The organism is Micromonospora sp. NPDC049204 (genome assembly GCF_040647935.1).
Lineage (GTDB): Bacteria > Actinomycetota > Actinomycetes > Mycobacteriales > Micromonosporaceae > Micromonospora.
In genome coordinates this window covers 113736-203070 of record NZ_JBEZDC010000014.1, presented here as the reverse complement: position 1 = coordinate 203070, position 89335 = coordinate 113736, and the positions used below count along the sequence as shown (strand labels likewise).

70 protein-coding genes and 1 pseudogene (1 of these 71 running past the window's edge) are annotated in these 89335 nt (G+C 68.3%); 52 read left to right on the top strand and 19 right to left on the bottom strand.

Annotated elements, in window-relative coordinates:
• Window positions 1–261, top strand: a pseudogene (locus AB0A90_RS25145) (DUF808 domain-containing protein); the annotation flags it as partial.
• 380 nt (window positions 262–641) lie between these two features.
• On the opposite strand, the gene AB0A90_RS25140 reads toward AB0A90_RS25145, so the two are convergent.
• Window positions 642–1205 carry a hypothetical protein gene (locus AB0A90_RS25140; RefSeq protein ID WP_357252522.1) on the bottom strand — a complete coding sequence of 188 codons (564 nt, stop codon included), beginning with the start codon at window positions 1203–1205 and terminating at the stop codon, window positions 642–644.
• Between the two features lie 96 nt (window positions 1206–1301).
• Between AB0A90_RS25140 and AB0A90_RS25135 the strand changes: the two genes are divergently transcribed.
• Both AB0A90_RS25135 and AB0A90_RS25130 read left to right on the top strand, forming a co-directional pair.
• Window positions 1302–1790, top strand: a complete 489-nt coding sequence (locus AB0A90_RS25135) for a hypothetical protein (RefSeq protein ID WP_357252554.1) — start codon at window positions 1302–1304, stop codon at window positions 1788–1790.
• Between the two features lie 606 nt (window positions 1791–2396).
• Window positions 2397–2891 (top strand): nitronate monooxygenase, encoded by a 495-nt coding sequence (locus AB0A90_RS25130; protein ID WP_357252520.1) that lies wholly within the window; start codon window positions 2397–2399, stop codon window positions 2889–2891.
• Window positions 2892–3193: 302 nt separating this feature from the next.
• Here the strand turns inward: AB0A90_RS25130 and AB0A90_RS25125 are convergent, their stop codons facing one another.
• On the bottom strand, window positions 3194–4045 hold the full coding sequence (locus tag AB0A90_RS25125; RefSeq protein ID WP_357252517.1) for an alpha/beta hydrolase: 852 nt from the start codon (window positions 4043–4045) through the stop codon (window positions 3194–3196).
• On the opposite strand from AB0A90_RS25125, the gene AB0A90_RS25120 reads away from it, so the two are divergent.
• Window positions 4038–4436, top strand: a complete 399-nt coding sequence (locus AB0A90_RS25120) for a helix-turn-helix domain-containing protein (RefSeq protein WP_357252514.1) — start codon at window positions 4038–4040, stop codon at window positions 4434–4436. The genes AB0A90_RS25125 and AB0A90_RS25120 overlap by 8 nt on opposite strands.
• A 331-nt stretch (window positions 4437–4767) precedes the next feature.
• On the opposite strand, the gene AB0A90_RS25115 is transcribed toward AB0A90_RS25120, so the two are convergent.
• Window positions 4768–5568: a helix-turn-helix domain-containing protein gene (locus tag AB0A90_RS25115; RefSeq protein ID WP_357252511.1), complete on the bottom strand. Its 801-nt coding sequence runs from the start codon at window positions 5566–5568 to the stop codon at window positions 4768–4770.
• A 124-nt stretch (window positions 5569–5692) separates the two neighbouring features.
• Here AB0A90_RS25115 and AB0A90_RS25110 point away from each other — a divergent pair, with 124 nt between their 5' ends.
• Together AB0A90_RS25110 and AB0A90_RS25105 are read left to right on the top strand one after the other, a co-directional pair.
• Window positions 5693–6142 carry a VOC family protein gene (locus tag AB0A90_RS25110; RefSeq protein ID WP_231396707.1) on the top strand — a complete coding sequence of 150 codons (450 nt, stop codon included), beginning with the start codon at window positions 5693–5695 and terminating at the stop codon, window positions 6140–6142.
• 111 nt (window positions 6143–6253) lie between these two features.
• Window positions 6254–8950, top strand: coding sequence for an AAA family ATPase (locus AB0A90_RS25105; protein WP_357252509.1), 2697 nt, complete (start codon window positions 6254–6256; stop codon window positions 8948–8950).
• 64 nt (window positions 8951–9014) lie between these two features.
• Here AB0A90_RS25105 and AB0A90_RS25100 read toward each other — a convergent pair whose 3' ends face one another.
• The 3 genes from AB0A90_RS25100 to AB0A90_RS25090 all read right to left on the bottom strand — a co-directional run bounded on the left by AB0A90_RS25100 (window position 9015) and on the right by AB0A90_RS25090 (window position 11351).
• On the bottom strand, window positions 9015–9662 hold the full coding sequence (locus tag AB0A90_RS25100) for an SRPBCC family protein (protein WP_357252506.1): 648 nt from the start codon (window positions 9660–9662) through the stop codon (window positions 9015–9017).
• On the bottom strand, window positions 9659–10144 hold the full coding sequence (locus tag AB0A90_RS25095; protein ID WP_357252503.1) for an SRPBCC family protein: 486 nt from the start codon (window positions 10142–10144) through the stop codon (window positions 9659–9661). The genes AB0A90_RS25100 and AB0A90_RS25095 overlap by 4 nt, the downstream gene beginning before the upstream one ends.
• A 667-nt stretch (window positions 10145–10811) precedes the next feature.
• On the bottom strand, window positions 10812–11351 hold the full coding sequence (locus AB0A90_RS25090; RefSeq protein ID WP_357252501.1) for a PadR family transcriptional regulator: 540 nt from the start codon (window positions 11349–11351) through the stop codon (window positions 10812–10814).
• Between the two features lie 250 nt (window positions 11352–11601).
• Here AB0A90_RS25090 and AB0A90_RS25085 point away from each other — a divergent pair, with 250 nt between their 5' ends.
• From AB0A90_RS25085 to AB0A90_RS25075, 3 genes are all read left to right on the top strand, one after another.
• Window positions 11602–13911 carry an MMPL family transporter gene (locus tag AB0A90_RS25085; protein ID WP_357252498.1) on the top strand — a complete coding sequence of 770 codons (2310 nt, stop codon included), beginning with the start codon at window positions 11602–11604 and terminating at the stop codon, window positions 13909–13911.
• A 375-nt stretch (window positions 13912–14286) separates the two neighbouring features.
• Entirely contained in the window at window positions 14287–15090 is an 804-nt protein-coding gene (locus AB0A90_RS25080; protein WP_357252495.1) for a sigma-70 family RNA polymerase sigma factor, read from the top strand.
• Window positions 15091–16223: 1133 nt separating this feature from the next.
• Complete coding sequence (locus AB0A90_RS25075; RefSeq protein ID WP_357252492.1) at window positions 16224–16367, top strand: hypothetical protein; 144 nt, start codon at window positions 16224–16226, stop codon at window positions 16365–16367.
• 61 nt (window positions 16368–16428) lie between these two features.
• On the opposite strand, the gene AB0A90_RS25070 is transcribed toward AB0A90_RS25075, so the two are convergent.
• Window positions 16429–16884, bottom strand: coding sequence for a DUF1772 domain-containing protein (locus AB0A90_RS25070; RefSeq protein ID WP_357252489.1), 456 nt, complete (start codon window positions 16882–16884; stop codon window positions 16429–16431).
• Between the two features lie 198 nt (window positions 16885–17082).
• Between AB0A90_RS25070 and AB0A90_RS25065 the strand changes: the two genes are divergently transcribed.
• The 7 genes from AB0A90_RS25065 (at window position 17083) to AB0A90_RS25035 (ending at window position 24461) form a co-directional block, all read left to right on the top strand.
• On the top strand, window positions 17083–17700 hold the full coding sequence (locus AB0A90_RS25065; protein WP_357252486.1) for a TetR/AcrR family transcriptional regulator: 618 nt from the start codon (window positions 17083–17085) through the stop codon (window positions 17698–17700).
• A 740-nt stretch (window positions 17701–18440) separates the two neighbouring features.
• A complete protein-coding gene (locus tag AB0A90_RS25060; RefSeq protein WP_357252483.1) occupies window positions 18441–18848 on the top strand; it encodes an acyl carrier protein in 408 nt (135 codons plus the stop codon).
• A gap of 4 nt (window positions 18849–18852) precedes the next feature.
• Window positions 18853–19302: a holo-ACP synthase gene (gene acpS / locus AB0A90_RS25055; RefSeq protein ID WP_357252480.1), complete on the top strand. Its 450-nt coding sequence runs from the start codon at window positions 18853–18855 to the stop codon at window positions 19300–19302.
• Between the two features lie 388 nt (window positions 19303–19690).
• The gene (locus tag AB0A90_RS25050; RefSeq protein WP_357252478.1) at window positions 19691–20695 is read left to right on the top strand and encodes a ParB/RepB/Spo0J family partition protein; all 1005 of its coding nucleotides are present in this window, start codon (window positions 19691–19693) and stop codon (window positions 20693–20695) included.
• A gap of 145 nt (window positions 20696–20840) precedes the next feature.
• A complete protein-coding gene (gene fabD / locus AB0A90_RS25045) occupies window positions 20841–21818 on the top strand; it encodes an ACP S-malonyltransferase (RefSeq protein WP_357252475.1) in 978 nt (325 codons plus the stop codon).
• Between the two features lie 10 nt (window positions 21819–21828).
• Complete coding sequence (locus AB0A90_RS25040; protein WP_357252473.1) at window positions 21829–22932, top strand: hypothetical protein; 1104 nt, start codon at window positions 21829–21831, stop codon at window positions 22930–22932.
• Window positions 22854–24461, top strand: a complete 1608-nt coding sequence (locus AB0A90_RS25035; protein WP_357252549.1) for an NAD(P)/FAD-dependent oxidoreductase — start codon at window positions 22854–22856, stop codon at window positions 24459–24461. The genes AB0A90_RS25040 and AB0A90_RS25035 overlap by 79 nt, the downstream gene beginning before the upstream one ends.
• Window positions 24462–24694: 233 nt before the next feature.
• Here AB0A90_RS25035 and AB0A90_RS25030 read toward each other — a convergent pair whose 3' ends face one another.
• Window positions 24695–25288: a TetR/AcrR family transcriptional regulator gene (locus AB0A90_RS25030; RefSeq protein WP_357252470.1), complete on the bottom strand. Its 594-nt coding sequence runs from the start codon at window positions 25286–25288 to the stop codon at window positions 24695–24697.
• Window positions 25289–25418: 130 nt separating this feature from the next.
• Between AB0A90_RS25030 and AB0A90_RS25025 the strand changes: the two genes are divergently transcribed.
• The 12 genes from AB0A90_RS25025 (at window position 25419) to AB0A90_RS24970 (ending at window position 43980) form a co-directional block, all read left to right on the top strand.
• On the top strand, window positions 25419–26981 hold the full coding sequence (locus AB0A90_RS25025; protein ID WP_357252467.1) for a DHA2 family efflux MFS transporter permease subunit: 1563 nt from the start codon (window positions 25419–25421) through the stop codon (window positions 26979–26981).
• A gap of 997 nt (window positions 26982–27978) precedes the next feature.
• Complete coding sequence (locus tag AB0A90_RS25020; protein WP_357252464.1) at window positions 27979–29169, top strand: FAD-dependent monooxygenase; 1191 nt, start codon at window positions 27979–27981, stop codon at window positions 29167–29169.
• Entirely contained in the window at window positions 29156–29662 is a 507-nt protein-coding gene (locus AB0A90_RS25015; RefSeq protein WP_357252461.1) for an ester cyclase, read from the top strand. Before AB0A90_RS25020 ends, AB0A90_RS25015 begins: the two co-directional genes overlap by 14 nt.
• Window positions 29659–30429, top strand: a complete 771-nt coding sequence (locus AB0A90_RS25010; RefSeq protein ID WP_357252457.1) for a 3-oxoacyl-ACP reductase family protein — start codon at window positions 29659–29661, stop codon at window positions 30427–30429. Before AB0A90_RS25015 ends, AB0A90_RS25010 begins: the two co-directional genes overlap by 4 nt.
• A gap of 170 nt (window positions 30430–30599) precedes the next feature.
• Window positions 30600–31040, top strand: coding sequence for a hypothetical protein (locus AB0A90_RS25005; RefSeq protein ID WP_357252455.1), 441 nt, complete (start codon window positions 30600–30602; stop codon window positions 31038–31040).
• Window positions 31037–32293, top strand: a complete 1257-nt coding sequence (locus AB0A90_RS25000) for a beta-ketoacyl-[acyl-carrier-protein] synthase family protein (protein ID WP_357252547.1) — start codon at window positions 31037–31039, stop codon at window positions 32291–32293. Before AB0A90_RS25005 ends, AB0A90_RS25000 begins: the two co-directional genes overlap by 4 nt.
• The gene (locus AB0A90_RS24995; RefSeq protein ID WP_357252452.1) at window positions 32290–32694 is read left to right on the top strand and encodes a hypothetical protein; all 405 of its coding nucleotides are present in this window, start codon (window positions 32290–32292) and stop codon (window positions 32692–32694) included. Before AB0A90_RS25000 ends, AB0A90_RS24995 begins: the two co-directional genes overlap by 4 nt.
• The gene (locus AB0A90_RS24990; protein ID WP_357252449.1) at window positions 32691–33962 is read left to right on the top strand and encodes a beta-ketoacyl synthase N-terminal-like domain-containing protein; all 1272 of its coding nucleotides are present in this window, start codon (window positions 32691–32693) and stop codon (window positions 33960–33962) included. The genes AB0A90_RS24995 and AB0A90_RS24990 overlap by 4 nt, the downstream gene beginning before the upstream one ends.
• The gene (locus AB0A90_RS24985) at window positions 33962–36268 is read left to right on the top strand and encodes a beta-ketoacyl-[acyl-carrier-protein] synthase family protein (RefSeq protein ID WP_357252543.1); all 2307 of its coding nucleotides are present in this window, start codon (window positions 33962–33964) and stop codon (window positions 36266–36268) included. Before AB0A90_RS24990 ends, AB0A90_RS24985 begins: the two co-directional genes overlap by 1 nt.
• Window positions 36265–37026, top strand: a complete 762-nt coding sequence (locus AB0A90_RS24980) for an alpha/beta fold hydrolase (protein WP_357252447.1) — start codon at window positions 36265–36267, stop codon at window positions 37024–37026. Before AB0A90_RS24985 ends, AB0A90_RS24980 begins: the two co-directional genes overlap by 4 nt.
• Window positions 37027–37129: 103 nt before the next feature.
• Window positions 37130–38290 (top strand): FAD-dependent monooxygenase, encoded by a 1161-nt coding sequence (locus tag AB0A90_RS24975; protein ID WP_357252444.1) that lies wholly within the window; start codon window positions 37130–37132, stop codon window positions 38288–38290.
• 215 nt (window positions 38291–38505) lie between these two features.
• Window positions 38506–43980, top strand: a complete 5475-nt coding sequence (locus AB0A90_RS24970; RefSeq protein ID WP_357252441.1) for a biotin carboxylase N-terminal domain-containing protein — start codon at window positions 38506–38508, stop codon at window positions 43978–43980.
• Window positions 43981–44737: 757 nt separating this feature from the next.
• Here AB0A90_RS24970 and AB0A90_RS24965 read toward each other — a convergent pair.
• Both AB0A90_RS24965 and AB0A90_RS24960 read right to left on the bottom strand, forming a co-directional pair.
• Complete coding sequence (locus AB0A90_RS24965; protein ID WP_357252438.1) at window positions 44738–45373, bottom strand: NAD(P)H-dependent oxidoreductase; 636 nt, start codon at window positions 45371–45373, stop codon at window positions 44738–44740.
• Window positions 45374–45576: 203 nt separating this feature from the next.
• Entirely contained in the window at window positions 45577–45996 is a 420-nt protein-coding gene (locus tag AB0A90_RS24960; RefSeq protein WP_357252435.1) for a nuclear transport factor 2 family protein, read from the bottom strand.
• A 151-nt stretch (window positions 45997–46147) separates the two neighbouring features.
• Between AB0A90_RS24960 and AB0A90_RS24955 the strand changes: the two genes are divergently transcribed.
• Entirely contained in the window at window positions 46148–46852 is a 705-nt protein-coding gene (locus AB0A90_RS24955) for an NAD(P)H-dependent oxidoreductase (RefSeq protein WP_357252432.1), read from the top strand.
• 55 nt (window positions 46853–46907) lie between these two features.
• On the opposite strand, the gene AB0A90_RS24950 is transcribed toward AB0A90_RS24955, so the two are convergent.
• Complete coding sequence (locus tag AB0A90_RS24950) at window positions 46908–47609, bottom strand: TetR/AcrR family transcriptional regulator (protein WP_357252429.1); 702 nt, start codon at window positions 47607–47609, stop codon at window positions 46908–46910.
• Window positions 47610–47764: 155 nt separating this feature from the next.
• On the opposite strand from AB0A90_RS24950, the gene AB0A90_RS24945 reads away from it, so the two are divergent.
• From AB0A90_RS24945 to AB0A90_RS24935, 3 genes are all read left to right on the top strand, one after another.
• Window positions 47765–49201, top strand: coding sequence for an MFS transporter (locus AB0A90_RS24945; protein ID WP_357252426.1), 1437 nt, complete (start codon window positions 47765–47767; stop codon window positions 49199–49201).
• 20 nt (window positions 49202–49221) lie between these two features.
• Window positions 49222–49917: an SDR family oxidoreductase gene (locus AB0A90_RS24940; RefSeq protein ID WP_357252424.1), complete on the top strand. Its 696-nt coding sequence runs from the start codon at window positions 49222–49224 to the stop codon at window positions 49915–49917.
• 253 nt (window positions 49918–50170) lie between these two features.
• On the top strand, window positions 50171–51430 hold the full coding sequence (locus tag AB0A90_RS24935) for a transposase (protein WP_357252540.1): 1260 nt from the start codon (window positions 50171–50173) through the stop codon (window positions 51428–51430).
• Between the two features lie 55 nt (window positions 51431–51485).
• Here AB0A90_RS24935 and AB0A90_RS24930 read toward each other — a convergent pair whose 3' ends face one another.
• A complete protein-coding gene (locus AB0A90_RS24930) occupies window positions 51486–52493 on the bottom strand; it encodes a ketoacyl-ACP synthase III (RefSeq protein ID WP_357252421.1) in 1008 nt (335 codons plus the stop codon).
• A 171-nt stretch (window positions 52494–52664) separates the two neighbouring features.
• On the opposite strand from AB0A90_RS24930, the gene AB0A90_RS24925 reads away from it, so the two are divergent.
• From AB0A90_RS24925 to AB0A90_RS24910, 4 genes are read left to right on the top strand one after another with little or no spacing between them, the layout of a single operon-like run.
• A complete protein-coding gene (locus AB0A90_RS24925) occupies window positions 52665–53681 on the top strand; it encodes an amidohydrolase family protein (protein WP_357252418.1) in 1017 nt (338 codons plus the stop codon).
• Window positions 53682–53685: 4 nt separating this feature from the next.
• Window positions 53686–54495, top strand: coding sequence for an arylamine N-acetyltransferase (locus tag AB0A90_RS24920; RefSeq protein WP_357252416.1), 810 nt, complete (start codon window positions 53686–53688; stop codon window positions 54493–54495).
• 3 nt (window positions 54496–54498) lie between these two features.
• Complete coding sequence (locus AB0A90_RS24915; RefSeq protein ID WP_357252413.1) at window positions 54499–55344, top strand: arylamine N-acetyltransferase; 846 nt, start codon at window positions 54499–54501, stop codon at window positions 55342–55344.
• Window positions 55341–56324: an NADPH:quinone reductase gene (locus AB0A90_RS24910; protein ID WP_357252410.1), complete on the top strand. Its 984-nt coding sequence runs from the start codon at window positions 55341–55343 to the stop codon at window positions 56322–56324. Before AB0A90_RS24915 ends, AB0A90_RS24910 begins: the two co-directional genes overlap by 4 nt.
• Window positions 56325–56335: 11 nt before the next feature.
• On the opposite strand, the gene AB0A90_RS24905 is transcribed toward AB0A90_RS24910, so the two are convergent.
• Window positions 56336–58114, bottom strand: a complete 1779-nt coding sequence (locus tag AB0A90_RS24905) for a helix-turn-helix domain-containing protein (protein WP_357252407.1) — start codon at window positions 58112–58114, stop codon at window positions 56336–56338.
• 264 nt (window positions 58115–58378) lie between these two features.
• Between AB0A90_RS24905 and AB0A90_RS24900 the strand changes: the two genes are divergently transcribed.
• From AB0A90_RS24900 to AB0A90_RS24880, 5 genes are read left to right on the top strand one after another with little or no spacing between them, the layout of a single operon-like run.
• Window positions 58379–58921 carry an SRPBCC family protein gene (locus AB0A90_RS24900; RefSeq protein WP_357252404.1) on the top strand — a complete coding sequence of 181 codons (543 nt, stop codon included), beginning with the start codon at window positions 58379–58381 and terminating at the stop codon, window positions 58919–58921.
• Between the two features lie 10 nt (window positions 58922–58931).
• The gene (locus AB0A90_RS24895) at window positions 58932–60503 is read left to right on the top strand and encodes an AMP-binding protein (protein WP_357252401.1); all 1572 of its coding nucleotides are present in this window, start codon (window positions 58932–58934) and stop codon (window positions 60501–60503) included.
• Entirely contained in the window at window positions 60500–61708 is a 1209-nt protein-coding gene (locus AB0A90_RS24890; RefSeq protein ID WP_357252398.1) for an FAD-dependent monooxygenase, read from the top strand. The genes AB0A90_RS24895 and AB0A90_RS24890 overlap by 4 nt, the downstream gene beginning before the upstream one ends.
• Entirely contained in the window at window positions 61705–63681 is a 1977-nt protein-coding gene (locus tag AB0A90_RS24885; protein WP_357252395.1) for an FAD/NAD(P)-binding protein, read from the top strand. The genes AB0A90_RS24890 and AB0A90_RS24885 overlap by 4 nt, the downstream gene beginning before the upstream one ends.
• Complete coding sequence (locus AB0A90_RS24880) at window positions 63681–65099, top strand: adenylosuccinate lyase family protein (RefSeq protein WP_357252392.1); 1419 nt, start codon at window positions 63681–63683, stop codon at window positions 65097–65099. Before AB0A90_RS24885 ends, AB0A90_RS24880 begins: the two co-directional genes overlap by 1 nt.
• Before the next feature lie 107 nt (window positions 65100–65206).
• On the opposite strand, the gene AB0A90_RS24875 is transcribed toward AB0A90_RS24880, so the two are convergent.
• On the bottom strand, window positions 65207–66175 hold the full coding sequence (locus AB0A90_RS24875) for a zinc-binding dehydrogenase (RefSeq protein WP_357252389.1): 969 nt from the start codon (window positions 66173–66175) through the stop codon (window positions 65207–65209).
• 114 nt (window positions 66176–66289) lie between these two features.
• Between AB0A90_RS24875 and AB0A90_RS24870 the strand changes: the two genes are divergently transcribed.
• Entirely contained in the window at window positions 66290–66637 is a 348-nt protein-coding gene (locus tag AB0A90_RS24870; protein WP_357252386.1) for a MerR family DNA-binding transcriptional regulator, read from the top strand.
• A gap of 140 nt (window positions 66638–66777) precedes the next feature.
• On the opposite strand, the gene AB0A90_RS24865 is transcribed toward AB0A90_RS24870, so the two are convergent.
• Entirely contained in the window at window positions 66778–68955 is a 2178-nt protein-coding gene (locus tag AB0A90_RS24865) for an MMPL family transporter (protein ID WP_357252383.1), read from the bottom strand.
• Window positions 68956–70260: 1305 nt separating this feature from the next.
• Here AB0A90_RS24865 and AB0A90_RS24860 point away from each other — a divergent pair.
• Complete coding sequence (locus AB0A90_RS24860; RefSeq protein WP_357252380.1) at window positions 70261–72231, top strand: LuxR C-terminal-related transcriptional regulator; 1971 nt, start codon at window positions 70261–70263, stop codon at window positions 72229–72231.
• A gap of 69 nt (window positions 72232–72300) precedes the next feature.
• On the opposite strand, the gene AB0A90_RS24855 is transcribed toward AB0A90_RS24860, so the two are convergent.
• Window positions 72301–74964 carry a BREX system ATP-binding domain-containing protein gene (locus AB0A90_RS24855; protein WP_357252377.1) on the bottom strand — a complete coding sequence of 888 codons (2664 nt, stop codon included), beginning with the start codon at window positions 74962–74964 and terminating at the stop codon, window positions 72301–72303.
• A gap of 929 nt (window positions 74965–75893) precedes the next feature.
• Here AB0A90_RS24855 and AB0A90_RS24850 point away from each other — a divergent pair.
• The 4 genes from AB0A90_RS24850 to AB0A90_RS24835 all read left to right on the top strand — a co-directional run bounded on the left by AB0A90_RS24850 (window position 75894) and on the right by AB0A90_RS24835 (window position 80495).
• A complete protein-coding gene (locus AB0A90_RS24850) occupies window positions 75894–77102 on the top strand; it encodes a histidine kinase (RefSeq protein WP_357252375.1) in 1209 nt (402 codons plus the stop codon).
• Window positions 77099–77761, top strand: a complete 663-nt coding sequence (locus tag AB0A90_RS24845; protein ID WP_357252372.1) for a response regulator transcription factor — start codon at window positions 77099–77101, stop codon at window positions 77759–77761. Before AB0A90_RS24850 ends, AB0A90_RS24845 begins: the two co-directional genes overlap by 4 nt.
• 311 nt (window positions 77762–78072) lie before the next feature.
• A complete protein-coding gene (locus AB0A90_RS24840) occupies window positions 78073–78513 on the top strand; it encodes a DUF6220 domain-containing protein (protein ID WP_357252369.1) in 441 nt (146 codons plus the stop codon).
• The gene (locus AB0A90_RS24835; protein WP_357252365.1) at window positions 78510–80495 is read left to right on the top strand and encodes a multicopper oxidase domain-containing protein; all 1986 of its coding nucleotides are present in this window, start codon (window positions 78510–78512) and stop codon (window positions 80493–80495) included. The genes AB0A90_RS24840 and AB0A90_RS24835 overlap by 4 nt, the downstream gene beginning before the upstream one ends.
• Window positions 80496–80648: 153 nt before the next feature.
• Here AB0A90_RS24835 and AB0A90_RS24830 read toward each other — a convergent pair whose 3' ends face one another.
• Window positions 80649–82628: an anthranilate synthase family protein gene (locus AB0A90_RS24830; RefSeq protein WP_357252362.1), complete on the bottom strand. Its 1980-nt coding sequence runs from the start codon at window positions 82626–82628 to the stop codon at window positions 80649–80651.
• 479 nt (window positions 82629–83107) lie between these two features.
• On the opposite strand from AB0A90_RS24830, the gene AB0A90_RS24825 reads away from it, so the two are divergent.
• The 4 genes from AB0A90_RS24825 (at window position 83108) to AB0A90_RS24810 (ending at window position 87376) form a co-directional block, all read left to right on the top strand.
• Complete coding sequence (locus AB0A90_RS24825; protein ID WP_357252359.1) at window positions 83108–84382, top strand: FAD-dependent monooxygenase; 1275 nt, start codon at window positions 83108–83110, stop codon at window positions 84380–84382.
• Window positions 84382–85167, top strand: coding sequence for a 2,3-dihydro-2,3-dihydroxybenzoate dehydrogenase (locus AB0A90_RS24820; protein WP_357252356.1), 786 nt, complete (start codon window positions 84382–84384; stop codon window positions 85165–85167). The genes AB0A90_RS24825 and AB0A90_RS24820 overlap by 1 nt, the downstream gene beginning before the upstream one ends.
• Window positions 85168–85197: 30 nt before the next feature.
• Window positions 85198–85836 (top strand): isochorismatase family protein, encoded by a 639-nt coding sequence (locus AB0A90_RS24815; RefSeq protein ID WP_357252353.1) that lies wholly within the window; start codon window positions 85198–85200, stop codon window positions 85834–85836.
• Window positions 85837–86149: 313 nt separating this feature from the next.
• Window positions 86150–87376, top strand: a complete 1227-nt coding sequence (locus AB0A90_RS24810; protein ID WP_357252350.1) for a 3-deoxy-7-phosphoheptulonate synthase — start codon at window positions 86150–86152, stop codon at window positions 87374–87376.
• A gap of 99 nt (window positions 87377–87475) precedes the next feature.
• Here AB0A90_RS24810 and AB0A90_RS24805 read toward each other — a convergent pair whose 3' ends face one another.
• Complete coding sequence (locus tag AB0A90_RS24805) at window positions 87476–87730, bottom strand: CGNR zinc finger domain-containing protein (protein WP_357252347.1); 255 nt, start codon at window positions 87728–87730, stop codon at window positions 87476–87478.
• A gap of 684 nt (window positions 87731–88414) precedes the next feature.
• On the opposite strand from AB0A90_RS24805, the gene AB0A90_RS24800 reads away from it, so the two are divergent.
• The gene (locus tag AB0A90_RS24800) at window positions 88415–88828 is read left to right on the top strand and encodes a DUF6220 domain-containing protein (RefSeq protein WP_357252344.1); all 414 of its coding nucleotides are present in this window, start codon (window positions 88415–88417) and stop codon (window positions 88826–88828) included.
• Between the two features lie 255 nt (window positions 88829–89083).
• On the opposite strand, the gene AB0A90_RS24795 is transcribed toward AB0A90_RS24800, so the two are convergent.
• Window positions 89084–89335: the 3' portion of a LacI family DNA-binding transcriptional regulator gene (locus AB0A90_RS24795; protein WP_357252341.1), read on the bottom strand. It continues 879 nt past the right edge of the window; the window shows 252 of its 1131 coding nt (coding positions 880–1131); the start codon falls outside the window, past its right edge — the gene reads right to left on this strand; the stop codon is at window positions 89084–89086.

The following is an 89335-nucleotide window of genomic DNA, read 5'->3' as shown; positions in this document are numbered from 1 at the left end:
GAGGTCGCCGCCCACGACGCCACGGGTGTTCTCGGCGGGCTCGTCGGCTGGCTCGTCAACACGGTGGCCAGCGCGATCCTCGGGCTGATCGTCGGGGCGCTGGTCGTGCTGGTCATGACTCTCACGCTCCACCGCCGCACATCCAAGGCTGCGGCTGCGACTGCCGCGGCCACGACTCGTGCTGACGGCACCATCCCCGCGCCGCCGAGCCGTGCAGCTCGGCGTCTCGACGCTCCTACGGACCGAGCGCCGCGCGGTTGACCGCAAAATCACCGCAACTCGACCACGGGGTCAGGCGTTCTGGGGGCGCGAGCCGGTCGTTACGGGTAGCGGTTGTCTCGGCAGGCGTAGGGGTAGCTTCCGGGATGGCTGGCGCCGGTCGGTGTCTCGGGTCGCTTAACGCGTTGCCTGTAGGTCTGCTGCAGATCGATGTGAAGCGTTGGGGCGAGCTTGCTGGGATTCCCCGCAGTTCCTGTCTTTCGAGACGCCGATCCCACGGGCAACGCCCTGACCACGCCTTTCAGGCTGGTGACCTCTTCGGCGGATCCGAAGGCATCTGCGTTGGCGCTGTCTCAGAGGCGGTAGGGCGGTGTCCGCTCACGTCGAGGAGCGGATGCGTTCGCGGATCGGTACGACTGCGCCTATTCGGGTCCGGCGTTGCCGGGATAGTCCCCAAGACTGATCGATGACAGACAACCAGTCCCGTCTTCATCACCAGCACTCCAGTACACGTGTTTCCGCGAGTGCCAGTAGTAGTTGTGGTATCCCAAGAGGTCACCGTAGACCCGCGATTCCTCGGTCCGGTCCCCTGTCCCGAACGCGAGGAGGAACTGCTCGTAGGACCGCAGATAGCCGAAGTGGGCCAGATGACCGCAGCCGGCACCGTAGAGCGCGAACCCGACGACCAGCGAGCCTACGATCTTGTAGCTGAGCTTGTCTGCGAAATGCACCATGCCGCCATCCCCGATGGCGCTGTCGATCACTTCCTCGAGGGTCAGCCTTCGGTCATCCGCCGCGAAGTACTCCGGAGCGCTGTCGGTGCCGCTGATTGAGCGGTGGACGATCGAGGAGCTTGCCTCTGTGATCTGGCGTCGCTGGACACTGTCAGCGGCATCCGCTCCGAAGGGCACACCAGCAAGGCTCAATGTCTCCGGGTCCAGGTCGGATCGGACGAGCACACCGAGGTCGTCCAAGATCTCGATCACCGGACAACCCTAGACGCATCCCTCGGGGGATGCCCCTGTGGGTTTCGTCAAGGAATCGAGTCGGCGTGGGGGCCGTGGTGAGGGCAGGATGGCGTGCTGCCTGATCTGCTGTGGGATGACGTCAGGTGGTTCTTCGATCCCGGGGTGATGGGGGCGTTGCCGGACGTCTGCGTGCCTGGCGCCTCGGTGGAGGACTGGCAATCGGTCCTAGATCTCGTCGTCGCTCAGGGTTGGGCGTTCCAGTACTCCGAAGGCGCGGTGGTGCTGCCGTTGCCTGCGGCGGCGGCCGTGTTGTCCCGCCCGGCTGGCGCTGAGTGCCCGGAGCTGCGGGTCTGGCCGTCGGTGGATGTCCTGGCGATTTTCCGGTTCTATGCGGCGAATGAGATCGACTTCGATGTCGATCTGCGGGAGCTTCAGGGGCAGGAGCGGCTCGATGTGTTTTGCAGTTTCGTGACGGCGATCGGAAGGTGCCTGGGCAAAGCCGTGCTGATGGATTCGGAGGGCGGCGACGGGAGCCATCCGGTGCTCGGCTTCGACGTTGAGGCGGACGGTGTCGTTGTGTTGGCGGAGCCGCCGGTCAGGTGACCATCGCTGTTCGCGGTTCGTAGAAGGTTCTGCCTTAGCGCGCACGACGACCTGCCCGTCGTAACGGCCCGGCTCCACCAGGATCAGCGCGCCATGGGGTGCAGCCGCTACCGCCGGCCCGATCCCGCGGTACGTGTTCGGCCGGGTCAGCGATACGACAAGCGTCGGTACCCCCATCGACCTGCCTCCCCCGCGCGATCAGCCACCGCCAGATAGGGCGATAGACGCGCCGGAAGCATAGATCTCGTACGCCACCGACCGGCTGTGCTGGGCGACGCTCCCACGCCTCTCGCCGGGCGGGCGCGCAGCCGGCTGATAAGGCGCGGCGGCCGTGGGCGTGCTCCCCGGTCGACCGATGCGGCCGTGGGAGCCAGCGCAGGTGCCATCCAAGGCACTGGGCTGACAGCTCGCGATTGGTGGGCGGCCGGGTGCGAGCCCGGGTGGGGGAGCAGACTGGGAGCAGCAGGGTGCCCTGAACGGCGTTGAACTGCGGCCAACGGCGCCGATCGCGCTCAACTGCACCCACCCTGCCTGCGGCTCCACGTTCCCGCAGGTCAGAGTGGGTGCGGCGTCCTGGTTTACCGCGGAGTGATCCGCGGTTCTGCGATGTGGTCGGCAACGCTGTTCCACGAGGTCGGCACCGCTGTGGTGGGGACGGCGACCAGTGCCGACAAGGCCAGGGCCTGCTCTCGGGGCGGTGTCGATGTGTTGGTTGTCCAGGGACCCGAGGCTGGCGGGCACCGCGCCTCGTTCACGCCCGAGCCGTCGCAGGGGAACGGCGTCGGCCTGTTACCCCTGCTCGCCGAGGTCCGCGACGCGGTGGACCTCGACCTGATCGCGGCAGGCGGCATCATGGACGGTGGTGCGGTCGCCGCCGTACTGGCGGCCGGGGCGGGCGCCGCGCAACTGGGCACGGCGTTCCTGCGTACCCCGGAGAGCGGCGCCCATCCCCGGCACCAGGCCGCCCTGGTGGACCCCCGGTTCAGCGGCACGTCGGTGACCCTCACGTTCTCCGGGCGACCCGCGCGTGGCCTGACCAACGCTCCATCCGGGAGTACGGGAACACCGCCCCGTCGGCCTACCCACAGGTGCACCATCTGACCGTGCCGAGCCGAAGGGCCGCTGCCGCGGCCGTCGGGTTCCACCTCTACCTGATGGCCCGGCCTCCCGGGCAGCCGGAGAAGCTGATCAGTGGCTATGGCGGGCGTGGGCTCCCGGAGTGCGGCACACCACGGTCTCCTGCGGCCACTTCATGGCCGAGGAAGCCCCGGCCGAGGTCGTCAAGGCACTGCGTGAGCTGCCGACGAGGTTGGCCGGTAGCCGTACCCGATCGTCACGATGACCGCGCCCGGTGGGTACAGACCCACCGGGCGCGTTACCTGGGAGAACGACCGGCGGTGCGGTCAGACGGTGGATTCCGACACGAAGTCCGCGATGGCCGTCAGCGTCCTAGGGTCGGTGAGGATCTTGCTGTGTCCGAAGCCCTGAGTGGTGATCATCCGGGACTGGTCGGGGAAGGCCGCGGCGATCTTCTTGGCCTGCGACATCTCGATCCGGAGGTCGTCCTCGTCGTGGATCACCAGCACGGGACCGGTCACCCGGTCCGCCTGGTACGGGACGGAGAAACGGCGGTAGATGTCCTGCTCCTGCGGGAACAGGCCCTCGAACCGGCGGCTGAGATCCTTCCTCAGGCGCTCAGACAAACCGAGTTCCTCGCTGAACCGGTGGACCAGGTAGTCGAAGTCGCACACGGCGTTCACCGTCACCACGCGGTCGACCTTGACCCCTTTGCGCATGGCTTGGAAGAGCGCCAACGACCCGAACGAGTGGGCGACGGCCGCCTGGAAGGGGCCGTGCCGCTCGTACAGTTTCTCGACGATGTCCGCGTACTCCAGCAGCGTGGTGCGGTTTCCCTCGGAGTCGCCGTTACCGGGTGCGTCGAAGGTGACCGCGCTGTATCCACGGGCGAGCAACTCCGCCACCAGGGGTGCGTACCGCGAGCCGCGAGACTCCCAACCGTGGACCACCAGGACGGGCTTGGCGCCGTCCCCCCACTGGTAGGTGACGACCCGCCGACCGTTGTACTCGATGCTGTCCACTTGGGCCTGGGCGTGGACCTCGGCCTCGTTGGGGCGCACCCGCGACGGGGTCCGGAGCTTGCAGAACAGTGCGAACGTCCACTTCCCGGCGAGACCCGGTACGACCACCGAGGCGACCCGCAGCCCAGCCTTCACCGTGGAAAGGGCGATGCTCATAGGAATCTCAATTCAGTTGACGTCGCGGTCCACATGCACCCAGAACTGGTCCCGGAGAATCCGACGCCGGATCTTGCCACTGGGGTTACGGGGGACTTTGTCGATGTTATCGTACGGGGAAGGGATCTTGAATTCGGAGATCACCGCTGCCTGCGCGACCGCGGATGGACTGCCCAACGCGGAGATCGCCCGCCGGGTGGGAGTGACCCGTCAGACCGTGGTCGCGTGGCGGGCCCGGTACACGCGGGGGGATCGCCGCCCTGGCGGACCTGCCGCGTCCGGGACGCCCGCCGGTCGTCGACGAGGCCGGTGTGGTGACCGCGACCTGAACCCACCACCGGCCGAGTCGGGGATCACGCACTGGTCGGCCAGAGCCCTGCGGACCAGTTGACCAGGCAGGGCACACCGGTCAGCTTCGCCGAGGTCGCCCGGATCTGGCGGGACTGGGGTTTGCATCCCCACCGGTGCGAGACGTTCGCGGGCGAGCACGAGGATGTGGAGGGACCGCGACTTTCGGCCGTCCCCGTCCCGCCAGGGTGGATCTTGACCAGGTTCAGGTGTGCCATGGCGGTTCGGACGAGCAGCGGGGTCTCGGGTTCGCCGTCGGCCAGCCAGTCGATCAGCTCGGAGATCAGCGACGCGACGTCGTCGGCGTCCGGCCGGGTGTAGACACGTCGGCCGGTGTGCGCCTCGTCGATGTGGATGTCTCCTGGACGGTAACGTCAACGCAGTCGATCCAGCTTCTCGCGAGCGGCAGTGCCGGGCCGAGGCGTGAGGACCACGAGGCGCAGGTCGGTGTTCTGGGTGGTCAAAACGTTGGCGTCCAGCGGGATGGCCCCCACGTCCGGGTGTACGGCGGTCTTGTGCGCGCTCTCGTGATTGGCCACCGCGCGGAGGGCCCAGAGGCGGCAGAACCTGTCGTTCCCGGCCATCCGCGAGATCAGTGCCGCCACGTCGGGATCGTTCGGATAGCGGGCGCTGGTGGCGCGCAGGTCGGCCACCAACGACTGCTCGAAGTAGGCGCGCTCGGTGTCGGTCTGCCGGACTCGGGGGTTTCGGGTTTCGAACTGGACGATCAAGGCGTTGCGATCGTCGGCGGTGGCGCCGGTGGGGTCGCCGAAGACGGCCGCGAACGGCCGGTTCCAGTGCAGCAGCCGCCACACGGCGTCGTAGACGGCCGCCGGGGTGTCGTCGAGGTGGTCGATGACGCGGTGCAGGCTGCTGGGGATCAGGTGGGGTATGCGGTCCGGGGCCGCGGCGAAGCCGGCAAGGCGCATCAGGTGCGCCTCCTCGTCGTCGGAAAGTCGCAGCGCGCGGGCCAGGGAGGTGCACACCTGCGCCGATGGTGTGGCGGCCCGGCCCTGTTCGAGGCGTGCCACGTATTCGGGGGAGATGCCGGCCAGTGCCGCCAGCTCGCCGCGTCGTAGCCCGACGACGCGGCGACGAGAGGCGTTCGGGAGACCGACCGCGGCCGGGTCCGTGCGATCCCGCCAGGCCCGCAGCGCGGCGCCGAGGTCATTCATGAACCCATGATCCGCCATCGGACCTCCGGGGAGCTGGGTGGTACCAGCGATACGCGGAAGACCTGTGCCTTCCACAGTGCTGGCTCGGCCCTTCAGGATGGGGATCATGAGCAAAGTGACCAGAATGCATCACATCGGAGTGCCGGTCAGCGATTTGGCGCGGTCGGTGAGGTGGTACGAGGACGTCCTCGGCATCGCGCCGAACGGTGTGACGATCTCGGCGACGAACCCGGCGATCGGTGCGGTTGTCGAGGTCGAGAACGCGTCGATGCGCGCATCCTTCGCGTTGGCCGGTGACAACGTCCTGCTGGAACTCATCCAGTACGACAGCCCGCAGCCGAGGCCCTTCACCGGGCGCAACTCTGACGTTGGGGTGATGCACCTGTGTTTTGAGGTCGACGACCTCGACTCGGCGCACCGCGACCTCGTGCGGCGGGGCGTGCACGTCAACGCCGATCCGGTCGTGCTCCAGGACGGCGATGGCGTCGAAGCGGGGGCGCTGGCCGGGACGAAGATCCTCTATCTCCGTGACCCCGACGGCATCCAGCTGGAACTGTTCGAGTTGCCCTCGTAGGAGCGCCGGCTCCGGACCCGGCGCCCGTCCCGGTCGGTGCGCTGCTCTGGATACCATCGGTGGGGCCGAACAACCAGAGGGCACCATTCGTCCGGCGACACGCAGAAGCTGATGACAGATATCAGGTCGGGATTGTTCGTCGCTCGCGAGGCGGAGTTGGGCGAGATCGCCTCGGTGACGGCAGCCGCTGCGCGGGGCCGTGGCGGGGCGATGCTCGTTCTCGGTGACGCGGGGATCGGCAAGTCGACGCTCATCGGTGCGGCCGCTTCGCGGCTCGACGGATGGCGGGTGCTGCGGGCCGGTGGTGTCGAGTTCGAGAGCGAGCTGCCCTACTCGGCCCTGCACCAGTTGTGCACGCCCGTGCTCGACCACCGCGCCGGACTCCCCGTACCGCAGCGGAACGCGCTCGACGCGGTGTTCGGACTGCACGCCGGGGCCACGCCGACCCCGATGCTTGTCGGCTTGGCCGTTCTCGGCCTGCTGAGTGCCGTAGGCCGGCGCAGGCCGGTGTTCTGCGTGGTCGACGACGTGCAGTGGATCGACGCCGGCTCGCGGCAGGTACTGGCCTTCGTCGCGGCACGCGTTGCGGCGGAGCGGGTCGCCATGGTGTTCGCTGCCCGCGACGCCGCCTCGGTGTCGGCGCTCGGTCGCCTGCCCGCCCTCACCCTCACCGGGCTCTCCGATTCGGAGGCCCTCACCCTGCTGCGGTATCGGGCACCATTCGGCCACGAGGCAGCGATCGTGCAACGGATCCTCGCCGAAGCGGCCGGCAACCCGCTCGCCCTGGTGGAGTTCGCCCGCGACGCCGGACCGTTCGGGCTACCCGGGGACGCCGGGCACCGCGCCGTGGAACACCGGTTCGTGAGTCGGTTCCTGCGGCTGCCGGCACCCACGCGCTCGGTTCTGGCGCTGGCCGCGGCGGAGCCGACAGGCGACCTCGTTCTGCTGCGCCGCGCGATGGCGATCCAGGGGCTGGACGCCGTGGACCTGGCCGCGGCCGAGGACAGCGGCCTGTTGGTGGCCGGGCCCCGGGTGCACTTCCGGCATCCGTTGGCGCGTTCCGCGGTGTACCTGTCGACTGGCGCCGGGGCGCGACGGCAGGCGCACGCGTCGCTCGCCGCCGGTACGGACGCCGACGTCGATCCCGACCGTCGCGCCTGGCACCAGGCGAACGCGATCACCGACCCGGATGAGGAGACCGCGGCCGAGCTGGAGCGTTCGGCCGGCCGGGCACAGCGCCGCGGCGGACTCGCGGCCGTGGCCGCGTTCCTCGAGCGCGCGGCCCGACTGACCCCCGGCCGGTCGCGGCAGGCCCGCCGGTTGTTGGCCGCGGCCCGGGCGCGGTTGGGCTCGGGGGCACCATCTGCCGCCCGGGAGTTGGTGGACGAGGCCGAGCGTCTCCACCCGGACCCCGCCGACCGCCACGCCGCGCGGCTACTGCGCGCCACGATCGACTATCACGTGGCGCGCACCATCCCGGCGACGATCGCGCTCATCGACGCGGCCGACGGCGTGGGGCCCGACGAGGTCCGCGAAACCTACCTGGAGGCGTTCGCGTCGCTCATGTTCAGCGTCGACGAGCCGGGGAGGTTACGGCGCCTCGCCCTGCACATCCGGGAACGGGTACCCGAGCGTCAGCCGCCACGTCCGGTCGATCTGCTGCTGCGGGCATTGGTCGAGCAGCATCTCCGCCCGGTGGACGAGGCGATGCCCCTGATGCGGCGTACGGTCGACGCCTTCCGGGACCACGCCCGCACGCCCGGCGCGGATCCGTGGTGGATGGAACGTGCCTGTGTGTTGAGCGTCGACATCGGTGACAGCGATGCCATGGAGCAGATCACCGACCGTCAGGTGGAACTCGCCCGGGCGCAGGGGGCCTACGCGATCCTTCCCCATGCGTTGCGCTTCCAGGCTGTCGCCCGGACGATCGTGGGTCGCTTCGCCGACGCGCAGCTCTGCATCATCGAGGCGCGTGCGGTCGACGAGGCCGCCGGGACGTCAAACCTCGTCGGGTCCGACCTGATGCTTGCCGCCTGGAGCGGGGACGTCGAACGGTTCCGCGAGATCCGGGAGAGGCTGCGCGACTGGGTGGGGGTGAAACCCACTGCGCTGCACTACGCGATCGGCGTTCTGTGCAACGGCAGCGGCGACCATGAGGCCGCGATCGACGCGTTGCTGCTCGTACGGGACCAGCACCGGCGCGGGGCGTACGCCGCCTCCGTCTTCCACCACGAGCTGGTCGAAGCCGCCGCGTACGTCGGACGTCCCGAAGAAGCCAAGGAATCGGCCAAATGGATCGCGGATGTCGCACGGGTCAACCCGAACGCGTGGACGACCGGTGCGCATCTACTGGCGAGTGCGCTGCTCGACCCGGGGCTCGGCGCGCAGGACCACTACCGTGCCGCGATCAGCCGGTTCGCCGGGAGCAGGATGCGAGTCCACTACGCGCGTGCCCGACTGCTCTACGGGCAGTGGCTGCGACGGGTCGGCCGCCGCGCCGAGGCGCGGGTGGAGCTGCGCGCCGCGCACCAACTGCTCTCCACCATCGGCGCGCGCGGGTTCGCCGGCCGCGCCGCCCGCGAACTAGATGCCATCGGCGAGCCGACCCTGGCCGACGACGCCGATCCGCTCGCGGGGCTGACCGCCCGCGAACTACTCGTCGCCCGCAAGGTCGCCTCCGGTGCAGGCACCAAGGAAGTCGCCGCGCTGCTGTTCGTCAGCCCGCGAACGATCGACGCCCACCTGCGCAACCTCTACCGCAAGCTGGGCATCACCTCACGCCGGCAGCTACGAGAACTACTCCGCTGACGGAGCCGGGCCGACCGAGCGACGAAAGGGCCCCGCCGGTACGAGACCGGCGGGGCCCGCTGGGTCACGTCAGCGCTGGGCGCCGGGCCCGGTCACACTCCCGTTCGGCACGCGTCTTCAGCTCCGTCAGCCACGTCTCCAGGCCCGCCCCGAGAGCCACGGTGGAGAAGGCGACGTCCTGCTCCACCTGGTCCCCGCGCCACGTCTCCTCGGTACGCACGAGAACGCGACCGGCGATCTCGGTGAACGTCCACACGTGGACCCCCTCGTCGATGCGCAGCCCCACACCGATCGCCGGGCCGTCCCACCGGAGGCACCTCTGGTGTTGAAGCTGCCGGACGCTGGACGTGACGACGAGGGTCGTGGCGGGATTCAGCGCGGTCTCGAGGACCGGTGTCGTCCATCGGAAGGATGAACCGGGACGCAGTGGGCCACGATCGAGCCGCTTGCTGGAGGAAACCGGCTTCTGCCAAGACGGCCAGCGTTCCACGTCGGTCTGCAACTTCCAGACGGTTCGCAGCGGAGCGTCGATCGTCGTCTCCGTCCGATAGCGGATCTTCGCCGCAGTGTCGACGGTCCGTCCCGCACATCGCAGCGTCGCGTGGTCGGCACCGACATCGCGCCTGACCTCGGCCCGAGCCGGCGCACCTGCGGTGCCCACGAGGCCGGCCACGACCACTGCCGTCGCGACGGCAAACACACGATTCTTCACGGGGCGGTCACCGCCTCGGCGGTGCCCTTGAGTCGTTCCAGCCACCTGGCGAGGGTCGTGTCGAGGCCCTCCTGGAACGGCCCAGGGTCGGCGTCGACAGGCGGGCCCGCGAAGGACTCCTCGGTCGACACCTCCACACCGTCGCCGGCCGGAGTGAGCGCCCAGACGTGGACACCGAGGACCCCGTCCGGTCCGTCACCGTATCCCCGCCACACGAGGCGTTCCCGCGGCCGTACCTGAACGATCGTCGACTCGATCTCCATGCCTGCGGCCGACCAGCGGAACACGGAGCCCGGGGCGAGCGGACCGGGTGTTTCCACGCGTGCGTACGGGATTTCTGGCAGCCAGGTCGTCCATGCGTCGATGTCGGTGAGGATCCGCCACACGGCTTCCGCCGACGCGGTCACCGTGACGCTGTGGCGGCTGACCACCGGGGCCGACACGTCAATGCCGGCCTCGTCGGTGTCCGTAATGATCTCCATCGTGAAGCCTCTCTGCGGTCACTGACCATCGGATCGCCGGGCATGAGAGCGAGCCGCCCGATCCACACCCGGCAGATGCGATCGTGCCAAGACGGCAACCGCTACACATCGGCAAGAATTACCTAGTTCGCGGTACGTGCGCCGGCCACGGTGAAGGTCCTTACCTCCGTGCCTGCTGCCGGCACCTGGTCGCAGGCGAACCACGTCGCATCGCCCACGTCCGGGTAGGGGACAGTAGCCGTGTGCGGTGTCGGGGGAACGCGCTCCGAATGCACCGCGCGCGGCGAGGCGAGCGAACCGGCCTTGCGGCCCTCGGTCCCAGCCGAGAGGTCCTTCGGCAGCACGTCACGGCTGCCCCGTCGTTGAGTTTGTTTTCGTGCGGCGTCTCAAGCGGTCGCGTTGGGACCCTGGGACGCTCGGGCAAAGCGCGTTGACGGGATGCCGGCATGGTGATCGCGTCGGCCCCGGATGGCCCGATCGTCCTGCCCGAAGGTCGGGCAGCCTGGTCGGGTTCGCGCGCCATCGCCCAGTACGACGACCAGGCCCGCGAGGGAGGCGACCGCCTGTAGCGCCCGCGACCGCCAAGAGGTGGGGCTGCGTGCGTCAGTCATCGGATCCGCTTCTGTTCGTCCTGGTCGTGCTGGGCGGCGAACCGGGCGGCCGCGGGTCAGCTCTCGCCGCGTATCTCGGCCGGCAGGCTGTCGAACCACTCCAGTACCGCTTGCTCGTAGATGAGGCCGAAGCGCAGGGTCGCCCGCCGGTACAGGTCGGGCACGAGCCCGCTTTCCTCGGCATTCTGAAGCACATTCATGTAATTCGCTAGCCGTTCGGCGTGCCGGGCCCGGTGCTCGGCGACATAGTGCGCTAGTAGTTCAGGGTCGATGTGCTGGCCGAATCCAATGGAGAGCAGCAGTGGGATGCGGATGTGCTCCTTCCCCGGTTCGCGGTTGACCCATTCGGCGAAGGCGCCCCGGCCGGAATCGGTCAGCTCGTAGGGCCGGCGGTCCCGGGGGCCGCGGGTGCCGGCGGTGATCAGCCCGGCCGTCTCCATAGCGGCGAGTTCGCGGTAGACCTGGCTCTGCGTCAGCGACCAGAAATTGCCGATCAACCGCTCGGCGGCGCTCAGGAGGTCCCAGCCTGTCATTGGCCCCTGGTGCAGGAGACCCAGCATCGAGGCGGCAGTGGAGTTTAACGGTTTGCTGGGCATAGCCGACCTCCTGCGTCGTGGTGCCGGCCGTGTCCGGGTTGGCAGCCCGTCGCGCCCCGTGCGGTGGTGCCGGCACCGGGTCTGGTGCCCGCTCATCTGGCCCGCCCCGGTGTCGTCGCGGGCACCAGCGGCCTGGGCAAATCTTTGATCTGGGTGGAGCCTGCTCTCTGACGACCTAGCATAAGGGAAGGTCTTGACGTTCCACTGTGCCAGATGCCAGAGTGGCGATGGGCCGGACGGTCGTCGATGGGTGGGGCGTCGCTGCGCCGATGCGTTAACACGGGGGGTCGATGTGTTCGGTGTTCTGGGTCGCGCCGCTATGCGCGGACGTTGGTTGTTCTTGGCACTTTCCCTAACATTTGTAGTATTTTCCGGTGTCTGGGGCACCGGACTGTTCGGTGTCATGCACGCCGAAGGCGGGTTCGACGACCCGGCCAGCGAGTCCTATCGCGCTCAGGAACGCATCCAGCAGGCCCTGGGGCGCGAGACGGTCGACGTGATCGCGCTGTACGACGGCGCGGGCCGAACCGTGGACGATCCGTCGTTCCGCGCCGCAGTGGATGGCGTCATCGCCGCACTGCCGACCGACCTGGTCGCCCGGACCACGTCCTACTGGTCCACCAACCAGGATGCTTTCGTCTCGACCGACCGGGGCGCCACGTACGTGGCGATACAACTCGCCGGCGACAACGCGGCCGACCGTGGCGAGGCGTTGCGGGAAATCGAAGACGACCTGGCCGCGCCCGGCTTGACGGTGCAACTCGGCGGGCCAGCGGCGGTGTCACGCGACATCAGCGCCCAGGTCGCCGAGGACATCCTCTTCGCTGAAGCGATCTCCATCCCGCTGCTGCTTGTGTTGCTGGTGCTGATCTTCCGCAGCGCGGTCGCGGCGCTGGTGCCGCTGCTCGTCGGGGGCCTGGTGATCCTGGGGTCGTTCACCCTGCTGCGGGTGCTCACCTACTGGTTCGACGTGTCGCCGTTCTCTATCAACATCGTCACGATGCTCGGTCTCGGCTTCGCCATCGACTACGCGCTGTTCATCGTCAGCCGCTTCCGGGAGGAACTGCCGATCAGCAGATCGGTCGGCGACGCGATCGTACGCACCATGAACACGGCCGGGCGGACAGTCTTCTTCTCGGGCCTCACCATCGCCATCTCGCTCCTCAGTCTCACCCTCTTCCCCCAGGTCTTTCTACGCTCGATGGGGTTCGGGGGCGTGGCGGCGGTGCTCCTGGCGCTGGTCGGCTCAATGACGATGCTGCCGGCGGTGCTGGCCGTCGTCGGGCATCGGATCAACGCGCTGCGGGTGCCGTTGCCGCGTCGGCGCAGGTCGGCCGAGGCGTCGTCGAAGGATCCCGGTCGTGGCTGGTACCTCTTCGTGCACAGGGTGATGCGCCGTCCAGTGCTGACCAGCATCGGCATCGTCGCCCTCCTGTTGGTCCTGGGCTCTCCCTTCCTGCGGGTCGAGTGGGGTAACGCGGACGAGCGAGTGCTTCCGGTGGGGTCGGAGAGCCGGACCGTGGCAGAGGTGCTCGACGAGCGGTTCCCAGGCGGCCCGCCACGACTGATCAGCGCCGCGGTGGTCCGGTCGGACGGTGCGACTCAGAGCGCCGAGCAGCAGGCCGTTGTCCAGGATTACATCGGCCGGCTCGACGCGGTGTCCGGGGTGGACAGCGCCCAACTCGTCGCCACCGGGCAGGGCGTGTCGCGCATCGACCTCCGGTACGCACTCGACCCGCAGTCCGAGCAGGCACGGGAGATGCTCGCCGCGCTGCGTGCCGTGCCCCCGCCGTCGGGGACCGAGGTGCTCTTCACCGGTGGTCCTGCCCAACTGGTCGATCTGCTCGCGTCTGTCGGCGAGCGGTTGCCCTGGATGGGGCTCTTTGTCCTGGTGACCTCGCTAGTGCTGCTGTTCATCGCGTTCGGCTCGGTGCTGCTGCCGCTCAAGTCCGTCGTGATGAACCTGCTCTCGTTGAGCGCGTCCTTCGGCGCGCTGGTACTGATCTTCCAAGATGGCAACCTGGCCGGACCGCTCGCCTTCACACCCACCGGCATGGTCGACGTGACAATGCCTGTCCTCATGCTGGCCATCGCCTTCGGTCTCTCGATGGACTATGAGGTCTTCCTGCTGTCGCGGATCCGGGAACAGTGGGACCGCACCGGTGACCCGATCGAGTCCATCGCAGTCGGCGTCCAACGTACGGCCGGCATTATCACCAGTGCGGCTCTCCTGCTGGTGGTGGTCGTGGGGGCTTTCGCCACCTCTGGAGTCGTCTTCATCAAGATGGTCGGTGTCGGGTTGGTGATCGCCATCGTGGTGGACGCCACCATCGTGCGGGGACTGCTGGTGCCGGCCACGATGCGGCTTCTCGGACGTGCCGCGTGGTGGCTGCCGGCGCCCGTCGCCGGCTGGTGGGATCGGCACGGCATCAAGGAGCACGACAGTCTTCCGGACGGCCCGGGCCACGAGCCGGCGCCCGCCGGGAACGGGGTGCCGGGCGGTCCGGGTTCGGCGAACGCCGGCGGGGGCGTCGATGTGGCAATCGACCGGAAGAGTTGAGATTTCCGGGTCGGGCACGTCGCCGGTCGGATGACGTACGACGATGCCCAGGTGGGCCTACATGGACACGGCGAGAGCAAGGAATTACGCCACCTCGGTCGCGCGTGCGCGCCTCCGTGGTCACCTTACGGGCACGTTAATAAATGCGACAGACGGCCATAACTTTTTGACAGATCATCAACGGTCTCCTATGCTGAGTCCTTAATTTGCTCCATATAATTTGAGTTCATCATGTCATCACCCGGACCAAGCGCAAAGGACTCGTGCAGCAGGCATGCCCGGTCGAACGTGGTCGCCCGGTACGAATCTCCGGGATGGTCTCACGTGTCACCGAGGCGCAATTGGGCATTTCTTCACCTTCGGTAGGGGGGCCTCGTGAAGAAGTCGGCCACAACGGAGTCGCTCGTGTTGACATGTCGAGGGGGTGACGAGGTTGCCTGGGCAACTCTGGTACGCCGGTTCGGTCCGTTGGTCAGCGCGATCGCGCGCTCGTATGGGCTGAGCCAGGCGGACTGCGAGGATGTCAGCCAGGCCACCTGGCTGCGGCTCTGGCGTCGGCTCGATCAATTGCGTCAGCCGGAGCTACTGGCCGAGTGGCTTTCGATGGTGGCTCGGCGCGAGGTGCTACGACATCTGGGTGGCAGGCGATTGCCGGCACCGACAGACGAGGTCGTGATCCTTGAACGCGGGCAGCGTAGCGCGGCCTCGGCGGAGGAGGAGGTTCTCTCGCGGGAAGGGGCGGAGCGGCTGCGGCAGGCATTCCAGCTGCTGTCCCCTCGTTGTCAGCACATGCTCGCGCTCCTGATGGACGAGTTCAGCTACGCGCAGGTCGCGCAGTCACTCGGCCTGGCTCCCGGGTCGGTGGGGCCGGTGCGGTCCCGGTGCCTGAACGACCTTCGCAGGGCGCTGAATCAAGTCGATGCCGGCCGGATGTCCCCGGCGGACGAGCAGGTTCCGGCTTGCGTCTCGGGGGCGGACGAGCGTACCAGCGCTAGACTTGGCGGCCGAGAACTGACGCGAGCCTCTGGATCACCTGCGGCGACGGACATCCGCAAACGGCGACATCCGTCCGAGGCTGATTGTCCCCGCTTCGGGTCGCCAGCGTCGGGTGTCGGCAACACAACAGCCGGCGCTGGACGACGTCTGGTCGCCGAGCCGCCTCGTCGAGGCGCTCTCTAGCCCGCGGTGCTAGTGCCCCGAGCACAAACGTTCGCCGGGTTGGTTGGGCGGCCTTGGCTGCGGGGTGGCGGGCGTTGGCGTTGCGCCAGCTTTAGGTATCGGTGCAGGTGGCGGCCCAGTGCGACGTGGTTTTGGTGGTCGGATCCGGCGACCACGAACGTGCGTAGTGGCCCGAAATGGGCTTCGATCGGGTTGGCCCAGGATGCTGTGTCACCCAACCCGGCCAACGTTTGTGGTCAGGGCACTAGCGACGTTTGGCCCAGGGGCCACGTCGGGCGTGGTGCCGGCACCACGCCAGGGCGGCGCGACCTGCTGGACCTTGATGGCGAGGTCGATCTCCGCTGCGCGCACGCCGCCTCCGAGGGCGAGTCGGAGGTCTGCGAGGAGCTGCTCATCCGCTGCCGGACGTGGGTCATCGGGCGTCACTCGCCGAACCATGCCCTACCTCCTAAGGCCGTGTAAGCATTCCGATCGGGCTCGATGACATATTCATGCCCCGCGCCTTGACGTGGCCCCCGTGCCTTGAATCGATCGTACCAGTTTTGTTAATTTCTTTGTCCCGCAAGAATCCGCCTGCCCAGACCCACCCTATGGCGGCCTCGCGGAACTCTCATACCGGTCAAACCCGGCGATGCGCCTAGCCAGGCCGCCCGCATCGCGTGGATCCTGGATCGATCTATACCAACCGCTGCCCGCGTTCCACGATCCGACGACCGCCTGGCTGTCCACGGTTCCTGATCATGTGCACGGGATTCCGAGTGATGTGTGTGTTGTCAGCCTGGCTCGTGATCGCCTGCTCTTGTCCGGCTTACGTCCGTTATGGACACTGTAACACACAGTTGTAGTGCGTGGACAGAGTGATAGGGGCGCGGTACGTTCGGAAAAGTCGGATAAAAAATCTGCCGTAAATGGCGAAAAAAGTCCGCGCAGTTGTGGGGGTTCGCCGCGAGTGTGGCCGATGTTCGGCTGTCCCGCGAGCACATCGGTGACGTAACCACCCACCGCTGCGTCCAGGTCGTCACCTTTTATGGCGCCGTAGTCGTAAGGACGTGGCGTGTTGACGGGGCAGCCCTGACCGGTGCCTCGCACGCCGCTCCTCGTGAGTAGCTGCCCGCGCGGATCCGGCGCGGAGAATGACCATCTATGTCGGACGAATTGAGGATGTGCGCGTCTCCCGCCACTGGATGGCCACGCTGCGGCGCGGGCACGGGCTCAAGCCCCACCGGCAGGACGCCTTCAAGGTCGGCAGCGGCCCTGCACGCGGTCTCATCACCTAGGCGGGACAGATCAAAAAAGACGGAGCCGCGGAGCTGGGGGCACTACTCCTCCCACTCAGGCTCAGTCGACCGTGGCTATCGAGAGAACGACGAGCAGGAAGGCCGCGAGATAGGCCCACGAACGGTATCCCTGAAACCACTCCCAGCGGTTACGGCGCTCCTGCCAGCGTTCGGGAGGGGAATCCTTGTCCCAGCGCAGCGTCGACAGGTTGATCGGCACGTTCACGACCACGGTCGTGACGATACCCGTGGCCCAGGCTGCGGCCGCTACCCAGCGCAACACCTCGGGCAATCCCGCCCCATCCGGGCGGGCCGCGTAGCTGATAGCCAGTACGAGCGAAGCCGTCATCGCCACCGGCATCACAATGCCGAAGGTACGCAGCAGGCCCTGTTCGACCAGGATGTGGTCACGCGGCGCCAGACGCTTGACCACCGGATGCACAAAAGCATATGAACCGAACTCGGCGCACGCCGTGAACCCCAGTACGGCGACGGTGGCGAACATCAGCACGTCCATACCCGCTCCTCTCTCGTCGTGGCGGCCTGCGCGGCGCCAAGCCACATCGGCGAGCCGTGCCGCAGCATCCGCGACGTGACACCGCACATGGGAAGGCACGACAGGAGTCGGTCGCCGCGATGGCCGGTGCTCCCGCGGAGGTGGCTGATCAGCAGCGCATGCCGCGAAGGTTATTGATTGATTGATAACATGTCAACCATGGGCCAGAAACGAGTCTCCTCGTCCCAGCGGCGTGCTTCCGTGCTCGCTGCGGCGATCCGGATCTTCGGCAGTAAGGGCTTCGCCGCAACCACCACGGCAGACATCGCCCGCGAGGCCGCCGTGAGCCAGCCCTACGTGGTGTCCCTGTTCGGCAGCAAGGACGCGCTCATACGAGCCGCGATCGAGCACGCGCTCGACAGGGTGATCGAGGTGTTCGAGCAGACGATCGACGACGACGCACTCGGCGACCTCGCGCCGCGTATTGGTGTCGCCTACCTTCGCCTGTTCAAGGAGCAGGGCTTGCAACTCTGCCTCGCGCACGCCTTCACCGCCGGCAGCGATCCGGAGATCGGGCCACTCGCCAGAGACGGCTTCCTTCGCGTCTACCGAGTGCTCGTCGACCGCGGCAAGCTCACACCCGAGCAAGCCAGTCAGACCCTCGCCGCCGGCATGATGGCCAACGTCATCCTCGGCTTACGCCTGGCCGATGACTATGACCGTGAACCCGTCGTACGCGAACTCCTCTCGGCGACCTACCCGAGCAATGTTGGCCTCCTCAGGACCATCACCAACGCATGCGATGGTGACGCCGCTTCTAGTGCCGATGTCCACTGACCGCCGGGTTTGCCGATGGTGTTGTGGATCTTCGCCGCAGGTGCGGTCGAGCGACTCCCCGCCGGGATGGTGGGGGCAGGCCACGGCTGGCCAACCGATCCGCACGGTGACCACCCGGGTGGTCTGTCGGCGGGGCCAACAACCTGGCGGCGGTCGCCAACGCCAACCTTCGCTGCCGCTCTTCACATGCGGCAACAACACCTCGAAGCGCATCACAAGCGGTCGCGAATAATTCTCGGAAACCGCGGGCCACACCAATGACGCCGAAGCATGGAGCAACGTGGTATTCCTTCACGGCTCCACTTGATCCGTAATGTTCTGGTTGACATTGGGAAACGCGACGTCAAGCCGTGCTTCACGGCGGTGACGCCACTCACCCGGGTGGCGTTCGGACACCCGGGGGGTGTCGCTGTCGCCGACCTCACGCGCACCGCGTTTCCCATCTCGGTGTCTCCCTTTGTTCGGAGTTACACCCTTTCAACGACGGACCCGGTTGCGGCAGGTGGCTGTACGTGTTGTCGGCCTGGTTAGTGATCGGCTGCTCTTGTCCGGCTTAGGTCTGTTATTGGCGAGGATAACCCGCAGCGCTTTGATGTGTGGCGGTGTGGGACGGGTCGAGCGGTTCCAAGAGTCGGACAAAGATTTTTAGCGTGGAGGTGTACGAACTCGGGGCCACGTCGGGTCTTTAAAAGCGAGAGGTCTTTCGAGGGCCGCTCGGTGACAACAAGAAGGGACCCATTGTGGCCGTCACGCATGATGTTGTTGTGGGCGCCGTCAAAGCGGCAATGGTGGACGCGCTTGGCGTCGAGCCCGAGGAGGTGACGCCGGAGGCGACACTGTTCGGTGATCTCGGCGCGGAGTCCATCGATCTCCTGGACATCCTCTTCCGGCTGGAGCGCAGCCTCGGTATCAAGGTCACCGCCGGCGACCTGGCCGAACGCATCCAGGGTGGTATCCCTGAGGAGGAGTTCGGTACGCCGGAGGGGGTCGTCTCCGAGGTCGGGCTTGCCCACCTGAAGAAGGTCATGCCACAGATCGCGGTGGAGGACCTGCGAGGGAAGCTGCCGGCGGAGGAGGTCATGGGGTTGTTCACTGCGGACAATCTCGTGGATCTGGTGGTCGACCGGAACACCGAGCTCGTCGGCTGATCTCATGGGAGTACGGGTCGGTGTCGATCTCGTCGAGGTGGACCGCGTACAGACATTGCTGAAGCAGCAGCCGGCCGCCAGCAGTGAGCTGTTCACAGAACGGGAACTGGCCGCCTGCTCCGGCCGGCGAGACCGGTTCGTGCGGCTCGCCGGTCGGTTCGCCGCCAAGGAGGCGGTCCTGAAGGCACTCGGCACCGGCCTAGGTCCACGGATGCGGTGGACGGATGTCGAGATCGTCAACGAGCCGTGGGGTAAGCCGCGGGTTCACCTGTACGGCGAGGTGGAGGCGGTCTGGCGAAGGCGGGGCGCGGGTCAGGTAGAGATTTCCATTTCGCACACTGCCGGTCTCGCCCTTGCCCACGCCGTTCTGGTGGAAACGGCCGCCTGTGCCTGCGTATCCGGGCACTCGGCGGTCACCCCCGAGCCCAGTTCCGAAGTGCACGGCGATGGATAGGGGCAGGCGGGCCACCCAGACGTCCGAGACAGCACGTACGTCGAGGGCGGATTGGACAGCGATGAAATCCACCTGACGGATCGACTCGCTGGTCAGACACTCAGTGGGTCAGCGTGCTTGTGGTCATGTCGAGGGTCGAGACGCACTGGCGGGAGCCGACCCACGGCATCTCTCCCGATCCGCTGGGTACGGGGGCGTCGCAGCGATCGAGGTGCTGCGGCGGGCCGGTCAGATTTGGGGGTTGCCGGATCGTGCGGCTGACCAATGGCACGGCGCAGTAGGTCCTGCGATCGGCAATCCAGGCATTTGTTAGTCCTGATGCGGCACAGCCGATACGACATATCCGAACCTCCTGGGGGAGGTACGGGCGGATTGCGGGGGAGAACTGATGTCAGGCCGGTATTCGGTTGGTGGTGCCGCGCTGCTCGAGCGGAATGTGACGGATGTCCACGGGCATGACCGGTCCGATGCTGCGATCGCTGAGCTGCCAATCGCCGATCTTCACGGAGTCGAGGCGTTGCGATTCGGTGGTGTGAACCTGGCCTACGCGCGTGCGCTGGCCGAGTCGGGGGCGGAGCTGCCGCCGATTCTGGTGCAGCGCAGTACCATGCGTGTAATTGACGGTGCCCATCGGGTGCGGGCAGCGCTGCTGTGCGGTCAGCGGACGATCACAGCAGTGCTGTTCGACGGTTGCGACCGCGAGGCGTTCGTCCTCGCGGTTCGGCTCAATGTGACACATGGGCTGCCACTGTCGCTGGCGGAGCGGAAAGCGGCGGCTACCCGCATCCTCCACGACTATCCCGAGTGGTCCGACCGATCGATCGCCTCGGTGACTGGCGTCTCCGACAAGACGGTTGGGGCAATCCGGCGGCGGTCGCCCGCGGAGATTCCGCAGCCGACCGACCGGGTTGCCCGTGACGGAACGATCAGCCGCCGCCCGCTGGTGGAGGGTCGGCTGCGAGCGGCCGAACTGATCCGGTCGCGGCCGCACACGCCGCTGCGGCAGATTGCGGACGAGGCCGGGATCTCCTTGACTACTGCTAAGGACGTGCGCAATCGGGTGCGGTGCGGCAAGGATCCGCTGCCCGCCCGACAGCGAGCGACGTTGTCCGGCGCTGTGGTTGCAGAGCCCGAGTTGGGTGAGGCGGATGCGATGGCCGCAGAGTTGATGATGCAGCGGTTGCGTAGCGACCCGGCGGTGCGTCGGACGGCCGGCGGTCGGTGGGTACTGCGCTGGCTCGCGACGATGACCTTCGACGAGCAAGGCTGTGAGCGGGCTGTCGCATGCCTGCCGCCCTACCACCTCGAGACCGTCGCACGACTGGCGCGGCAGCGGGGCGCGGTGTGGCTGCGCCTCGCGGGGCGAATCGAGGAGCGTACGCGGTCGAACTGAGAGGTGAACATTTCGTAATTCGTCCGCGGTCGACCGCCGCATTGACAGTCGTTGTGTAGCGATGTTCTACTGGCGCCCCGCGATAGGTCGGATGACCGCTGTTCCCTTATATGAAGTACTCGTCTGCGCGCGTTAGGTCGGACTGATGAACAATGACGTGCAACGCCGTTGGTGTTTTCTGTTCCCAGGTCAAGGTTCCCAGCGTGTCGGTATGGGGAGAGACCTCTACGTACAACGTCCCGATCTCGTCGCGGAAATCTTCGAAACCGCAGACGAGCTGCTGGGCTTCCCGCTCTCGGAAATAGCCTGGACCGGGCCCGAGGATCGGCTGCGCCGTACCGAGATCACGCAGCCTGCGATATTCGTGGCGAGTTACGCGGCATATCGTGTGCTCACCGAGCGAATGCCCGAACCGGTGGCCGTCGCCGGACACAGCCTGGGGGAGTACACCGCGTTGGTCGCGGCTGGTGTACTGGAGTGGACCGACGCGCTGCGACTGGTCCGCCACCGCGGCGAGCTCATGGCCGCGGTCAACGAGACCACCCCAGGCACGATGGCGGTCGCGCTGGGATTGACCGCATCGGTGGTCGAGCGGTTGTGCGCGGAAGCCTCCGCAGCCTCCGGTGTGGTGGTCGAGGTGGCCAACTACAACGAGCCGACGCAGACCGTCGTGTCTGGAAGGACCGAGGCGGTCGCGGAATTTCTGCGCCGGGCCACGGCCGAGCTGCCCCCCGACGGAAAGATCATGAAGATCGGGGTCGGTGCGCCGTTCCACTGCTCACTGATGGCACCGGTGGAGGAGAAGTTCGCCACCGAGCTGGCCACCGTCGACTTCCGCGATCCTCGTATTCCGGTGGTGGCCAACGCCACCGGCGGATTCGTCACCACCGGCACCGAGGCGCGTGACTCGCTGCGCCGGCAGTTGGCCGGGCCGGTCCGCTGGACGGACAGCCTGACCACTCTCGTCGATTCCGGCGTCACCACGTTCGCCGAGGTCGGGCCCGGCCGGGTGCTGACGGGCATCTGCCGGCGCACGTACCCCGACCTGGACTGCCATTCCGCCTCCGATGCGCGCCGCATTGCCGCTCTGCTCGACGCCAGCGTTCTGCCTCGCACCGTCTGAAAGGACTCCCATGCGCACCGCCCAGATCATCGGCACCGGCGGATACCAGCCCGGTGACCCGATCGACAACGCCACCATTGAAAAGCTCGTTGGCCCGCTGCCGGACGACGTGCTGAACGGGCTGACCATCGAGCAGCGCTTCTGGATGATCGATCCTCGGACCGGCGAGCACCTCGACAGCAACTCCGGGATGGCGTACAAGGCTGCGGTGGCGGCGTTGGCCGCCGCCGAGGTCGAGCCGGCCGAGGTGGATCTGATGATCCTGGCGACCGGGACCCCGGACTACACGCTGCCGCCGTCGGTCAACCTCGTGCAGGAAAAGCTCGGTCTCGAGTCCTGTGCCACACTGGAGATCCGCTCCGGTGGCGCGGGCGCCGCGCAGGCATTGGACATCGCGCGGCTCTGGATCGAACAGGGAAATGCCACCACGGCGTTGGTCATCGGGGTGGAGGCCATCTCGCCCGCCATCGCGCCGGTATTCCTGGAGACCGAGCCGGACAGAATCCGGATGCGCGACCGAATCCCGCTCTACATGTTCGGTGATGGGGCAGGGGCGATCGTGGTGCGCGCGGGAGAGCACGGCGGACTGCGCCGTGGTGCCACCAGGGCCATCGGTGGCCTGCGCAAGCCGGGCATCTGGGCCATCGGTGGTGGCACCCATGCGCCGCTGCTGCAGCAGCAGCGGTCGAAGAAGCTGGTGGACCTCAGGGTCGATGTGGTCGGCGCCGGGGACTTCACGCCGGTGATGGTGTCCGAGGCGCTGTCGCACACGCTCGAGGCCGGCCAACTGGCCGCGGCCGACGCCGACTGGTGCCTGATCCCCGAGGGCAATGCCGGCTGGATGCTCGATTCGATGCGCGACGCCGGTGTAAAGACCGCGGACTGGGAGGCCCTGGAGGGCCGCATCTTCGACAATTTGGCGATGACCGGCGCCTGCGGCTGCGCGGCGGTGCCGCTGTTCCTCGACAACGCGTGGCGCAACGGCATGATCCAGCCGGGGCAGCGCGTCGCCATCATCGGCGTCGAAGCGACGAAATGGATGTACGGGGGGATCGTGTGCGACTGGACCGCCCCCACCCCCACCCCCGCTACGCAGAGCAACGAGTCCGTCTGATGTTTGATGTTGTCGTCATCGGCAGCGGCCTGGGCGGGCTGTCGGCCGGGGCGCTGCTGGCGCGCGCCGGTCTGCGAGTCGCGGTGGTCGAGCGCAACGCGGCGCCCGGTGGCTATGCGCAGCCCTTCCGCCGAGGTCCCCACTTGTTCGACCCGGCCATTCACTTCACCCTGGATGCCGGTCCCGCCGGGTTCATTCCCGGGGTGCTGGACCACCTGAATGTCGCTGATCGCGTCGAGTTCCGCGAGTTACCGCAGACGTATCAGGCGCGGTTCCCGAGCCTGACTGTCGATGCGCCGCCTGGCCGGCTGGCGTTCCTCGAGCTGCATCAACGGTTGTTCCCGCGACAGGCCGACGGATTGGCGCGGCTGTTCGAACTGCGCCGCGAGATGTTCACCCAGTTCGCTGCGCTGCCGCAGCATGTCGGCCCAGGTGGACTCGATGCCGCAATGGCGGCGGCACCCCTGGTCTTCCGCTATCGGCTGTCGACCTTGACCGAGGTGCTGGACGAGTTTCTGGACGACCCGCAGTGTGCGGCGGCGATAGGCAGCATCTGGCCCTACATCGGCTCGCCGCCGTCGCGGATGTCGTTCCCACTGTTCAACCAGATGCTGGAGACCCTGCATCACGGAACCTTCTACCCGCGCGGAGGTTTCGGGACCCTGGTCGACGCCCTGGCTGCCGCGGTCCGCGACAACGGCGGCGAGCTGCTGCTGGGCGACGAGGTGCGGCGCATCCTGGTCGAGGACGGTCGCGCCGTAGGCGTCGAGACGGCGGGCGGGACCGTGCTGCACGCTCGCGCGGTGGTCTCGAACGCCGACGCGCGGCAGACGTTCGGCGAACTGGTCGGCTGGGACCTCCTACCGACCGCGCTGCGGCGCAGAGTTGACCGGTATCGCCTGGCGCCCTCGGCATTCGTGCTCTACGGCGTGCTGCACGCCGATCCGGCGGAACTGGGCCTGGCACACGAGAACTTCGTGTTCGGATCATGGGACCATGACGCCATCTGGGCTGACGTGCAGGCGGCCCGGCCCGGTGGCATTTGGGTGACCGTGCCGACCCTGGCCGACCCGGAACTGGCACCAGGAGGCGGGCACCTGGGTGTGGTCACCAGCCTGGTCCGAGCCGGCGCCGACGGTAGCTGGCGCGCGATCCGGGACGCGCACGCCGACGCCCTGCTGTCCACGGTCGAGGCGGGTGTGCCCGGCTGGCGCGACGCCTTCGAGATCGTCGACATGGCCACCCCCGACACGCTCTTCCGCTACAGCCGCAGCGCTGGCGGAACCGCCTACGGCTGGGAGAACACCCCCGCGCAGACCGCCAGCAAACGGCTGCCGCACCGCACCTCGCTGCCGGGCCTGTATCTGTCCGGCCAATGGGCCGAGGAGGGCACCTCCTCGCTGCGGACCCTCACCTCGGGTCGAGCCACGGCGGCCATGGTGGCTGCCGACCTCGAACACCCCACGGCGATACCGGATTTCGGCGGCCCGTCGTTCGTCAACGAGCTACTGACGGGGGCACGCCAGTAGCTGTAGGAGCGATCGCGCCGATGGGCTGAGACAGCGACGTTGGTCGTCGAGCCGATGCGGCGGTCCTTCGGATCACCGGGCCCGGATATCACGCGGCTGCACCGGGTTTCGCTGGATCGCCGCATGTCGTTGCCGACTAGTGTTCTGTCTCATGGTCGTTGGTTCGCCGCTCTGACCGACAAGATGGTCCGCCGGGGCGTGTTCCACAGCGTCTAATCAAAGCTGAGACGGAACTAGCGGTGTGCCTGCAGTCCGCGGATGATCAGGTCCACCAGCCTGGTGTAGCTGCTCGCCAGGTCGGGGGAGCGCAGGGCGCCGTTGAGTTCCAGCGAGACCGCGCCGTGTAGCGCCGCCCAGACCTGCTGGGCGAGCTCGACGGTATCGCTCTCGGTGATCGCGCCGCGGGCCATGGCGTAACGGATGTGCGAGACCAGCTCCCCGAACGCCCGGCTGGCGCTTTCCTGCACCGCTTTATTGGTGAAGTGCCTGCCAGCCGAGGCGTGGAACATGATCAGGTAGTGCTGCGGGTGCTTGGTAGCGAACGCGCGGTAACCTGCGGAGGCCGCTCGCAACCGGACGATCGGGTCGGCGTCGGCCGGAGCGGCGACCTCGGCCCGCAGCCGTTCGAAGCCACGGATCAGCAGTTCCGACTCCAGGCCGTCCTTGCCGCCGAACCGGTTGTAGACGCCCATCAGCGCCACCCCTGCCTCGGCGGCGACCGCCCGCACAGTGACCCCGGCCAAGCCGTCGCGGATCAGGACCGCCTCGGCGGCGTCGACGAGGGCACGCTCGACGTCCTTGCTCGGCGTGCGGGTGCGACCAGCCATCTGTTTCGGTCTCCTCGGTTCGCGCTGCCGGACTGTCACCTTAGCCGCTTGGACCTGGTTGACGGCCCGATGACGATGCTGTAGAACAACGTTACACAGATACCGCAGTCTGTTCCACAGGAGGCATGCCGTGTCCACACCCACTTTCGAGCGGGCTGATACCTCTGAGCAGACTCTGGGTACTCCCGACCCGGCCACACCCACCGGCGCACGCCGCTGGCTGGCGCTGGCGGTCGTGTGTGTGAGCGTGATGCTGGCGGTGATCAACAGCACCGTGGTCAACGTCGCCCTGCCAACGCTGGGGCGGGACCTGGGTGCTTCCACCACCTCAATGCAGTGGATCGTCAACGCCTACACCCTGGTGTTCGCGGTCATGCTGCTCACCGGCGGCGGTCTCGGCGACCGATTCGGCCGCAAACGCACGCTGCACGTTGGCCTGGTGCTCTTCGCGGCCTCCTCCCTGGCGGCGGCGAACGCCACCAGCACCGGCCAGCTGATCGCCGCCCAAGCAGCGATGGGCGTGGCGGCCGCATTCGTCTATCCGGCAACGCTGGCGCTGCTGTCGGCGATCTTTACCGATCGCAAGGAGCGAGCCATCGCCATTGGCATCTGGTCGGCGGTCTCCGGCCTGGGGGCCGCCGTCGGCCCGGTCGCGGGTGGTCTGCTGCTTCGGCACTTCTCATGGCAGTCGGTGTTCCTGGTGAACCTGCCGCTGATCGCAGTGGCGCTGGTCGGCGGGCTCCTGCTGCTGCCCAGGTCGCGTGCCGAGTCGACCGGTCGGTTCGACGTACTCGGCGCTTTGCTGTCCATGGCCGGTGTCGGGCTGCTGGTGCGTACGGTGATCGAAGGCCCGAGTGACGGCTGGCTGTCGGCGGTGACGTTGGGCGGATTCGCCGGTGCTGCCGTGCTTCTCGCGCTGTTCGCCTGGTGGGAAGCGCGCACTGTCGAGCCGCTGCTCGATGTGAGTATGTTCCGCGACCGGCGGGTGACGGCGGCGTGCGTCGCGATCATGATGGCCTTCCTCGGGCTGCTCGGTTTCGTCTTCCTGATCACCCAGTACTTCCAGGTGATCCGCGGCTACGACACCTTGAAGGCCGGCCTGGCCATCCTGCCGTTCGCGGCGGTCATGGGCGTAATGGCGCCATTGAGTATGGCGCTGACCGTCCGGATCGGACCCCGGCTCGTGATCTCGCTCGGCATGCTGTCGCTGAGCGCGGGTTTCGTGGTGGCCATGCAGCTCACCGCCGAGTCCAACTACTGGGGGCCGGTGGTCGGTTCGATGGTGCTGATGGCCGCTGGGCTCGCCTGGGGGACTGCTCCCGCCACGGACACGATCATGAGTGTGCTGTCGGCGAACCGCCTCGGCGCCGGGTCCGCGGTCAACGACACCACCCGCCAGATCGGCGCGGCGCTGGGCATCGCGGTGATCGGCTCGGTGATGAACCAGGTCTACGGTGACCGGATTACCAGTGGATTCGCCACACTTGGGTTGCCGTCGGAACCGGCATCGGAGTCGCTGGTGGCGGCGGTGGGAGTGGTTCAGCAACTGCCCCCCCAGGTGGCGGAACAGGCGCTGCAGACGACCCGGGACGCGTTCATGTCGGCGCTGCACGCCGGTTCACTGGCGGCGGCGATCGCGACCGCCGCTGCGGCAGGGGTGGTCGCGCTGCTCATGCCGGGCCTGAGGCGGTGAGGCCCGGGTCCCAGCGATAGCCCGGCCGAAATCCGAAGGCGGACCCGGTCGTGCAACCGAGTCTGGACAACTCTCCCTCGGCCCGCGCCACCACCCGAGCGATCGGCCCCAAGGTGGAACGTGCAACCGGTAACCCCTGCGGCAGCGGATTCTGGCATCCCGCGAACCCGAGGAGGAGTACGACGAGATCGGACGCCGGCGGCGAGCGAGCCATGATCTACGCCAGGCCAACACCAATTGAATTCGCATCCGCCTGCTTGCGTGGAAGATGGTGTCCGAAGCGAGGTGCCCGGACCTGTCGGATGTGGTTGGTGACGGGGCGGAGCTGGAGCCCGAGGGACCGCCGCAGAACGACTGACCGAACAGGGGCGGCCGGTAGCCTGAACGGAATACTGCCGTAGCCCCGACGGGCTGCGGCTATTCCATTGTGCGTGCCCTGACCGGACAGACGCCGCCTCCCTGGTACATGGGCACGTCGGCAGGCACCTGCCCTGCCCGGCGACGACCGTCGTCGAGGGACACCGCGGCGCCGCTGGCGACGCGTAGGTGGTCGTCTCGGCGGGCCCGCAGCCATACGAGCAAGGCGTGGTGCCTGCGTTGCGGTTCGCCTGTCCGCTAGACGGCGACTGTCGCGCCGAGCATGAGGGCCGATCGAAGCAGGTGCTCCTGAGATGCACCCCGATCCCGGCGACGTGGGGTGCACGCGCCACCAACTCCTCAAACGAGGGGCATCGGCGACGACTAGGCAAGCACGATCCGTCAACTGACAAACCTCCACAACAGATACCGCGCCAACCCACGGCCTATCCAGTCAACTGTGCGTCCTTTCTTGCCGAGCTGGGTCGTGTTCGTGGGGTCGCGCTGAACTCGACCAACAAGTGCAGAAACCTGAACTCGCTGCGATACTCACTGCGGGCAAGGTGAACGGCGCAGCAGGCGCCAACATTTCTGCCGTGCCATGCGATTCCGATGGCCCGGTGAATTCTCCGGGGGGCACATGCTCACGTCCAAAAGACCCATTCTCATTATCGGTGGCGGTATCGGCGGCGCCGCAGCCGCACTCGCGCTGCGGCAGGCCGGCCTCGACGCCGTCGTCTACGAGGCACGCAGTCAACGCGGCACCCGCTACGGCGGCTGCTATGTGCTTTGGTACGCGGGCATGCAGTCACTGCGGCGACTCGGCGTGGCCGACAAGGTGCGCGCGGCGGGCCATCGGGTGGACCGGTTCGAGATGTGCGACGAACGCGGCCGCCTGCTGTACCGCGTCGACATGGACTCGCGCTCCGTCGAGCCGGGCCTTCGCCCGCTGGCGATCCGCCGGGCCGACGTGGTCGACATCCTGCATGCCGAACTCGGATCCGAAGCCTTGCAGTTGAACTCGACGCTGCGGGAGTTCCGTGAGACCGCTGCCGGTGTCGACGCGATCTTCACCAACGGCCGGGTCGAAACCGGCCAGGTGCTGATCGGCGCCGACGGGCTGCATTCGAGGGTCCGCGCGCACCTGCACGGCCTGAGCCCGGCCCGGCACCCTGGCTACGCGCACTGGTCCGGGATCGCCGAGACCGATTGCGGCGCGCCCCAACACGTTTTCCGGATTATGCACGGCAACGCGGCCCGGTTCGCGTTCTTTCATCTCGGTGACGGACGGGTCAATTGGTGGTGCACCCGCAACGCCCCCGCGGGCTCGGACGGCGACCACCTCGGAGAGCTTCGCGCGCTCGAAACGGCCTACCGTGGTTGGCATCCGATCGTCGGCGACCTGCTCGCAGCGACTGCGCCGGAGTCCGTGCACCGCCGTGACACCGTCGACCGCCCACCCTTGAGGCGGTGGGGCCGCGGCCGGATTACCCTGCTCGGCGACGCCGCCCACGCCATGACCTTCGATCTGGGTCAGGGCGCCGGCACCTCGCTCACCGACGGGGTCACGCTGGCTCACCATCTGTCCCGGCGCGGCGCCCCCATCGCCGCGCTGCGCGACTACGAGCGGGCCCGCCGTGCGGTGACTGTGCCGCTGGCGCTCGCCTCGCGGCGCATCGGCGAGGCAACCGGGTGGCGCGGACCGTTCGGCCCGCAAATGAACCACCTGATCCTGCGCACGATCGGTGCCCGGATCACCCCCACTTTGCTCGCACTGGACGCCCGCAGTCATTCCGCACTCGATATGGAGTTGTCGCATGCCGTCAGATGAAGCGGAAAAGAACAAGGCAATCATTAAGCACTACCTCCAGAAGGCATGGAACGAGGGCGACTGGAGCGTGGCCGAGGAAGTCGTCGACGAGAACGTGGTCTTCCACGACATGGTCCGTGACGGCAAGTACCCGAAGGGCCGCGAGGGCCTGCGTGCGGCGATGAATGACATCCGTACCGGCATACCCGACTTCGTGATGGACCTGCAGCACCTCGTGGCCGAGCACGACCTGGTGGCGGTCGTGTGGAGTGCCACCGGAACCCACGCGGGGATCTTCAACGGCCTGCCCGCCACGAACCGCGTCGTGACCCTGCACGCCATGAGCATGGTGCGGATGAAGGACGGCAAGATCATCGAAGGCTGGCAGGAGGCCGACCAGCTCGGTGTGGGCCGCGAACTGGGCATGGTCCCGAAATCCGAACTGCCGCGGCCGGTCGGGAGCCTGCTCGCCTTCGGCATCCGTACCCGTGACCGCATGGTGCGCACGCGATGAACCTGAGCGGCAAGGTGGCGCTCGTCACCGGCGGTGCCCGCGGTATCGGCCGCGCGATTTCGCTCGCCTTGGCCGCCGAGGGGGCCGACGTGGCCGTGAACTACCGCTCGAGTGAAGCCGCGGCCAAGGATCTCGTCGCCGAGATCGAGTCGAGCGGGCGCCGAGCGATCGCCATCGGCGGCGACGTCGCGGACCCGAACGCAGCCAAAGCGATGGCCACACAGGCGGTTTCGGAACTGGGCGGCCTGCACATATTGGTAAACAACGCCGGCATAGCCCACGACAAGCTCATTTACCACATGACGGCCGACGACTGGCGATCGGTGATGGACGTCAACTTTGGCGGCGTCTTCAACGGCACCAAGGCGGTGCTGGACCACTTCATGGTTCAGCGGGAGGGCGCGATCGTCAACATCTCCTCGGTGATGGGCGAGCGCGGCTGGACCGGGCAGGCCAACTACTCCGCGTCCAAGGGTGCGGTCAACGCGTTCACCCGATGCGCCGCAGTCGAACTGGCCCGCTTCGGCATCCGTGTCAACGCGGTGCTGCCCGGCTTTACCCCGACCGATCTCGTGGCGGAACTGGTCGACAAGGGCGGCAAGGGCATCAAGAAGCAGATCCCGATGCGCGACTTCGCCCGGCTTGAGCACATCGCCGCCATGGTCGTCCACCTGGCCAGCCCCGATTCGGCCTACACCACCGGCGCCACGATCGCCGTAGACGGCGGCGCCAGCGCTCAGCTAGGCCTCGGCCGTCCCGAGTGGTAAGGCCCGCCACCGATTCTGATCGCCCAATTGGAGAGAAGGAACGTCGTAATGAACGACACCCTGTTCCCCCAGGTCCGTACCGCCGTCGCCGAGGACGCGGCGGCCCTGCCCGACGAGCTCGGCTTGGTCACGCTGGTCGAGTCCCGCGCGGCCGTAACCGCCTGAGTGCCGTGCGATTCCACCTGATCGACCGGATCGACGAGTACGAGCCCCGCAGCCGTGTTCGCGGCCGCAAACTCGTCTCGGCCGCGGAGTCGGGCCTGCGCGAGTCCGCGGACGGTCCGGTCCTCGAATCCGCGCTCGTACTCGAGGCGCTGTGTCAGGCCGGCACATGGCTGATCATGCTGTCCACCGAGCGTCGTAAACGAGCCGCGCTGCTGCAGATCGGCGGCGTCGAGTTCACCGGCGTCGCCCGCCCGGGGGACGTGGTGGTTCTCGAGGGCACCGTGGAGACGATGTCGGACGAGATGGCCGTGTTCTCGGGCACGGCGCAGGTCGACGGCAGCGTGCTGATGCGCGCCACCGACATCATGTGCGCCCTCATCGACGCGGGCGATCTGCAGGACGACGCGCACAGCGGCCGTCTGCTCGAAGGGCTGGTGCGGGCATGAGACGCGTAGCCATTACCGGTATTGGTGCGGTGACGCCAGTCGGTAACGACGCCGACGCCACCTGGAGTGCCCTGCGGGCCGGGCGATCCGGCGTCGGTCCCATCACCTCCTTCGACGTGTCGACCTTCGCCGTCCGGATCGCCGGCATGGTGAAGAACTTCGATGCGGAAGTCGCCATCCCGGATGCCGCGCTACGGCGCAACCTGTCGCGCCCGGGCGCCTTCGGAGTCGCCGCCGCCCTGGAAGCCCTCGCCGATGCAGGACTGTCGGGCGGAGGCGATTACCGGCCGGGCGAGCGCGGCGTGAGCGTCGGCGCCACCGCCGGACGGCCGTCGCTGGCCGAGATGGCGGAGATCTTTCACCGACTACGGGAGTCGCTGCCGCTGTACCAGCAGCCGGTCGAGCATGTGCTCGAACGCGATCAGAACACCCCGGCCGCCGCCATTGCCCGGGCCGGTGGGTGTGCCGGACCCATGGTCGGAGTCTCGACCGCCTGTACCGCCTCCGGTCACGCCCTCGGCGAGGCGTACCGGCTGATCCAGGAGGGGGAGGCCCGGATGATGGTGGCTGGGGGATACGACTCGCTCATCTCCTGGCTGGATGTGCTCGGTTTCTCGCTGCTCGGTGCGCTCACCACCGAGCACGCCGACGAGCCCGAGCGGGCGTCGCGACCGTTCAGCGCCGATCGGTCGGGCTTCGTGCTCGGCGAGGGCGCGGTGATGTTCGTGCTCGAGGATCTGGAATCCGCGCGGCAACGCGGTGCCCACATACACGCCGAGATCGTCGGATACGCGGCCACGATGAACGCCTACCGGATGACCGATCCACCACCGGACGGCGGCGGCGTCAGCCTTGCGATGGCACACGCGCTGGACGACGCAGGGCTGCAACCGTCCGACATCGGATACATCGCCGCGCACGGCACTTCGACACCCGGCAACGACATCTGCGAGACGAGGGCAATCAAGGACGTGTTCGGCGAGCACGCCGACCGGGTCGCCATCAGCTCGGTGAAATCCATGATCGGCCACATCACCGCGGCAGCCGCCGCCGCGGGCCTGCTGGGGGCGTTGGGCGTGCTACGCACCGGATACGCGCCGCCGACCATCAACCTCGACCGCCCGGATCCCGCGCTGAACCTCGACTATGTCGCCGGCGTCGCCAAACCGGTGGAAACCGATGCCGTCATGGTCAACGCATTCGCGTTCGGCGGCACCAACGCCTGCCTGATCCTGCGGAGGGAGACCCCATGATCGCCACCACGGCACCAGCTCCGACGCTGGTCGGGTTGGACCGGATCGTCACCCTCGAGCCGAGCCGTGCCGCGACAGCGGTGCGTAATGTGCCCAGCACCCTCGACATCTTCGACAGCCACTTCCCGCTTTTTCCGGTACTACCGGGCGTGCTGATCCTCGGGTCCCTGGCCGAGCTGGCGGGGTTGCTGATGACCGAGACCTTCGATGGCACCTGGCAGTTGGCCGCAGCCCACAGCGTGCGCTATCGCCACTTCGTACGGCCGGGCGACCGCATGGAATTGAGGGTCGATCTGATCGAACTCGGCGCCTGCTCGGCACGCGTGCTGGTGGACGGCAAGCGGGTGACAACCGTTGCTCGTCTTGTTCTTTCGCAGAGCGATGTCGGCGGTGCGCGATGAAGCGGGTGGTCGTGACCGGCGTCGGACTGGTCACCGGGCTCGGTGTCGGCACAGCACAGACGTGGCATGCGTTGCTGGACGGTAAGAGTGCGGTCGGGGCCCTGCGCGGGTTTGACGCGAGCTCGCTACAGTCGCGACTCGGGGCCGAGGTCATCGACTTCGATCCGGCACCGTTCGCGGTGAACCGGCGGGTGCTGCGGAACATGACACGCAACGACCAATTCGGCGTTGCGGGTGCGGCTTTGGCGCTCGCCGACGCCGGGGTGACTATCGACGATCCGGATCGCACAGGGTTGTTCCTCGGTGGCAACAAGGAGATCTCCGAACCGGCCAAGGTGCTCGACGCGGTGCTGCTGGCTCGCAACCCGGACGGCACCGCCGACCTGGCGCGGATGGGCACCGAGGGCGCGGCACGGTTCTATCCACTGTTCTACGTCGAGGGCCTGCAGGCGGCGGCGCTGTTCTATATCTCGCAGGCGCACGGATTGCGCGGTACCAACACGTATTTCGCTGGCACCGGCGAGGCCGGCGCCACCGCGATCGGTCGGGCCTACCGGGCCGTGCTGCGCGGTGAAGCGGCCGTGGCCGTCGCAGGCGGCTTCGACGATCCCACCTCCTGGTGGAGCATGACGAAACTGGACCCGATGGGTGTGCTCACCACCCGAAACGATCTGGGTGCAGGAGCGATACGGCCCTACGACCGCAACCGAGACGGATTCGTACCGGGTGAGGGCGCCGCATTCTTGGTACTCGAGGACGCCGAATCCGCCGCCAACCGTGGTGCCTCGGTGTACGCCGAGATCGCCGGGTTTGGGCGCGGTTTCGATCCGGAGGGCGCAGCGGGAGTGGTCGGGGCTATCGAGTCGGCGCTCGCCGAAGCCGGTATCGAGCCGGACGCACTCAGCTTGGTCGTCACCGAGGGCGCCGCCTCACCGTCAGGTGATATTGCCGAAATCGCGGCGCTGCGTTCGGTCCTCGGCGACGCGTTGCCGCGACTGTCGGCGACCGCGGTCACGGCGGCGACCGGGTATCTGGTCGCTGGCGCGGGCGCGCTCAACATCGCGGTCGCCGCATTGGCCACTCGGCACGGCGTGGTACCGCCATTGCTCAACATGACCGACCCGGACCCCGCGTGCGCAGGACCGAACTGGGTCGTCGATGTAGCCCGCGAGCAGTCAGTGGGCTACGCCCTTGCACTGACCCGCGGGTTCGCCGGCCAGCATGTCGCACTCGTCCTCCGGACATACACAGGAAGGACACCGCAGTGATGAACACCCCCAGCCAGGGCCGCGTCGTCGTCGTCGGCGTCGGCGCCATCACCTCCCAAGGACCGACCGCCGAGGATCTGTGGCTCGGCGCCAGCCAGGGCCAGGTCGCGATCCGCCCGGTCGAGCACATGTCGATGGACGGGTACCGCACCCGCTTGGCCGGTGAGGTCGTGGCCGGCCACTCCCCTAAGCACGACGTGGGCTATCCGACCGAATTCACCGACCGTGCACTGGATTTCGCACTCATCGCGGCCGAGGAGGCGATGGGGTCGGTAGGACTGGGCAACGACGCCGTCCCGGCCGAGCGCTGGGGCGTGGTGCTCGGCACCTGCAACGCCGGACTGCTCAGCGCCCGGCACTGGTACTTGGCACGCGAGCGCGGCGAGCCCGTCGATCCACGGGTGCTGCTGTTCACCCCACCGCAGGCCATCGCGGAGGCACTGGCCGGCGCGTTCGGCGTGCGCGGTCCTGTGCTGTCGGTGAACACCGCCTGCGCGGCGGGCGCGAACGCCATCGGCTACGCCGCCGATCTGATCCGCTCCGGCCGCGCCGACGCCGTGCTCGCCGGCGGCACCGACGCGCTGTCGGATGTGCTGGTCGCCGGATTCAACTCGCTGGAGTCGCTGTCCCCCGTGCCCGCGGCGCCGTACTCCAAAGATCGGCAAGGGCTGTCGCTAGGTGAGGGCAGCGGCATGCTGGTGCTGGTGCGCGCCGACCTGGCCCGCGAACTGGGCCGTCCGATCCTGGCCGAGGTGGCCGGGCTCGGGCTCTCGGCCGACGGCTATCACGCCACCGCGCCGCGTCCGGACGGCACCGGCGCCGCGCGGGCCATCCAGGCCGCGCTACGGTCTTCGGGCCGCGCGGCCGAGGACGTGGTCTACGTCAACAGCCATGGCACCGGCACCGCCAAGAACGACCCGGCCGAAACCATGGCGATGAAGGTCGGTCTCGGCGATGCCAGCCGGTCGGTAGCGGTCAGCAGCACCAAATCGATGATCGGTCACCTGCTGGGCGCGGCAGGGGCAGTCGAGGCGATCGTGACCGTGAAGGCGATCGAGGAACAACTGGCCCCACCCACCGCGAGCTTCACCGCCGGTGATCCGGACTGCGATCTGGACTACACGCCGAATGTCGCCCGCCGTCTCGACATCGGCGTCGCCATGTCGAACAACTTCGCCTTTGGTGGTGCCAACGCCTCCCTGGTGCTGACCCGCGACGCGTCCCCGCCCGCTACCCCGACCGCCGACCGCATCGTGATCACCGGCGTCGGCGTCCTCTCCTCGGCTGGAGTGGGTACCGAGGTGCTGCGCGAAGCCTTCGCGAACGACCGCCGATGCACCACCGACGAGTCCGGCGCCCGGGTCGGTCGTGTCCCGCTCGACGTCGGCGAGTACCTGACGACCAAGGCGCGTCGTCGGATGGACCGGCTCGGCATCTTCAGCGTCGTCGCCTCTCGGTTGGCCCTACAGGACGCGGGCCTCACCCTGGATGACGGCAACCGGACCCGCGTCGGCACCGTCCTGGGCACCGGAATCGGCCCGATGGAAACCATCGAGGCATTCGCACGCCCGTTGTTCGAGAGCGGCCCCCGCGCGGCCAACCCCGCCCTGTTCCCGAACACTGTCTACAACGCCGCGACCGGGCAGGTGAGCATGCACGTCGGCGCGGTCGGCCCGACCACCACAGTCACCGCCGGGCACGCGGCCGGTGCGGGCGCGTTGGCCTATGCCTTCGACATTCTGTCCCGCGACGAGGCTGACGGCATGCTGGCGATCGCCGCGGATACCCTCACCGACACCGTGATCGGCGCCTACGGCGAGATCGGGCCACTCACCACCGACGGATTCGGCCTGGCCGAGGCCGGTATCGCCGTGCTGCTCGAGCGGGCGAGTGCGGCAGCCGCCCGTGGCGCGAGTCCGCGAGCCGAACTGCTGGGCTACGGAATCGCGTCGGACGGTAGGGGGGTCGGCCGCTGGGATCGCGACGGGCACGGCATCGAGCGAGCGCTGCGGGATGCGTTGGAGCGGGCCGGGCTGCGACCGTCAGACGTCACCGCCGTGTGGACCAACACGATCGGTTTGCCGGACGTAGACGATCCCGAGAACCTGGCCTTGGCGCGGCTCTTCGAGGGTTCTGCCGCACCGCCGAGGTTCGCGCCGAAACGGTTGTTCGGCGAGCCGATCGGTGCCGGCGCCCCGCTGGCGTTGGCCGTGGCGACCGCCGGTGAGATGGATGGTCCGGCACTGGTTGTGAGCAGCTCGCTAGGTGGCACTCACATCGGTCTTGTCCTTGGGCCGGTGCGTTGACCGGTAAGGCGCGACCGCTTACCCGCGAGGTCGAAATCGGTGGCCGGCGACTGGGTTACGGCATCCTGCCGGGTAGCGGTCCGCCACTGCTACTGGTGCACGGTGCCGCGGCCCGCTGGCAGGTGTACCGACCGCTGATGCTCGCACTGCAGGCCGGCTACCACCAGTACGCCCCCGACTTGCGCGGCCACGGCGTTTCGGACCGGGCACCCGACTACGGCATCGACGGCTTCGCCTCCGACATCATCGACTTCGCCGACAAAGTGGTCGGCGCACCGGTGCACCTGTTCGGGCATTCGCTGGGCGGCTGGATCGCGCTGACCGTCGCCGCCCGCCGAGCGGACCTGGTGCGGTCGCTGGTCATCGCTGACTCCGGCATCTATCCGGACGACATCCCGCATGAGGTGAGGACGGCCTGGCTGGCCGGGCTGCCGCTGGCCTTGCGATCGCTGGCGACATCGTTGCACCAGTTCGATACCGAGGTGCTCAACCAGTATCACGACAGGCGGATGACCCGCGACTACCACCCGGACGAACTGCTGGCGCGGGTACGCTGCCCGACCCTGCTGATACAGGCCGATCCCGCTTGTGGCGGGTTCATGTCCGACAACGACGTCCGGCGGGCGACCCAGCTGCTCGCCGACGTCCGCCACATCCGCCTCGACGGCGTCGGGCACGGCCTGCACATCGAGGACTCTGCCCGAGTCGCCGACACTTTCCGTGAATTCCATCGGCCCAACCAGTCGATCAGGAGCTGATCATGCCCGCCCTCGCAGACCGCGCGAGTAACCTGTTTCCCTCGATGATCATCCGCTCACCACTGCACCGCCTGCGCGGCGGCGTGGAATTGGATGCGGCGCAATGAGCACTCGCAGGGTCGTCATCGTCGGCGCCGGTATCGGCGGACTGACCGCCGCTATCGCCCTGCGCCGCATCGGAATCGATGTCGTCGTCATCGAGAGGGCAGGTGCCGACGAGCTCGCCAAGGGCGTGGGAGTCCACCTGTGGAGCAACGCCATGCGCGCCCTGCAGCACATCGACCTCGCCGATCAGGTGGCTGAGATCGGCACAAAGGTCACCGCGCACCGCAACCTCGACTGGCGGGGACGTCCGCTGGGTTCGTTCGACCTGGCAGCGCTGAGTGACGAGTTCGGCGCGCCGTCGGTGGGAATGAGCCACCCTGATCTACACCGCCTGCTGCTGCAGACCCTCGGTCCGGATGTGCTGAGGCTGAACTCGGAGCTGATCGGCTTCGAGCAGAACACCAAGCGTGTGGTGGTCCGCCTCGCCGACGGCAGCGTGGAGCGCGGTGATCTGCTGATCGGTGCCGACGGCATCGCATCGATGGTCCGCCGGCAGTTGCACGGCCCGACTCGGCCCCGGTATTCCGGAATGGCGGCCTGGCACGGCATCACCGACTACACCGATCCGCAGATCCCCGTCAGCGAGATGCGGATCTATTGGGGTCCGGGTGCGCGGATCCTGCACTATCACGTGACCGGTCAACGCCTGTACTGGCTCGCGATGCTGAAATCGCCGCCCAGCGCGCCCGAGCCGCCAGCCGGACGCCAGGCCGCGGTACTGAAGACGTACCGCGGCTGGCCCGCCCACATCCAGCGGATGATCGCCGCCACCGAGCCCGATGCCATCCTGCGCAGCGACGTCGTCGACCGGGATCCCCTGCGGCACTGGGGATTCGAACGCGCCAGTCTGCTCGGTGACGCCGCGCACCCGATGACGCCCGACATGGCGCAGGGCGCGGGGCAGGCTGTCGAGGACGCGGTCTGTCTGGCCCGCGTCCTCAAGGCGGCGGCCGATCCCGTCGCGGCGCTTCGCGAGTACGAGCAGCGCCGCACGGGCCGCGCCAACGAGTTCGTCAAAATCTCGCGGATGGTGAGTCGGATGAGCTTGCTCGAGGCCGCTCCGCTGCGGGTGGTGCGCGACAAGGTCGCGCTGCGCGCCGTCTACGCCATTCAGCGGTCCCGCTCCAAAGCTCGCACCGATCTCATTGCCCATCCGTAGAAAGACGCAGCCTCATCTCCGTCGAGACTGCAACCAGGCCCCCGTTCGTACAGGCGCCGGCATTGTCCTAGTCGACCCGTCGCGTCGCCGGACTGCTGTCGTTGATCATGATTTCCACGCTGACCGTCGGGTTGGTAAGTCTCGGCGCGGCTCTGCTGCGTCGATAGCCGGATCGAACCCGTCTTGTCGAAGATTTCCGCTGAGGAGTGACTGGCGTGTTCACCCGTATCGCCATCGTCAACCGTGGTGAGGCGGCTCGCCGCCTGATCCACGCGGTCCGCGAGTGCAATGCCGAACACCGCGACCGCGAACCGATCCAGACCATTGCGCTGTACACCGATGGTGAACGGCACGCCGGTTTCGTGCGCGAGGCCGACCAGCGATACTGCCTTGGTCCCGCCTCGGCACGTCCGTACCTGGACCTGGCGGTGCTGGAGCGGGCGCTGACCGATACCGGGGCCGACGCCGCCTGGGCTGGTTGGGGGTTTGTCGCCGAGGATCCCGCATTTGTGGAACTGTGCGACCGGCTCGGGGTTACCTTCATCGGCCCGAGTGCGGAAGCGATGCGGGCACTGGGCGACAAGATCGGTGCGAAGCTGCTGGCCGAGCAGGTCGGCATCCCGGTCGCGGCGTGGAGCCGGGGACCCGTCCAGTCGCTTGACGCCGCCCTGGCGCAGGCGGCCGAGATCGGATATCCGATGATGCTCAAGGCAACCGCCGGTGGCGGTGGCCGTGGCATCCGCATCGTCGGATCGCCCGACGAACTGCGCGATGCCTACGCCCGCACCAGCGAGGAGGCGACGCGAGCCTTTGGCAACGGGGTGGTGTTCCTCGAGCGGCTGGTCACCGGTGCCCGCCACGTCGAGGTGCAGGTGATTGCCGACGCGCACGGCACCGCCTGGGCCCTGGGGGTGCGTGACTGCACCGTGCAGCGGCGCAACCAGAAGATCATCGAGGAATCAGCCTCACCGCTGCTGAACCGGGACCAAATCGCGACGGTGAAGGATTCGGCCGAACGGCTCGCTCTGGCCGTCGGCTACCGCGGCGCGTGCACGGTCGAATTCCTGTACCAGCCGCAGGAGCAACTCTTCGCCTTCCTCGAGGTGAACACCCGACTGCAGGTCGAGCACCCGGTCACCGAACTGACCACCGGCATCGATCTGGTCAAGGCACAGATCGAGGTGGCAGCCGGGCTGCCGTTGCGCGGCGATCGTCCGGTCGAACGTGGGCACGCCGTCGAGGCGCGGCTCAACGCCGAGGACGCCGACCGCGACTTCGCGCCCGCGCCGGGCCGTATTGAGCTGCTGCGCTGGCCTGTGGGACCAGGCGTGCGCATCGACACCGGTATCGTCGAAGGCGACGAGATCCCATCGGATTTCGACTCGATGATCGCGAAGATCATTGCCTACGGTCGCGATCGTGACGAGGCACTGGCCCGGCTACGCCGCGCGGTCGCCGAGACCACCGTCGTCATCGAGGGCGGCGCCACCAACAAGAGCTTGCTGATGTCGCTGCTGGACGCCCCCGAGGTCATCGACGCCACCGCCGACACCCGCTGGGTGGATCGAGTCCGGGCAGCGGGCGGACTGGCTGCCATCCAGCAGATCGGCATCGCCCTGGCCGCCGCCGCCATCGCCAGCTACGACGAGGAGGAGCAGGCGCGCAGGACCCGCCTATGGGAAACCGGCCGCGGCGGACGGCCGCAGACTCTGGATGAACCCGCCCGGGCCGTCGAGGTGAAACTGGCAGGCCGCGGCTATCCGGTGACGGCTGCCCGCATCGGCGCGCACCGCTACCGGATCGGCATCGACGACATCTCGTTCGACGCCGATATCGAACGGCAAGACCGGTACTCGAGCCGGCTGACGGTCGGCGACCGTAGCTACCGGATCATCACCGCGACTCACGGCACCGTGCACGTCGTCGAGGTCGATGGCGTCGCGCACCGGGTCAGCCGGGACGAGGGCGGTGCGGTGCGGGCACCCGCACCCGCGCTGGTCGTGGCCACACCGGTTGCAGAAGGCGCCGAGATCGCCGCCGGGGCTCCGGTGCTCGTGCTGGAAAGCATGAAGATGGAGACCGTGCTACCCGCGCCGTTCGGCGCCCGGGTGCGCAAGCTGCTGGTTTCAGTCGGCAGCCAGGTAGACACGGGAACGCTACTGGCACAACTGGATCCAGTAGGGGAAGACGCCGACCCGGTGCGACACGAGCCGGTCGACCTGATGCTGCCGCTATTGTCTGCCGACGACTCCGCGGCCCTTCGCGCGCAGCTGACGCTGAATGAACTGTCCAGCGCGGTGCTGGGTTTCGATCGAGCGGACGATCCGCATCCGGCGCTGTCGCGCTACCTGCGCGACCGTAGTGGCCTGGTGGCCGAATACGGCGCGCCTTTGGCCGGCGAAGCCGCCCTGATCGAGTCGTTCTGCGACATCGTCGAACTGTCCACCCCGGAGCCGGAGGAGTCGTCGCACCGCAGCCGCCACGAACAGCTGCACACCTACCTGCAAAGCCTGGACGTGAACCGAGGCGCACTGTCACCGGGCTTCCGGCACACGCTGGACAGCATCCTGGCCCGTTACGGAGTCACGGAAGTCGATCGCGCGCCTGAGCTGGAGCAGGCGGTGTATCGCATCGTGCTGGCCTGCAAGCGCTTCAATGACAGCTCCCGGGTAGTGCAGGAGCTGTTGAAGGTGTGGCTTGGTGAGCCGCGCCCGGTCGAGGACGGTATCCGCCCCGCGTTGGATCGGCTGATCAGAGTCGTCGCCGGCCGCTCGCCCCTGCTGGCTGATCTGGCTCGTAGCGTGGTGTTCCGCTGGTATCTGCACCCGGAGGCGGAGGGCGCCCGGGCGGCGATGCTGGCCGGGGTACCCGACGAGCTTCGTGCGCTCGCCGACATGCCGGATTCCCCCGAGCGCTCCCGGCGAATCGCGGCCATCGCCGATATTCCGGAATCACTGGACCGCATCGTGGTAGCGAGGCTGTTCCAGGACACCTATGCCCCGGTGGATCCATTGCTGGAGGTGCTGTGCCGCCGCCGTTACGGCGAGCAACGGCTGGGCGCGGTACGCACCCTCACTGTGGCCGGTCGGGCGTTCGTGGTCTGCGACTACCGGCTTGAGTTGCGCCCGCGCCACGTCGTGCCTACCATCTGCGCCGCGACCGTAGGCCGGATGACGGACCTGCGCGACGGCGCGTCCGGCACATTGGTGAGCACGCTACGTGATCTGCTCGACGCCGCACCGGCCAACCATGTGCGGGTGGCGGACCTCCTGCTGGCCTGGCCGGACGCGCCCGCCTCGGTCGAGGAGCGGGCGGCCGAACTGCTGGCCGCGCTGCGGCATACCGGGCTGGCGGGGCATGCGCGCCGTATCAGCGTCGCGTTGCCACCTCCCGACGGCGGGCCGTTGGAACACTTCACGTTCCGGCGGCGCGCGGCGGGCCTGGTGGAGGACACGGTGATCCGTGGTGTGCATCCGCTGATCGGGCGGCGGCTGCATCTCTGGCGGCTGCGCGACTTCCACCTGACCCAGCTTCCCGCACCGCCGGACATGCTGCTGTATCACGCCGTAGCCAAGGACAATCCGACCGATCAGCGACTGGTCGCCATGGCGCAGTTGCGGCGCTTCGAACCGGTTCGCGACTCCGACGGGGCGATCATCGCCGTACGTGGTGCGGAGACCGTCCTCAGCGTCTGCGCCGAGGCGGTCGCCAAGGCGCGCCGTGAGTTGGACCCGGCAGGGGGCCGGCTGGATCTGAACCACGTCTGGCTCGACATTCGCCCGTTCATCGACGTCGACACGGCGCAGTTGGCGGACTGGCTACACGCCACCGCGCCGCAGATCGTGCGGGCCGGCATCCAGGACGTGGTGGTGCACGGGCGGGTGCGCCAGCCAAACGACTCGTACGAATTCCAGGTCACCCGGTTCTGCTACGACCTCAGCGGTGGCACCGAAGTGTCGGTCGAGTCCGCGCCGACGGAACCGCTCGCGCCACTGAACGACTACGACCAGAAGGTGCTGCGGGTGCGCCGGCGCGGTGCGGTGTATCCCTACGAGCTGATCGACCTTGTGCGCGGCCCCGGAGGCGAGTTCACCGAATTCGACCTCGAAGGGCAGTCTCTCGTCGAGGTGGATCGGCCGCGCGGGCGCAACCGCGCGGGCATCGTGGTCGGGTTGGTGTCCACGCCAACCGAGCTGTATCCCGAGGGAGTACGCCGCGTCGCGCTGTTCGGGGATCCCCACCGGGCGCTGGGCGCGCTGGCCGAACCCGAGTGTGCCCGGATTGTCGCGGCACTGGACCTCGCTGAGCGGGAACGCATGCCGGTGGAGTGGTATGCGATATCGGCGGGCGCACGGATCTCGATGGACTCCGGCACCGAGAACATGGACTGGGTGGCCCGGGCGCTGCGCCGGATAGTGCAGTTCACCCAGGACGGCGGCGAGATCAACATCGTGGTCGCCGGAATCAACGTCGGCGCTCAGCCGTACTGGAACGCCGAGGCGACGATGCTGATGCACACCAAGGGAATTCTGGTGATGACGCCCGCCGGTGCGATGGTGCTGACCGGCAAGCAGTCGCTCGATTTCTCCGGCGGTGTCTCGGCGGAGGACAACTTCGGCATCGGCGGCTACGCCCGGGTGATGGGACCCAACGGGCAGGCCCAGTACTTCGTCCCGACCCTGGCTGCGGCGCAGGAAATTCTGCTGAGCCACTACGCGCACACGTACGTGACCCAGGGCGAGCGGGGACCACGCCGCGCGTCGACCATCGACCCGGTCACCCGAGACGTCACCGCGTCCCCGCACCACCACCCCGACAGTGACTTCATCACCGTCGGCGACATCTTTTCCGCGACCGCGAATCCGGACCGCAAGAAGCCGTTCGCGATTCGCGCGGTGCTGCAGGCGGTCTCGGACCAGGACCACCCATTGGTGGAACGCTGGGCAGACATGGCCGAGGCTGAGACCGCGGTCGTGGCCGACGCCCGCATCGACGGTTGGCCGGTATGCCTGATCGGCATCGAGTCCGGGCCGGTCGCACGGCATGGCTTCCCGCCTGCGGACGGACCCGAATCCTTCACCGCCGGAACGCTCTTCCCGTTGTCGTCGAAGAAGGTGGCGCGAGCGATCAACACCGCCAGCGGCAACCGTCCGGTGGTAATGCTGGCGAACCTGTCCGGGTTCGATGGATCACCGGAGTCTCTGCGGCGGCTGCAACTTGAGTACGGTGCCGAGATCGGCCGAGCCATCGTCAACTTCGATGGCAAAGTGGTGTTTTGTGTCATTTCCCGCTACCACGGCGGTGCGTTTGTGGTGTTCTCCAAGGCGCTCAATCCGAACATGACCGTGCTCGCCGTCGAGGGCTCGTTCGCCTCGGTCATCGGCGGCGCCCCCGCCGCCGCGGTCGTTTTCGCCCGTACCGTCGACGCCCGCACCACCGACGATCCACGCATTCGCGGGCTTGAGCAGCGCATCGCCGCCACTGATGTTGCGGAGAAACGCGCCGACCTGGTGACTGAACTCGCTGACCTACGCACCGCTGTGCGAGCTGAGCACCTGTCCGCCCTGGCTGCAGAATTCGACCGGGTGCACAGCATCGAACGCGCGGTGCGGGTCGGCTCGGTCGATGCGGTGATACCGGCATCCGAACTGCGCGCGCGGATCGCGGCGGCGATCGAGCGGACCGGCTGACTATGACCACAGTCGGTGACACCGGAGGCGTTGATCGTTGCCGCTGCGCTGGTGTTTTGAGGGTGTACTGGTGATCCGGATGTAGCGAGGTCTCCGGTGGATGTTTCGTCGACGAAGAAGAACATCTGCACGGAGACCTCGCACATGCCGGCGCTCAGCCGGCGTGGCGACGCCCAGCGGCGGCCATGGTATGTCCGGGCCGAATTCCAGCGTGTGCCCGCGAGGATCAGTGCCGCTGCCAACAGGCCAGCACCGACGGCCCACACCAGCGCCGGCACCACCTGCCAGGCGCCGACCGGGTACGCCAGTGCGGGTCCGGCCACGGCCCAGATCCCGCTCACGACGAGCTTCAGCCGTTCGGGGTGTCGCACCGTTGAGAGGAGAAGGACCAGACCCCGCCGAGGCTGAGGAGTACGGTGACCGCGATGGCCAGCGAACCCGGCCCGGCAGGACCCCGATCCGGTAAGGCTCGTCCCACGAGCAGCCCTTAACCCAATTCGGTTACCGACCGGTCGGTGTTGCCGAGGACGACGGCTCGGCGCCCAGCTGTGCGATCGAAACCCACAAATGATCGGAACCCGCCGCTACCACCGTTGTGCCAGGTGATGTCCAGTGGGGGTTCCGAGCTGATGGTATCGCTGAACCAGCCGTAGCCGGTCCGGGACTGTCCCGGACAGCCGAGCGAACAGCGTCACGCATCGCCGACAGCGGATGCGAGACGGAGCCGCCGAATCCGCAGTCGCCCCAGCGTACGACACTAGGCCGACGTCAGCGCTGACATCATGCGCGCCTGGCCAGGCGCGAGTTCGCCTTCCGCGCGGGCCTTGTTCAGCGCGGTCGCCCACCAGGCGAGGTCGTCGAGCATGATTCGCAGACCGACGTCCGTCGCGCGGTCGACCGGCTCCCCGGCTGCGGTGAAGGCCGTCTGTACGAAGGGCAGCAAGACGGTACTGCGCAGCGGCACGGCATCGGCCGCGATGACGATCTGCGCCAGATGCTGGACGGCCCGGCTGCCACCCCCGATGCCAGCGCTGTAGCCGACGGCTGCCACCGGCTTGTTGCGGAAGCCGAATGCGGGCCACACGCTGTCGATGGCGTTCTTCAGGCTGCCGGGCAGACTGTGGTGGTACTCCGGGGTGATGACGATGAAGGCGTCGGCCTCCTGCACCTTCGTGTTCCAGGCTCGCAGGACCGGGTCGGAGCAGGTGGGGTCGTCGATGTCGCCGACCGTACCCAGGTGTTCGGCGAACATCGGCAACGCCCAGTCCCGCAGATCGGCGATCTCGACCTCGAAGCCACCGTGCGCGCTGACCCGCGACGCCAGCCAGGGCAGGACCAGGTCGGCAGCCCGGACGGGGCGGATGCTGCCGACGACGACCAGGAGCTTCGTCATACCTGTTCTCCGTATCCGTAGGGCCCGGCGGCGGCCTGAGGACCGCGCGCCGGGCGGATCTACTCGCCGGTGCGGATGCGGGCCCGTTCACCGGAAGACAGCGGGCCGGCGCGGCGCGGGACCGGCGCAGTTGCCGGCGAAGGACCGCGTAAGAGGCCGCCGCCAGGTGGCCGGGCTGGGCACCGCAGGGTCCACCCGCGTCGTCAGTGCGGGAGTTCGCCCGCGGTCTTGATGCCTGCCGGGTTGCTGATAAGGCAGCGCCAGGCGCCATCGGCGCCGCGCCGGAGCACATCGACGGCGGTGCCTTCGATGCGCAGGTGCTTGCCATCCGGGGTGGTTCCCTCGTGCACGTAGTCGTTGATCAGCAGGGCGATGTCCCCGGTGATGTACTGGTGGCGGATGGCGACCTTGATAGGCAGGAAGTGCGGGAGCTTCTCCTGGTTGCGTGCGCGCCGTTCGTCGCCGGCCAGGACCTCGCCGGGGGCCAGGACCAGCAGCGCGTCGGGCTCGAAGAGTTCCTCGAGCAGGTCGAGGTTGCGGGTGTTGAAGGCGTGCTCGAACAGCGGCACGAGTTCCTCGGGATCGGCCGGTGCGGTGAGCGGCTTCTCGGGTGCGTTCGACATGGGTCGCAGCACATCGGGACCGGGACGCGCCGGTCAACGGTGGCGGCCCGGTTGTGTCAGGTCGGTGGCGGAAACGGCCCGGAGGTGACTAACTAAGGTTCGTGCCGTTTGTCGGCGCGGTCGCGGTCGACAGGATGCCCGTAGATGGTCCGTGCGATGCCCAGGCGCATCGACCCGTGAGGAGCGTTCTGTGATCAAGGTGGCAATCCTCTTCCACTCCCGCAGCGGGAATACCCACCAGCTCGCCGTGGCCGCGGCCGCCGCGGCGGTGAAGGCTGGCGCCGAAGCGCAGCTCTACAGGGTTCCTGACCTGCCCAATCCCATCGTGTTGGACCGCAAGGTGTACGCCGAGCTCAACGCCGAGACGGCGGACGTGCCGGTGGCGACCATGGCGGATCTGGTGGCGGCTGACGCCATCATGATTGGCACGCCGGTGCACTTCGGCCTGCCGGCTCCGCAGATTATCGACTTCATCGACCACTCCGGCCCGGTTGCCATTCCGGGCGACCTGGCCAACAAGGTGGTGAGCGTTTTCGCGTCCGCCTCGATGCCGCACGCTGGCGCGCAGACGGCCATCCTGGCTCTGCACAACGTCATCTGCCACTGGGGTTCGCTGATCGTGCCCAACGGTTCCAGCGTCGCGGTGCTGGGGCTGCCGAACAACGGCGCCCCGTACGGCACGTGCAGCGTTTCCCGGCACGAGGCGAGCAACGTCCACGAGGACAACCTCGCGGCGATCGAGTACCAGGCGCTGCGTCTGGTCGAGGTGGCCACCGCATTCAAGATCGGCCGGGAGCAGACCACCTCGGCGATCCAGTACGTGGGTCCCGACGTGCTGAAGAAGTACGACCTCTGATTCCTCTGATTCCCGTTCCGGACCGGCCCGCACATGGTGCGGGCCGGTCCGGCGTTTATCGGGCCTGGTTGCCGGGCGGGCGGAGGCGGGCGGCGAGGCCGTCCAGCACGTACGCCAGCCCGAGCTGGAAGTTTCCGGCCCAGTCGTCGTCGAGCAGGTGCTGTTGCGCGACCAGGGTCGGGTAGAGGTCACGCTGGTCGTCCAGTAACCGCTGACCCTCCTGACGTTCCTCGGCCGACCAGCGCAGCGCGGTCTGGCTGCCTGCGGACCCCTGGACATGGCTGTACAGGACCCAGCTCGCCGCGGCGACGTCGCGGTGGCTGAATCCGGCCCGGGTCAGGGCGGCTTGGAGAAATTCCATCCAGGACAAAAAGCCGGGGCCGACGGCGGGACGCTGCCGCAGGGGGAGCGCCGCCGACCATGGGTGTCGCAGCAGTGTCTCGCGCCAGTCGGTGAGCTGGGCGGTGATGTCCGCCCGCCAGTCGTCGCTGTGTTGCTCCGGTGCCGACTCGGCGAACACCGTGTCGACCGCCAGGTCGAGCACGTCGTCCTTGGTGTCGAGGTGCCAGTACAGGGTCGTCGTGCCGACGCCCAGATGCTCGGCGAGCCGGCGCATGGTGAGCTGACCGACGCCGTCCCGATCGAGTAGCTCGACGGCGGCGGTCGCGATGCGCGTGAGGCTCAGTGGCGGGTTGTGGTGACGTGGAGAGGTGGTCCTGAGCCACACACCCTTGCCGGGACGTACCTGACCGGCCATGGCGTCACCTGCCTTCCGAGCCCTCGTTTGGTCGTTGTGAAGGTGAGCGTAGTACATTGGTCGGGCACCGGAACAACGTTCTGGTGCCCGACCGGCGTTCCAGTGGCTCGTGCGCGAGCCCGGCCAGGGGGGCGAGTGCGACAAAGGTGAACGACGTGACCACGGCGGCACCGGCTGCGACCCGCTCGCGATGGATCCTGGCGACGATCTGCCTGACGCAACTGATGATCGTGCTCGATTCGACCATCGTGAGCATCGCGTTGCCGTCCGTGCAGGACGCTCTCCAGATGTCGGACGGGGCCCGGCAGTGGGTGATTACGGCCTACGCCCTGCCGTTCGGCGCGCTGCTCCTGGCCGGCGGTCGGATCAGCGGCATCGTCGGGCACCCCAGGGCACTGGTCTGGGGGCTGGCCGGCTTCGCCGTGGCCTCGACCCTGGCCGGTTCCGCGCCGAACGCGCCAGCGCTCATCGCCGGGCGGGCACTACAGGGATGCTGCGCGGCCCTGCTCGCGCCGGCCGCGCTCGCGTTGCTCTCCACGATATTCGCCGAGGGGCGGGAGCGGGGTCGGGCCTTCGGCGCGTTCGCGGCGGTGAGCGCGGCCGGCTCGGCCATCGGCCTGATCGCGGGCGGCCTGCTCACCGAGTACGCGGGCTGGCGCTGGTGCCTGTTCATCAACCTGGTGATCGTGCCGATCGGCCTGTTCGGCGCTCGTGCGCTGCCGCGGGGCGAGCGCCTCACCGGCGGCCGTTTCCCAGCAGCCACCGAGGTCCTGCTGAGCGTGGCGTCGGTGGTCACGGTGGTGGCCGGGTTCAGCGCGGGGGCGTCACACGGCTGGGCGGACCCGTACACGCTCATCCTGCTGCTGGCCGGCGGGGCACTGCTCGCGGCCTTCGTCGTGGTGGAACGGCGGTCCCGCGACCCGCTGGTGCCCCCGCGCATCGTCGCTCACCGTCGGCGCGGCGGCGCCCTTCTCACCGTCTTCCTGCTACAGCTGGCGCTGTTCGGCTGCTACCTGTTCATGACCTACTTCACCCAGACGGTGCTGGGGTATTCCCCCGTCCGGGCCGGTCTGGTCCTGGTGGTGACGAGCGTGGGCGCGGTGGCCGGCGCGGTGGTCGCCGGACTGTTACACGGCCGGGTGTCGACCCGGGTGATCACCGTGCCGGGCCTGCTGGCCCTCGGCGCCGGCATCCTGATCCTGTCCCGGGCACGGACGGACACCCCCGATGTCTTCCTGCTGTACCTGCTGCCGGCACAGATCCTCGCCGGGATGGGGCTTGGCTCTGTGCTCACCCCGCTGACCAGCGAGGTGACCGCAGGCACCGACTCCGCCGGCAGCGGTGTGGCGTCGGGCCTCTACAACGCCGTGCAGCAGGTCGGGGCGGCGGTGGGCACCGCTTTGTTCAACACCGTCGCCACGAGCACCACCGCGGGGCTGCTGATCGGCTCGGGCACCGACGCCCCGACGCGGAATGAGGCGACGGTGACCGGCTACGCGACGGCGCTGATCGTCGCGGCCGGCGTCGTGCTCGGCGCGGCCGTCGTGGCCTGGACGATCGGCCGGCCGGACCATCGATCGCAAGGAACGTAGTCAAGAAGAGGTGAGGTTCGATGAAACTCGTGGTGTTCGGCGCGAACGGCCCGACCGGCCGGCTGACCACGGAGATGGCACTGGCTCGGGGACACCTCGTCACGGCGGTGACCCGCCGCCCGGAGTCCTTCCCGCTCAGTGGAGCGGGGCTGCGGGTGGTCGGCACGGATGTGCTGAACGCGGCCGCGGTGGACGCCGTGATCGCGGGGCAGCAGGCGGTCATTTCCAGTCTCGGCGTCCCGTACACGAAGGAGACGGTGCGGGTCTACTCGCAGGGGGCGGCCAACATCATCGCCGCGATGAAGGACCACGGCCTGCGCCGACTGGTCTGCGTGACGTCGACCGGCACCACCGGCGAGCACGCCGAGGGTGAGACGCTCACCTTCAAGAAGATCATCGCGCCGATCCTGCTCCGGATGGGCCGCACCGTGTACGACGACATGGCCCGGATGGAGAAGCTGGTCGAGGCGAGCGGCCTGGACTGGACGGTGATCCGTCCCGCCGGTCTGTTCGACGGCGACGTCGTCACCGACTACCGCGCCGAGCCGCGCCGGCTGCCCGGCCGGTTCACGTCCCGCATCGATCTTGCTGACCTGCTGATTCGCGAGGCGACCGGAGACAATCACCTCGGTCAGTTCATCGACGTGGTCACGACCACCGGCGCCCCGACGTTCGCCCAGATGTTCGTCCGGGAAGCGCTTCACATCGGCAAGTGAACGGCATCGCCCCGGCTGCTGCGACAGCAGCGGCCGGGGCGACGGTGGGCTGCCCAGCCAGGCCCATCAGCCGGGAGATGGTCCGGGCGGGGAGGTCGACCGCGGTCATCAGGTCGCCTGTACCGGCGTGGACGCCGCACGATCAGCCGGCTGCGGTCACCAGGGCATCACGTGGATTCCACCAGGAGAGACCGATCTACAAGGCCCGTCGTGGACGACCCCGGCGGGCCTCAACATTTGCCGGCAATCGATTATGTCAGGTTCAGCGCCGTCCGAGTCGCTCTCTCCGGCGTCATCGCGTGAGATGCGCCTCCGGCAACCACCGTTGCCTCAAAGGCGGTGCTGTCAGCACCTCGACCATCCCCGCTGCGCATTACAAGCTCATTGTGTTCGCCGCTGGATGCCCCGAGGAGGCAGGATGCGTCTGCACGACGACGTCACGGACTTGTGTACGGACATCTTGGCCGGACTACCGCGAAGTGACCAACGCAGGCGTGGCATGGAATACATCCGAGGGCTCCTCCTGACCCGTGGGCGCAAATCCATTCGCAACATTGCCGCCATATCGGCAGAACCCGCGGCAGAGCAGGCGTTGCACCATTTCGTAAGCGATTCCACCTGGGACTGGATGCCGGTCCGCCAGGCACTCACCCGCCATGTCACTCGGGTTGCCAACGTGTCGGCCTGGGTGCTGCACCCGACGTTGATCCGCAAGGCCGGGACGCACTCGGTGGGGGTAGGCCGGAAGTACTCGCCGGGCCTGGGACAGTCGCTCAACGCGCAGCACGCCGTGGGCCTCTGGGCCGCCACGCCCGACTTCGTCGCCCCGGTCAACTGGCGTCTGCACCTCAACGAGGACTGGCTGGCCGACGAGCACCGCCGGCGGCGCGCGGCCATCCCGGACGACATGGTCGCGCAGTCCCTGGGCGCCTGCACCGTGGAGACCTATCTCGAACTGGGGGTTGCGGCGGACGACCTCGTGCTGGTCGACGCACGGGAGATGGAGGCCGGGATGGTGGTCCGTCGGCTCCGCGCCAGTGGCGCGCCGGTGCTGATCCGCATCCCAGCCGGTCTGCGCCTCGTCGCCGCCGGGCGATCGGCCGCCGAATGCGCCGGTGACCTGGCGGCGGCGGCACGGCACAGCCGGCGGCCGGTCTTTGGCCTGACGGCGAATCCGCCGGTGCTGGCCGGCACCGTCGCGGTTCGGTTGCCCAGCACCCGGGCACACGACCCACTGCTCATGGTCGAGCTCAGCGCGCCCGGCGGGTCCGGTCCCGGCCAGTTGTGGCTGACCAGCCGCGGCGATGTCGGCCTCGCTGACCTGGTCCGCCTGACGTCGTTGGTCCCACGAGTGGGACACGATCTGGAGATGACCGGTGACCGGGTGGGTCTGCGCGCCTTCACCGGTCGCTCGTACCGGGGCTGGCATCGACACGTCACCCTGGCCTCGGCGGCGCACACCGTCCTCGCGGCGCGGGGCTGCGCGGAACCGGCCCTCCGGCGTACGTCCTGAGCGGTGGGCGGGCGCCGCGCTCACCGCGGCGGCGCCCGCCGTACCCGAGTTCCTTCTACCGGGCCGCCTGCAGAAGAGTTATCCCCATGGTCATCCCGCCACCAAACGCGGCGAGGAGTAGCAGGTCACCGGGGCGGACCGCACCGGAGCGGCGCAGCTGGTCGTAGGTGATCGGTACCGACGCCGCCCCGGTGTTGCCGTAGACGCCCAACGTGGTGGCGAACCGCTCGAACGACACTCCGAGCCGATCCGCCATGGTGGCGAGGATCCGTCCGTTGGCCTGGTGTGACACCAGGTGGCTGATCTCCTGCGGCCGTATCCCGTGCTCGGACAGGAACCCGGCGATGCCGGGGGTCACGTGGTCGTCGATGAAGTCGCGTACACCGCGCCCGTCCATGGTGAAGTAGTGCGAGCCGTCACGCATGGTTTGCTCCGAGGCCGGCAAGCGGCTGCCGCCAGCCGCCACCCCGACCAGGCCGTGCGCCTCGCTGAAGCTGACCAGCCGGGTGGCAAGGATGCTGTGCGTCGCGCCGACGCCGATCACCGCGGCTCCGGCCCCGTCACCGAAGAGGACCGTCGTGCGGCGATCACGCGGAGACAGGATGCGCGAGTAGACGTCGGCGCCGATCACCAGCGCCGGGCGGTCGCCATTCGCGGCCACCAGCCGCTCGGCGACGGCCAGGCCATAGCTGAAGCCGCTGCACACCGCGTTGACATCAAACGCGACCGCGCCGCGGCCAGCGCCGATCTCGCTCGCGACGATGCTGGCGGTGGGGGGTTGCGGGGAATCCGGGGTCGAGGTGGCCACGATGACGAGCGCCAGGTCCGCGGCGTCGATGCCGGCATCCGCGAGGGCCATTCGCGCGGCGCTGATCGCGAGGTCAGAGGTCGCCTCGTCGGCCTTGGCCCATCGCCGTTCCCGGATCGCCGTCTTCTCGAACACCCAGTCGCCGGTCACGCCGGCGTGCTCGGCCGCCTCGGCGTTGGTCACCACCCTGCCCGGCAGGTACGAGCCGGTGCCGAGCACGCCGACCGGCCGTTCGCCTCGTGGAAATGTGAGCATTCACCAAATCCATTCCTTCGCCGGAGCCCGCCGACGAAAGCGATACGGACGGGCACGGATTTTGTCGCTTAATGTATGGCACCCGGACCGCCCGAGCAACAGTCGAAAGAGAGGTGACACATTAGCTCCGGCGTCCTTGGCAGGGACATGTGCGATCGCAAGGATTCGAATGTGGACGCCAACCCCGACAACGAGCCGGCCGGATCGCCGTGGATGGATGCCATCGACGTGCACCACCACATCATTCCCGACTTTTACAGCGCAGCGGTCCGCGATATGGGCGGCGTCGCTGTGCTTTCCGGTGTCGATCGGCCGTCCTGGAGCGTCGCCAGCAGTCTCGCCATGATGGATCGGCAGGGAATACGCGCGGCCGTGGTCAACCTGTGGCCGGGCGTGCCGATGCTGGAGCGTTCCCGATCCCGCGCTTTCGCGCGCCGACTGAACGAGTATCTCGCCGAATTCGTGGCCGACGGCGCTGGCCGTTTCGGCGCGTTCGCGGTCCTGCCGTTCCCGCACCTCGACGACTGCGTCGAGGAGTTCGTGTACGCGATCGACGTGCTCGGCCTCGACGGGCTCGGGCTGCTGACCAACTACGACGGGATCTACGTCGGGGATCGTCGGCTCGATCCGCTGCTGGCCGAGGCCGAGCGGCGGCGTACACCGATCTTCATCCACCCGGGAGTTCCGCCCTCGGTCGGCCAGCCCACCTTCGGCCTGCCGCTCTCCCTCTACGAGTTCCCGTTCGAGTCGGTGCGGCTGGCCGCCCAGCTTCTCTACAACGGCACCCTGGAACGATTCCCTGACCTGCCGATGATCCTGCCGCATGGCGGTGGTGGGATCAGCTACTACGCCGACCGGCTCACCTATGGCTCGATCATCAACGGCGAGCTCGCCGCCCGCCTCCCCGACGATCCGATCGCCGTGCTCCGACGGTTGTATTTCGACGTGGCGATGTGTGGTGGCCGGCACTCGCTCGCCTCACTCCGGCTCTTCGCCAACGTCGAACGAATCTTGGTCGGCTCCGACTACCCGTTCATGCCGGAGCGCTTTGGCGCCTCGAACGGTGCGGGAGTGGCTCGCCTCGCGCAGTTCGACCCGCCGGAATGGGCCGCGGTCAATCGCGCCAACGCGGAGAGGCTCTTTCCCCGCTTCCGCCCCACGGAGAGCTTCCCATCCACAGAGAGGTGAAGACATGCTCGACGACACGACGGTCGCCGCTTACCTGGACCGGATCGGCACCTCGCGGCCGGAGCGTCTCGACGCCGACGCGCTGCGGCTGCTGCACGCGCGACACTCGCTGACGGTGCCGTTCGAGACCATCGACTACCACCTCGGCAAGGAGATCTTCGTCGACGAGCGCGTGGTCGAGAAGATCGTGTACCAGCGCCGGGGCGGCGGCTGCGGGGAGATCAACACCTCGTTCCACTATCTGCTTGAATCGCTGGGCTTCGACATCACCATGCACCAGGGCCGGGTCTGGCTCGGGCAGGAATTCACGCCCCCGTACAACCACTCCGTGAGCACCGTGCGGTTCGGTGACGATCGGTGGCTGGTCGATGTGGGGCTGGGCCGCAGTAGTCGCTATCCGCTGTTGCTGGAGTCGCCGCAGCCGCAGGACGACCCGCACGGCACCTTCTCGACCAAGCGGGTCGCCGACAACGCCACCGACGTCTACCGGGCCGACGTGTTGCAGTTCCGCTTCTACGACGAGCCGATCGTGGCCAGCGACGGCATGCAGGTCGTGTGGTGGTACCGCACCTCGCCCGACTCGCCGTTCCTGAAGAACCTGTCCACCACGCTGCCGACGGAGAACGGGCGGGTCATCCTGCGCGAGAACAAGCTCGTGGTGATCGACGGGGATCAGCGGCGGATCGAACGGATCACCAACGACGAGGATCTGCTGGCGGCGTACGACAAGTACTTCGGCATCACGCTCGACAAGCCGCCGGTGCCGAGCCCGCACGCCAACAAGTCAATGCGTATGTCGTACGAACAGGACTGAACCGTGCTGACTGAGCAGCATGTGCAGGACTACCTGGTCCGGATCGGCGCCGACCGGCCCGAGCGCCCGGACCTCGCCGCACTGCGTGACCTGCAGGAGCGGCACACCCTCACGGTGCCGTTTGAGAGCATCGACTATCACCTCGGTCACGAGATCTACATGGACGAGCGGATCGTGGACAAGGTGGTGTACCGGCGGCGGGGCGGCGGCTGCTACGAGATCAACACCGCTTTCTACCTGCTGTTGCAGGCACTGAACTTCCCGGTGACGCTGCACCAGTGCCGGGTCTGGATCTCCGGGCGGTTCACCGCCCCGCACAATCACGTGATGATGACCGTCCACTTTCCGGACACCGGCTCACGCTGGATGTCCGACGTCGGCTTCGGCAAGAGCAGTCGTTTTCCGATGCGGCTCGGCACGACCGAGCCGCATGTGGATCCGCACGGCCGGTTCAGCACACGACGCCCGGAGCCGGACACCACCGACGTGTACCGCAACGATCTGCTGCAGTACCGCTTCTATGACGAGCCGGCCGAGTTGCCAGACTTCCGGCAGAACCTGTGGTGGTACCGCACCCATCCGGCGTCACCGTTCCTGCAGAACATGTTCTGCTCCCTGCCCCTGGAGAATGGCCGCGTCACCCTGCAGGGCAACAAGCTGACCGTCCTCGCCGACGGCCGGCAGACCACCGAGATCCTGGTCGGCGACGCCGCCGTGCTCGAGGCGTACCAGCGTTGGTTCGGGATCACCATGGACGAGCCCCCGGCGCCGGGTCCGTACGCCGACGATTCCATGCGCATGTCCTTCTTCCAGAGTGACGACGGCCTTAAGAGCCTGGTGCTGCGGTGACGACCGTGCGTGCCGCGTACATCGACCGGCTCGGGCCGGCCGCCGCGATCCGGTACGGCGACCTACCCACGCCGCATCCCGGACCGACCGACGTGCTTGTCGACGTCGTGGCCACGACGGTCAATCATGTCGACACGTTTGTCCGCTCGGGCGCGTTCCGGACGCACGTCCCGCTGCCGTTCGTCGTGGGCCGCGACCTGGTCGGTGTGGTCGCACGCTCCGGTGATGGTGTCGCCGAGTTCCACGCCGGGGACCGGGTCTGGTGCAACAGCCTCGGCCACGGAGGCCGCCAGGGCGCCGCGGCGCAGCGGGTCGTGGTGCCCGCGGACCGGCTCTATCACCTGCCTGCGGAGGCGTCGGCGGAGGCGGTAACCGTGCTGCATCCGGCCGCGACCGCGTACCTGGCGTTGGCCGTGCACGGACGCCTGCGTCCCGGCGAGACGGTAGTGGTCGGCGGGGGCGGCGGCAACGTCGGCACGGCGTTGATCACGCTGGCGGTGGCCCTGGGAGGTCGCGTGGTGGCGACCGCCGCGCCCCGGGACGAGACGTTCTGCCGGTCCGCGGGCGCTGCGGAGGTCATCGACTACGCGGCGCCCGATCTCGGGGAACGGTTGTCGGCGGCCTGCCCGGAGGGCATCGGCATCTACCTGGACACCTCCGGCACCAACGATCTGGATCTGGTGGTCGGGCGGCTCGCGGCCCGCGGCCGGATCGTGTTGCTCGCCGGTGCCCGAACCAGGCCGGTACTGCCCGTCGGTGACCTTTACATGATGGATCGGTCGATCGTCGGCTTCGTCATCTCGCACGCGACGACCGCCGAACTCGCGGAGGCTGCCGGCGCCGTCAACCGGCTGCTGGCCGCGGGCCGGCTGAACCCACGGGAGGTGGTCCGCTTCCCGTTGTCCGAGATGGCGAAGGTGCACCAGATGGTGGAGGACGGAGAGATGCGCGGGCGCCGGGCACTCGTCGTACCCGGCTGACCCGGCGGGTGTCACAGCTCGGTGAGCAGGCGGTGGAGGCGGAGCGCGAGCTGTATCTCCAGTGCCCGTGAGGGGCGCTGCCAGGTCGAGCCGAGCAGCCGTGTCACCCGCTCCAGCCGCCGGGTGACGGTGTTCGGGTGCATGTGCAGCAGTTTCGCCGCGTTGGTCGGGCTGCGCCCGGACTGGAAGTACGCGTCGAGCGTTCGGCCCAGGTCGCCGTTGCGGTGCCGGTCGTAGTCCAGGATCGGCTGGAGCGTGGTGTCGATGAACTGGTCGATGCCCTCCCGTCCGGCCAGCAGCATGGGCAGGAAACCGAGCTCCTGCACGGATACGCCACGGCCGCCCAGGTCCATCAGGATCATGATTTCCAGGCAGCGCAGGGCCTGCCGGTACCGTGCGGCCACGCCTACGGGGCCGGAACTGGGGTTGGAGGCGGCTGCCGTCACCGGCCGGCCGAAGAGCGATCGCGACTCGTCGGCGGCCGTTCGGGCGACCTCGGCCGGGTCGGTGTCTCCCGGCAGGAGCAGCACGATGTCGCCGTCGTGCATGGCGGACAGCCCACCGCTACGGGCGGCGAATGCCGCGCTCCACACCGACGCCCAGTGCGGGCTGACGCCGTCCGGACGCAGGACCACCACGACGTACGGCCGGTCCAGGTGGACGTCGAGCCTGCGGGCCTGTTCCACGAGTGTGTCGGCGGGCTTCGGCGAGGTGATCATTTCATTGAGCAGTGCCCGCCGGGCCTGACTCTCCATGCTGTCGTCGAGTTGCCGCAGGATGACCGCCGCCGCCTGGCCGATCAGGAGCAGTAGCTGGTGATCGGGCTCGCCCGGCGCTTTGTCGATCTCGACGAGCAGGCTTCCCATTCGCCGGTCACCGGCCAGTACCGGGACCACCCAGGAACGCACGTCGTGGGTGATCGGATCCCGGCCGGAGGTGGCCGGACCAGGGAGCGCCTCGGTGCGGTCGCCGCGTCCCGCCGTGGGGCGGCTCGCGGCAACCACGAGGCCGTCGGCGGTGCACAGACGCACCGATCCGCCGATCCGCCGGTCCGCCTCGTCGACGAAAGCCTGCGCGTCACCCCTAGCGACGGCCAGGTCGATGAAGCCGTAGTGCACCGAGCGCAGAGCCTGTAGCCGGTCCAGGTCGGCGGCCGCGCGGGCGGACTGCTGCTCGAGCCCATAGAGCCGGGCGATCGCGAGGTCGAGCAGTTGCGTCTTTTCCATCGCCGCGCCGGCCAGCCGGGCGAACGAGGTCAGCTGGATGCGCTCGCTGACGATGATCGCCCGGGGCCGCCGGTCGCTGAGGTACAGCGCGGTGACCGAACGGCGGGGGGCGGATCCATGAACGCGGCCGAGTCGTACGGCGATCACCGGGTGCAACGGTTCCTCGCGGGGATCGCGCGGGCCGACCAAGGGCTGTCCGGCGGCCCCCCGGGCATCGTCCGAGAGGCACCAGAGAGACGAGCCGTCGAGCAGCGCCGCAGCGGACGGGTGGTTCCCCGGCAGGCGCAGTTCGCTGCCCATGCCGGAGCCGTCCACCGCGCGTACGGTGATCGCGGGCCCCTCCTCGGACACGACGGCGACGAATGCGACAGGTGCGTCGAGCAGCCGCCGCCCCTGACGGGCGATGTCCTGGAGCAGGGTTCCCTCGTCCTGCGGTGGGACGAGGCCCTGCACCTGGTCGGCAACTCCGTCCGGCTCAGCGACGTGTACGAATCCGTAACGTGGGTGGGCCGACAGCAGCGGTTCTGCAAGCACGGTGGTGCCTTGGTCGATCTTCGTAGACATGACTCTCCCCGTGTCCATAGTCGCGTCCCGGGCGTTGGCGCGCGGCACCTCCCGACGATGCCGAGCGGGTGTGCATGTCACATCACCCATCGTCACGCCGCGCACTTGGATCGCTACCCGAGATCCAGGCTAGAGCGTCGGACGGCGCGAAGAATATGGCGTGAATCAAGTAATTCGCCGGTCGGCGCGAGCGACGGTGGCGACCTGATGGATCAGCTTCGAACGCTTTGACCCCCCCGGAAGTCGTTACCGACGATTCTCCCCATGGCCCAAACCGAGACCACCACGCCACTGTTCGAAGCACAGGCGGAACTCATCGTCGAAGCCACCCCGACCGAGGTGTACGCGCTCGTCAGCGACCTTCCCCGCAGCCGGGAGTGGAGTCCCGAGTGCACCGGAGGCGAGTGGATCAGCGGCACCCCCGGTACGCCCGGCGCGGTGTTCCGCGGGCACAACCTGCGCGGCGAGGACGTCGTCTCCTGGGCGCCGGTCGTTCGCGGCACCTGGACCACCGAGGCGGAGATCCACACGGCCGTCCCCGGCACGGAGTTCAGCTGGGCGATGCGAGACAGCCAGGGCCGTGCCCAGACGAGCGTGTGGGCCTTCCGGATGATCCGGGAGCCGAACGGCTGCCGGCTCGTGCACCACTTCCGGATGGATACGCCCACCGAGGGAATCCGGAAGATCACCCAGGACATGGGCGACGACGAGCGCCGGCGGTTCATCACCGAATGGGGCGCCAAGGTCGGCGCCGACCTGCACGAGACGCTGCGCCGCATCAGGGCGATCGTCGAGAGCGAGCGGTAGGAGTCCTGACATGTTTCTACAGAGAATCGCCAACCGAGGCATCCAATTGGGCACGCTCTTCGAGCGAGCCGCGGCCGCCCACCCGGGCACCGACATCACCCTCGACCACGACCTCGACGTGGCGCCGGAGCTGGGGCGGCGGATCACCGTCGGTGCCATCGCCGACCTGATCGCCGACCTCGCCTCCCGGCTGCACGCCGCGGGGGTGCGGCCCACGGACCGCGTGGTGGTGTACAAGTCTCACAATTTCGACATCACGCTGACCGCATGCGCGCTGGCCCGGATCGGCGCCGTGCCGGTGCTGCTCTCTCCCCAGCTCGACGGCGCCACGGTCCTTCAGCTGATCCGTCGCGCCGGCCGGCCATACCTGCTGACCGACCGCGCCAAGCTCGAGCACGAGCTGCCGGAGCCGGTCTTCACCGAGACCGCCGGGGTGCTGCTCGCAGCCGGCGAGCATCCCCGTACCACCGCCCTGCGGGCGCTCACCGGCGTGCCGGAGGTCGCTCCGATCATCATGGCGCCGGACCAGCCCACCCTGATCACCCACACCTCGGGCACCACCGGCATACCGAAGCTCGCCGTCCACACCAGCCGGACGCTCCAGGCGCGCTACCGACCGCAGGCGTCGATCGCCGCGCTGGTCCGGCGCCGCTGCCCGGTGGCCATTCACGTCTCCTTCGTGCACTCCCGGCTGTTCACCGCGCTGGCGATCACCCTGTTGCGGGGGTTTCCGCTGATCGTGCTGGCCGACAACGACCCGGACCGCGCCGCGGATCTGTTCGCGGCCCACCGGCCGGGCGTGCTGGAGACCCATCCCAACTCGTTCCTGCGCTGGGAGCGGTTGGCGGACGACCCTCGTCGGCCGCTCGCCGCGGTGCGCTACTTCAGCAGCACGTTCGATGCCATCCATCCACGGACCGTGCGGCGGATGCTCGCGGCGTCCGCGTATCCGAATCCGGTCTTCGGTCAGTTGTACGGGCAAAGCGAGGTCGGTCCGGTGGCTGCCCGCGCCTTCACCCGCAAGCGGCCGGAGGGCGCCGACGGGCGCTGCGTCGGCATGCCGTTCCCCGGCATGACCGACGTGCGGGTGGTGAGCCGGGACGGGCGCCGCCCCACCTCCGAGAATCCCGGCTACATCGAGGTGCGTACCGACGGGCGCATCGTGACCTACCTCGGCGAGCAGGAGCGGTACGAGGGTCAGCGTCACGGATCGTGGTGGCGGATGGGCGACCTGGGCTACCGGACCCGGTGGGGTTGCCTGCACCTGCTGGACCGTGAGGTGGACGAGATCGACGGGTTCGGCAGCACGCTCGCGGTCGAGGACACCCTCTTCACCCAACTCGACGAACTCGTCGAAGTGATCATCCTGCCGGCTCCGCAAGGGCCACCGGTCCCGGTGATCTGCACTGACGGGGACCGCCCGCTCGACATCGCCCGCTGGGCCGCCGCGGTCGCCACCCTGCCTGCCATGGCACCGCCCGTGCAGTGGCGTCTGCAGGACCTCCCGGAGACCGCCACCACCAAGATCAAGCGGCTGGAGCTGGCCCGACAGCTGCTCGACCGGGGCAGCGCGGCGAAATGAGCACGCGAGCGCCCGTACGTGTCCTGGTCGCCGGAGGCGGCATCGGCGGGCTCGCCGTCGCCCTCGCGGTGGCGGCACACGGACATCACGTGACGGTCCTGGAACGCCAGCCGGAGTTCACCGAGCTGGGCGCGGGTATCCAGCTGGCGCCCAACGGCCTGTACGCGCTGGACGTGCTGGGCCTGGGCCCGCAGGTCCGGGCGAGCGCCGTCGCGATGTCCGAGCTGCGGTTCATGGACGGAGTGAGTGGCGAGCACGTCACCAGCATGCCGCTGACCGAGGAGTACGAGCGTCGATTCGGCAGCCCGTACGTGGTGGTCCATCGCGCAGAGCTGCACCGCCAGCTGCTCGACGCCTGCCGAGGGCGGCCCCGGATAACCCTGCGCCCCAACGCGTCCGTCGCCGGGTACACACAGTCGGCGGCCGGCGCCACCGTCCATCTGGATTCCCGCGAACAGCTGCCGGCCGACGTGATCATCGGAGCCGACGGCATCCATTCCCGGATCCGCCGTCAGATGATCGACGACGGCGAGCCGCGTAACTCCGGCATCACCGCATACCGCGCCATCGTCCCCATGGACCGGGTTCCCGCCCGGGTACGCCGGGACGCCGTCACCTGGTGGGCCGGCCCGGACTGCCACTTCGTGCACTACCCGATCAGCGGCGGTGCCTACCTCAACATGGCGGCCAGCCACTTCAACGGTGCGTCGACGCTGATCGCCGGCCGTCCGACCGAGGGCGCCCTGGTGCGGGCCGCGATGTCCCAGCTTCCTGCGGTCCGCGACCTGCTGAGCCTGAGCGACGACTGGCGTGCCTGGGTGCTGGTCGACCGGCCACCGATCGACGGCTGGACCGACGGCCGGGTCGCCCTGCTCGGCGACGCCGCGCACCCCATGCTGCACTACGCCGCGCAGGGGGCCTGCCAGGCCCTGGAGGACGCGGTGGTACTCGGCGACCTGCTCGGCCACGGCGTCGAGCCGGTGAGCCGGGTGCTCCTCGAGTACGCCGCTGCGCGACGGGAGCGAACCTCGGCGGTACAGGGCATCTCCCGCGACAGCATCCGGCTCTGGCACGCTGCCGGCGACGCCGCGTCGGCCCGCAACCGCGCACTCGCCGCGATGGCGCCGGAGCAGCTGCACGACACGGTGGCCTGGATGCACGGGGCTCGGGTAGCCGCCCGACGACCGAGTGAAGCCATGCGATGACCCGTACCGGTCATCTGGAGATCTGTGTCGTCGGCGCCGGACCGCGCGGCCTGTCCGTCCTGGAACGACTCTGTGCCCAGGAACGCCACGATCGGGCCTGCGCCAGCATCACCGTGCACGTGGTGGATCCCGCCGTCCCTGGTTCCGGCGCGGTGTGGCGCACGGACCAGTCACGGCTGCTGCTCACCAATACGGTCGCCTCGCAGATCACCGTCTACACCGACCCGAGTTCTCGGCTGGGCGGCCCGATCGAGCCTGGACCCAGCCTCTACGAGTGGGCGAAGAGCGTGGCGCTGCTCGGCCCGCTCGGCGGGCACGACCAGGCCATCCTCGACGAGGCCCGGGAACTCGGCCCCGACGACTATCCCAGCCGGGCGTTCTACGGCCATTACCTGCGGGACAATTTCCGTCGGGTCGTCGCGAACGCGCCGCCGCACATGTCGGTGCGCTGTCACCGTTCCCGGGCGGTGGCGATCGCCGACACCTCGGGCGTCACCGGCGGCCCGCAGGGCGTACGCATGGCCGACGGCACCCGGCTGCACCACCTGGACGCCGTCGTGCTCACCCTGGGTCACGTGGCCTCCCGGCTGGATCCCCGGCAGGCCCGCGCCGCGAGCCTGTCCCGGATCCACGGGCTGACCTACCTGCCCCCAGCCAGTCCGGCCGACGTCGATCTGGATCACATCGTCGCGGGTGAGCCGGTGCTGTTGCGGGGGCTCGGGCTGACCTTCTTCGATTTTATGATCCTGCTGACGGTGGGTCGGGGGGGAACGTTCGACCGGGCCGACCGGCGCCTGCGGTACCGACCGAGCGGGGCCGAGCCGATGCTGTACGCCAGTTCGCGGCGCGGAGTGCCGGCGCACGCCCGCGGCGACAACCAGAAGGGGGTGTCCGGCCGGTACCTGCCCCGGCTGCTGACCGCGGAGGCGGTGGCGCAGTTGCGAGCGCGTCGTGCGCGCGGCGAGTCGATCCGGTTCCGGCGGGACCTGTGGCCACTGATCGCCACTGAGGTGGAGAGCGTCTACTACGCGACGTGGCTGCGCCGGGCGGGGTCGGTCGACCAGGCCGATTCCTTCGTGGAGCGCTACCTGGCCGCGCCGCGAGGGCGGCACGCGGCTCTGCTCGACGAGTGCCAGGTACCGACGGTGGACCGCTGGGACTGGGATCGGCTGGCCCATCCGTACCGTGATCGCACCTTCGGCAATCGGGACGAGTTCCGGGCCTGGCTCATCGAGTACCTGGTTCGCGACGTGGCCGAGGCGCACGCGGGCAATGTTCATGGGCCGCTGAAGGCCGCTCTGGACGTTCTTCGTGATCTGCGCAACGAAATCCGCCTGGCGGTCGATCACGGCGGCATCGACGGCGACTCCTACCGCGACGAGCTGACCGGGTGGTACACGCCGCTCAACGCGTTCCTGTCGATCGGTCCACCGGCTCGGCGCGTCGAGGAGATGGTCGCGCTGATCGAGGCGGGTGTCCTGGAGCTGACCGGGCCCGGTACCCAGATCGTCATCGACACGCAGACGCCGGCGTTCGTCGCGACGTCGCGGGTGGTGCCCGGGCCGCCGGTGCGTGCCGGAGTTCTCATCGAGGCGCGACTACCCGAGGCGGATCTGTCCGGCACCGCCGAGCCGTTGCTGCGCCACATGCTCGACACCGAGCAATGCCGGCCGTACCGGATCCCGTACGGCAACGGAGGCAGACATGAAACAGGAGGACTGGCCGTGACCGAACGTCCCTACCGGGTCATCGACGCCCAGGACCAGGCCCACCCTCGCCGGTTCGCGTTCGGTGTGCCCACCGAGTCGGTGCACTGGGTCACCGCGGCCGGCGTCCGGCCCGGCGTCGACTCGGTGATCCTGGCCGATGCCGACGCGATCGCGTCGGAACTCAGGTCACTGCCGCCAGTGGGGCCCACGGTGACCGACCGTGACGCCTCGGGGGTCGCCGGCATCCACGGGGTGATCGTGTGATGGGCAACGTGGACGTGGCAGTAGACAGCGGGCTGCTGTCGCCGGTGCGCGCCGGCACGAGGGTCGAGCAGGTCGTCGGGGACCGGGCCTGGCTGCAGGCCATGCTGGACGCCGAGGCGGCGCTGGCCCGGGCGCAGGCCCGGTTGGGCACCATGCCGCTGCAGGCCGCCGCGGTGATCACCCGTACTGCCCGGGCCGAGCTCTTTGACCTCCGGGAGATCGCGCTGGCCGCCCGGGACACCGCGAATCCGGTGGTGGCCCTCGTCAGCCGACTCACCCGAGCCGTCGCGGAGCTCGACCCCGCATCCGCCGAGTACGTTCATCGGGGCTCCACCAGCCAGGACATCTTGGACACTGCGGCGATGATGGTCGCACACCACGCACTGGGCGTGGTGGACGGCCATCTCGGCGAGGCCGCCGACGCCTTCGCCGAGCTGGCCCTCGTTCACCGCGACGTGCCGATGGCCGGGCGCACGCTGGCCCTGCACGCCGCGCCCACGACATTCGGGCTGAAGGCGGCGGGCTGGCACCAGTTGCTGGTGGACGCGCGTGTCCGCCTGCGTCGGGTACGGGACGAGGGCCTGCCCGTGTCGCTGGGCGGGGCGGCCGGTACCTTGGCCGGCTATCTCGAGTACGCGGCGCTGGACGGCGTCACCGAGCCCGGTCCCGAGTACGTGGACGGCCTGGTGGTGGCGTTCGCGGAGGAGACTGGGCTGAGCCGGCCGGCGCTGCCGTGGCACACGCTGCGTACTCCGTTGGCGGACCTCGCCGCGGTGCTCGCCTTCGTGGCCGGCGCTCTGGGCAAGATCGCGGTCGACGTGCTCTCGCTCGCCCGCAGCGAGGTGGGAGAGGTGGCGGAGCCTGCGGCCAGCGGTCGAGGTGCCTCCTCGGCAATGCCGCACAAGCGGAATCCGGTCTTCGCCACGCTGATCCGCAGCGCCGCTCTCCAGGTGGCGCCGATGGCGGCCGGACTCACCCAGGCGCTGGTCAGTGAGGACGAGCGGTCCGCCGGGGTGTGGCATGCCGAGTGGTTGTTGCTGCGCGAGTGCCTGCGGCTGACCGGCGGTGCCGCCGAGACGGCCGTGACACTGGCACGAGGGCTGGTCGTCCACCCGGACCGGATGGCTGCCAACCTCACGATCACTCGCGGCCAGCTCACCTCCGAGCGGATCGCCGCCCAGCTCTCCCGTACGGTCGGCCGGGACCGGATCAAGGAGGTGCTGACCCGGGCCTCCGCGGAAGCGGAGGCCACCCTGCGTAGCCTGTTCGACGTTCTGGCGGAAACACCGGAACTGCGGGACCGTTACACCGCCGAAGACCTGGCTCGGATCGGCGATCCGACCCGGTATCTCGGCGCGGCGGGCCACTTGGTGGACGGGGTGCTCGGCGACCGGCCGGGCCCTAACGGAGCACGGTGATGAGCTGGTCGGGCCCGCCATACGGCTCGTCCAGACCCGGACGCGCACCTACCTGGTGCTGATGAACGCCGAAAACCACAGGCGATTGGGAGTGGCCGACCGGCCCATCACGGAATGAGCAGCGCCTTACCCGGGATCGACCGAGCCTCCATCGCACGGTGAGCGTCGGCTGCCATGGACAGCGGATATTCCTGTGCGATGACCGGACGTACCCGTCCCGCCGCGGCGTCGGTCAGAGCCTTGCCTGCGAGCCGCACCATGTCCGGCGCCTCGAACTGAACGTCCGCGATACCACGCACCACAATGCCGCGGGAGCCGGTGCTCTGTTGGTCCGTTGTGGCGAAGTCACCGCTCGCCGCCCCATGCGACGACACGCGTCCGCCGTCGGCCACCAGATGGAATGCCTGCGTGCCTAGAGCGCCCCCGACGCCGTCCAGCAGCACGTCGACCGGTAGGCCGCCGAACGCGGCACGTACCGCGTCGGTCCAGTTGTCCTCGGTGTAGTCGACGACAGCGTCGGCGCCGAGCCGCCGCACCAGCGCGAGCTTGACCGCGCCACGGGCAGCCCCGACGACCTGTGCACCAAGCTGGTGCACAAGCTGGACCAGCAGCGTTCCCATGCCGCCCGCGGCTCCCAGGATCAGTACCCGGTCGCCCGGCTTGACTCCAACTCCGTCGATGATGCCGGTGGCGGTGACGCCGTCGTGCGCAAGAGCAGCCGCGGCCCGCAGGTCCAGGCCGTCGGGGACCGGCACCAGCCGGTCCGTGCCGGTGCGGATCAGCTCGGCATAGGATCCCCGCGTTCCGGGGCCGGCAACGACTCGTCGGCCTAGCCAGGATTCGGGGACGCCCGAACCGGTGGAGACCACCGTTCCCGCTGCTGCGCCGCCGGGTACATACGGCAGAGTGACACCGAACACCTCGCCCCAACCACCCCGGATCTGGGTTTCGAGATAGATGGTGTCGATAGCCTCGGCCCGTACGACAACCTCGCCGGTCCCTGCTTGCGGGTCGGGCAGGTCTACCGGCGCCAGTACCGCCGGACCGCCGTACCTGGTTACCTGAATCGCACGCATGTGTTTGCCCCTGATCCGTCTGGCCCGCCGGTGCCGGACCGCCGTTGACAATTTCTGTTGGCGACGTTAGAACTTCAACATTGGTTGAAGTCAACCGGAAGGCGAGATGGACTGATGGCATCGTTCACCGTCGGAGACGTCGCCCGGGACAGCGGTGTAAGCAGTTCGGCGGTCCGGTTCTACGAGGCTCGTGGCCTGATCACCGCCATCCGTACCAGCGGCAACCAGCGCCGGTTCGATGACCACGCCGCCTGCCGGGTGAGAGTTGCTCAGGTCGCCCAGCGGATCGGGCTCAGCATCAACGAGATCGCGACCCTGCTGGGGACCCTTGGCCCGAGTCCGACGATCGATGACTGGAAGCGGCTCCACACGGAACTGACCGCCGAAGCCCACAGACGTATTGCCGAACTTCACCAGACACTCGACGACATCAGTTCCCACCGAAAACTCTGCGAGCTGTGACCGGCGGGAGGACCGGCGATCGGCGCGACCACGATCGGGCCGAGTGAGTCGCCGTATGTCGGACCCTATTGCGGTGGGGGCTTGGGGAAGGAGTGCGGGGAATGTGTTCAGGGGTTCCCCGCACTCCTCCCGAGGAAGGGTCAGACTCTGGCCGCTTCCTCAACCTCGGCCGGGGGTGCCGAGGTGGTCTTTGGTGCCCGACGTCCGGGCATCCACCAGTTGGCGTTGCCGCACAGTTCCATCACCGCTGGGACGAGGATCATCCGGATGATCGTGGCGTCGACGAGCACGGCGACAGCCATGCCGAGACCGATCTGCTTGACCGAGACGTCGGGGCCGAGCAGGGCGGTCGTGAAGACGGCGATCATGATGGCGGCGGCGGCGGTGATGACCTTGGCGGTCCGTGCCAAGCCGCGCGTGACGGCCCTGCGGGTGTCGCCGGTGGCCTCGTACTCCTCCCGGATCCGCGAGATCAGGAAGACCTCGTAGTCCATCGACAGGCCGAACAGGAGCGGGAACATCATCATCGGCACCCAGGTCGTGATCGGCATCTCGGTGGGGAACCCGAGGACCGAGCCGAGCCATCCCCACTGCACGACCGCGACCAGCACGCCATAGGCCGCGCCGATCGACAGCAGGTTCATCACCGCGGCCTGCAGCGCGATCGTGACCGACCGGACCAGCAGGAGCAGCAGCACCAGGGACAGCACGATGACGACCCCGATCATCAGGGGCAGTCGTGAGCTGGTGTCCTCCGCGTAGTCGATCGCGCCGGCGTTCGGGCCGCCGAGGTAGACGTCCTCGCCGCCTGGCGTCGCGGGCAGCACGTCGTCGCGCAGCTTGTGCACCAGGTCCGCGGTCGCCTCGTCCTGGTACCCGGTCTTGGGGAACGCCATGAAGATGGCGGCCTGCCCGTCCTCGCTGATCCGTGGTGGAGTCGAGTAGGCGATGCCGTCGGTGTTCCGGACCGCCTCGACGACGGGGCTCAGGTCGGCGTCGCGGGAGTCGACCGCAGCGGCGAAGATGAAGGGTGCGCCGTATCCGGGGCCGAAGCCCTCCGAGAGGATCTCGTACGAGGTGTAGCTGCTCCGGTCACGGGGCTGGACGCTGGCGTCGGGCAGGCTCAGCCGCATCGACAGCGCGGGTGCGGCCAGCACCAGCAGGATCGCGGTGGCCAGGACCGCGGCGATGAGTGGCTTGCGCTGCACCACGCCGGCCCAGCGCTCGGCGGGCGTGGAGCGCTCCCGCGCCGGCATGCCGGTTCCCGCCGTCCGGCGGGCCGTCCGACGGGGGAGGCTCAGCGAGTTGATCTTGAGGCCGGTGAAGCCCAGGAGCGCCGGCAGTAGGGTGACCGCGGCGCTCATCGTCACCAGCACGGTCGTCGACGCGCCGATCGCCACGCCGATCATCATCTTCTGGCCCATGGCGACCAGGCCCAGCAGCGCGATCACCACGGTCGTGCCGGCGAAAAGAACCGCGTGACCCGCGGTGGTGATGGCCTTGACCGTGGCGCTCTCGGGATCGTCGCCCTCCTGCAGGCTGTCCTTGTAGCGGGTCAGGATAAACAGTGCGTAGTCGATTCCGACGCCGAGTCCGATCAGGACGGCCACGATCACCGTGAAGTCGGGCGAGGGGATCAGGTGCCCCGCGAGCTGCATCAGGGCTATGCCGCCGATTACCGCCAGCAGTGCGGTTATGAGGGGCAGGCCCATCGCCACCAGCGACCCGAAGGCGATGAACAGGATCACCGCTGCCGCCAGGATGCCCACCGCTTCGGCCGTGCCTTGCGGGGGCGTCTCCGCCTCCTCGGCCTTCTCGCCGCCCAGCCCCAGCGTCACCCCGTCGGCGGATGCGTCCTTGACGGTGTCCACCAGAGGCTTGACCTCGGACATCGAAACGTCCACATTGGTCAGCGGAATGGTCGTCCTGGCGATACGACGATCCGCCGTCACGAGGTTCTGGTCCTCGTACGGCGAGATCACCGGCCCGGTGATGGGCGAGGCGGCCAGGTCGGCGAGGACCTTCTCGATCTTCTGCCGAGCGGCGGGGTCGTCGATCCCCTTGTCCGCCTTGATCGCGAGCGTGAGCGTGTCGCCCTGCTGGTCGGGGAAGTGCTTCTCGATCAGGGCCTGGGCCTGGGCGGAGTGGGAGTCCCCGCCGGAGAACGAATTGTCGGAGGGAGCGCCGTAGCTGAAGCCGAGGAACGCCACGGCGACGACGCCGACGATCCAGCTCAGGAGCACCAGTCGACGACGCCGATAACAGAACCGGGCCAGTCCCGCCAGAGCTCCATCAGTACGTGGACTCTCGGTAGGCATCAGCTTCTCCTCATAGTTATTTAGCTTGCAGTGCAATACTCGTGTTCGGGGGTGCCCGCGTCGAGATGCAGATGAAGGCACTTTTCGGGCCGCGCTACCACGGGCGCGGTACTCCATCCGCAGTACAGCTCGTCGGCATTCGCCGTCGTCGGGAGGGGACAGATTCCGACAGTCGACGCATTTGCGGCTCTATGTCGCATTCGATGCTTTGAGCATTACCGCTGGTGGTGATCCGGCGAGGGCTTTCAACTGGCTGCAACTGTCGTCAAAATCGGTCAATGCGTATTAACTGAGCCGCAATTTCAGGATATTGACGCGCCGGACCGCTCGGAAATACCGGACCGGTCCGGCGATCGGAGTGTCTGTTGTCTCCGCATCGATGTCGTGATGCTCAGGTGTCCTGGTAGACGGCTCGGGCGATCGTCAATCTCGCGCCGATTCACCGCGACCTGAGGCGGCATACGGCGCAGCGCTTGCGCGATCGCGCAATTTTGTACGACGCACGAGGTGTGTCGATGCTCGACCGCTACCCTCCGGTAGCGCACGAATTCCGCGCGTCGGGTGCTTCGATTGGACGAGCCATGGTGACCATTCCGACCCGGCAGTCGCTCGATCCGGTCGACGGGCGCTGCGTCTGGTAGGTGTGGTGCGGCGGCCCACGGTGACTGTGCGTTCGATCAGGAACACCTGGGGCGATGCGCGGTAGGCGAGGCCGGCGGGGACGGGCTGCACCCCCCGCTGGTGCGCAGCCGCAACGGCCTTGGTCGCCCGCACACCTCGGTGGACAGCCCCGCCGCTGATCTACGGCGCCAGAGTGCCGGCGGCAACGTAGACCTACCCGCGAGGGGGTCGCCGTGTCCCTGTCAGCGGTCCACCAGCTCCGCCCGACTCGGCGACACGCCTCCATCACCTGCACGACAAGGGGTAGTAAGTCAGGTCGGGACGGGCGAGCGATGCCCCGGCTGAAGGTGAGCGAAAGAGTAGCGGGGAGTAATGCCGTTGACGTTACTGCTCAGTTTGGTCCGATATTGGTCGCGGCTGCCCGAATGGCCACGACTTACCCCTGATGCCTGGTGGTCGGGGGTGCGGCCCAAACATGATCCATGAGCGCCATTGTTTGTGGTAGCGTGATCGTGACCTATCGATTTAAAGGTCTTCATTCAGGTGCGTGCGCATAATCTCGGGGGGATTATGACAACGGGACCGAAACTAAAGAACCAGAGGTCAGACGCGGTTCTGGCCGCCGTGTGTGTCACCAACGGGTTGGTGCCGAGGCCGCCGGGCGAGGATGCCGACGAGCGGGTCTTGCGGTACATCCTCGGGGCCGCCTTGGACCATGAGTTGATCGACTTCGCCGCCGGTGCGGGAGGGAATCCCCAGCTACTCGCCGAGCTGGCGCTCGGGCTTGCCGAGGAGGGGCTTGTTCGGGAAGTCAGTGGCGGTCGGGGAGTTAATGGCACGTTGAAACTGGTTTCGCGGCGGACTCCCCGTCGCGTCCTGGAATTTGTGGTGTGCCGACTGAATGACCTGAGTGCGAACTGTCAGCAGTTCCTGAAGGTGGCAGCGGTATTGGGGAAATCCTTCAGGCTGGAGGATGTGGCAGGATTGCTGGACAGATCTTCAGGAACATTGCTCTCTCCCTTGGATGAGGCAATGGCATCAGGATTCGTCGTCGCCGCCGAGCACCAACTTGCGTTTCAGAGCGATTTTGTTCTGCAGGCGATCATCGAGTCCATCCCCGCCCCCGCACGTGACGCCCTGCGGCGGGAGGCGATGAGTCTTTCCAGGAGACGTACCCCGGCGTACGGTCAGCGGCTATGGCTGGCCGAGCGGCCGAGCGAATCGTCCGGCACGGTCAAGGACGAAGCCGGCGGGGCGTGCTCCCGGGCGCACAGCCTGATTATGAACGGGGACGCGGCAGCCGGAGTCCGTGCGGCGGAGCGTGTTCTCGCCAGTCCGGGCATCTCTTTGGCCGCTCGGCTCGACGCGGAGGCGTCTCTTATTCTGGGTTACCACCTGCTCGGCAGGGCAGAAGCCGAGATCGCCTCCGAGCGGATCCTGCGGGAGCGAGGGGCCGGGCCGGGCGATATCGCCGCGGCGATGGCGCTGACGGCACGATCCAATGTGCTGTGGCGTACGGGGCGGTTGGCCGAGGGCCTCAAGCTCGGTCGCAACGCGGTTCGCCTCAGCGAGCATGCTCATCCGGTCTGGTGTCTTCATTCTCAACTCGCTCTGGCCGGGAAACTTGTGAGCCTTCGCGAGTTCGACGCGGCCGAGACGCTGATCGATGACGCCGAGGCCGGGCTGCGCGGACTGCCCGTACCGGTCTGGACGGCAGCGTGTGCGGCCATGCGGGCCCGGCTGTTCCTCCAGTCCGGGCGTATCGGAGACGCGCGTCGGGAGGCGGCGCTGGCGATCGCCGCGGAGGAGCGGGACGCCGTTCCCATGCTCGGACCCCTTGCCTACTCGGTGCTCAGTACCGCCTCGTTCTACATGGAGGACCTGCCCGCAGCCATCGAGTACCTGCAGCGGGCGCATACCGCCGCGGCGAACCAGGTGGTGCTCGACTCCGTGCAGTATGCCTGGGCCGAGATGCTCATCGCGGTCAAGAAGGAAGGACCCTGGGAGGGGGCCCAGCTACTGTCCGGCAAGTACAGCCATCTGCCGACGCAGCGGAGCCTGTACATCGAGGTTCCGAGTGCCGCTGCCTTCCTGGTGCTTCTCGCGCGAGACGTGGGCGACAGCGACCTTGAGTACAGCGTTCTCCGGACGGTCGACGGTCTGGCGGAGGACAATCCGGATTTCCCGATCATTGGATTGACCGCCATGCATGCAAACGCATTGGCGAACAGTGCCCCGGCCGCGCTCGCGCTCATCATCGTGCAGTCGCCGGATCCGATCTCAGTGGCCCTGGCGACCGAGGAACTCGCCAAGCTCTATGCGGCCAAAGCGCCGGCGGGGGCACGGGCGGTCGCGTCGACCCACTCCGAAGAGGGCAATTCGCGGCTTGCCACCCGCTGGTCCGCTCTTTCCGACATGGAGCAACGCATCGCCTATCTGGTGAGCGTGGGCTTGACGAATCGGCAGATCGCCAAACAGGTGCATCTGTCGGCGCACACGGTGAACTACCACCTCCGCAAGGTCTACAAGAAGTTGGACATCAACACCCGTGTCGAGTTGGCGAACGCGGCCGCGATGTACTCGAGCAGAGCGGCAATCTATTCGATGGACGAGGAGAAATGGGGCTCCGGCCGCGCCGACGGTCGGGCCGGCTGATAGTCGGAAGAATCGCAGAGGACCATTTGTCGGCTCCGCCGGCTGATCTGATCAGCCGGCGGACTGGCCCTACCGGGTACCACCTGATCGCTGTGCCGAGACCCTGGGTGGGACTGCCTCGTGGGCGATGAAATGCCTGGTCAGTTCGACGCGGCTGTTGATCTTTAGCTTCGAGAACACCCGCCGGAGATGGCTGTCGACGGTGTGCGGTGACAGGAACAGTGCGCTCGCCGCCTCCCGGTTGGTCCGGCCGTCGATGATCGCCCGGATGACGCGAAGCTCTGCGCTCGTCAGGCTTTCCCAGCCCGACTTGGGCCGCTCGGCATCCAGCCGACGGACATTGTGCGCGTCGAGATGACGCAGTTTCTCCCGCACCCGGTCCACGTCACCCTGCGCACCGCATTCCAGATAGAGATCTACGGCGGAGGTGAGTAGCCGGGCCGCTCGGGCCTTGTTCCGCAGGCTCTGCTCCACCCGCGCCGCGTGCTCGAGCGCGGTCGCCGCCGCCAGCGGACGTCCGGCTAATCGGTGAATATCCGCGGCGCGGTGCAGAGCGACCGGGTCGTTGCGCAGGACGCCCTCGGCGTGCTCGGCGCCCCCCGCCAGCGACTGCACCACCGGATTGCGCTGGGCGATCCGCCGGGCGAACTCGGCCGCCCGTTCGGCCTCCGAGCCGAGGCCCGCCCGCTTGGCCTGAACAACGAGCGTCGCCGCAGCCGTCGGAGCTTCGATGAAGAGCAGGGGGTCGGGTACGACGTGCCCCTCGCTGTTGCTCAGGATCTGGACTGTCATCGCTGGACGCCCACTGACCGCGTGGAACTGCGCGAGCGCCCAGTTCAGCCGAGCCTTGTCGGCTGTCGCGTCACCGGTCATCAACCGTTCGGTCATGCGCAGCTGGGTACTGGCGGTGGCGAGATCACCCTGATGCATGCTGATGTGGGCCAGCACGAGGCGCGCGGGTACGGAGTCTGCCGACGCCGACCGCTCGGCCGGACGAAGCGCGGCCTCGGCCTCGAGCCGCGCTTCCTCGAGTCGACCTGCCGCAACCAGGAGTTCGGCGCGGTGGCCGTGCCACAGGGACTCCGACCAGGCCGCTCCGAGATTGTCCGCGTCCTGCTCGACGGTGGCGAGGACGGATGTCGCCTCTTCGAACTGATCGGCCGCGAGGAGGGCCCGGACCAGCCACGTCCAGAGCGGGCGCTCAGTGGTCTCGCGGGAGTACGGGGCCGGGGGCTGGGTGCGCCACGGTGCTGTGACACCGCCGGGCACGTCGCTCATGCGGTTCGTGGTGTCCTCGAGCGCCCGATTCAATTTGGCGCGATCCAGCTCACAGACGTCCTGTCGGGCCAGGGTTCGCTGAAGAAGCTCGACAGTCATACCGTGGCTGGCGGCGTCCCGCAGTCCCTGCCCCAGCTCGAGTACGAGGTGCGCTTCGGTCGCCGCCTCGATACCAGGGCGAAGGGCCACGTCCGCGAGACGGCAGGCTTCGGCGCACTCTCCCGCCGTGGCAAGCAGGCGCAGGGCACGTGCCAGCGTTCGTGGCGCTTCGTCAAACGTTCGCTCCAGCTGGGCGATGGCCCGAGCCGCCATGTCGTCGCCACGTCCTCGCTCCCGTGGCAGCGGAAGAGCGGACGGCGTCACGACCGGGGGGAGCGGCACCAGCCACACGGAACGGGCTTTCGCGACGTTGGGTGGGGCAGGGGTGGCCGCGGGAGTGGACACGGTGCCGGGCTCCCGTTCCTGGAACGGGGCGTACTGCAGCGCCTCTCCGATCACCTGCTGCGCGAACGTCAGCTTTGTGCCGTCGCGTCGCATCAGGCCGACCTGTACGGCCTCGTCGGCGCCGCAGGACAGCTCGTGAGCCGGCTCGCCGAGCAAGGTCGCCACCTCCTCGACCGTAAACGTCTGGCCGATCCTCCGGCCGTTGACCAGCAGTCGCCGAACCTCGGGCGACATCTCGTCCAGCAGGCTGGCGACAGCGGTGAAAACGCCTCTGGGCAGACGGTCGGACACCACCGAAGCCGCGCCGTCCGCGATGATCATCTGTCCCGCTTTGGTGAGCGCGCTGAAGACGTTCTCCATCAGCCACGGGTTGCCTCCGCAGCGGGCCGCCCAGCTGAGCATGGATGCGTCCGGTTTGGCGCCGAGGATGCCGGTGCAGAACTCGGTTACCGCCGCGCCGTCGAGCGGCCCCAGGTGAAGCCGCACCGCGACGTGCTCGACCAGCCAGTCGACGGCGTGCTGGGCGAGGGACCGGATGGGAACCGGTCGGCGTGCGAGCAGCCACAGCACCGGTGACGAGGCCAGCGACTGCACGAGCCCCCGCAGGGCCAGGGCGCTGACGTCGTCGAGCCGCTGGGCATCGTCCAGGACGATTGCCACGGGATTTCTGCGCGCGGCGCTCTTGACCAGTTCGCCGACACGATCCATCAACCAGAAGGGGTTCCGGTCCGGGCGGGCCAGCTCATCGAAGTCGACTTCACCCGGTATCACGTGACGCAGGAAGTTGATGAGCAGATGTACGGGGATCGGCTGATCGGTGACGCTCACTCGGCCGGCGACCACGGTCAGGCCGCGCTCGGCCGCCTCCAGGGCCGTGGCCTTCAGCAGGTGGGTCTTGCCGACACCGAACGGCCCGTCGACGATGACGCAACTGCTCGACCCCCGCAGGGTGGCGTCCAGACGGCTACCCAACGAGGACAGTGCGTGCTCACGCCCTACCAGTGAACTCATGCTTACCGCTCCGTGTCTCTCTGGAGAATCGTCCGACGCGTGTCCGGGGCATGGCCGTCATCGCGGTGCCTCGACTGTCCGACCGGACAGTCGAGGCACCTGATGTCGGAAGAGCTAACCCAGTTATACGGGATTTGCGGTGGGACGGCGCAAAGACGTGTATCAGCGTGTACTACTCGCGTGAGTAGTGTGCAGGACGACGCGGCGAGATTACTGTCAGGCGATGCCGACTCGACGTTGAGCCGTGCAGACCGCGGATGCGCTGGTCGCGAAATCGCATTGCCTTCGGGTCGATGCGCGCGTCCGGAACGGAATAGGTCAGAGTTTCCGCGCTTGAACTGACGCGTTCTCAAGGAATTAGTGTGAGATTGGGATGCAGGGGGTGATCGCGTCACGCCACCGGGGATAGCTCGACTGCCGATTCAGGTCCCTTCCGGATGGCCGAGATCCCTTTGCCTTGCATTGTCAAATGGCCTCACCCGAAGACGGACCATCCCATCGGGACTCTGCTCTCGGATGTCCACGAACGCCGCTTCGTGGAAGGCCACGGCATCGACTTCGGAGTCGTCCACGCCGTCTGGCCTCGGCCCTTGGTCACGGGGCTGTCCAAGGAGTGGACCGAAACGAGGAAATGCGTTCTGATCAGGGAAAATAGGCTTGTCGAGAGTCCTGTGCCAGCTGATCCCGCTCTTCGTGGTGGACCCGCGAAACCAGCACAGCGGGATGAGCGGGCGCCGGAGGACCGTGGACCGCGAGGACCGGGGTCATCGCGCGTGCCGGCCCGGACGGAGGCGCCACCTGACCAGGGGATCGATAACCCGTAGGGCGGCGCGACCCGTGCGGCCAGTCGTCACGCGGCGGCTGATCGTCGTACGGACCACAACCACACGCGACGGTCCGCGGCGGCGACGGGCCTGCGCCTGTCCACGATGGACACGTCACTTGCCGCCCGGCGGCAGCGGCGCGGTTTGCGGCGACGCGAAGCCGGCGTGCTCGGCTACAGTGCGCTCATGAGGACTGGACTCTCCGATGTCTGGAACCGGATCAAGAGTTGGATCATCGCGGTTGGCGTGGCGGGAGCGCTGCTGATCACCGCGTTGGCGGGGGAACACTCCACCACGGGCCTCAAACTGCTCGGCTACGCGCTCGTGGTGACGAGCGGCCTGGCGCTGGCGGCCATCAACCGTGCTCCGATTCCCGTCCTGATTTTCACGGGGCTGTGCGTGGTGGGCTACAACGCGATCGGTTTCGCGGTGCCCGCCGTCGCGTACCTGATCGCGGTGTACGCCGCCGTACGGTCTGGGCACCGGATCGACACGCTGGTGGTGAGTGTGGTGGTGATGACCGTTCTTCCGCTCGCGATCATGACCTCCCCCGAGGGTGCTGCGAAGGAACCGATCGCACAGGCCCGCGGTGTCCTCGAATTGGCCTGGCTGATCGCTGCGGCTGCCGCGGGTGAGGCGCTGCGGCAGGCCGAGCGGCGGGCAGACGAGGCCGAGCACACCCGCGAGGAAACCGCGCGGCTGCGCGCGACCCAGGAACGGCTGCACATCGCACGGGAGCTGCACGATTCGCTCACCCACCAGATCTCGATCATCAAGGTGCAGGCCGAAGTCGCGGTCCACCTGGCCCGCAAGCGTGGCGAACAGGTATCGGAGTCCCTGCTGGCCATCCAGGAGGCCGGCCGTGAGGCTACCCGGGAGCTGCGGGCGACCCTGGAGACGCTGCGCGACGTCAGTAAGTCGCCGTCACATGGGCTCGATCACCTTCCGGAACTGCTGGCGGGGGCCCATGGGATCGGCCTGAGCACGACGCTGACGATCGAAGGAGAACGGCAGGACGTGCCGGACGCGGTGGACCGGACCGTCTACCGGATCGTCCAGGAGTCGCTCACCAACACCGCCCGCCACGCCGCCGCTGCAAACGCGTCGATCCGGATCGACTACCTTCCAGACGCCATCGCCATCCGGATCGATGACGACGGAACGGCCAAGCCCAGCTCTGCCCCGGTGCACGGAGTCGGGCTGCTGGGGATGCGCGAACGCGTCACTGCCCTGGGTGGCAGCCTGCGCGCGGAACCGCGTACCGAGGGCGGGTTCACGGTCCAGGCCGAACTCCCGGTGGCGCGAATTTCATGATCCGTGTCCTGTTGGTCGACGACCAGCCGCTCCTTCGCAGCGGCTTCCGCGCGCTTCTCGACGCCGAAGACGACATCGAGGTGGTGGCCGAGGGCGCCAACGGCAGGGAGGGGCTGGCCCTCGCCAGGGAGTACCTGCCCGACCTCGCCCTGATCGACATCCAGATGCCGGTCATGGACGGCATCGAGGCGACCAAGCAGATCGTCGCGGACCCGGACCTGGCCGGGGTGCGAGTGGTCATTCTGACCAACTACGGCTCGGATGAATACGTCTTCAATGCGCTGCGCAGCGGTGCCGCCGGGTTCCTGGTCAAGGACATCGTGCCGGACGACCTCCTGCACGCCGTTCGCGTCGCCGCGCGGGGTGACGCCCTGCTCGCACCGTCGATCACCAGAATGCTGATCGGCCGGTACGTCGCACAGCCGCCCGGCGCGGAGGTCAGCCCGGGGATGGAGGAGCTGACCAACCGCGAACGCGAGGCCGTCGTCCTGGCGGCGCGGGGCCTGTCCAACGATGAGATCGCCGACCACATGGTGATCAGCCCACTGACCGCGAAGACCCATGTCAATCGGGCCATGACGAAGCTCCGGGCTCGCGACCGCGCCCAGCTCGTGGTCTTCGCCTACGAATCCGGCCTGGTGAGTCCCCTGCACCGCTGACCGGTCGGGAGGCCGAATGCAAGTCGGGTCGCGATGCTGCGACGGTGGTATGTGGCTGCTGCGAATGCAGCAGTGCGCCGGGTGCGTACCGCCCCGGCAGTAGATCAATTCGCTCCTTCCGCATGACGACCAGTGACCCCTTCGGTGCCTACGCTGACGCAGGTACCTCTGTTCGGCAGCCGAAGGGATCCTCGATGGGGTTGGCCGGTTTGGTCGTCGGCGTGCCGGCTGTCGCCCGCTCCCGCCGCACCGCCTGACCGGCAACACAGACCCGAACACCCCTGCGGCTCAACCCACCTGAAGGGACTCCCATGCGTAAAGCGTTCGTCGGGCTGGCGGCGTTGTTAATGTTCGCGATTTTCGTGCTGTTCTTCCTGGCCGGCAACGGTGCGTTCAACAGCGCGCCCAATGACGAGGCATTCCGGCCCCACCGCTTGCTGGGCATGGGCACGGTTTTCCTCGCCGTGGTGTTGGCGGTGGTCGCCGCGGTGGGACGGATGCCCGGCCAGATCATCGGCCTCACCGCCCTGGTCGCCGGCCTCGCCATCCTGCAGCCCGTGATCGTGGTCATCTCGAAGGCATTCGGGGACTCGGGAAGCACTACGACCGCCGGACAGCTCGTGTTCGGCCTGCACGCGGTCAACGGGCTGATCATGATGGCCGTGCTCCACACGATCCTGCAGAAGGTGGGAGGCCGTAAGGCGACGACGCCCGCCACCACGGCTGCTGGCTCGGCGCGATCGGTATCATGAGTACGCTCCACTGGATCCTTTTCGACTACGCCGTAGCGCTGCTGGGTGTCGCCTCCTGGCTCGCGGCCGGTGTCACGGCGGCCCTCCGGCGCTATCGGCTCGCGTTCGGCCTGCTCGTCGGAGCGGTCCTGGTGACGCTCGCCCGGGTGGCCACCGTGGCGGCGCTATCCGGCCGGGGCTGGTGGTTCGTGCAGGAGAAGGTGCTGCTGAGCCTTCCCATGCTGGGCGTCGCGGGACTGGCCGCCGTGCTTCTCACCGGACCCTGGTTGCGTACGGCGCGCCGGACCCCCGGCGAGGGTCTGCCCGCCGGCGGCCTCGTCGCGCTGTTCACGGCGGGATACGCCGCGCTGGCCGGCCTGATGGTGACGTTCTTCGCGGGCTTTCCCCTCACCTGGAGCACCGCGCTGATCGCCGTCTCGTTGGTCTGCGCGGGCGCACTCCTGACCATGCGGGTGATCACGACACCGACCGGAGAGCAGACCGACGCCAGTTCCCCGGACAGCGGCCAAGTGCCGGGATCGCGACGTCCCACGGAGCTCTCCCGCCGCAGGTTCCTCGGCGTGGCCGGCGGGGCGGTCGCGGTCGGATCAGGGGTCACCGGTGTCGGTCTGCTGTTCCGGGATCCCGAGGCCGTGGTCACCGGGGGAGGCCCAGCACCTGCCTCCGGGTCCACCGCGACGGTCTCGGTGGCTGACCTGCGAGGGCCCCGCGTCCCGATGCCGGGCGGCGCCACCCGGCAGCACACACTCACCGCCAGGACCGCCAACGTGAGCCTCGCGTCGGGAGGTGAGGTCCACGCGTGGACCTACGATGGCCGGCTGCCCGGCACGGCGATCACCGCGACCGAAGGTGATCTCATCGAGGTGACGCTTCGCAACACCGACATCGACGACGGTGTCACCGTGCATTGGCACGGGTACGACGTGCCGTGCGGCGAGGACGGTGCGCCGGGCGCCACACAGCACGCCGTGAAACCGGGCGGCGAGTTCGTCTACCGGTTCCAGGCCGATCAGGTGGGAACGTACTGGTATCACACGCACCAGGTATCGCACCCCGGAGTGCGCAAGGGGCTGTACGGGACCCTCGTTGTGAGTCCGCGAGAGAGGCAGCCGGCGGAAGAGCTGGACCTGACGCTGCCCGTGCACACCTTCGACGACGTCGCGGTTATCGGGGACCAGGCCGATCGCACCGTCCACACCGCCCGTCCGGGCGCGCTGGTGCGACTGCGAATGATCAACACCGACTCGGATCCGCACTGGTTCGCGCTGACCGACACGCCGTTCCGGGTGGTGGCAGTTGACGGCCGTGATCTCAACCGGCCGGGCGAGGTGCGTGAGGTCGGGCTCCGCATACCCGCCGGTGGGCGGTACGACGCGGTCCTGACCATGCCGGAGACGCCGGTGGCACTCGTGGTCGACAACGGCCACGCCAAGGGCTTGCTGCTGCGCCCGACCGGCTACGCCGGGAAAGATCCGGCCCGGCCGGAGACCTCCGACTGGCCCGAGCTCGACTTGCTGCACTACGGCGAGCCCGCGGTCGTACCGTTCGACACCGACAACGCCGATCGGCATTTCACGCTCGTCCTGGACCGCTCTCTGGCCATGGTCGACGGCCGCCCGGCCTTCGCCCAGACCGTCGACGGTCGCGGGCATCCTTCGGTCCCCGACCAGGTCGTCGCCGAGGGGGACGTCGTCCGCTTCACGGTGGTCAACCGGAGCCTCGAGACTCACCCTTGGCACCTGCACGGCCATTCCGTGCTGGTTCTCTCCAGGGACGGGGAGCGTTCCTCCGGGAGCCCACTCTGGGTGGACACCTTCGATGTGCGGCCGGGAGAGGTCTGGGAGGTGGCGTTCCGCGCCAACAACCCGGGTGTGTGGATGAACCACTGCCACAACCTGCCGCATCAGGAGCAGGGCATGATGCTGCGGCTCGTCTACGACGGTGTGAGTACTCCCTTCGCAGGCGGCGGCCACGCTCACTGACGTGCCGGCCCGAGGGTTGGCGGGCTGTCCTCGCGTGACCGACACCGAGGGCAGCCTGACACCTTCAGTGACGAGGGCGAGCTGCCCCCTGTGCGGTGGCTGCCGGACGCATCGCCCGGCGTTGCCGGACCGGCCGGGGCACCGCATGACCGCCTAGTGCTGACGCGCGCCGACACGTGTATCAGCGGCGGCGGCGCTCTGCGCTTCCTTGAGTAGCGAGACGAGTAGGTCGCTGAGGATCTGCGGGCCGTGCTGGGTGAGGATGGATTCGAGATGGAACTGCACGGATCGGAATCCCGGGCCGCGCAGGGCGTGCACCTCGCCCGTCTCCGGGGTTCGGCTCACCTGCACGGTCTTGCCCTGCCCTCGTGAGATGACGCCGTGTGCGGAACGGGCGGTGTAGGTGTTGTAGAAGCCCACGAGTTCGGACCGGCCAAACAGGTCAACGCGCATCTGGACGCCCTGGTTGGGCACCGTGCGCCGTACGAGGTCGAAGCCCAGCTCGGCGGCGAGGACCTGGTGGCCCAGGCAGATGGACAGGAACGGGACCGCGCCGGCGAGCAGTTCACGGGTGAGCGTGCGGAGCGTGTTCATGCGCGGGTCTGTCATGTCGCTGGGGTCGCCGGGGCCGGGACCGACGATGACGAGGTCGTAGCCCTCCAGTTGCAGCGGACTGTCGTATCGGGTGATCGTGGTCCGGAGGCCGAGGGATCGCAGCTGATGGCCGAGCATTCCCATGAAGGTGTCCTCGTTGTCGACGACCAGGACGCGCCGACCGTCCAACTCCGGTTCCGGGCTCGTCCGGTGTGCCCCGTCGAGCCAGAATCGCGACAGCGTGGAGTTGCGGCTCTGCAACGCCAGCCGGACCCGGGGATGGGTGGACGGCGACGGGTGCGCCCCCGTGACAGCGGGCTCGCCCGCGGCGCCGTCGCCGTCGAGCGTGAGGCCGAGCGCTTCGAGCATGCCCGCGGCCTTGGCCTGCGTCTCGGCGATCTCGGACTCGGGCTTGGAGTCACGGACCAGGGTGGCGCCGACGCCCAGGCGCAGCTTGCCGTTGTTGCCGACCTCGGCGGTGCGGATCATGATCGCTGAGTCGAGCGTGCGGCTGCCCATCGCGTCACGGCCAATCAGTGCGAGAACGCCGCCGTAGTATCCGCGCCCGGTCGTCTCATGTCGGGTGATGACCCGGAAGGCGTTCTCGAGCGGACTGCCGGTGACGGTCGGCGCGAGCAGGGTCTCCCGCAGCACATCGCGTACGTCGAGGTCGCTCTGACCGGTCAAGATATACTCAGAGTGAGTGAGGCGTGCCATCTCTTTGAGAAACGGGCCGTGCACCCGACCGCCGGAGGTGCACATACGCGCCATCATCTTCAGTTCTTCGTCGACGACCATATACAGTTCGTTGGCCTCTTTCGGGTCATTCAGAAACTGCAGTAAACCGGAAATGTCCGGCCCGGTCGAGGGGTGCCGGTAGGTCCCGCTGATGGGGTTCATCGAGATGGTGCCGTCTGCCATGCTGACGTGCCGCTCCGGTGATGCGCCGATGAATGTCCCCGCGCCGGTGTGGAACAGGAACGTCCAGTACGAACCCAGCTCCCCGGTCAGCAGCCGCCGAAAGATCGCCAGCTCCGTGCGGGCCGAACAGTCGTCCAGCCGCGCGGCGAAGGATCGCCTGATGACGAAGTTGGATCCGGCGCCCTGTCCGATCTCATCACCCACCACGCGCTTGACGATCGCCGCGTAGTCCTCGTCGCTGGCGTCGAATCCGGCGTCGGACACGCGTACCTTCTGCTCGGGCAGGCCGGCCAGGGCCTGATCGAGGCTGAGTTCGGCTTGCTCGTGGATCCGCATGGCAAGCAGGGGCGCATGGTCGTCGTGGCAGTCGAACCCACGTTCGGTGACCTGCCGGTACGGGACCGCCACAAGCAGGTCGTGCCGGGCGCCACTCGCCGGGTCACCGGGTAGGGGCAGCTCGGCGAGGCTGCCCACGTCGTGGACGTCGCCGGTCAGGACCTCCACGCGCGCGTCCTTGGCCGGGTCGGGCCGATACAGCAGGGCGAAGGCGCGCCCGTCCTCGCCGAGGCCGGCCAGAACATCCGGGGGTCCGGCCATGCTCGAATGCGTCCCGTCCATATTGCTCCCCTTCGCATGAGATCAGATCACCCCTCTCGATACTGCGGCGGCGAAAGGCGTAGCACATGACGTGACGCCACGATCCCGTATTCCCGGTAACGTGCGGCCGGTATGGCGTGAACAGATGAATGCGGCACCACTACTCGAGCGGGTAGTGGTCGGGCAAATGCATCGCCATTACTGTCGACGACATTGCCGGCTCAACGAGGGCGGTGAACATGGCTGTGAATGTGCTGGTCCAGAAAAGCGGCGGTGCTTCTGCGCGGACTCTCGAGCGCGTTCGTCATGCCGCCCCGCGTATCGCCGCGGCGCCCCGGCGCGGGTCGTCCGCGGTCGTCTTGGCGGGCGGCCGGAGGGCCGGTGACCTGCTGGGGCTGGCGGCCGACGTCGGTACTGCGGGTCCGTCCCGGGAGCTGGATCAGTAGCGGTGGACGACCCAGACGCCAGGGACCCTGATCCCACGTGAGGCGCTGACGAGCATGCCTGAGGTGGTCAAGCCGTGCAGCCTGTTCAGGCACGACGAGGACTGGGACAAGCGCTCCTCTACTACTGACGGGAACGACATGCCTCAGATGCGGGTGGCTGTGGCCGGGGCCGGAATCGCCGGCCTTGCCCTGGCCGCCGCCCTTCGCCGGGCCGGAATCGACTGCCACGTCTACGAGCAGGCGGAGCACCTGACCGAGGTGGGTGCGGGAGTGCAGGTGGCGCCCAATGCCACCCGGCTGCTGCATCAGCTCGGCCTGCGCGATCGCCTGCGCGGCGTTGCGGTCGTGCCGCAGGCGATCGAGTCGCGCCGCTGGGACGACGGCAGGCGGCTGCAACGCACCCCGCTGGGCAGTCTGTGCCGCAGCCGCTTCGGCGCGCCCTACTACACGATGCGCCGCGCGGACCTGCTTACCAGCCTGCTCTCCGTCGTGCCGCCTGACCGGGTGCACCTCGGCGCCCGCCTCGCCGCCGTGACGCAGAGCGCCGACGAGGCGCGGCTGCACCTGTCCGACGGTCCGACGGTCACGGCGGACCTGGTCGTGGGGGCCGACGGCATTCATTCGATCGCACGTGAGCAGATCGTGGCCGATCGGCCGCGCCCCTCCGGGCAGACGCTCTACCGGGGACTGGTGCCGGTCGAGCGGGTGCGCTTTCTGCTCACCGAGATCCGGGTGCAGTCGTGGCTCGGACCGGACCAACACCTCGTGTGCTACCCGGTGTCGTCGGGTCGGCAGGTGAGCTTCGAGGCGACCATGTCCGCCTCGGACAGGCGAGAGGAGTCGTGGTCGGCGCGGGGCGACGTCGCCCCGCTCGCCGCGGCGTACGCGGGCTGGCATCCGGACGTGACACGGGTGATCGACGCGGCGGAGACAATCACCAGGTCGGCGCTGCACGATCGGGAGAGCATCGAGCGGCTCAGTTCGGGACGGGTGGCCGTCATCGGCGACGCCGCGCATCCGATGGCACCGATCCAGGCGCAGGGCGCGAACCAGGCGATCGAGGATGCCGTGGTGCTCGCGGCGTGTCTGGCCGACGCGCGCCCGGGCGACCTGAGCGCGGCCTTGCGCCGCTACGAAGGTATCCGCCTTCCCCGGACGACGCGGATCCAGCAACAGTCCCGTGCCAACGCGGAGACATTCCACCTCGTCAACGGGCAAGCGCGGCATCGCCGCGACACCTCCGCCCAGACCGCATCCGGTCTGGACCGGCATGAATGGCTCTTCGGGTACGACGCCGAGCAGGCAACTACGACCAGCGGGAGCGCATGATGGAACTGACCGGAATCGAGTCGACGGTCGCACTTGTCACCGGGGCGGCGCAGGGCATCGGTGCCGCCGTGGCGGGCCTCCTGGCAGGCGCGGGGGCGCACGTCGCGGCCGTCGACCGCAACGCCGAGGCGCTCGACACCGTTTTGACCAAGATCGAGGCGGAGGGTGATTCGGTCCGCGGCTACCTCGTCGACGTGCGCGACAGCGAGGCCGTGGATGCGCTCGTGGGGCGCGTCGAGGACGAGCTCGGGCCCATCGGCGTCCTGGTCAACGCGGCCGGCGTCCTGCACACCGGCCGGGTGGTCGAGCTGTCGGACCAGCAGTGGAGCGAGACCTTCTCGATCAACGCGGGCGGGGTGTTCCACCTGTCCCGGGCGGTGGCCCGCCGAATGATCGGCCGCCGACGGGGTGCGATCGTGACGATCGCATCCAACGCCGCCGGCGTGCCGCGCACGGAGATGGCCGCGTACGCCGCCTCGAAGGCCGCGTCGGCCCAGTTCACCCGATGTCTGGGGCTGGAACTCTCCGACTACGGCATCCGGTGCAACGTCGTCTCGCCGGGCTCGACCGACACACCCATGCTGCGCTCGATGCTCGGCGAGGCCGGTGATCCGCGGCAGGTGGTCGAGGGCTCGCCGGCCGCGTACCGCGTCGGTATTCCGCTTCGAAAGCTGGCCCAGCCGCGGGACGTGGCCGAAGCGGTCGCGTATCTCGTGTCGGACCAGGCCGGTCACGTCACGATGCACGACCTGTACGTGGACGGCGGCGCGGCCCTGCACGTGTGACGTCGTCGGATGCCGAATAGGAGACGAACCATGGTCATGACCCCGATCGCGGCGTACCCCATGCCCGGTGACAGCGATCTGCCGAGTGCGGCGATGCCCTGGCGCCCGGATCCGGACCGGGCCGCCGTGCTGGTGCACGACATGCAGCGCTACTTCCTACGCCCGTTCCCAGCCGGGCAGTCCCCGCTCACCGACCTGCTCGCCAATGTCATGAAGCTGCTCGCGGCGGCCCGCGCGGCCCGGGTGCCGGTGCTGTACACGGCACAGCCGGGTGGGATGAGCCGTCGCGACCGCGGGCTGCTGCACGACCTCTGGGGTCCCGGCATGAGCAGCGCGGAGGCCGATCGTGGCATCGCCGACGACGTCGCCCCGGAGCCGGGCGACACGGTGCTGACCAAGTGGCGCTACAGCGCGTTCTTCCGCAGCGACCTGGAGGAGCGACTGCGGGGGTCGGGCCGGGATCAGATCATCGTCTGTGGCGTCTACGCGCACATGGGGTGCCTCATTACCGCCAGCGACGCGTTCAGCCGCGACATCCAGCCGTTCCTCGTGTCGGATGCGTTGGCCGACCTGTCGCTCGACGACCATCTCATGGCGCTTCGGTACGCGGCGGATCGTTGCGCGGTACCGCTGACCACGGCGCACGTGCTGGCCGCGCTGGAGAGCTAGCGCCCGGTTCGCGGGGTTGTCGGTGGTGTTGTGGATCCTCGCCGTGGGTGTGGTCACCAGGCGACTCGATGACGCGAACGCGCCATACCCGCTCTCCCGGATGTGGATCCCCAGCCCATTCAATGCCGCTCTTGGCAACGCAAAGACGTGATGCGCACACACCGGCGGCTGGGCCACGCTATCCGCGCACACCCCTCGACCGGGAGGTTAGCGCCGGCGCGACCGGGCCGTCGCCGGGCTCGTCTGGCGATCGGCTCGCGGCCTGCCGCGGCTCCCGCAGGCCCGTCTCGCTGATCTCTTGTGTGGAGGACAGATGCAGCAACCCAGCTCTACGGCGGACTTCGCCCCACTCGGTCCGTGGCAGGGCATGCCGGCGGCTCAACAACCGGACTGGCAGGACCACCCCGCGTACCACGAGGTCTGTCATTCGCTTTCCTCATCGCCACCCCTGGTGACGACCGAGGAGATTTGGCAGCTGCGGGAGTCGCTGTCGACACTGGCCCCCACCGGCACTCTTCTGCTGCAGGTCGGCGACTGCGCCGAGAGCTTCTACGAGTGCACGCCCCGGCACACCTCAGGCAAACTCGAAATCATCGACCGGCTGGGGGACAGGCTCGGTGAGCTCACCGGTCAGAGTGTCATCCGTGTCGGCCGGATGGCCGGACAGTTCGCCAAGCCCCGATCGCAGGCCATGGAGTGGCACGACGCGCTGCGCATCCCCTCCTTTCGAGGGCACATGATCAATTCGGACATCGCCGGGTCGAGGACCCGCAGAGCCGACCCGCGGCGCATGGTCTGGGCCTACGAGGCCAGCGACGCGGTACAGCGGGTGATGCGGAGCTACCGTCAGGGAAACGGACGTACGGCGACGGCGGAGGGCCCGTGGTCGAGCCACGAGGCGCTGGTGGTCGACTACGAGTCCCGGCTGGTCCGCAGTGCCCCGGACACCGACGACCTGTACCTGGGCTCGACCCACCTGCCCTGGGTGGGTGAGCGGACCCGCGAGCCGGCCGCGGCCCATGTCGCCATGCTCTCCTCTGTCGTCAATCCGGTGGGATGCAAGATCGGACCGGACGCCGACCCCGATGATGTCCTGCAGGTGTGCGAGGCGCTCGACCCGCGGCGCGAGCCGGGCCGCCTCGTCCTGATACCCCGGATGGGTCGGGACCGGATCCAGGAGGCCCTGCCATCCATAGTCCGCCGTGTGGTGAACGCGGGACACCCGGTGGTCTGGTTGAGCGACCCCATGCACGGCAACACCGTGAAAGCCTCGAACGGCCTGAAGACACGCCACCTCACCGACGTGATCACCGAGGCGCTACGCTTTCGTGACATCATGGGGCAGAACGGGCAGCACGCCGCCGGTCTCCACATCGAGGTCGCGGCCGACGATGTGACGGAATGTATCGGTGGATCCGTGGAGAACGAGGACCAACTGCAGCGTCACTACACCTCACTGTGCGATCCGCGGCTCAACCCCGGCCAGGCCACCGAACTCATCGAGGCATGGGCCAAGGGAACGGCGATGGGTCGTTGCTGACCGGGCCGGTACCCGCATCCCTGGAAAGAACCCGTACGCACCGGTCCTTCGCCGCGAGCGGAACGCCGCGACCGTAGCCTGGTGTGGAGTGACGGTTGGTCAGCCCGGCTGCTGGCGGGCGGCATCGGCCCGTACCTCGGCCCGGTTACCGCAACTCGCCATGTTGCACGAGCGACGCCGGCCCCACCGGTCGAGGAGGGGCCATCCGCGTTCGACGCCCGGGCAGTGTACAGCGGGCGAGTCCGTCCTGGTCCGACTCCATCGCGGCCGCTGCGGCGGCTCGCTGTGCCTGCTCGACCAACGCCACGTCGTGATGATCCTGCGCCTCGCGCAAGGCTCTCGACCTGCGACCAATCAAGGCTCAGCCCGCCGGCGATCTACGGCCGATCATTCTCGTCGACGACCGCGGCCGCTGCGCCCACGCCGAAAACCAGTCCAGCCCTCAACGTTGATACAGAGGTCAACAGCGGCCGCGACCTTCAACAAGGCGCCGATCTCGATTCCCAGGCTCGACGGCCATTGGTTGGTACGGGCGTCCTCTGTTGCCATTGCGGCTGGTACAACACCCGCCGCATCCAAAAGGAACTGGGCGACCTCCGCCCCGACGAATACGAGACCGCCTGGCACCACCAACCGACCAGCCTGACCGAGCCACTTACCACCACCCCTGCACCAACCGGCAGCAGGTAACCACCGCTCCATCAAAGTGGTTGAAGCTCAGGCGACCGGGCCGCGAACCGGCGAAGAAGAGGTCGAAGGGCGGCAGACCACCGACCTTTGACCCCGAGAACTGCAAGCAGCGCCACGCTGCGGAGTGCCACATCAACCGCCTGAAACGCCACCGCGCGTTCGCGACCCGGTACGACAAGTTCGTCGTCCGCTACCAGGCCAGCCTCCACATCGTCGCGATCAATGAATGGCGTCGACCGCCGATGAGACAGGGCCTTGGGTGTCCGGTCCAAAGGGGAACCTCCTCCTTTATCATGATCAGACCCGACGGGCCTGCGCCGATGACGCAATCGGCTTACGCTCAGCGACATGAAAAAGCTCCTCGCGGGCCTGACGTCGGTGCTGCTACTCGCCGAGGTCGCGGTGTTCTACCTAGCCGCCAGCGGCGCGTTCATGCACGTGTCCGACGAGGAGGCCTTCATGCCCCACCGCGTGCTCGGGATCGCGATCTTCGTGTTCGCTGTGGTGTGCCTGGTCGTCGCCGCGCTCGCCCGGATGCCCGGACGGCTCATCGGCATGGTGGCGCTGATCGCCGGGCTGACGCTCGTCCAGGGGATGATCCGGGCGCTCGCCAAGTCCTTTGGGGAGGCTGAGGCGGGGCACATCGTCTTCGGCCTGCACGGGATGAACGCGCTGGCGATCTTCGGCGTGACCGTCTGGGTCGCGCAGCGGTCGCTCCAGATCGCGTGGCGGCGCGCCGAGCTCAGCCGAACGGCGTCATAACCACAGCCGCGTTGATTGTCCCGGACCACGCCTGCACGCTGCTGGGCGCCGTCGCGTGGTTGGGCCGCAGGCGTGACCGCGGCGCTGCGGCGCGCCAGGCCCGCACTTGTGCTGCTCGCCGCAGCGCTGGTGCTGACGGCGGCGAGGGCGGTGCCGATGGCGGTGCCGATGGCGGTGCCGGCCGGGCGGGGGCTGGTGGTCGGCCGGTGCGGGTCTCGGGTGACGTGCCGCCGTAGGTGGACGGATCGACGCTGATCAGGGCTGGGTGGATGGGACTCCGCTGTCGGCGGGCTGACCGTGCGGGCCACCGTGGGCATGGGGGATCGCTCGGCGGCCACGTCCCGGGATCGGCCGGGGCGGTGGTGGCGCCGTCGAGGCGCGGACGACGAGCTCGACCGGTTGGTCGGCTGCCGGTGGAAGCTCGACGTCCGGCTTCTCGATGGCCTGCACCAGCAGCGCGAGGCCCTGCCGCGTGACCTCGTCGAACGGCTGCCGCATGGTGGTGAG

Coding starts and splice junctions, on each gene's coding strand:
- AB0A90_RS24990 (WP_357252449.1), top strand. CDS start 32,691: ATGAAGCGGGTGGTCGTGACCGGCGTCGGACTGGTCACCGGGCTCGGT.
- AB0A90_RS24875 (WP_357252389.1), bottom strand. CDS start 66,175: ATGCGTGCGATTCAGGTAACCAGGTACGGCGGTCCGGCGGTACTGGCG.
- AB0A90_RS24865 (WP_357252383.1), bottom strand. CDS start 68,955: ATGCCTACCGAGAGTCCACGTACTGATGGAGCTCTGGCGGGACTGGCC.
- AB0A90_RS24800 (WP_357252344.1), top strand. CDS start 88,415: ATGAAAAAGCTCCTCGCGGGCCTGACGTCGGTGCTGCTACTCGCCGAG.
- AB0A90_RS24900 (WP_357252404.1), top strand. CDS start 58,379: ATGGCCCAAACCGAGACCACCACGCCACTGTTCGAAGCACAGGCGGAA.
- AB0A90_RS25075 (WP_357252492.1), top strand. CDS start 16,224: ATGACCATCTATGTCGGACGAATTGAGGATGTGCGCGTCTCCCGCCAC.
- AB0A90_RS24975 (WP_357252444.1), top strand. CDS start 37,130: ATGAGCACTCGCAGGGTCGTCATCGTCGGCGCCGGTATCGGCGGACTG.
- AB0A90_RS24850 (WP_357252375.1), top strand. CDS start 75,894: ATGGACACGTCACTTGCCGCCCGGCGGCAGCGGCGCGGTTTGCGGCGA.
- AB0A90_RS25105 (WP_357252509.1), top strand. CDS start 6,254: ATGACAGATATCAGGTCGGGATTGTTCGTCGCTCGCGAGGCGGAGTTG.
- AB0A90_RS24985 (WP_357252543.1), top strand. CDS start 33,962: ATGAACACCCCCAGCCAGGGCCGCGTCGTCGTCGTCGGCGTCGGCGCC.
- AB0A90_RS24935 (WP_357252540.1), top strand. CDS start 50,171: ATGTCAGGTTCAGCGCCGTCCGAGTCGCTCTCTCCGGCGTCATCGCGT.
- AB0A90_RS24995 (WP_357252452.1), top strand. CDS start 32,290: ATGATCGCCACCACGGCACCAGCTCCGACGCTGGTCGGGTTGGACCGG.
- AB0A90_RS25090 (WP_357252501.1), bottom strand. CDS start 11,351: ATGCCCAGCAAACCGTTAAACTCCACTGCCGCCTCGATGCTGGGTCTC.
- AB0A90_RS24855 (WP_357252377.1), bottom strand. CDS start 74,964: ATGAGTTCACTGGTAGGGCGTGAGCACGCACTGTCCTCGTTGGGTAGC.
- AB0A90_RS25015 (WP_357252461.1), top strand. CDS start 29,156: ATGCCGTCAGATGAAGCGGAAAAGAACAAGGCAATCATTAAGCACTAC.
- AB0A90_RS25020 (WP_357252464.1), top strand. CDS start 27,979: ATGCTCACGTCCAAAAGACCCATTCTCATTATCGGTGGCGGTATCGGC.
- AB0A90_RS25095 (WP_357252503.1), bottom strand. CDS start 10,144: ATGGAGATCATTACGGACACCGACGAGGCCGGCATTGACGTGTCGGCC.
- AB0A90_RS25065 (WP_357252486.1), top strand. CDS start 17,083: ATGGGCCAGAAACGAGTCTCCTCGTCCCAGCGGCGTGCTTCCGTGCTC.
- AB0A90_RS24835 (WP_357252365.1), top strand. CDS start 78,510: ATGAGTACGCTCCACTGGATCCTTTTCGACTACGCCGTAGCGCTGCTG.
- AB0A90_RS24965 (WP_357252438.1), bottom strand. CDS start 45,373: ATGACGAAGCTCCTGGTCGTCGTCGGCAGCATCCGCCCCGTCCGGGCT.
- AB0A90_RS25010 (WP_357252457.1), top strand. CDS start 29,659: ATGAACCTGAGCGGCAAGGTGGCGCTCGTCACCGGCGGTGCCCGCGGT.
- AB0A90_RS25035 (WP_357252549.1), top strand. CDS start 22,854: ATGGATGTACGGGGGGATCGTGTGCGACTGGACCGCCCCCACCCCCAC.
- AB0A90_RS25120 (WP_357252514.1), top strand. CDS start 4,038: ATGCTCATAGGAATCTCAATTCAGTTGACGTCGCGGTCCACATGCACC.
- AB0A90_RS24885 (WP_357252395.1), top strand. CDS start 61,705: ATGACCCGTACCGGTCATCTGGAGATCTGTGTCGTCGGCGCCGGACCG.
- AB0A90_RS24940 (WP_357252424.1), top strand. CDS start 49,222: ATGAAACTCGTGGTGTTCGGCGCGAACGGCCCGACCGGCCGGCTGACC.
- AB0A90_RS24870 (WP_357252386.1), top strand. CDS start 66,290: ATGGCATCGTTCACCGTCGGAGACGTCGCCCGGGACAGCGGTGTAAGC.
- AB0A90_RS25110 (WP_231396707.1), top strand. CDS start 5,693: ATGCATCACATCGGAGTGCCGGTCAGCGATTTGGCGCGGTCGGTGAGG.
- AB0A90_RS24930 (WP_357252421.1), bottom strand. CDS start 52,493: ATGCTCACATTTCCACGAGGCGAACGGCCGGTCGGCGTGCTCGGCACC.
- AB0A90_RS25030 (WP_357252470.1), bottom strand. CDS start 25,288: ATGGCTGGTCGCACCCGCACGCCGAGCAAGGACGTCGAGCGTGCCCTC.
- AB0A90_RS25040 (WP_357252473.1), top strand. CDS start 21,829: ATGCGCACCGCCCAGATCATCGGCACCGGCGGATACCAGCCCGGTGAC.
- AB0A90_RS24810 (WP_357252350.1), top strand. CDS start 86,150: ATGCAGCAACCCAGCTCTACGGCGGACTTCGCCCCACTCGGTCCGTGG.
- AB0A90_RS24895 (WP_357252401.1), top strand. CDS start 58,932: ATGTTTCTACAGAGAATCGCCAACCGAGGCATCCAATTGGGCACGCTC.
- AB0A90_RS24920 (WP_357252416.1), top strand. CDS start 53,686: ATGCTCGACGACACGACGGTCGCCGCTTACCTGGACCGGATCGGCACC.
- AB0A90_RS24905 (WP_357252407.1), bottom strand. CDS start 58,114: ATGTCTACGAAGATCGACCAAGGCACCACCGTGCTTGCAGAACCGCTG.
- AB0A90_RS24840 (WP_357252369.1), top strand. CDS start 78,073: ATGCGTAAAGCGTTCGTCGGGCTGGCGGCGTTGTTAATGTTCGCGATT.
- AB0A90_RS24825 (WP_357252359.1), top strand. CDS start 83,108: ATGCCTGAGGTGGTCAAGCCGTGCAGCCTGTTCAGGCACGACGAGGAC.
- fabD (WP_357252475.1), top strand. CDS start 20,841: ATGAACAATGACGTGCAACGCCGTTGGTGTTTTCTGTTCCCAGGTCAA.
- AB0A90_RS24950 (WP_357252429.1), bottom strand. CDS start 47,609: ATGGCCGGTCAGGTACGTCCCGGCAAGGGTGTGTGGCTCAGGACCACC.
- AB0A90_RS25050 (WP_357252478.1), top strand. CDS start 19,691: ATGTCAGGCCGGTATTCGGTTGGTGGTGCCGCGCTGCTCGAGCGGAAT.
- AB0A90_RS24815 (WP_357252353.1), top strand. CDS start 85,198: ATGGTCATGACCCCGATCGCGGCGTACCCCATGCCCGGTGACAGCGAT.
- AB0A90_RS25115 (WP_357252511.1), bottom strand. CDS start 5,568: ATGAATGACCTCGGCGCCGCGCTGCGGGCCTGGCGGGATCGCACGGAC.
- AB0A90_RS25070 (WP_357252489.1), bottom strand. CDS start 16,884: ATGGACGTGCTGATGTTCGCCACCGTCGCCGTACTGGGGTTCACGGCG.
- AB0A90_RS24820 (WP_357252356.1), top strand. CDS start 84,382: ATGGAACTGACCGGAATCGAGTCGACGGTCGCACTTGTCACCGGGGCG.
- AB0A90_RS25130 (WP_357252520.1), top strand. CDS start 2,397: ATGTGGTCGGCAACGCTGTTCCACGAGGTCGGCACCGCTGTGGTGGGG.
- AB0A90_RS24845 (WP_357252372.1), top strand. CDS start 77,099: ATGATCCGTGTCCTGTTGGTCGACGACCAGCCGCTCCTTCGCAGCGGC.
- AB0A90_RS25125 (WP_357252517.1), bottom strand. CDS start 4,045: ATGAGCATCGCCCTTTCCACGGTGAAGGCTGGGCTGCGGGTCGCCTCG.
- AB0A90_RS24880 (WP_357252392.1), top strand. CDS start 63,681: ATGGGCAACGTGGACGTGGCAGTAGACAGCGGGCTGCTGTCGCCGGTG.
- AB0A90_RS24830 (WP_357252362.1), bottom strand. CDS start 82,628: ATGGACGGGACGCATTCGAGCATGGCCGGACCCCCGGATGTTCTGGCC.
- AB0A90_RS25000 (WP_357252547.1), top strand. CDS start 31,037: ATGAGACGCGTAGCCATTACCGGTATTGGTGCGGTGACGCCAGTCGGT.
- AB0A90_RS24890 (WP_357252398.1), top strand. CDS start 60,500: ATGAGCACGCGAGCGCCCGTACGTGTCCTGGTCGCCGGAGGCGGCATC.
- acpS (WP_357252480.1), top strand. CDS start 18,853: ATGGGAGTACGGGTCGGTGTCGATCTCGTCGAGGTGGACCGCGTACAG.
- AB0A90_RS24960 (WP_357252435.1), bottom strand. CDS start 45,996: ATGTCGAACGCACCCGAGAAGCCGCTCACCGCACCGGCCGATCCCGAG.